This window comes from Streptomyces sp. NBC_01454 (assembly GCF_036227565.1).
Taxonomy (GTDB): Bacteria; Actinomycetota; Actinomycetes; order Streptomycetales; family Streptomycetaceae; genus Streptomyces.
Genome location: NZ_CP109460.1, coordinates 6,051,654 through 6,166,996, shown reverse-complemented (window position 1 = coordinate 6,166,996; position 115,343 = coordinate 6,051,654). Strand labels below are relative to the sequence as shown.

Here is a 115,343-nt window from a genome sequence, read left to right as displayed (position 1 = left end):
GCTCCCATTCCCTCCCTCCCCCCCCCGGGCCCTCCCCTCCCCCGCCCCACCCCCCGCCTCCCCTTGGCGCTGTCGCCCTCTACCCCGCGCGCTGGGGTGGCAGCGACGGCTGGAGGAGCAGCATCCGCTCCACCAGGCGCAGGAACAGCGCGACGTCCCGCAGAAGATCATCGGCGTCGCGGCGGCCGGCCGCGCCGGCTATGCCGGCCTCCGCCTTCGCGCGGCGCTCCGCCCCGGCGGCGAAGAGCGCGCTCCACTCGGTGAGTTCGGGAGCGACCTCGGGGAGGACCTCCCAGGCGCTGCGGATGCGCTGCCGGCGGCGCACGGTGGCCTCGGGCCGGCCACGGACGGCGAGGACGGCGGCGGCCGTGCGCAACGCGGCCAGATGGGCCGTGGCGAACCGCTCGTTGGGGGTTTCCAGGGTCTGCGCTTCCTCCAGACCCTGCTGGGCCTGGGCGAGCAGAGCGAGGGCGGCGGGTGGCGCGGCCGCCCGCCGCAGGACGGGGTGGACATCGTTCGGGGGACCGTACGCAGCGGAGCTGCCCCTGCGGGGACTGGCTGCCATGACGAACCTCCTGTCGTCGCATGCCGGTTCAGGACCGGATGCCGATTCGGGACCACGTGAAACCATCGTGACGTACGCCACTGACAATCGACTCTGACCTGCGCTTTTCGGTGAAAAGGGGAGAGAATCCCGAGCGATTGCCGAGAAGCCGTGCCCCGCGCCCCTTGCGGAACCGGCGGCGGGGTGCGGATACTTTTTGAACTGACCAGTCAGTTCAAGGAGGGATCGTGGACCGCACCCCGCTCGGAGCGGCGGTCACGGCCACGGGATTCGGGCTCAAGGGCCCCCGCGGATGGGCGTTCCGGAACATCGACCTCACGGCCGGCCCCGGCTCGCTGATCGCCGTGCAGGGCCCGTCGGGCTCGGGCCGTACGTGTCTGCTGCTGGCGCTCACCGGACGGATGAAGCCCGCGGAGGGCGGTGCCGAGGTCGGCGGGCTGCCGCTGCCGAAGAGGATGGCCGCGGTCCGGTCCGTCACCGCGCTCGCCCATGTGCCCGGAGTCACCGAACTCGATCCCGCCCTCACGGTCGGCGAGCACCTGCGGGAACGTGCCCTGTTGCAGGGCCGGTTCGGCAGCTCGCTGCGGGGTCTGCTGCGGCCGCGGCGGGAGCGCAGGGCCGAGGCCCGCGCCCTGGTGGACGCCGCGCTCGCGGCGGCGGGCCTCGATCCGGAGTCGCTGCCCAAGGGGATCCGTACGTCCGTGCGTGACCTGGAGCGGCTGGAGGCGCTGCGGCTGTCCGTGGCGCTCGCCCTGATCGGCGGGCCGCGGCTGCTGGCCGTCGACGACACCGACCTGAAGCTGTCCGACGAGGAGCGCTCCGGGGCCTGGGCCATGCTGCGCGGCCTCGCGGCGGCGGGCACGACGGTGCTCGCGGTGTGCAGCGAACCGCCGGAGGACGACGAGGGCGTGGTGCTGGTGCGTACGGGAAACCGCCCCGAGCGGGACGCCCCGGAGACCACACCCGGCGAATCCACCGACGCCGAGGACGGCACGGACGCCAGGCACGGCACGGACGGCTCGGACGGCACGGACGGCACGGGCAGCACTGACGGCACGGGCAGCACGGAGGACGCCGACACCACCGAGGCCCCCGAAACACCGGAGCCACCAAGACTCCCGCCTCCCCCGCCTCCCCCCGCCACCCCTGAGAGCAACGAGCCCCACGAGCCCGACCGGCCCGGCTAGCCCCACGAGCCCGCGCCCTGCGGCGCTCCCGCCGAGCACGGCGAGAGCTCCCACCACGGCCGCCGCCACGACGAGGAAGGAACGGCAGATGCGCTCGCCGAGGCTCGCCGCTCTTGAGCTGAAGCGGTTCGGGCGGGGGAAGCTGCCGCGCGACGGTATCGGGCAGGCCCGGCACGGCGCGGGCGAACTGGCCGACGGCCTGGGCAACGCGAAGAGCGGCAGCGGCAAGCTGGTCACGGGGCTGGGCGCGCTCGACACCGGCGCCGGCCGGCTCGCGCAGGGCAGCTCCGACCTCGCCCGGGGTGCCGACCGCGCCGCCCACGGCTCACAGCAGGTGGCCGACGGTTCCGGGCAGGTCGCGCGGGGCACCCAGCAGCTGGCCGACACCGTCAACGGGGTCGTCGGCAGGGTGGGGGCCGTTCCTCCGGGCGCACGGGAGGGAGATCGGCGAGGCGGCGCGGCTGGTGGCCGACGGATCGCAGGCGGTCCGGGACCACCTCGGCGAGCTGCCCCGAGCGGCGTCCGACGGGCCAAGCTCTCCCGGGGGATGTCCGATCAGCTGGCCGACTACTACCGGCTGCGCTGTGAGAGCGGGCTGCGGCTCGACGCCTCCTGCGCGCAGCTGAAGACGCTCACGGCGCAGGCGGCGACCGCGGCGGACAAGGCCGAGGAGGTCAGCGGGTACGTCCACGACCAGAAGAATCTCGACCAACTCGACCGGGACCTGGGCACGTTGCACTCCCTGGCGAGCGAGCTGGCACGGCACGGGCCGACCCTGGGTGCCGACCTGGACGCCGCGGTCAAGAAGATCAACGATCTGAACGACGGGGCACACCAGGTGTCCGCGGGGGCGCGTAGCCTGGCCGCCGGCAACGCCCGGTTGGCGTCCGGCGCACACACGCTCCACGACGGGACGCGGCAGTTGCACGACGGCACGGGCCGGGCCGCGGCCGGTATGGGCGACCTCGACTCCGGTGTGGGCAGACTCGACGACGGCGCCCACACCCTGCACGGCGGCATGTTCAAGCTCTCCGACGGCTCGCAGAAGCTGGCCGGCGGGCTGCACGACGGGGCGCGGCGGATCACCGACTACGGCACGAAGGACCGCCAGGCGCGCACCCGGGTCATGTCCGACCCGGTGCAGCTGGCCTCCGACGCCGCCCACAAGGCGCCGAACCACGGCACCGGGTTCGCCCCGTAATTCATCCCGCTGTCCCTGTGGGTCGGCGCGATGGTGGCGTACATGCTGATCCAGCCGCTCAACCGGAGGGCGCTGGCGAGGGGCGCGTCCCCCTGGCGGGTGGCGGTGTCCGGGTGGCTGCCGGTGGTCGGTGTGGGGGCGCTGCAGACGGCGGCCCTGATGTCCGTACTGCACTTCGCGCTCGGCCTGCAGATGGCGCGGGCGGCCGGCACGATCGGCTTCCTGGTCCTGGGCACGGACTGTTTCTCGGCGCTCGTGCAGTGGCTGAACGCGCAGTTCGGCGCGGCCGGCCGGATCCTGGTGCCGGCGCTGCTGATGCTCCAGCTGACCTCGGCGGGCGGCACCTATCCGGTGCAGACCAGTCCGGGCTTCTTCGCCGCCCTCCACCCGTATCTGCCGATGAGTTACCTCGTGGAGGGGCTGCGCCGGCTCATCACGGGCGGGGAGCTCGCGCCCGTGTGGCAGGGCGGTGCGGTGCTGCCGGCGTTCACCGCCGGGGCGCTGGTGCTGACGTCCCTGACGGCCCGGGCCGCCAGGTGGTCCGGATGAGGGACCTTCATCCGGAGCTGAGCCTGTGAGCGTCCGCCGGCGTCCGCGAGCGCCGTGCCGGCGGCTCTCCCGGAGCCGAACGCCCGCGGCGGCACCCGTCGCGTCGCGCATCGCTCCCCGGGGAGCGGCACAATCGCCCCCATGGACAGCTCCCACTCCCGCCGCGACGCCACCCGGCGCAAGCTCTTCGAGGCCGCGGTCACGCTCATCGCCGAACAGGGTTTCTCCTCCACCACGGTGGACGAGATCGCCGAACGGGCGGGCGTCGCGAAGGGCACGGTGTATTACAACTTCGCGAGCAAGAACGTTCTCTTCGAGGAGTTGCTGCGGCACGGCATCGAGCTGCTGGCGACCTCCTTGCAGGTGGCCGCCGACGAGGTCACCGGCCGGGACGGCAGCCGGATCGACGCGCTGGACGCGATGATCCGGGCCGGCCTGGACTTCATCTCCCGTTACCCGGCGCTCACCCAGCTGTACGTGGCCGAGCTGTGGCGCACCAACCGGGCGTGGCAGTCGACGCTGATGGTGGTGCGCGACCGGGCCATCACGGTGGTGGAGAACGTGCTGCGCGAGGCGGTGGCCCGGGGGGAGCTGAGCGAGGAGATCGATATCCCGCTGACCGCCTCGGCACTCTTCGGGATGGTGTTGGTGGCGGCCCTGGACTGGCAGTCCTACCAGCCGGACCGGTCGATCGACGACGTGCACGCGGCGCTGTCCCGGCTGCTCCAGGGGCGGGTGGGGGGCCAGGCCGCCTAGCGGGGCTCGGCGGGCGGGACTCGTGGCCGGGCCGGATCCCGTGATTGCGGGACGTGCTTCCCGTGCGAAAGCGGATGCGCGCCGCCCTGGTCAGGCGCGGCGCGCACCCGTTCTCCCCCGTGGGTCCGCGCAAAAGAGTGCGCTGTCCTGGCGCAGATCGTTCCCCCCCGACCCGACCAGGACAGCGCTTCCCCCATGCTCCCCCGTGCGTCCCCCGTATCCCCCGTATCCCCCGTCACGTCCGGGAGCCGCGCCGCTCCGCCGCCCCGTGTCGGCGGTGCGGCGCCGCTTCCCTTCCGTGGCCCCTACTCTTCCGTCCGGACGGCCGGCGGCCCATCCGCGTACCTACTCATCTCGGTGTCTGAGTACGGATACTCAATCCTGAGCACCCACCCCCAGCCGGGGCCTACGCTCTTCGACGTGTCCGTACTTCCCTTGGTGTTCACCAGTGGCTGGGCGAGCGGGATCAACGCCTATGCCGTCGTCCTCGTCTTCGGCCTGCTCGGCGCGACCGGCGTCAGCGAGGAGGTGCCCGCGGCGCTGCAGCGCCCCGATGTGCTGCTCGTGGCGGGCGTCCTGTTCCTGTGTGAGGCGGTCGCCGACAAGGTCCCGTACGTGGACTCGGTCTGGGACGCCGTGCACACGGTGATCCGGCCGGTCGCCGGTGGCGTGGTGGCGGCGCTGCTGGCCGGGCACGACGGTTCGCTGCCCCAGCTGGCGGCGGGCGCGGTCGGCGGCTCGACGGCGCTGGTGAGCCATCTGGTCAAGGCGGGCACCCGGATCGCGGTCAACACCTCGCCGGAGCCGGCCAGCAACATCGTGCTGAGCCTGGCCGAGGATCTGGGCGTCGCCGGGCTGGTGGCCTTCGCGGTGTTCCATCCGGTGGCGGCCGCGGCCATCGCGGGGGCGCTGCTGGCCGCGGGGATCGCGGTGGTGGTCTTCCTGTGGTCGCGCATCCGCCGCTACCTCCGGCGCCGACGGCAGCGGCGCGAGGAGAAGCGGCTCGCCACGGCGGGCGGTGCGGTGCCGCCGGCGCTCTGACGGTCCGCGCCGGCCGGTGGCGCCGGGGCCGCTGCCCGGTCCGGCCGCCGGCCGTGCAGGCGTTGTCAGTGGCTCCGGATAAAGTCGCAGGCATGGCACGGATTGCGGTGATCGGCGCCGGGATGGGCGCGATGGCGGCCGCTGCCCGGCTGGCCGTCGCGGGCCACCGGGTGGCGGTGTTCGAGCGCGACGCGACGCACGGCGGTGCGGTGCGGCGTCTGGAGCGCGACGGCTTCGCGTTCGACACGGGGCCCGGTCTGCTGCATCTGCCGGCCGTCTACCGGGATCTGTTCCTCAAGACCGGCAAGGAGCCACTGGAGAGCTGCGTCGAGCTGTCCCAGGTCGACCCCGCGAGCCGCCATGTCTTCGCCGACGGCACGGCCGTGTCCCTGCCGAACGCCTCGCGGGCCGGCGTGCTGGCGGCCCTGGACGAGGCACTGGGCGCGGGCACCGGGGAGCGCTGGAGCGCCCTGGTGGGCCGCGCCCGCGAGGCCTGGGACGCCACCCGCCGTCCGCTCCTGGAGGAGCCGCTGTGGCAGGACTGGCGGGTGCTGGGGCGCGATCCGTATCCGGCGGTGCGCCGGCGCGGGCTGTTCGGCCGGGGCAAGGGCCCCACGACCGCGACCCTCGCCGAGGTGGCCCGCCGTGAGCTGGCCGACCCACGACTGGTCGCGCTGCTGGAGAGCCATGCGCTGGCCTACGGCTTCGACCCGCGCAGCGCCCCGGCGAGCGCCGCCGTGCTGCCTTACATGGAGCAGACCTTCGGCAGCTGGTATCCGCGCGGCGGCCTGCGCGCGCTGGCCGACGCGGTGTACGCGCGCTGTCTGGCGCGCAAGGTGGAGTTCGGCTTCGGCACCGAGGTGACCGGGATCGTGGAGAAGGACGGCCGGGTGGCGGGCGTCGAACTGGCCGACGGCCGGGTGGCCGAGGCGGAGTTCGTGGTCGCGGGCATCGACCCGGGGCGGCTCGCGGGGCTCTGCGGGGGCCGCGAGCCGTGGGGCGCCGACGAGGTGCGCCCCCTCTCGCGTGAGCGCGCCACCGGGCGGCTGACCGTCTGTCTGGCGGTGCGCGGGGCACGCCCCGCGGACGCCGTGCACCGCACCGTGGTCCATGCCGCCGACCGGGCGGCCGAGTTGGCGGGCGTGTTCGGCGACGGCCCCGGGCTGCGGACCCCCTGTGACCGGCCGACGGTGACGGTACTGCGCCCGGACGACCCCACCGTGCGGCCGGACGACGCCCATGAGGCGGTGACGCTGACCGCGACGGTCGCTCCGCACGGCCCGGTCGACTGGCTCGACGGGACGGCCGTGGCGGCCGAGGCGGAGCGGATGACCGCGATCGCCGAGGCCGCGGTGCCGGGGCTGCGGGAGCGGGTGCTGTGGCGGGAGGTGCTGCCGCCCACGGACGACATGCTGGTGCCGGGACCGGCGCTGGCCGGCCGGGAAGGCCGCTTTCTGCGGCCCGGCAACCGCACCCGGATACCGGGGCTCTACGCGGTCGGTGGCTGGTCGCACCCGGGCGGCGGGGTCGCGCATGCCGGGATGTCCGGCGCGATCGTCGCGGGCCTGATCGTGAACGGCGACGACTGGCACGGCTCCACCTGACGGCCCTGCGGTGGGCGGTCCGGGTGGGATCAGGGCCCGGTGCCGCTCCCGGTCACCGGAGCCGGCCGCTGCCGGGAGCCGCCGTCGGCGCCCCCGCGCGGTGTACCGCCCCGCCCGCTCAGTACCGGTACTGCTGCCCGTCGTAGCCCTGCTGGTAGGGCGGATACGGCTGCTCGGGCGGGAGTTCGCTGTCGCGCTGCTGGGGGACCCAGACACCGCCGGGCGGTGTCTCGCCGTAGCCCTGGCCCGGATACTGGCCCGGATACTGGCCCAGCGGCTGTCCCTGCGCGTCGTATTGCTGCGCGGCTTGCTGCGCGGCGTAGGGCGACTGGGCGTAGGGGTCCGGCTGCCCGTAGGGGTCGTAGGCCCCGGAGTACTGCTGGGTGCCGATGTACGGGTCGGAGTAGGGCGCCTGCTGGCCCAGGGGGTCGCTGTACGCCGCGTAGGGATCGGCCCAGGATTCCTGCCCGGCCCCGTTCTGGCCGGCGCCGTTCTGCCCGTAACCGGCGTCGTACGCATAGCCGTTGGCGTCGCCCGGACCGTTCCCGGCCGCGGCGCCGTACGCGTCGTAGGCGGGGTATTCGGGGTATTCGGGTTGCGGGGCGCGGGCGTCGGGGCTGTAGATGCCGTACTGGCCGGTCTCGTCGGGCATCGGCTGCGGGGCGTAGACGGCGGTGGCGTCGGCCTGCGCGTAGACGTCCTGGACGGCGAACGGCTGGGTCTCATAGGCGCTTTGGTCCGGCTGCCCGCCCTGGTACGGCTCCTGGCCGCGGAAGACGTCGGCGTCGTCGTAGGCGTAGGAGCCCTGCCCGGTGTAGGAGCCCTGCCCGGCGTAGACGTCCTGCCCGGCGTAGACGTCCTGGCTCTGGAAGCCGCCGGTGCTCTCGAAGGTGTCCTCCAGCCCGTTGACGGCCGCGGCGTTGAGGCCCCGTCCGTCGGTGTCGGTGGGCTGCACCGCCTCCAGGCCGGAGACCTCCAGGGTCGGTTCGGCGGGGGCCGCCCGGCCGGACGTGCGGGCCCGGCGGCGCCGGCCCTCCGCGGGCTTGCCCTGCTTCCCGGGCATGCCGGGCTTGCCGTCCTTACCGCGCAGGGCCCAGCCGGTGGTGAAGCCGCGGCGGAAGGAGAGCGTCACATTGGTCTGCCCGACGGCGAAGGCGACGAGGCCCACCCCGATCACGATCACCGACGGGATGACGACACCGACGACCACCGCGAGGAAACCGGCGAAGGCGAGCAACCGCCAGCGCAGCCGCGCCTTGTTCTGGAGCAGGACCTCACCCAGCAGCCACAGGGCGACCAGGCCGAACGCGATGTAGAGGACCGTCCAGCCCATATACGCCCCTCTTCCGCCGCCGCCGGCCACCGTGATCAGGACTGCTGGTGCAGCCCCAGATTCTCGTAGATTTCCAGGGTCGCCGTGGAGTGGTTCAGGGTAATGAAGTGCAACCCGGGAACATCCTCGGCCATCAAGCGTGCGCACAGGTCCGTTGCGTACTCGATCCCAATGGAGCGTACCGCCGCCGGGTCGTCCTTGACGGCGAGGATGCGCTCGGCAAGTTCGGGCGGGAATGCCGCGTTGCTGAGCTGAGCGAACCGCTCGATCTGGCGCACGTTCGTCACCGGCATGATCTCCGGAATGATCGGCGTGGAGCAACCCGCGGCCGTCACCCGGTCCCGCAGCCGGAAATAGTCCTCGGGATAGAAGAACATCTGGGTGATGGCGAAGTCCGCCCCGGCCCGGCACTTGTCGACGAAGTGCGCCACATCCGAGTCCCAGTCCGCCGAGCGCGGATGCATCTCGGGGAAGGCGGCGACGCCGACGCAGAAGTCGCCGGACTCCTTGATGAGGCGGACCAGATCGGCGGCGTAGGTGACGCCGTCGGGGTGCCTGACCCACTCGCCCATCGGGTCACCGGGCGGGTCTCCGCGCAGCGCGAGCATGTTGCGGATCCCGGCGCCGGCGTACTGGCCGATGATGTTGCGCAGGTCCGCGGTGGAGTGGTTGACCGCGGTCAGATGGGCGACCGGGGTCAGGGTGGTGTCGGTGGCGATGCGCTCGGTGGCGCGCACCGTGCCGTCACGGGAGGTGCCGCCGGCGCCGTACGTCACCGAGACGAAGGTCGGCGAGACGGCCTCGATGCGGCGAATGGCGTTCCACAGGGTCCGCTCGCCCTTCTCCGTCTTGGGGGCGGCGAACTCGAACGAGTATGACTGCTTACCGGAGGCAAGCAGGTCGCGCACCGTCCGTGCGCGATCAGTCCTGGTGGAAGCTGTACCTAGGGCCATACCGGCAGGTTAACCACCGGCCGGGCACACACCAACCGTGATCGGCGTTATGCCTGGTTGGTACGGTTCGTGTCCACTGGTTGGACATTTTCCGGTCGCCGGGATGTCGGAAAACCTTCCGCCGGCGGCACCACGCTCCGCGCCGCGGAGGAGGCGGCCGGTCCGCGGGCACCGACGCCCGGGGTGATCGAGGTCACTCCGGCCGCAGGGGCGGGGCCGGTGCCCCGGCCCCGCAAGTGGCCCGGCCGACAGGACGGCTAGGCGTCCCGGGTCCGGATGCGCTTGGCGAGGTCCGCGGCCGCCGCCCCCGGGTCGTCCGCCTCCGTGAGCGCGCGGACCACCACGATCCGGCGGGCGCCCGCCGTCAGCACCTCGTCCAGGTTTCCGGCGTCGATCCCGCCGATCGCGAACCAGGGGCGCTCGGGGGCGCGGGCCGCGGCGTAACGGACCAGGTCGAGGCCGGGTGCGTGGCGGCCCGGCTTGGTGGGGGTGGGCCAGCAGGGGCCCGTGCAGAAGTAGTCCACGCCGGGCTCGTCGAGGGCCGCGTCCACCTCGGCCTCGGCGTGGGTGGAGCGGCCGATGAGGACCTCGGGGCCCAGCAGGGCGCGGGCGGCCGGGACCGGCAGATCGCCCTGGCCGAGATGGAGCACCGCGCTGCCGGCCGCATGGGCGATGTCCGCCCGGTCGTTGACCGCGAGCAGCTTGCCGTGCCGCCGGCAGGCGTCCGCGAAGACCTCCAGATGCCGGAGCTCCTCGCCGGCCTCCATGCCCTTGTCCCGCAGCTGGACGATGTCCACGCCGGAGGCGAGCACCGCGTCCAGGAACTGCGGGAGGTCGCCCTGCCGGGTGCGGGCGTCCGTGCACAGGTAGAGCCGGGCGTCGGCGAGGGCCTGTCGTGCGGTGGTCATCGGGCGGCTTCCCCCCGGGTCGGGGGTGTACGGGCCGGTCCTTCCGGTCCGTACACCCCGCGGATGTGGTTACGGATGCTGGTGCGGTTGCGGGACGGGAGCGCGCCGCGGCGGGTGCGTCAGACGGCGAGCGCCTGGGCCCGGCGCTTCACCTCCGTGCCGCGATTCTCGCGCAGCGCCTGGGCCGGCGTGCCGGGCAGGGTCTCATCCGGGGTGAACAGCCACTCCAGCATCTCCTCGTCGGTGAAGCCGTCGTCCCTCAGCAGGGTGAGGGTGCCGACGAGGCCCTTGACCACTTTGTCGTCCTTGATGAAATCGGCGGGCACGTGCAGCGCCCTGTTCTCGCCGCGGCGCACCGCGATCAGCTGGCCCTCCTTGACCAGCTGCCGGACGCGCGTCACCTCGACGCCGAACTGTTCGGCGATGTCGGGGAGGGTGAGCCAGGCGGGGACGAGTCCATCGATGTTTGCGTCAATCTCGGTCACAGGACAAGCGTGCCACCTCGCACTGACAGCCGGAAGCCGGGCATCGCCGTCAGGGGTCTGCTGCACACCGGAGGGTGACGGCCGGCTGCCCGTCGGCGACCGTCCGGCGGCCCCGCTACAGCGCCGCGGCCTTCAGCGGTACGGACGCGTTCGCGGCCCGCTCCCGGTCCAGGGTGACCCCCCGCTCGATGAGCTTGCGCCCCTGGGCCAGATCGCGCGGGCGCCCCACAGCCAGCAGGGCGACGAGCCGGCCCTCCCGCAGCCAGATCACCGACCAGGCGGCCCCGGCCGGGTCACCGCGCCAGACCAGTTCATCGGCGTCGACGTGGTGGCCCGCGTACTGCACGAAGCGGCCGAACTGCTCCGACCAGAAGTACGGGACGGGGTCGTAGACCAGCCCTTCCGTGCCGCCGCGGACGATGTTCTCGGCGACCGTGCGGGGGCCCTGGAGGGCGTTGTCCCAGTGGTGGATCAGCAGCCGGCTGCCGTAGCGGGCCGACGGGAAGGAGGCACAGTCGCCGACCGCGTAGACATCGGGCACGGAGGTGCGCAGCCGGCTGTCGGCCACCACGGAGCCGTCCTGCGGCGACACCTCGACGCCCGAGCCGGCCAGCCAGCCGGTCGCGGGCCGGGCGCCGATCCCGACGACGACGGCATCGGCGGGCAGTGTCGTGCCGTCCTGAAGGGTGACCGCGCCCGGGGTGACCGACGCGACCCGGGCGCCGGTGCGCAGCTCGGCGCCGGCATCCGCGTACCAGCCGGTCATGTGGCGGGCGACCTCGGGCGGCAGCGCACCGGCCAGCGGGCGGTCGGCGGCCTCGACGACGGTGACCGCGCAGCCGGCCTCGCGGGCGGCGGTCGCGAACTCGGCGCCGATCCAGCCGGCCCCGACGACCACGATCTCGTGCTGGGCGGCGAGCACCGGGCGCAGCCGCTCGGCGTCGTCGAGGGTGCGCAGCAGATGGACGCCGGGCAGCCCCTCGCTGCCGGGCAGCATGATGGGGGCGGCGCCGGTCGCGAGGACCGCGTAGTCGTAGGGGACCGGGCCGTCGGCCGTCTCGACCTGGCGGGCCTGCGGCGTCAGGGCGGTGACCGGGCGGTCGAGGTGGAGGTCGATGCCGAGCGCGGCGAAGTCGACGTCGAAGGCGGAGCCCTCGGCCTTGCCCAGCAGCACCGCCTTGGACAGCGGCGGGCGGTCGTAGGGCTGGTGGGGCTCGTCGCCGAGGAGCGTGATGGCGCTGCGCCAGCCCTGTTCGCGCAGGGCGACCGCGGTCTGCACGCCCGCGATTCCCGCGCCGACGATCACGACGCGCGGCGTGCGGTCAGGGGCCTGGGAGGACTTGCTCTGCTCACTCACCCGATCACTCTAGGACGGCGGGTGCGGCCGTCCGCAGCAGCGCGCAAGGAGATCTCTGACACAGCGTCACAGCCGCCCGGTGGGGTATGCGGGCCGATCGGCGCACCGGGGGCGGCGCCTTACGGCGCGTCGCGGCCCCGTACTAGGGTGACGGATACACGCACTCGCGGGAGCCCGGACGCACCGGGCTGAGAGGGAGGCTGGCCGGCCTCCGACCGTCCGTACCTGATCCGGGTCATGCCGGCGAAGGGAGGGGCTGGAAGCCCATGCCATCAACTGCCACACCCTCTGGCGCGCCGTCGCGGCCGTCCGCCGTGCGCCCCGATGTCCTCGTGCTCGGCGGCGGCATCATCGGCCTGGTCACCGCCTGGCGGGCGGCCGCCCGCGGGATGGGCGTCGCGGTGGCCGATCCCGCGCCCGGGGGCGGCGCGGCCCGGGTCGCGGCCGGCATGCTGGCCGCGGTCACCGAACTCCACTACGGCGAGCAGACCCTGCTGGGACTCAATCTGGACTCGGCACGGCGCTACCCCGGGTTCGTCCGGGAGCTGGAGGAGGCCGCCGGGATGCAGATCGGCTACCGGCGGTGCGGCACCCTGGCCGTCGCGCTGGACGCCGACGACCGCGCCCACCTGCGCGAGCTGCACGCCCTGCAGACCCGCTCGGGGCTGGACTCGCAGTGGCTGACCGGGCGCGAGTGCCGCCGGCTGGAGCCGATGCTGGCTCCCGGGGTGCGCGGCGGGCTGCGGGTGGACGGCGACCACCAGGTCGATCCGCGCCGGCTGGCGAGCGCCCTGCTGGTCGCCTGCGAGCGGGCCGGCGTGGTCTTCCACCGCGGCCGCGCCGCCCGGCTGACGGTCGAGGGCGGACGGGCCACCGGCGCCGAACTCGCCGACGGGACACGGCTGGCGGCCGGTCAGGTCGTGCTGGCCGCGGGCAGCGAGAGCGGCCGGCTGGCCGGCGTCCCCGCCGGGGTGCTGCCGCCGGTGCGGCCCGTCAAGGGCCAGGTGCTGCGGCTGCGGATGCCGGACCTGCCGGCCGGCAGCCCCCCGTTCCTGTCGCGCACCGTACGCGCCGTCGTGCGCGGCGGGCCGCTCTATCTGGTGCCGCGGGCGAGCGGCGAGCTGGTGGTGGGCGCCACCAGCGAGGAGCTGGGCTGGGACACCACCGTGACCGCGGGCGGCGTCTACGAGCTGCTGCGCGACGCCCACGAGCTGGTCCCGGGCATCACCGAGCTGCCGCTCGTCGAGACCTGCGCCGGGCTGCGCCCCGGCTCCCCCGACAACGCCCCGCTGCTCGGGCCGACCGAGCTGCCCGGACTGCAGCTGGCCTGCGGTCACTTCCGCAACGGGGTGCTGCTGACGCCGGTCACCGGTGACGCGATGGCCGAGTCGCTGGCCACCGGGAGCCTGCCGGATGTCGCCCGCCCCTTCTCCCCCGCGCGCTTCTCCCCCGGCGTCCCGGGGCCCACGCGTACCCGTGCCCTCCAGGAGCAGCCCGTATGAGCGCCCCCACCGTGTCCGTGTCCGTCAACGGCGAGGCCCGCGAGATCGCCGGCGGACTCACCCTCGACCGGCTGGTCGCGACGCTGACCGCGGCGTCCGCCGGGGTGGCCGCGGCGGTCAACGACCTCGTGGTGCCGCGCACCCAGTGGCCCACCACCGCGCTCGGCGACGGCGACCGCGTCGAGGTGCTCACCGCGGTCCAGGGAGGCTGATCCGCAGACATGACCGACCTCACCTCCCCCGGGGACACGGCTCCCGCCGCGCCGGACACCGCCTCCGCCGCGGCCCCCGACCCGTTCACCCTCGGCGGCGTCACCTTCGGCTCCCGGCTGATCATGGGCACCGGCGGCGCGCCCAGCCTCGACGTCATGGAGCGGGCGCTGCTCGCGTCGGGGACGGAGCTGACCACGGTCGCCATGCGGCGGCTGGATCCGACCGTGCACGGCTCGGTGCTGTCCGTGCTGGAGCGGCACCACATCCGGGTGCTGCCGAACACCGCGGGCTGCTTCACCGCGGGCGAGGCGGTGCTCACCGCCCGGCTCGCCCGGGAGGCGCTCGGCACCGACTGGGTCAAGCTGGAGGTCGTCGCGGACGAGCGCACCCTGCTGCCCGACCCGGTGGAGCTGCTCGATGCCGCCGAGACCCTGGTGGACGACGGTTTCACGGTGCTGCCGTACACGAACGACGATCCGGTGCTGGCCCGCCGGCTGGAGGAGGCGGGCTGCGCCGCGATCATGCCGCTGGGCTCGCCGATCGGCTCCGGGCTGGGCATCCGCAATCCGCACAACTTCCAGCTGATCACCGAGCGGGCCGGGGTCCCGGTGATCCTGGACGCCGGCGCGGGCACCGCCTCGGACGCCGCGCTGGCCATGGAGCTGGGCTGTGCGGCGGTGATGCTGGCGTCCGCGGTGACCCGTGCGCAGGAGCCGGAGCTGATGGCGCACGCGATGCGGCACGCGGTCGAGGCGGGGCGGCTGGCGCACCGCGCGGGCCGGATCCCGCGCCGCCACTTCGCGCTGGCGTCCTCGCCCACGGAGGGCCGGGCGGAGCTGGATCCGGAGCGTCCGGCGTTCTGAGGGGCCCGCCCCCGGGAGTCCGGCTCTCCCACCGGCGTTTCGCCTGTCACCGTTCGGCTGCAGTCCGGGCCGGGGCGGGCGCCGAGTTCGAGCTCGCGGATGTTGCTCGTAGACTCGTCTGCCGTGGATACGACCCTTCAGGACCCGCTCGTGGGCCAGCTGCTCGACGGCCGCTACCGCATCCAGGCGCGCATCGCCGCCGGCGGCATGGCCACGGTCTACCAGGCCATGGACACCCGGCTGGACCGCGTCCTCGCGCTGAAGGTGATGCACCCGAGTCTGGCCACGGACGGGGCGTTCGTCGACCGCTTCATCCGCGAGGCGAAGTCGGTGGCGCGGCTGTCGCACCCCAATGTGGTGGGCGTCTTCGACCAGGGCACGGACGGCACGTACGTCTACCTGGCGATGGAGTACGTCGCCGGCTGCACGCTGCGTGACGTGCTGCGCGAGCGGGGCGCCCTGCAGCCGCGGGCCGCTCTGGACATCCTGGAGCCGATCCTGGCGGCGCTGGGGGCCGCGCACCGCGCCGGGCTGGTGCACCGCGACATGAAGCCGGAGAACGTCCTGATCGGCGACGACGGCCGGGTCAAGGTCGCCGACTTCGGGCTGGTGCGCGCGGTCGACACGCACACCACCGCCTCGACGGGCTCCGTCCTGGGGACCGTCTCCTATCTCGCGCCCGAGCAGATGGAGCACGGCACCGCGGACGCCCGGGTCGATGTCTACGCCTGCGGTGTGGTGCTCTACGAGATGCTGACCGGCGCCAAGCCGCACACCGGCGGCTCCGTGGCGCAGATCCTCTACCAGCATCTGCACGAGGACATCCTGCCGCCGTCCGGGCTGGTGCCCGGGCTGGCACCGCAGCTGGACGCGCTGGTCGCGATGGCCTGTGCCCGTGATCCGCAGCACCGCCCGCAGGACGCGGTGGCGCTGCTGTCCCGGGGGCAGGAGGCCCGCGCGCAGCTGACCGAGGCCCAGCTGGACATCGTGCCGCCGCAGGCCAAGGAGGTGCCCGCGGGCGGCGACGGCTCGGAGCGGACGGACGTGATACCCCGGCCGGACGGCGTGGTGCCGGGGGCCGGCGAGGCGGAGCTGCACCGCACCAGCCGGCTGGAGGTGCCGCCGGAGGAGCGGACCACCCGGCTGCGGCCGGTGGCGGACGAGCCCGGTACGCCGGGGGGCCGCGGGCTGCCGCGGCGCCGGCGGCTGCTGACCGTCGTCGCGGCCGTGCTGCTGGTCCTGGGGCTGGGCACGGGCGTCTGGTACATCAACTCCGGCCAGTTCACCACCGTGCCCGCGGTGCTGGACATGCCGCAGGCCAAGGCCGAGAAGACGCTGCGGGACGACGGCCTGGGCGTGAAGGTGGTGCGCGGCTTCAGTGCGAACGTGGACCGCGGCCACGTCATGAAGACCGATCCGGCGAACGGCAAGCGGATCCGCGGCACCGGCACGGTCACCCTCACCATTTCCCGGGGCCCGGACATCGTCACCGTCCCCGACCTTTCCGGCACCCCGGTCGCCGACGCCAAGCGGAAGCTGCGCGACCGGGGGCTGATTCCGGGCACCGTGAACCGCGCGTTCGACGAGGAGGTCGCCAAGGGCTCGGTGATCCGCACGGACCCGGCCTCGGGCAGCAAGCGGCGGCCCGACACCGCGGTGGGGCTGACCGTCAGCCGGGGCGCCGCGGCCGACGTGCCGGGGGTTCTCGGCAGCGAGCGCGCGGACGCCGCGGCCACGCTGCGCGCGGCCGGCTTCCAGGTGCGCTTCGCCGACCAGCCGGTCTTCTCCACGCAGGACAAGGGCACCGTCGCCCGCCAGAACCCGGCCGAGGGCAGCCGGGGCGGCAAGGGCGACACCATCACCCTGACGCTGTCCAAGGGCCCGGAGATGATCCCCGTCCCGGACGTGACCGGCAAGAACGTCGACGACGCCAAGAAGCAGCTGACCGATCTGGGCTTCCAGGTCGAGGTGAAGAAGCCGTTCTTCTTCCCGCAGGACACGGTCGACTCCCAGTCCGTCGAGGCCGGGAAGAAGGCACCGAAGGGCGGCTCGATCACCATCGAACTCAAGGGCGGGCTGTAGGAAGGGCGGCTCCGCGGCCGTCCGGCGGACGGGCGGCCGCCGGACACCTGGCACCCTGAGGGGGTGAGTACTTCCCCCCAGGGCGCCGCGCGGCGCGCCCGTGCACGCAATCCGGTCGGCGGCCATGTTCCGGTGGCCGGCGGCCTGGCGAAGACCGGCCTGCCGTACGCCCGGGAGATGGGCGACGAGGTCGTCCAGGTCTTCGTGGCCAATCCGCGCGGCTGGGCGACGACGCCCGGCGACCCGCAGCAGGACGAGGCGTTCCGGGCGGCCTGTGCCGAGGAGCGGATTCCCGTCTATGTCCATGCCCCGTATCTGATCAACTTCGGGTCGCACACCGAGGCCACGGTCGAGCGGTCCGTGACCTCGCTGCGCCACTCGCTGCGCCGCGCCCGGGAGATCGGGGCGCTCGGGGTGGTCGTGCACACCGGCTCGGCGACCGGCGGTCGGCCGCGGGAGGTGGCGATGGCGCAGGTCAGGGAGCGGATGCGGCCGTTGCTCGACGAGCTGACGCGGCCGGACGACCCCTGGCTGCTGCTGGAGCCGACGGCCGGGCAGGGCGCGTCGCTGTGCGCCATGGCCGAGGACCTCGGCCCGTACTTCGAGGCGCTGGACCGGCACCCCAGGCTGGGGGTGTGCCTCGACACCTGCCACGCGTTCGCGGCCGGGCACGACATGGCGGCGCCGGGCGGGACGAAGGCCCTGCTGGACGAGCTGGTGGAGGTCACCGGCGAGGGCCGGCTGAAGCTGATCCACGCCAATGACTCCAAGGACGTGGCCGGCGCCCACAAGGACAGGCACGAGAACATCGGCGCGGGTCACATCGGCGCGGAGCCGTTCGGGGAGCTGTTCGGCCATCCCGCGACGGCCGGCGTCCCGCTGGTCGTCGAGACGCCCGGCGGCAAGGAGGGGCACGCGGCGGACGTGGCCCGCCTCAAGGAGCTGCGCGGGCACTGACCCGGCGCCCGGCTGCGGACGGGATCAGAGCTCGGGGCCGTCCCCGGGCTCTTCCTGGTACGAGTGGCGCTGCTCCCGCCAGGGGTCACCCAGGTTGTGGTAGCCGCGCTCCTCCCAGAAGCCGCGGCGGTCGGCCCGCATGTATTCGATACCGCGAACCCACTTGGGGCCTTTCCAGGCGTAAAGATGCGGCACGATCAGGCGGGCCGGGAAGCCGTGCTCCGCGGTGAGGAGTTCTCCCGAGTGATGGGTGGCGAAGAGGCAGTTCTCCCCGGCGAAATCCTCGATCCGCAGATTCGAGCTGAAGCCGTACTCGGCCCACACCATCACATGGGTGACATCGGACGCGGGCGGTGCAAGATCAAGAATGGTCTTGGTGTGCACCCCGCCCCATTCGGCTCCCAGCATGCTGAATTTCGTCACGCAGTGCATATCGGCGACGACCGTGGTGTAGGGCAGCGCCGTGAATTCCTCGTGTGACCAGCAGTGCTTCGCACCGTCGGCGGTGGCCCCGAACGCCCGGAACTCCCAGCGTTCAGGGCGGAACTTCGGGACCGGCCCGTAATGCGTCACCGGCCAGCCCCGCTGCAGCCGCTGCCCCGGAGGCAGCTGGGGATGCTCCCCTTCGCGGCTTTCCGGCTGACCCATGCCCTCCATGGTGTCAGACCGGCGGGGGTGCCGATGACCAGGGATGGGAGAGATCGGGACAACTCGCACTAAGCATGCACTTACTGGACGCCCCGCTCCGGGCGGTGCGAGGATGCGCGGCACCTGCCCAGTTCTCGCGTGGAAGGAGCCCGCAGCCATGCAGGGCGACCCCGAGGTCATCGAATTCCTCAACGAGCAGCTGACCGCCGAGCTGACCGCGATCAATCAGTACTTCCTGCACGCCAAGATGCAGGAGAACTTCGGCTGGACCAAGCTCGCGGCGTACACCCGCTCCGAGTCCTTCGACGAGATGAAGCACGCGGAGATCCTGACGGACCGGATTCTCTTCCTCGAAGGTCTGCCGAATTATCAGCGGCTCTTCCATGTGCGGGTCGGTCAGACCGTCACCGAGATGTTCCAGGCCGACCGGCAGGTCGAGGTCGAGGCGATCGACCGGCTCAAGCGCGGAATCGAGCTCATGCGCACCAAGGGCGACATCACCTCGGCGAATATCTTCGAGTCCATCCTCGCGGACGAGGAGCATCACATCGACTATCTCGACACCCAGCTGGAACTGGTCGAGAAACTCGGGGAAGCGCTCTACCTCGCCCAGCTCATCGAGCAGCCGAGCTGAGCGAGCGGGCCGAGGCGCTGCGACCACCGCCCGGACGGCAGGGGACGATCCCCCTCACCCCGGGCGTGCCGCGGCCCACGAGGGCTAGGCGGCCTCCGAGAGCGCCGCGGGCCCCACTGCGCCCGCCACCGCGCCCAGCGGCTCGGGCGCACCGCTGTCGATGAGTTCCCGGCGGGGGCAGTCGCCCCGGCCCAGCAGGGCCTGGATGCGGCGTACGCAGTTGCCGCAGTCGGTGCCGGCCTTACAGGCGGAGGCGATCTGACGGGGCGTGCAGGCGCCGGTGTCCGCGTGGTCGCGGACCTGCTGCTCGGTGATGCCGAAGCAAGAGCAGACGTACACGCGGGGGTCACCTCCGGAAGGGAACCTCATCGATCCGGCTGATCTTGAGTGAGGTTACCCTTACCTTACCTGGCACGGCAGGGGCTGCACAACGCGATGGGGCGCGGATCACAGGATCCGCGCCCCACCATTCTGTTGTCCCTGACCGTCAGTGCAGGTCAGCGGCCCACCGGCTCACTGGTCGCGGTACATCTCCGCCACCAGGAACGCCAGGTCGAGCGACTGGCTGCGGTTGAGCCGCGGGTCGCAGGCGGTCTCGTAGCGCTGGTGAAGGTCGTCGACGAAGATCTCGTCGCCGCCGCCCACGCACTCGGTGACGTCGTCACCGGTCAGCTCGACGTGGATGCCGCCCGGGTGCGTGCCGAGGCTCTTGTGGACCTCGAAGAAGCCCTTGACCTCGTCCAGCACGTCGTCGAAGCGCCGGGTCTTGTGACCGGAGGCCGCCTCGAAGGTGTTGCCGTGCATCGGGTCGCAGATCCAGGCGACCTGGGCGCCGGAGGCGGTGACCTTCTCGACCAGCTCGGGGAGCTTGTCGCGGACCTTGTCCGCTCCCATGCGGGTGATGAAGGTCAGCCGGCCCGGCTCACGCTCCGGGTCGAGCCGCTCGATCAGCGTCAGCGCGTCCTCGGGCGTCGTCGTCGGGCCGAGCTTGACGCCGATGGGGTTGCGCACCTGCGCGGCGAACTCGATGTGCGCACCGTCGAGCTGACGGGTGCGCTCGCCGATCCAGAGCATGTGCCCCGAGACGTCGTAGAGCCGGCCGGTGCGGGAGTCGACCCTGGTCAGCGCCGACTCGTAGTCGAGGACCAGCGCCTCGTGGGAGGCGTAGAACTCGACGGTGCGGAACTCCTCCGGGTCCACCCCGCAGGCGTTCATGAAGTTCATCGCGCGGTCGATCTCGCGGGCCAGCGCCTCGTAGCGCTGTCCGGAGGGCGAGGACTTCACGAAGTCCTGGTTCCAGGCGTGCACCTGACGCAGGTCGGCGTAGCCGCCGGTGGTGAAGGCGCGCACGAGGTTCAGGGTCGCCGCGGAGGCGTGGTACATCCGCTTGAGCCGCTCGGGGTCCGGGATCCGGGCCGCCTCGGTGAACTCGAAGCCGTTGACGGAGTCGCCGCGGTAGGTCGGCAGCGTCACCCCGTCGCGGGTCTCGGTGGGCTTGGAGCGCGGCTTGCTGTACTGGCCGGCGATCCGGCCGACCTTGACCACCGGGACGGACCCGGCGTAGGTCAGGACGGCGCCCATCTGGAGGAGCGTCTTGAGCTTGTTGCGGATGTGCTCGGCGGAGACGGCGTCGAAGGCCTCCGCGCAGTCGCCACCCTGCAGCAGGAACGCCTCACCACGGGCGACTGCCGCCAGGCGCTCGCGCAGCTGGTCGCACTCGCCCGCGAAGACGAGCGGCGGATAGGACTCGAGCTCCGCGATCACATCGCGCAGAGCCTCTTGGTCCGGCCAGTCAGGCTGCTGCGCCGCGGGCAGGTCTCGCCAGGTGTGGCCACCGGCGTGGGTTTCAGCGTTCACGGTCACAAAGCCAACATTACGGGGTCCCGCCGAGCGTCCCGTACCCCGCCCGGAGTGTGAGACGCGCCGGCTCACGCCCGGCAGGGGCCGCGGGGCGTCCGGTAGGGTGACCGGCGTGTACGCGCACCCGGCCATGAACATGAACTGGTGGTGGACCGCTCATCCGGCGGCCCACTGATTTCGCGCGCACACCACACACTCCGCGAAGGCCGCCCGAGGGGCGGCCTTCAGCCTTTTCCGGCGGCCGTTCCTCCACTCCTGGAAGGAACTCCCGCCATGCACCGCGAGCCTGACGCCCGCACCGCCGCCGCCCTCGTCCGCCGGCTGCTCGACCCCGCCTGCCCGCCGTTCGCCCTGTTGCGCCGCCGCTGTCCGGGGCGGGACGGCAGCACCGTCGAGGTGCTGATGGGCGAGGTCACCGAGGTCGGGCGGCTGGCCGACATCCCGCTGGGCGAGGGGGTGCCGGAAGCGCCGGTGACCGACGCGCTCGCGCTGATCCCGTTCCGGCAGATCCGCGAGCGCGGCTTCCACGTCCACGACGACGGCACCCCGCTGGCCGTGCTGCGGCCCCGCGAGAGCGCCGAGGTGCCCCTCGACGAGATGCTGGCGGCGCTGCCCGCGCGGGACGTGCGGGTGACCGGCGGGGCGTTCGACGTGGACGACGACGCCTACGCCGAGATCGTCGGGCGGGTGGTGCGGGACGAGATCGGCACGGGTGAGGGCGCGAACTTCGTCATCCGCCGGACCTTCCAGGGCGAGATCGCGGACTTCTCGGCGGCCGACGCGCTGGCCCTGTTCCGGCGGCTGCTGGCCGGTGAGCGCGGCGCGTACTGGACGTATGTGGTGCACCGCCCGGGGGTGCACACACTGGTCGGCGCCAGCCCCGAGGTGCATGTGCGGATGTCCGGGGGCACGGTCGTGATGAACCCCATCAGCGGCACCTACCGCTACCCGCAGGGCGGCCCGACGGCCGAGAGCCTGCTGACGTTCCTCGGCGACCGCAAGGAGGTCGAGGAGCTGTCCATGGTGGTGGACGAGGAGCTGAAGATGATGTGCACGGTGGGCGACCGGGGCGGGGTGGTCGTCGGCCCCCGGCTCAAGGAGATGGCGCATCTCGCGCACACCGAATACGAGCTGCGCGGCCGGTCCACCCTCGATGTGCGCGAGGTGCTCAAGGAGACGATGTTCGCGGCGACGGTCACCGGGTCGCCGGTGCAGAACGCCTGCCGGGTCATCGAGCGGCACGAGCCGGTGGACTCCGACGGGCGGGGCCGCGGCTACTACGCGGGCGCGCTGGCGCTGATCGGGCGGGCCCCGGGCGACGGGCCGGGCGAGGGCGCCTGCGCCCGGACGCTGGACTCCCCGATCCTGATCCGTACCGCCGACATCTCGGCCGGCGGCCGGCTGCGGGTGCCGGTCGGCGCCACGCTGGTGCGCGCCTCCGACCCGTACAGCGAGGTCGCCGAGACGCATGCCAAGGCCGCGGGGGTGCTCAGCGCCCTGGGAGTGGCGCCGGCGCCCGCGCGGCCAGCGGACGGGGGGAAGCCGCCGCGGCTGGCCGACGACCCGCGGGTGCAGGCCGCGCTGGACGCCCGCCGCGCCGACCTCGCGCCGTTCTGGCTGCGGATGCAGACCACCGCGCCGATCGCCGAGCTGAGCGGCGAGGCCCTGGTCATCGACGCGGAGGACACCTTCACCGCGATGCTGGCGCATCTGCTGCGCACCTCGGGGCTGGCGGTCACCGTGCGGCGCTTCGACGAGCCGGGGCTGCGCGAAGCTGCCCGTGCGCACCGGGGCCCGGTCGTGCTGGGCCCGGGGCCGGGCGATCCCTCCGATGCCGCCGACCCCAAGATGCGCCTGCTGCGGTCGCTCACCGCCGAGCTCGTCGCGGAGCACCGGCACGGCCTGCTGGGGGTGTGCCTCGGGCATGAACTGCTCGCCGCGGAGCTGGGGTTGGAGGTCGTCCGCAAGGAGGTGCCCTTCCAGGGCGCGCAGGAGCGGATCGACTTCTTCGGCCGCCAGGAGACGGTCGGCTTCTACAACACCTTCACGGCCCGCTGCGACGACACCACGGCAGCCGAACTCGCCATGCACCGCGTCGAGTTGAGCCGGGACGCCGGGACCGGTGAGGTGCACGCGCTGCGCGGTCCGGGCTTCGCGGGCGTGCAGTTCCACCCCGAGTCGGTGCTGACCCTGGACGGCGCGGCCATCACCGCGCAACTGCTGGCAGCTGTCCTCGTGTGACCAGCATGTTCGCGTTGGTGCGGTGGGCCAGATAGTCCGCGACGTTGGCCACGGTGGCCTCGACGATCTGGCCCACCGCCTCCTCGGTGAAGTACGCCTGGTGCGAGGTGACCAGCACGTTCGAGAAGGTCATCAGGCGGGCGAGGGTGTCGTCGCCGATGACGTCCAGGGACTTGTCGGCGTAGAAGTAGGCGGCCTCCTCCTCGTAGACGTCGAGGGCGACGCCGGTGAGCCGGCCGGCCTTGAGCGTGTCGACGAGGGCCGCGGTGTCGACGAGTCCGCCGCGGCTGGAGTTGACCAGGATCGCGTCGTCCTTCATCGCGGCCAGCGCGTCGGCGTCGACGAGATGCCGGGTGGCCGCCACCAGCGGGACGTGCAGGGTGATCAGATCCGCCTCGGCGAACAGCCGCTCCTGGGAGACGTACTCCATGCCCAGCTCGGCGCACCGCGGGTTCGCGGCGAGGTCCCAGCCCAGCAGGCGCATCCCGAAGCCGTGGGCGATCTCGGCGAACGCCTCGCCGATCCGGCCGGTGCCGAGCACGCCCGCCGTCCGGCCGCGCAGATCACGGCCCATCAGGCCGTCCAGCCGGAAGTCGAAGGTACGGGTGCGGTGGCCGGCCATGAGGAGCCGCCGGTTGACGGCCAGCGCGAGGCCCCAGGCGAATTCGGCGACCGCGTACGGCGAGTAGCGGGAGACCCGGCCGACGCTCATTCCCAGGTCGGCCGCGGCCTGCAGGTCGACATTGTTGAAGCCCGTGGCGCGCTGGGCGATCATTTTCGTCCCGCCGGCCGCGAGGGTCTGCAGCACGTCCGCGCCCAGGTCGGCGGTGACGCCCGCGCTGACGATCTCGTAGCCGTGGGCGATGGGAGCGGTGTCGCGGTTGAGGGTGACGTCCAGGCTGCGGATCTGGTGCCGGCCGGCGAAGGCCCGCTCCAGGATCGGCCGCTCGTCCGTCTGCACACCGAAGGCGACGATCTCCACTGAGCTCTCCCGGGTCCGTGCGCCGGCCGGCCGCCACCCACCTGCGGGCGAGCGGCCGGATATGTCGCGTAAGGGCGAATATACGGCCCGCCGCCCGGCGGTGCCGCCCGGAGCGGGCGGGTCGGGCGCGGCCGGCGGGGGTGGACAGCGGCCCCGTTCAGCCGAAGAAGACCCCGACCTCGGCGTAGAGCGCCGGATCGACGGTCTTCAGCCGGGCGGTCGCCTCCGCGATCGGCACCCGGACGATGTCCGTACCGCGCAGCGCGACCATCATGCCGAAGTCGCCGTCGCGCACCGCGTCGATGGCGTGCAGCCCGAAGCGGGTGGCCAGCCAGCGGTCGAAGGCACTGGGGGTACCGCCGCGCTGGGTGTGCCCGAGGACCGTGGTACGGGCCTCCTTGCCGGTCCGTGCCTCGATCTCCTTGGCCAGCCACTCCCCCACGCCCGAGAGCCGGACATGCCCGAAGGAGTCGGTGGAGTCGTCCTTGAGCACCATCTGGCCGTCCTTGGGCATCGCGCCCTCGGCGACGACCACGATCGGGGCGTAGCGGACCTTGAAGCGGGACTCGATCCACCGGCAGACCTGCTCGATGTCGAAGCGCTGCTCCGGGATCAGGATGACGTTCGCCCCGCCGGCGAGGCCCGAGTGCAGCGCGATCCAGCCCGCGTGCCGGCCCATCACCTCGACGACCAGTACCCGCATATGGGATTCGGCGGTGGTGTGCAGCCGGTCGATGGCCTCGGTGGCGACGCCGACGGCGGTGTCGAAGCCGAAGGTGTAGTCCGTGGCCGACAGGTCGTTGTCGATGGTCTTGGGGACGCCGACACAGGGGATCGCGTGCTCCCCGTGGAGCCGGGCGGCGACGCCGAGGGTGTCCTCGCCGCCGATCGCGATCAGGGCCTCGACCTCTTCCTTGGCGAGCGTCTCCCTGATCCGGCGGACGCCGTCGTTCTCCTTGAAGGGGTTGGTCCGTGAGGAACCGAGGACCGTGCCGCCGCGGGGCAGGATGCCGCGCACCGCCGGGATGTCCAGCGGCACGGTGTCGCCCTCCATGGGCCCGCGCCAGCCGTCCCGGAAGCCGACGAAGTCATATCCGTACTCCTGGGTGCCCTTGCGGACGATGCCCCTGATCACCGCGTTCAGACCGGGGCAGTCGCCGCCGCCGGTCAGTACTCCGACCCGCATCGCTGCTTCACCTACATCCCGTCAGTGGCCGCGCACGGCCGTCTTCGATCCGACGCCGGTCACGCTAATGGTGATCTGGGTCACTCAGGAATGGGGCAAACGGTGATGCCGGTGATTTTACGGGCAGTTGGGGAGAGGCGTTCACCCGTACGAGCGGCTCCCTCCGGGGGGCGGCCGGTCCGGCCGGTGTCCGCGCCGGTCACGCCTCGTCGAGGCCGCGCTCGATGGCATAGCGCACCAGCTCCACGCGATTGTGCAACTGGAGCTTGCCGAGGGTGTTCTGGACGTGGTTTTGCACCGTGCGGTGCGAGATGACCAGCCGCTCGGCGATCTGCTTGTACGAGAGCCCCTTGGCGACCAGGCGCAGCACCTCGGTCTCCCGGTCCGTCAGCTGCGGTGCGCCCGGCTCGTCCGGCGCCGCGGGGGCCGGTTCGGCCGCCAGCCGGCGGTACTCGCCCAGCACCAGACCGGCCAGGCCCGGGGTGAACACCGCATCGCCGGCGGCCGTGCGCCGCACCGCGTCCAGCAGTTCCTGGGTGCTCGCCGACTTCAGCAGATAGCCCGTCGCCCCGGACTTGACCGCCTCCAGCACATCGGCGTGCTCACCGCTCGCGGACAGCACCAGCACCCGCAGCGCCGGGCGGGCGCCGACCAGTTCCTTGCACACCCGCACGCCGGGCAGCCCCGGCAGATTGAGGTCGAGGACCAGCACATCGGGCGCCGCGGCCTGCGCCCTGCGCACCGCCTGGAGGCCGTCCCCGGCCGTCGCCACGACCTCGAACCCGGCCTCCGCCAGATCCCGGGCGACCGCGTCGCGCCACATCGGGTGGTCGTCGACCACCATGACCTTCAGCGCCGGCTGCTCGTTCACGCGCCTGCCTTCCCCCGTCGTTTGCCCTCGGACGCGCCGGACGCGCCGGACGCGCCATCCTTGGGAACCGTCAATTCCACTTCCGTGCCCTGGCCGGGGACCGAGACCCACTGGGCGCTGCCGCCCAGATCCCGCAGCCGGCCGCGGATCGACAGGGCCACCCCCAGCCGGCCCTCCCGCTCGGCGTCGGCGAGCCGGCCCTCGGCGATGCCGGGGCCGTCGTCGCGGACGGTCACCAGCACCGCCTCCGGCTCGTCCTCCACCAGGATCCATGCATGGGCCTCCTCCCCCGCATGCACCCGGACATTGTCCAACGCGGCACTGACAGCGGCCGCGAGCTCCGCCGCCGCCGCGGCCGGCAGCTCCACCGGGGCGCCCGGCTCGGAGAAGGTGACCCCGCAGCCGGCGAACGGCGCGAGCAGCGCCCGCACATCGCACGGCCCGCCGCCGGACGTCGCCGGGGCGGCCGCGAGGCGGACCGGGCCGTCCTCCCGTTCCCGCTCACCGGCCTGGTGCGGCACCGTGGGCGCGGCGCCACCGGGCCGGCCGCCGGGCGGCGGCAGCAGCCCGCCGGCGACCAGGGTCCGCAGCGCGACCTCCTGTTCACCGGCCATCCGGCCGAGGTCGGCCGCCTCGCCGCCGATCTCGGTACCGCGCCGCTGCACCATCGCCAGCACCTGGAGCACGCTGTCGTGGATGTCGCGGGCCAGCCGCTCCCGCTCCCGGGTGGCCGCCTCGATCTGCAGGGCGCGCGCGAGGGTGCGCTCACTGGAGCGGGCCACCTCGACGACATAGCCGATGCCGACGCTGGCCACCCACACCAGCACCACGTTGTGGACGGTGTCGCGGGCCAGCTCCTGACGCTCGACCAGATTGGCCACCGCCACGAAGCTGGAGGCCACCGCGGCCCAGCGCCAGCCGCCCTTGATCGCGAAGCCGAGGACGGCACCCGCCGTCCAGATGGACGGCAGCGTCGGCCCGCCGCCCATGATGCGGGCGTGGCTGTCGACCAGCGGCGTGAGCAGGATGCCGCCGACCGCGAAGGCGAGATCGGCGACCAGGAACTGCCGGGTGCAGCGCTCCGGTGACATGGTGCGCCGCCAGGTCAGCACCATCCAGACGGTCAGCGCACCCATGTACGCGGCGGCGCCGAGCGGATGCGCGTAGCGCCGGTAGGAGAGACCGACCAGGCACAGGGTGTAGAGGAGGGTGAGGATCCGGTAGCCGGTGAGCGCCCGCCACAGCGGGAGTTCGACGGACATCCGCAGCACCTTGGGGGGGCGCTTGCCGTGGCGCCGGGCTGCCATGGCCCCGCGCACCGTCCCTGTGTCCGTGTCCGTGTCCGTGTCGGTATCCGTCATCGCCGTCCCCCTCGCCGGGCACCCGCGCCCGGTCTCGGCCCTGCCCGTGCTATTCGGCGGCCGCCTTCTTGGCCTGCTCCGCCTCGGCCTTCTTCTTCGCCTCCGCCGCCTTCGCCGCGTCGGCGATCTGGCGCTTGGCCGCGGTCGCGTAGATGTCGACGTACTCCTGGCCGGACAGCTTCATGATCTCGTACATGACCTCGTCGGTGACCGACCGCAGGATGAAGCGGTCGCCCTCCATGCCCTGATAGCGGGTGAAGTCCAGCGGCTTGCCGATACGGATGCCCGGCCGGATCATCTTGGGCACGATCTTGCCCGGCGGCTGCACCTTCTCGGTGTCGATCATCGCCACGGGGATGACCGGCGCCCCGGTGGCCAGCGCCACCCGTGCCAGGCCGCCCGGCTTGCCGCGGTAGAGCCGGCCGTCCGGGGAGCGGGTGCCCTCCGGGTAGATGCCGAACAGCTCACCGCGCTCCAGCACGTCGATGCCGCTCTTGATCGCCGCCTCGCCCGCGCCGCGTCCGCCGGAGCGGTCGACCGGCAGCTGGCCCACGCCCTTGAAGAACGCGGCGGTCAGCTTGCCCTTCACGCCCGGCGAGGTGAAGTACTCGGCCTTGGCGATGAAGGTGACCTTCCGGTCCAGCACCGCGGGCAGGAAGAAGGAGTCCGAGAAGGACAGATGGTTGCTCGCGAGGATCGCCGGACCCTCGGCGGGAATGTTCTCGATGCCTTCCACCCAGGGCCTGAAGGCAAGCTTCAGCGACCCGCCGATGGAAAACTTCATTGCGCCGTAGATCAACCGACTGCCTCCTGTGTGTGACGCAAAGACCTTAACCTGCCGCGGTGGCCCGCTCGCGTCGCGCCCGTCGCCGGACCTACCCGCCCGCCGTCACTTTGCGTACCCTGGGGTAACTCGCCAGGCCCTCTCATCGATCGGAGTCCCGCGGTGCCGCTCCTTCCCGGAACCGAGCCGTTCCGCCGTGACGGCGGAGAGGTCGGCGTCCTCGTGTGCCACGGCTTCACCGGCTCCCCCCAGTCCGTGCGCCCCTGGGCCGAGTATCTGGCCGACCAGGGGCTCACGGTCAGCCTGCCGCTGCTGCCCGGTCACGGCACCCGCTGGCAGGACCTGCAGATCACGACCTGGCAGGACTGGTACGCCGAGGTCGACCGCGAACTGCGGGCGCTGACCGAGCGCTGCGCCGCGGTCTTCGTCTGCGGCCTGTCGATGGGCGCCGCGCTGGCGCTGCGGCTGGCCGCCAAGCACGGCGACGCGATCAGCGGCGTCGCGGTGGTCAACCCCGCCAACAAGGTGCACGACGCGGCCGGGCCGCTGCTGCCGGTGCTGCGCCATCTCGTGCGGACGACCAAGGGGATCGCCAGCGACATCGCCAAGCCCGGTGCCGAGGAGGTCGGCTACGACCGGGTGCCGCTGCACGCCGCGCATTCACTGCGCCGGTTCTTCCAGCAGGTCGACTCCGAACTCCCGCGTGTCACCCAGCCGTTGCTGGTGATGACCAGCCCGCAGGACCATGTCGTCCCGCCGGTGGACTCCGAGCGCATCCTGAGCCGGGTCTCCTCGACCGATGTCCGCCAGACGCTGCTGGAGCGCAGCTACCACGTCGCGACGCTCGACCACGATGCCGAGCAGATCTTCCGGGACACCCTCGCCTTCATCACCCGGCTCGCCCCGCAGACGGGGGCGGACGCGGCGGGCACCGCCCGGGAGGGGACGGCGGACCGTGGCGGAGCATAGCCCCCGCGACCCCCGGGACCCGCTGGACGAAGAGGCCGCCTGGGCCGAGATCGTGGCGGGCTACGGCGAGCAGCCGGCGTTCCCCGCGGAGGACATCCCGCGGGCGGCCCCGGCCGACGACGGCGACGGCGACGGCGACGGCAAGGACGAGAAGGGCGCGCCGGACGACCCGGACGATCCGGGCGCGAAGGACGACACGGCCACGGCCGGGCCCGGGGCCGGGGACCCGCCGGCCGGCGCCGCGCGGCCGGGCAGCTTCGTGGTCTACGCGCCGGGCGTCGGCCCCCGCGACTGGAACGCCGCCGAGTCCTCGGACGAGGGGCACTTCACCCCGCCCGAACCACCCCCGCTGCCGCAGGCCGACGTCACGGCCAAGTTCGCCTGGATCGCGGTGCTCGGCGGCCCGTTGCTGCTGGTGACCATGGTGCTGCTGCAGCAGCCGGTGACGTGGTGGATCACGCTCCTGGGCATCGGCGGGTTCCTCGGCGGGTTCGCCACCCTGGTGGCCCGGATGAAGAACGACGACGAGGACGACGACCTGCCGGGCAGCGGCGCGGTGGTGTGAGTCAGCCCGTGGCCGGCACCCGCAGGGCGGCCAGCACCGGCAGATGGTCGGTGGCCGCTCTGAGGTCGTCCTCGCCCACCCCCGGCAGCCCGTGCGGCACCCCGCAGCCGAGCACCTCCACACCGTCGGTGGTGAAGATCGCGTCGATCCGCTGATGCGGGTCACCGGGCGTGGAGGTGAACTCCCCGCCCCACGGCTGGGCCGCCCAGGCGTCCGTGAGCGCCCCCGCCAGCCGGCGGAAACTGCGGCCGTCCGGCCGGTCGTTGAGGTCGCCCCCGGCGACGGCGTACGGCACGTCCAGTGCGGCCAGCCGCTCCAGCAGCAGCCCGGCCTGCGCGTAGCGCTCCCGGTCGGCGAGGCTGAGATGGCAGCTGAGCACGCCGAGCCGGGCCCCGCCGATACGGACCACGGCGGTGGCGAAGCCGCGCCGGTGCAGTCCGGGGGTGCGGGGCAGCAGGATGTCCTCGGTGCGCTCGACATGGGCGCGCAGGGTGGACAGGATCATCGGGCCCGCGGCCGTGGCGCCGCCGGTGACATGGACCAGCCCGGCCGCACGGGCCAGCTTCTCGGCGGTCTTGCGCCAGCGGAAGAACCGCGGCGCCTCCTGGATCAGTACGAGGTCGGGGGCGCAGGCCCGGATGACCCTGGCCAGCGCCGCCCGGTCGTCGCGCATCGAGCGGATGTTGTAGCTGAGCACCCGGATCACGGCCGCGCCGCCGGGCCGCGCGGTGGTGCCGGTGTCCCGGTCGTCGGGAGCGGGGCCGGGCTCGGTACGGGACTCGGGGAGCGAGAGCAAGGCGGCGGGTCCTCTCACCGGGATCGTCACGCGGGCCAAGATAGAGCACCGCCCGCCGCCTCCCCACGGGACGCGACGGGCGGTGCCGGACGCAGTGACAACGGGCCATCGGACACCGACGACCCGCGGGCTCCTCAGCCCTGGCGCGCCAGGTCGGCCGCGCCGACCAGACCGGCCTTGCCGCCGAGCTGGGCGGCGAGCACCTGGGCGTGCGGCCGCCACTGGTTGCCGACCAGCCAGCGGCGGAAGGACTTGCGGATCGGCCCCAGGACCAACTCGCCCTCGTCGGAGACCCCGCCGCCGACGATGAAGGCGGACGGGTCGAAGAGCGAGGCGAGGTCGGCGAGGCCGGCGCCGGCCCAGCGGGCCAGCTCGCGGAACGAGTCGATGGCCACCGGGTCGCCCTGGCGGGCGGCCTCGCTGACGTGCCGGCCCTGGATGCCCTCGGACGTGCCGTCGCCGAGCGACAGCAGGATCTGGGCGTTCTCGGGGGTGGCGAAGGCGCGCTGGCGGGCGTAGCGCAGCAGGGCGCGGCCGGAGGCGTACTGCTCCCAGCAGCCCTGGTTGCCGCAGCCGCACAGCAGTCCGTCGGGCACCATCCGGATGTGGCCGAACTCGGCGGCGACGCCGAACCGGCCGCGGCGCAGCTTGTTGCCGATGATGATGCCGCCGCCCAGGCCGGTACCGAGGGTGATGCAGATGACGTCGCTGTGGCCCTGGCCGGCGCCGAACCTGTACTCGCCCCAGGCCGCGGCGTTGGCGTCGTTCTCGACCACCACGGGCAGGCCGACGCGCTGTTCGACCTTGTCCTTGAGCGGCTCGTGGCGCCAGTCGATGTTCGGTGCGAACAGGACCGTGGCCCGCTTCTCGTCGACGTAGCCGGCGGCGCCGATGCCGACGGCCTCGACCTGATGGCCGGCTCCCACGGTGCGCACCGCCTCCGCGATGGCCTCGGTCAGCGCCTCGGTGGCATGCGGAGTCTGCACCGTGCACGTTTCAAGGATCGAGCCCTCTTCGTCGACCACGCCGGCCGCGATCTTCGTGCCGCCGATGTCGACGCCGATGGTGAGTCCCATGTGTCCCTCAGTTTTTCGCTCGAACCCCGCCAGGATCCACCGTACCGGAGGCGGGAGCGCCTGCCGCTCCCCTCAGGGGGCCGGCGGGAGGGGTATCCGCCGGTGCGCGGGGGGCGGAGGGCTCAGTCGAGATCGATCCGCTCGGTGCCGGCGGGACCGTCGTCGTCACGGGGATCGTCACCGCGGCGGCCGCCGGGCCGGTCGTCGAGGTCCTCACGGGTCCAGCGGCGCTCGCTGCCCTCGACGGCGGAGCGGTAGGCGGCCAGCAGCTCGGAGCCGGCCGCGGCGAGGTGGTCGAAGATGGCGGGGTTGCGCTCGATGACCGGCTCGACGGCGGCCCTGGCCTGCTTGAACAGCTGGTTGACGGCGCCCTGCGCGGCGATCCCGCCGAGCGCACCGGGCAGCTGGATGCCGGCGATCTTGTCGGTGACCGCCTCGGCGAGCTTGCGCAGCTCCTCGGCGGCGCTGCCCGGCTGCGGGCCGTGGGCGTCGCGATGGCGGGCCTTCTCGGCCGCGAGGTCCTCGGCGCAGGCGGTCTCCCAGGCGTCGGCATCGGGCTCGGCCCTGCGGTCGGCGGGGCGCTCGGTGGCATCACTCATGATGAACTCCGTGACTCCTGCGGCGAGGCAGTACGGCGAAGGGGTGCAAGACGGGCACGTCGCGGGCGGCGCCCCACCCTCGACGGTACCCGAACGGCGGTGGCGCGTTCAGTCGCTCTTGGGCCACAGCCCGGGATCGGGGGTGAAGCGGATGTCCAGGACGCCGTCGCGCAGTCCGGCACCGGAGACGGAGCAGCGGCGCAGCGCGGAGGGCAGCGTACGGATCCGCCGGAAGCGGCCCACGGTGACCACGATCTCGTCGCCGCGGCGCACCAGGCCCAGGCCCCGGCGTTCGGCCCCGGGAAGCGGCACCCGCCAAACGAGGATGCCGTCGCTCTCCAGGCGGTCCTCGACCGTCCAGGGGTCGCGGCCGGGTCCCTCGGCGGGAGCGCCCACGCCGGTCTCACCGGCTCCGTCGCCGGCCAACTCCTCGAGTGCGGCGACGCCTTGGGGGTCGCGGCCCAGATGCGCCACCTCGTGGACGGGGACGTCGGGGAACTCCTCGCGCAGCGCCTTGAGGGCGGACTGCTGGCTGCCGGAAAGGGCGGCGAGGAAGGGGTCCGCGGAGCCGGTGGGCAGCAGCCGGTTGACGACCAGGCCGTCGGTGCGCCGGCCGTGCAGCGCGAGTCCGGCACGGAGGTCGCGCAGCGTGGCGGCGGCGACCGGTCCGGCGTCGGTGACCAGGCGGACGGAGGTGCCGGGGGCGTCGATCACGCGCTGGACGGCGGCGAGTTCCCGCTCCCAGCGCTCGGCGGCGTCGTACAGCTTCTGGGCCGGCATCGGGACGCCGGCGAGCTGGGCGAGCACCGGGCGCAGCGCGCGGGCGGCCTGGCGCTCGGGAGGCAGCAGCCGGCGCAGATAGCGGCGCACCTGGGCCGGCAGCGCGAGCAGCCGGACCGCTTCGGCGGCCGGCGGCATGTCGACGACGACCAGGTCCCAGTCGTCCGCGGCGTGTGCGGCGCGCAGCGCCTGCAACAGCGCGAAGTCCCCGGAGCCGGGGAGTTCGGTGAGTTCGTCCTCGTCGAGCGGGGCGGCGCCGAGCAGATCGAGGGCGGCGCCCGCGCGCTCCTGGAACGCGAGGAACTCCCGGCGGAAGCGGCCGGCGGGGTCGATGCGCCGGGCGTGCAGGCCCGGCGCTATCGGGGTGGGCGCATCGGCGTCCAGGGGGACGCCCAGCACCGATTCCACCGCGCCGCCCCCGGTGGTGAGCAGCAGTGCCCGCACGCCTCGCCGGGCGCCCGCCAGGGCGGTCGCGGCGGCGAGCGTGGTGCGGCCCGCGCCGCCGGGGCCCGTGACGAGGACGGTGCGCACGCTCAGAGCTTCTTGGCCTCGTCGGCGGAACCGGCCCCGTCGGCAGGCTCCGCGGCGTGGCCGGCGGGGCCGCTCTCGACGCGCTTCTTCAACCCGGCCAGCGCACGGTCGATGATGACCTTCTCGGCCTTGCGCTTGATCATCCCGAGCATGGGGATCTTGACGTCGACGGTGAGCTGGTAGGTCACCTCGGTGCGCGCGCCGTTGTCCAGCGCGGCCAGGCGGTAGGAGCCGTCGAGGGCACGCAGCATCTGCGACTTGACCAGGGACCAGCTGACCTCGTTCTCGCCGGTCCAGGTGTAGGCCAGGGTGTGGTCGTCCTTGATCGCCCCGGCGTCCAGCAGCAGGCGCACCTGCGCGGCGCGGCCGTGGTCGTCCTTCTCGAGGACCTCTGCCTCTTTGACCTCACCGGTCCAGTCCGGGTAGCGGTCAAAGTCGGCGATCACTCCCATCACTTCGGCGGGTGCCGCCTCGATCGTGATGCTCGAGCTGGTGTGTTCGGCCATCGCCGTGACTCCTCCATGCCGATTCATGCCGGTCCGCCGACCCTTCCCCGAGTTCTCAGCTCCTCCCCCCGCTCTCGGCTTCGCTCGAGCGGGGGGACCCCCATGAGCCGGGGAGACCCCTATTGCGCGGTGTCTGTGCTGCTACAGGCTCCGAGGCTACCGCGCGGGAACCTGCGGGCGGACACCAGCAGGCCCGGCACGACGGGCCCGGGCGGCCGCCGTCCGGCCCCCGCGCCCGCCCGGCCGGGGCGCGCGCGGCCTCACCACTGCAGGACGTAGGGCGTACCGGTCGCGTTGAAGTGCCCGACATTGACGCATTCCGTGCCCCCGATCCGGACCCGCCGGGCCAGCGGCTGGTGCACATGGCCGAAGAGGGAGTAGCGCGGGCGGGTGGTGCGGATGGCGTGCAGCAGGGCCGCGCTGCCGCGCTCGAAGCGGCGGGCGACGGTGTCGTAGCAGAGCTCGGGGACCTCGGGCGGGATGTGGGTGCACAGCACGTCCACCTCGCCCACCGCCTCGATCTTGGCGGCGTACTCCTCGTCGCTGATCTCGTACGGCGTGCGCATGGGGCTGGTGAGCCCGCCGCCGACGAACCCGAAGACCCGGCCGCCGATCTCCACCCGCTGGCCGTCCAGGACGGTGGTGCCGGGCCGGGCGTACTCGGGCCACAGGCGCGGGATATCGACGTTGCCGTAGGTGGCGTACGTGGGGGCGGGGAAGGCCGCGAAGAGTTCGGCGTACTGCCGGCGGACCGCGCCCTCGATGACCGACTCCCGGCTCGCGCCCGTGCGGTCGAGTTCGCCCCACAGCCGGCGGCCCAGGGCGCGGGCCTCCTCGAAGCGGCGGGCGGTGCGCAGTTCGACCAGGGCGCCGGCGTTCTCGGGTCCGAAGAGGTCGGGGAAGATGCCGCGCGAATGGTCCGCGTAATCGAGGAAGAGGACCAGGTCACCGAGGCACACCAGGGCATCGGCGCCCTCTCCGGCCGCCGCGAGGTCCCGGCTGTTGCCGTGTACGTCACTGACCACATGCACGCGCATGACGTCACCCTAGGTCGCCCGGGCGGGGGGGCGGGAGGGGTGGTGGGACCTGGGGTTACTTTCGGGTCACCGACCCGCTGGTCTAGTCTGCGCGGGACAGTCCCCATGGCGTGTCCCGCAGCATGTGACGCATCGAACATCTGACCGTTCCCCCCTATCCCAAGTCCAATACCCATGGGTAACGTCCGGGCAGTCCACTCTCCCCCTGCATGATCATGGACCGCCGCCGGTGCACACACAGTCGTGGTGCCGGCGCTTTTGAGGAGCAGCAGTCTTGCGCGAGTTCAGCCTTCCGGCCCTGTACGAGGTCCCCGCAGACGGCAATCTGACGGATCTTATCCGCCGAAATGCCGCGCAGCATCCGGATGTTGCCGTCATGGGCCGCAAGGTGAACGGCGTATGGCAGGACGTCACCGCCACCGCCTTCCTCGCCGAGGTCCGCGCCGCGGCCAAGGGCCTGATCGCGTCCGGTGTGCAGCCCGGCGACCGGGTCGGCCTGATGTCGCGCACCCGCTACGAGTGGACGCTGCTGGACTTCGCCATCTGGAGCGCCGGGGCCGTCACCGTCCCGGTGTACGAGACCAGTTCGGCCGAGCAGATCCAGTGGATCCTCGGCGACTCCGGCGCGGTGGCCTGCCTGGTGGAGTCCCCCACCCACGAGGCGACCGTGGAATCGGTGCGCGACCGGCTGCCCGACCTGGAGAACATCTGGCAGATCGAGCGGGACGCCATCGCCCGGCTGCAGGCCGCGGGCGCCGGCATCACCGATGACGAGGTGGAGGCGCGCAGCGCGCTGGCCGACGCCGACTCCCCGGCCACCATCGTCTACACCTCCGGCACCACCGGCCGCCCCAAGGGCTGTGTGCTCAGCCACCGCAGCTTCTTCGCGGAGTGCGGCAACATCGTCGAGCGGCTGCGGCCGCTGTTCCGTACCGGCGACTCCTCGGTGCTCCTCTTCCTCCCCATCGCGCACGTCTTCGGCCGGCTGGTGCAGATCGCCGCCGTGATGGCGCCCATCAAGCTGGGCCACGCCCCCGACATCAAGAACCTCACCGAGGACCTCGCCTCCTTCCGCCCGACGCTGGTCCTGGGCGTGCCGCGGGTCTTCGAGAAGGTCTACAACTCGGCGCGGGCCAAGGCGCAGGCGGACGGCAAGGGCAAGATCTTCGACAAGGCGGCGGACATCGCGATCGCCTACAGCCGCGCGCTGGACGCCCCGGAGGGCCCGGCGCTGGGCCTGAAGCTGAAGTACAAGGTCTTCGACCGGCTGGTCTACAGCAAGCTGCGGGCCGTCCTCGGCGGCCGCGCCACCCACGCCATCTCCGGCGGCGCCCCGCTGGGCGAGCGCCTCGGCCACTTCTACCGCGGCATCGGCTTCACCGCCCTGGAGGGCTACGGCCTGACGGAGTCCTGTGCGGCGACCGCGTTCAACCCCTGGGACCGGCAGAAGATCGGCACCGTCGGCCAGCCGCTGCCCGGCTCGGTGGTGCGGATCGCCGACGACGGCGAGGTGCTGCTGCACGGCGAGCACCTCTTCACCGAGTACTGGAACAACCCGTCGGCCACCAAGGAGGCGCTGTCCGACGGCTGGTTCCACACCGGCGACCTCGGCACCCTCGACGAGGACGGCTACCTCGCCATCACCGGCCGCAAGAAGGAAATACTGGTCACCGCGGGCGGCAAGAACGTCGCCCCCGCCGTGATCGAGGACCGTATCCGGGCGCACGCCCTGATCGCCGAGTGCATGGTCGTCGGCGACGGCCGGCCGTTCATCGGCGCGCTGATCACCCTCGACGAGGAGTTCCTGCCCCGCTGGGCCGAGGAGCACGGCCACCCCGCCGATGTGACGCCGTCCCAGGTCGCCGAGGACCCGGAGCTGCTGGCCGCCGTCCAGCGCGCCATCGACGACGGCAACGCGGCCGTCTCCAAGGCCGAGTCGGTGCGCAAGTTCCGCATTCTGCCGGCCCAGTTCACCGAGGAGTCGGGCCATGTCACCCCGTCGCTGAAGCTCAAGCGGAACGTGGTCGCGAAGGACTTCGCGGAGGAGATCGAGGCGATCTACCGGTCCTAGGGTGTCCCCAGGGCGGACCGCCCCGCATCACCGTCATCCGCCGTCGTGGCTGCCGCCACGGCGGCGGATCGCGTGTGCCGGGGAGTGCGGGCCGGGTGCCCGGGGGACGCCGCCCGGGCTCTCCCCGGGCGGTCCTACAGAAGTTCCTTCAGCCGCTCCGCGAGCAGATCCCAGCGCCACTTCTCCTCCACCCAGGCGCGGCCGCGGGCGCCCATGGTGCGGCGCAGGGCCGGGTCGCGGAGCAGGGTGATCAGGCGCTCGGCGGTCGGCGCCGGAGATCCGCCGGGGACCACCCAGCCCGTCTCGCCGTCCAGGACGGCGTCGGGGGCGCCGCCCGAGTCGCCCGCCACCACGGGGAGTCCGGTCGCGGAGGCCTCCAGGTAGACGATGCCCAGGCCCTCGACGTCGAGTCCGCCGCGGCGGGTGCGGCACGGCATCGCGAAGACATCGCCCGCGCCGTAGTGCGCCGGCAGTTCCTCCCACGGGACCGCCCCGGTGAAGCGCACCGCGTCCCCGACGCCCTTGGCGGCCGCCAGCGCGTGCAGGTCCTTCTCGTACGGGCCGCCGCCGACGATCAGCAGGACGGCGTCGGGCACCGCGGACAGGACGGCCGGCATCGCCTCGATCAGGGTGTCCTGGCCCTTACGCGGGACCAGCCGGGAGACACACACCACCACCGGCCGGCCGGCGAGGCCGAGCCGGGCCCGTACCTCGTCGCCGCCCGAGCCGGGGTGGAAGGTCTTCTCGTCGACGCCGGGCGGGAGGGGGACCATCCGCGCGGCGTCCCCGGGGGCGAGCGCACCGGCGATCCGGGTGCGGGTGTACTCGCCGAGGTAGGTGAGGGTGTCGGTGCCCGCGCCGATCCGGCGCAGCAGCTGCCGGGCGGCCGGCAGCTGAGCCCAGCCCGCCTCGTGGCCGTGCGTGGTCGCCACGATGCGCCGGGCGCCGGCCGCACGGAGCGCGGGCGCCATCAGCCCGAGCGGCGCCGCCGCGCCGAACCACACCGAGGAGCAGCCGTGTTCGCGCAGCAGCCCGGTGGCCCGCCGGGTCACCCGCGGGGTGGGCAGCAGCATCGTCGTACGGTCCCGGACCACCGGGAACGGCTGCTCGGCGTCGAAGGCGGCGGTGGCCGCGCGGCCCTCCGCGCCGCGCTTCCAGGTCGAGGCGTAGACGACGACCTCGCAGGGGTCCAGCCGCAGCGCCATGCTGTGCAGAAAGGCCTGGATGCCGCCGGGCCGGGGCGGGAAGTCGTTCGTGACGATCAGGGTCTTGTGCACGATGGTCTCTCGGCGGTCGGTCCGGGCGGTCGGTCTCGGCGGTTCGGGCCCGACAGTACCGGGCGGCCGCCGGACGGGGACGGCCCGCCCCGCCCTCCCCGTCCTGCCTGACGGTCATGACCGGCCGGCCCCGGGATCAGGCAGACTGCACGGGCGGGAAACGGCAGGCAGGGCGCCGTGACCCCGGCGCCGCCCGCGGCGCCGGCGAGCCCCGGACGAGCGGCGACGAGGTGACGATGACCAGGATCAGCACGGCACGCGGGGTGTGGCTCCCGGTGGCGGCATGGGCCGTGACCCGGGCCGTGGTGCTGCTGTGCGTCCTGCGGGTGCTGGTCCTGCCGGGGCCGGATGTCACCACCGATGTCTCGGTGATCTACCAGGGCTGGTTCGACGTCCTGAGATCCGGCACCTTCCCGCGGGCCGATGTGACCTGGCAGTACCCGCCGGCCGCCGCCCTCGCGATCCTCTCCCCCGGCCTGCTGCCGTTCCTGGACTACGCCCCGGCGTTCTTCCTCCTGATCCTGCTCACCGACGCGGTGGTGCTGGCCCTCTTCCTGCGAGCCGGCCGGCGGCCCGGCCACCGCCCGGCCGGGGCCTGGGTGTGGATCGCGGGGGTGGCGCTGCTGGGCCCGACCGCCTACGCCCGCTACGACCTGATGGTCACCGCGGTCGCCGTCGCCGCGCTGTTCGCCGCCGTGCGCCGGCCGCGGGTGGCGGGCGCGCTGATCGCCTTCGGCGCGCTGCTGAAGGTCTGGCCCGCGCTGCTGCTGACCGGGGCGGCGGTGCGCGGCCGGCGGGCCCGTGCCCTGTGGTGGAGCGCGGCCGCCACCGCCGCCGGGCTGACCCTGTTCTTCGTCGCCGCCGCACCGGGCGCGCTCACATTCCTCACCTTCCAGCGCGACCGCGGGACGGAGGTCGAGTCACTCGGCGCCCTGGCCTTCCATTTCGCCCGGCACTTCGGGTGGCAGGGCCAGGTGCTGCTGAACTACGGCTCGCTGGAGTTCCTCGGGCCGGGCGTCGCCGTCGCCGGCACCGTCGCGCTCACGCTGAGCCTGGCGGCCGTGGGCTGGCTGTTCCTGTGGCGGGTGCGGACCCGGGCACCGGGCCCGGCGACGCTGTGCGAGGCGGCCTTCACCGCGACCCTGCTGTTCACGACCACCAGCCGGGTGATCAGCCCGCAGTACATGCTGTGGCTGGTGGGGCTCGCCGCGGTGTGCGTGACCGTACGCGGGTGCCGGCAGACGCTGCCGGCGGTGCTGGTGCTGCTCGCCACCGGGGTCACCCTGCTGGAGTTCCCCGTCCGGTTCGCCGATGTCGTGGCGAGCGACCCGAAGGGCATCGCCCTGCTGGTCGTGCGCAACGGTCTGCTGGTCGCCGCCTCGCTCCTCGCCTGCCGCCGGCTGTGGGTCACGGCCGGGGACGGCGGATGCGGGGAGGACGGGCCCGGGGCCGGCGCCGGCGTGGTCGGCGCCCGCACGCCGGCCGACGGGACCGCTGCCGCCGCGCCCCGGCTCACCGCCGCAGCTGCTGCCGTACGAAAGCGCGCCACCGACGGGTGAACTCCGCCATACCGATGCCCAGTTGGGTGCGCATGGCGCGGTCCGTCCGGTCGGTGCGGGACGGTGGCCGGTGCCCGGTGCCGGCGGCCGGCCAGGCCGGACCGGTGCCCGGCGTCGCGGCCGTGGCCGCCTCCATCGGGGCCCCCGTGCTCCCGCTCGCGATGCGGATCGCGCTCTTGCCGGCCGCCTTGTAGAAGGCGATCAGCTTGGCCTCGCCCCACTTCTCCGCGATCATCCGGCAGGCCAGCCAGCTGCCCTCGTACGCCTTCGCCAGCCGGTCGGCGCCGGCCCGGAAGCCGAAGTCCCCGTCGGTCGGCAGCCGGGCGGGGAGCTTGCCGCCGGCGACCGCGCGGGTGAGTTCGGGGGCGGTGGTGACGGCCTTGTGGCGGATGCCGCGGTAGGCGACCCAGTCGGCGAAGCCCTCGGAGAGCCACAGTGGGGTGGCCCGAGTGGTGGCCGTGCGGGTGGCGACATGGGTGGTCTCGTGGGTGAGCACCACGGTGCGGCCCAGGTCGTTGAGCTCCTCGTAGGCGTCCGGGTTGATGATCACGCGGTCCGCGGGCGCGGCCGCCTCGACGCCCGCCTCCCCGGTGGTGACCGCCGCGATCCCCGCATAGCCGGACGGGTCGTCGCTGCCCATCAGCTGCGCCATCCGCTCGACCGAGTCCGGCGCCTCCACGACGACCTTGCGCGCCCACTTCCCCTTCCAGGCCGCGGAGACCGCGGGCACCGCCCGGTCCACCCGGCGCGCCAGGTCCTTCAGCCGCCCCGGATGTGCCGGGCCGCCGAGGACCAGGCTGTGCCGGCCGCGCACCAGCCGCACCGGGCCCTGGTCCCACAGCTGCCGGGTGCCGGTGCGGCCCTCGTCGGCGCCGTCGGTGTCGGAGGAGATCAGCCAGCGGCCGTCGCGCTCGGTCAGGGTGAGGTACTGCACGGAGTGCACCGGCGCGGTGTCATAGCCCTTGAGGCGGTAGCGCAGCCGCACCTTCGCGGCCAGGTGGGTGCCGCCGCCGGACGGGAGCGGGAAGGCGCCGGTCGAGTCGAGGTCGTAGCGCCAGTCGGCCAGCGGTACGCCCGCGAGGTGGGCGAACATCGCGCGCTGCCGGCTGCGGTAGCCGGTGGCCCGCGGGTCGACGGAGGCGAGAAAGCCCGCCGCGTCCCGCTTCCGTACGGCCTGCGCACGGGCATCGAGCATCCGCTGGACGTCCGGGAAACGGGCCGGCGTGGAGGCCGTCGGCCCACAGCCCGCCAGCGGGGCGAGCAGCGCGAGGACCAGGGCGGCACACCCCGCCGCCCCGGCCCGCGACAGCCGCGCTGCCGCCCTCTGCTCTGACATGCGGATGATCGTAGGTCGGGCCCGGCCGGGGCAAAAACGCTGGGCTGCGTCTCAGGGGCGGGTGACGGCCGAGATCGGCATCATCCCGACCGGGTCGTAGCGCACCCGTGCGCCGGGATAGGGCGCGTGGACCACCTGGCCGTTGCCCACGTACATCCCGACATGACTGCCGTCCGCGCGGTAGATGACCAGGTCACCGGGTTGCGCCTGGCTGAGCGGCACCTGCCGGCCGGCGCCGCGCTGGGCCTGCGAGGTCCGCGGGATGGAGACTCCGGCCCGGCCGTAGGCCCATTGGGTGAGCCCGGAGCAGTCGAAGGCCGAGGGGCCGCTGCGCCCCCAGGCGTACGGCGAGCCGACCGCGGCGCGCACCGCGGCGACGGCCGCCGCGGCCCGCCCGGAGGCGGGGACGGCGCCGTGCAGGTCCGGGACCACCCCGTGGCGCCCGTCGCTCCTGGCGGCCCGCTCGAAGGCCTTCCTGGCGTCCTTGGGGAGCGCGTGCAGCAACCGCCGCGCGGTGGCCAGCCGGCGCTGGACGTCCCGCTTGTGGCGGGCGACGTCCTTGCGGCTGGCCTCCAGCTGCGCCAGCTTCGCCGTGGTCTCCCTGCGCTGCTGCTCCAGGGAGCGCTGTGCCGCCCGGAGCCTGCGCAGCTGGCCGGCCTGGTCGGCGCCGAGCCGGTCGAGCGCGGAGGCCTTCTCCAGGAAGGTGTCGGGCCGTTCGGAGAGCATCAGCTGGAGGGTGGGGTCCATGCCGCCGGACCGGTACTGGGCGGCGGCCAGCGCGCCCAGCCGGCCCCGCATCCGGTTGACCCGCTCCTGGGCACGGGCGGTGCGGTCCTGCAGGGCCGTCACCCGGCCGCGCAGTTCCTTGGTCCGTGCCTGGGCACCGTCGAACTTCTCGGTGGCCCGCTCCGCCTGCGCGTAGAGACGCTCGACGTGTGCGGTCGCCGCCGCGCGGCCGGCGGCCGCGTGACCGGCCGGATCGGCGGACGCCGGCGGTGCCGACAGCGCGGCGGCCGCGGTCGCCAGGGCGGCCGACACAACGGTGACCCCGGCGAGGGTGCTCTGGCCGTGCTGCGAGGTACGGCGGTGGGACACCACGAAAGCCGCACTCCTTCCCTGTGCAGCCCCTGCCGCCCCGGGAGGGCGTCGGTGACCGGATGCTGCGAGGGCAGACAGTAACGGCGGCGGTCCACACCGACCAAAGACCGCATTTCGCCCACACGGCGCCGCCCCGCCGGTGACTGTGCAGGTCACCGACGGGGCGGTAAGTCAGCGGCCGCGGCCGCAATTCGCCCGTTCGGGCGGCAGGTTGAGAGTGTTGTGAGGCTTGTCAGACCCGCACGCCGAACGCGAACGGCATGTTGCCGATGGGCTCGTAGCGCACCTGGGCGCCCGGCTTCGGCGCGTGCAGCACGATGCCGTTGCCCGCATAGAGGCCGATGTGGTGCAGGTCGCTGAAGAAGAGCACCAGATCGCCCGGCTTGAGGTCGCTCTGCGAGGAGATCCGGGTACCGGCGTTGGCCTGCTGCTGCGAGGTGCGCGGCAGCGACTGGCCGGCCTGCGCGTAGGCCCAGGAGGTCAGACCGGAGCAGTCGAAGGACGACGGGCCGGTGGCGCCCCAGACGTAGGGCGAACCTATCTTGGACTGGGCGGCCTGGAGGGCGGCCGCACCGCGCTGCGACGCCGGGACGTCACTGCCGAGGTTGGCCCGGTCGTTGCTGCGGTTGGCGCGGTTCTCCTCGGCCTGCATGGCCGCCCGCTCCTTGGCGGTCATCCGGTTGAGCAGCTGCTGCGCCTTGGCGAGCTTGCCCTTGATCTCGTCCTTCTTGTCACCGAGCGCCTTACGGGTGTCGGTGAGGTCCTTGATCTTGCCCGCGGCCTCGGCGCGCTCCTGGGCGAGCCGGCGCTGCTTGTCCGCGATGGTCTTCAGCTGCTCGGCCTGCTTGCCGCTCAACTGGTCGAGCGTGGCGGCCTTCTCGAGGTAGGTGTCCGGGTCGCCGGAGAGGAACAGCTGGACCGAGGGGTCGATGCTGCCGCTGCGGTACTGGCCGGAGGCGACCGCGCCGAGACCCTTGCGCAGCTGGTTGAGGTCACCCTGACCGCGCGCCACCTTGTCCTGGAGGTCGTCGACCTCCTTCTGGAGCTTGTCCTGCTGCTCCTTGACCCCGTCGTACTTCTCCGTGGCCTGCTCGGCCTCGTTGTAGAGCTTGTCGACCTCGGACTTGACGTCCTTCTTCGACTGGTGGGGGTCGGCCTGGGCGGCCTGGGACGACAGGGCGACGGCCGCCGCGGCGGTGGCGGTGAGCACGGTCACGCGGGTACGGCTCGGCTGCTTGGGTCGACGGTGGGACGCCACGGGGGCGAGCTCCTTCTTCCTCCAGCCGCCTACCGGGAAGTGGGGGGGGGTGAGACCCCGGCTCCGCGTGAACGCCGCGGACTCGGCGGTACCTTCACTGTTCATCCCGGTTGGATAATCATCTGCATGAAGGTTCGGGGCTGACCTTAGTAACCGAGCTGTGATCGCTTCAAATCCCCAGGGGAAAAAACTGCGCCACCAGCCCCATCCTTTACCAACGTCACACAGGCAGTGAGCGCCAACTGACGCTCAGACACGGAGCGCAGCGGTTTTCCCGCCGTCCGGTGCCCCGGGAGCCCGGCGCCTCAGGTCCGGGCAAGCCTCTTGAGGAGCAGGGCCGATGCGACCGGGCGCGCCCCGGCCTTCGCCACTCCGTCGGCCACTTCCCGGTCCGTGGAGACCACGACGACCGGACGGCCGGGCGGTTCGGCCCGAACCAGCTGACGAATCAACTCATCGGCCGTTACGCCCGGTTTGCTGAAAAGGACCCTTACGCCGCGCGGGGGCGCGAGCAGCACCGGCGCCGCCAGCTCCGCCCCGTCGAAGACACAGGTCATCTCCGCGCCGGTCTGCGCCGCCAGCACCGCGAGGCCGCCCAGCAGCCGCAGCCGCTGCTTGTCGAGCGGCATGGTCGGATAGCCGGTTTTGGTGACGTTGTAGCCGTCCACCACCAAATGCGCCTGCGGCAGCGCCAGAAGCTGGTCGAGCAGCGCCGGGTCCATCTCCGACAGCGCGCGGGTGGCGATGTCCTTGGGCGTCATCCGGCCCGGCGCGACCGCCTCGACGGTGTCCGCGGGATGGACGTTGGCCGGCGGCAGCGCCAGCTCGCGGCGCAGTCCCTGGGCCGCGTCCAGCACCGTGTCGAGCAGCAGCCGCACCCGCATGTCCTCGACGCTGCGGCCCTCGCGGGCGGCTCGCCGGCTGGTCTCCAGCGCCGTCTCGGCCTCCGCGATCCGGGCCTTGAGCCGGCGCACCTCGCTGTCCGCCGCGGTCTTCTCGGTGGCCGCCCGGTCCCGGGTCTCCGCGAGGGCGGCATCGGCCTTGCGCACCGCGGCCTCACCGCGCTTGACGTCGCTCAGCGCGCTGCGCAGCTTGCGCCGCAGCGACTCGTTCTCCTTGCGGACCGTGTCGAGGTCGGCCCGGATCCGGTCGGCCTCCGTACGGGCCTCGCCGCGCGCCTGCGCCAGCTCCTCTCGCAGCCTGGCCAGTTCCCGCTCGGCCTCCTCGCCGGCCCGCTCGGCGCGCGCCCGCTGGGCCTCCTCACCGGCGGCCTCGACGAGCTTGACCCAGCCCTCGGGGCGCAGCACATAGGCGGCCGCCGCGACATCGAGCGGTTCGGCGGCCGCCGGCGGATTGCCGTGCTCCAGCGCCGAGGCGAGCTCCGGCTGCGCCTCGCGCAGCTTGCCGGCGATCCGCTGCCGGAAGACCGCATCGCCCTCCAGGGCGGAAGCCATCGCATTTCCGGCGAATTTGGCCCGACGGGTCGGGGTGAAACGGGCGTACTGCCGCAGTGGGGGCGGGAGTTCGGCGACCGTCAGCGCGCCGAACGACTCCGCGGTGAGCGCCACGACACGGCGCCGTACGCCCTCGGGCAGCGGTCGGTCGAGCACCTCGTCCGCCGCACCCTCGGGTACGTCGTCACGCTGGGCCCCCGGCTCCCCTTCTGGACGGTCCACCACGGCTGCCTCGCTCCGATCTCAGGCGTTCGCGCCCGGGCGGTCCACCAGCTCGATCTGGTCGACCGCGTTGCACCAGCGGCAGCGCACGGACTCGATGCTCTCACTGAGGACCTCGCGCTCCTCCACCTTCGGCTCGCCGGCCAGGTCCAGATGGACGTACTCCACCACCTTGGCCTGGCGGGTCACGTCGAAACGGGTGAGGTTGCCGCACAGCGTGCAGCGCCACCGGGTTTCGGCCGTCGGCAGGGGAACAGACATCCTGTCGTCCTCTTTCGTGCTCGTCGATCTCATCGATCTCGTGCTGCTGCGCCGTTCACGCGGTGCGCCGTCGGACTGCGGAAATACGCAAAGTTCTGCCTGTAACCCTACGGCCTGACGGGGGGCGGGTGCGGGCCCTGCCCGGGTGCCGGGATGCGGCGAGGCACTCTGTCCCGATTGCCCGCATTGAGCAATGATCACTTCATGACGGCGCCGGCCCCCTCTCCCCGTTCACCCCGCTCGTCCGGTCTCCTTCCGCGTCCGCCGCATGCCACCCGGTCGCTGACCGCGGTGTTCTCGCGGGTGACGAATGTGCTGATCGGCCTGTGCTGCGCGGTCTTCGTGATCGGCCCGGCATCCGGCCTGAACCGCATATACGGCACCGGCGACGCCCTGCTGAAGGCCCAGACCGCGTACTTCGAGCGGTGGGGCGTGATCCCGCTGGAGCTGTGGAGCGGCTCGCTGCGCGCCCTGATCACGCCGCTGACCGCGTTGTTCGTGCACGGCAGCTGGCTGCACCTGCTCGGCAACATGCTCTTTCTCTACGTGTTCGGCGGAATGGCCGAGGCACGTATGGGCCGGCTCCCGTTCGCCGCCTTCTACCTCATCATCGGCTACCTCGCGCTGCTCGGCTACGCGGCCGCCCACGCCTCCTCGGGCCAGACCCTGGTGGGCGCCTCCGGCTCGATCTCCGGTGTGCTGGGGGCCTTCCTCTACCTGTTTCCCACGGCCCGGGTGACCAGCGTCTTCCCTTTCCTCTTCTTCCTGCCGCTGCGCTTTCCCGCCTGGATCGTGCTGCTGTTCTGGTTCTTCCTGCAGTGGCAGGCCGCGCAGCACGACTCGCGCGGCCCCGGGGTCGCCTACCTCGCCCATGTCATCGGATTCGCCCTCGGCTTCCTCTACGCCTGGGCCCGCTACAGGAGGGATAGTGTGGGGGCCACCAGGCGGAACGACCGGGCGACCGAGGGAGAGAGCCAGCCGTGATCACGTCGATCGTGCTCATCAAGACCAGCGTGGACCAGATCCCGGAGATCGCCGAGAAGATCGCCGCCCTGGACGGGGTCAGCGAGGTCTACTCGGTCACCGGCGCCCACGACCTGATCGCGATGGTGCGGGTCGCCGCCCATGACGACCTCGCGGACGTCATCCCGGGCCACATCAGCAAGGTCCCGGGCGTCGCCTCCACGGAAACGCACATCGCATTCCGCACGTATTCCCAGCACGACCTCGAGGCCGCCTTTGCGATCGGGCTGGAAGCCTAGCCACTCCGCTGCGCTTGGCTTCCCTCCCACGTTTTTGGCTGTCCCGCCGTGGTGGTTTCTCGCCGTTGCGCCTGCGGCGGGCGGGGTCCGCTGCGCGGGGCTGTCGGGTGCGGTGACGGACCTCCGGGGCCGGTGTGTGGGACTGCTTCGCTTTACGTCCCACACACCGGCCCCTCCGGCCCGCCCCCTCCCGTTGTGGGAGAGGAACAGCCGGTGGGGGTGGACGTAGCTGGTCCAGCGCGCCTGACAGGTCGTACCGAGACGGCCATCGGCGGCCCGCCCCCACACACGTTCACTCATCCCCCCACGGGAGGGGACGGGCCGGAGGGGGTGGGTGTTCGGACGTAAAGCGAAGCAGTCCGAACACCCACCCCCGGAGGCCCGTCACCGCACCCCACACCCACCCGCCCGCCGCAGGCGCAACGGCGAACAACACCCACGGCGGGACAGACAACAACGCGGGAATCAGCCCCGCGCAGCGGAAAGGCGCAACGACGGGCGCACCGCGAAGCGGGCGACAAACGGTGAGCAACCACCACGGCGGGAAAGCCGACAACGTGGGAATCAATCCGCGCTACGCGCCGGCACGCAACGGCCGTCCTCCGTGCGGTAGTTCCAGCGGGCGCCGTCCGTCAGCAGTTCGCGGACCGCGTGGAGGAAGCGGTCAATGTGCTCCTCCGGCGTGCCGGCGCCGAAGCTGACGCGGATGGCGTTCAGGGACCGCTCGCCGGGGGCCGCCTCGGGGGCGCCGCACTCGCCCGGGTCCTGGGGCTCGCTGCCCAGCAGGGTCCGGACGAGGGGGTGGGCGCAGAACAGGCCGTCGCGGACGCCGATGCCGTACTCCGCCGACAGCGCCGCCGCGAAGTGTGAGCTGTTCCAGCCCTCGACGACGAACGAGAGCACGCCCACCCGGGCGGCGTCCGCGCCGAAGAGCGACAGCACCTGGACCTCGGGCACCTCGGCCAGGCCCGCCCGGACCCGCTCGATCAGGGCCTGCTCACGGGCGATGAGCTCCGGGAAGCCGGCCTCGGTCAACGCCTGGCAGGCGGAGGCGATCGCATAGGCGCCGATGACGTTCGGCGAGCCGGCCTCGTGGCGGGCCGCAGTGGTGTGCCACTCGACGTCCACCCCGCCGGCCCCTTCCCCGCTCACGCGTCGCGTGACCTTGCGGCTGGCGCCGCCGCCGGCGAGGTAGGGCGCGGCGTCGCGCAGCCAGTCCGCCCGGCCGGCCAGCACCCCGCAGCCGAACGGCGCGTACAGCTTGTGCCCGGAGAACGCGACCCAGTCGACGTCCAGTTCGGCGAGGTCCACGGGGTGGTGCGGGACGAGCTGCGCCGCGTCGAGCACGATCCGCGCGCCGTGCGCATGCGCGGCGGCCGCCAGCTCCCGCACCGGCCACAGCTCACCGGTCACGTTCGACGCCCCGGTCACACAGACCAGCGCCGGCCCGTACGGCTCCCCCCCGGCCACCGCTGGGGATGCCGCCAGCTCCGCCAGCGCCTTCTCCAGGCCCTCCACCGCCTGCTGCGGGGTGCGCGGGGCGCTCAGATAGGTCACCGCGACATCGGCGCGCTGCTCCCACGGCAGCAGCGAGGCGTGGTGCTCGGTCTCGAAGACGAACACCCGGGTGCCCTGCGGCAGGGCGGCGGCGAGCAGGTTCAGCGAGTCGGTGGTCGAGCGGGTGAACACCACCTGGTCGTCGGCGCGGCAGCCGAGGAATTCCGCGACCGTCCGGCGGCTGTTCTCGAACAGGTCGGTGGACAGCTGCGAGAGGTATCCGGCGCCGCGGTGCACGCTGCCGTAGTAGGGGGCGTAGGCCGCCACGTCGTCCCAGACCCGCTGCAGCGCGGGGGCGCTGGCGGCGTAGTCCAGCGCGGCGTAATCGACCTCGCCGCCGGTCACGAGCGGGACGCGGACATCCCGTCCGAGAACCGGCAGCGGGGGACAAACGGAACGGTCGGCGGCAACGGCGGCAACAGACATGGCGAACTCCCGTAAGAGGTAAGCGAATTCGCTGCGGGCAGGCGCGCGGAAGCAGCCGTCGGGGCACCGCAGCGGAAAGGAAAAAGGGATGCGGAGAAGGGGCCGTCGAGCCCTATCGCATTCGCTGATTCACGGAAGTTCTCCCTCGAGGACCAGGATCCCTGGCGAGGGATCCGCGCTTGCCGCAGACCTCGCTGCCTGCGGCCTGGTCATCACCCGGGGCACCCCGCCACGGAAGGAGGGTTGCCGGACAGCGGGCCGGGGCCTGTGTCGCTGTCACTCGTGACCTGCGCAGAATCATGCCATACCGCCGGTGCGGCGCAAGGCCCGGTCCATATGACGGAACGGGCCTTGCGGCACACCCTGTGTGACCGTGCGCTCAGGCGTTGCTGGCCGCCACCCAGCGCTCCAGCGCCCGCTTGGCCGCCCCGGAGTCGATCGAGGCGGCGGCGGTGTCGAGCGCGGACCGGATCTGCTGCGCCAGCGGGGCGTGAGTGGGCTCCAGGGCGACCAGCGCCGCCGCGGAGTTCAGCAGCACCGCCTCGCGCACCGGCCCGGTCTCCCCGTCCAGCAGCCGGCGCGCCACCTCCGCGTTGTACGAGGCGTCCGCGCCGCGCAGGGCCTCCACCGGCACCAGCTCGATCCCCACGTCCCGCGGGTCGAAGGCCTCCTCGCGGACCGTGCCGTCCCGGACGATCCACACCCGTGAGGTCGCGGTCGTGGTCAGCTCGTCCATGCCGTCGTCGCCGCGGAACACCAGCGCCGAGGAGCCGCGCTCGGCGAGCACCCCGGCCAGGATGGGCGCCATCCGGGCGTCCGCGACACCGGTCGCCTGCGCGCGGACCTTCGCGGGGTTGGTCAGCGGGCCCAGCACATTGAACGTGGTGCGGATGCCGAGCTGGCTGCGGGCGTTGGCGACGTGCCGCAGCGCGGGGTGGAACTTCACCGCGAAGCAGAAGGTGATCCCCGCTTCCTCGGCGACCTCGACGACCCGCCGCGGGGTGAGATCGAGATTGACGCCCAGCTTCTCCAGGACGTCGGAGGCGCCGCTGGCCGAGGACGCGGCGCGGTTGCCGTGCTTGACGACCTTGGCGCCGGTGCCGGCCACCACGATCGAGGACATCGTGGAGATGTTGACGGTCTTGGCGCCGTCCCCGCCGGTGCCGACGATGTCCACGCTCGGGCCGGGCACGTCGATCAGCCGGGCGTGCTCGTACATCGTCCGGACCAGGCCGGAGATCTCCGCGACGGTCTCACCCTTGGCCCGCAGCGCCACCGCGAACCCGGCGATCTGGGCGTCGCCGGCCTCGCCCCGCATGATCTTGTCCATCGCCCACGCGGTGTCGTCCGCGGTGAGGTCACGGCCGTCGAGCAGGGCGTTGAGGAGGCCCGGCCAGGTGTGAGCCGCCACGCTGTCGCCGCCGAAGGGGGTCGCAACGCTCATGGTCCACACTCCTGGTTCGTCACCTGCTTCTGCGGTTCACCCTATCGAGCCGCCGGGCATGCCGGAGGGCCCCGTCCGGTCGTGCGACGGGGCCCTCTGGGTGGCGTGCTTCCTTCGTGCGCTACGAGGCGCCGCGGAGATCAGTGGTGGCCGTGGCCGCTGGTGATCTCCTTGTACTCCTCCACCGTGGGCTTGGCGATGACGTTGTCCTCGCCGTAGTAGCTCTTGGAGAGCTTGGCGCGCAGCTTCTGCGAACGCGAGAGCTTGCGCTCCACGCCGTTCTCGTCGACCTCCGGGCCCAGTTCGAGCGGCGCGGGCTGCTCGTGCTGGGTCAGGACGTGCAGCTGCTCCTGGTCGAGCGGCTCGTGGACCTCGATGAACTCACCGTGCGGCAGGCGCTTGATGATCCCGGACTCGCGTCCGTGCAGCACCTTGTCCCTGTCGCGCCGCTGCAGACCCATGCAGATCCGCTTGGTGGCGATGAAGGACAGCACCGGAAGGACGAAGAATCCGATCCGGACGAACCAGGTGAGCGAGTTGAGCGACAGGTGGAAGTGCGTGGCCCACAGGTCGTTACCGCCACCGATCAGCATCACGAAGTACGCGACCAGCCAGGCGACACCGAAGCCGGTACGGGTGGGCACGTTGCGCGGGCGGTCCAGGATGTGGTGCTCGCGCTTGTCGCCCTTGACCCAGGACTCGACGAACGGGTAGGCCGCGATCGCGACCAGGACCAGCGGGAAGATCACGATCGGGATCAGCACACCGAAGTTGATGGTGTGGCCCCAGAAGTTCCACTCCCAGCCCGGCATGACACGCACCAGACCCTCGGCGAAGCCCATGTACCAGTCGGGCTGGGCGCCGGTGGACACCTGGTCGGGGCGGTAGGGGCCGATGGCCCACACCGGGTTGATGCTGGCGATCGCGGCGATCGCCGCGATCACACCGAAGACCAGGAAGAAGAAGCCTCCGGCCTTGGCCATGTAGACCGGCAGCAGCGGCATGCCCACGACGTTGTTGTTGGTCTTGCCGGCACCCGGGAACTGGGTGTGCTTGTGGTAGAAGACCAGGATCAGGTGCGCCACCAGCAGGCCGAGCATGATGCCCGGCAGCAGCAGCACGTGCACCGTGAAGAACCGCGGGATGATGTCGTGCCCCGGGAACTCCCCGCCGAAGATGAAGAACTGCAGGTACGAACCGACCAGCGGCATCGCCAGGATGACGCCCTCGATGAACCGCACGCCGGTGCCGGAGAGCAGGTCGTCGGGGAGCGAGTAGCCGGTGAAGCCGGTGAACATGCCCAGCACGAACAGCAGGAAGCCGAACAGCCAGTTGACCTCACGCGGCTTGCGGAAGGCGCCGGTGAAGAACACCCGCATCATGTGGACCATCATCGCGGCCAGGAAGACCAGCGCGGCCCAGTGATGGATCTGGCGGATCAGCAGGCCACCGCGCACGTCGAAGCTGATGTTCAGCGTCGACTCAAAGGCCTGCGTCATCCGGATTCCCTGCATGGGCACATAGGAACCGTGATAGGTCACCTCGGCCATGCTCGGGTGGAAGAACAGCGTCAGATAGACACCGGTCAGGATGATGATGATGAAGCTGTAAAGCGCGACCTCGCCCAGCATGAAGGACCAGTGGTCCGGGAAGATCTTGCGCATGTTGGACTTGGCGAGGCTGTAGATGCCCAGCCGGCCGTCCGCCCAGTCGGCGATCCGCTCGCCCCGTGGCGCCTGGCCACGGCGCGTGGTGGTCGCGCTCGTCTCGTTACTCATCCGCGCTCCCAGAAGCTCGGGCCGACGGGCTCCTCGAAGCCGTTTGCGGCCTCCAGGAAGCCGTCCTTCTCCGTGATGTGCAGCTGCGGCAGGGCGTGACCGGCCGGACCGAAGATCACTCGACCGCCGTCAGAGAGGTCGAAGGTCGACTGGTGGCAGGGGCAGAGCACGTGGTGCGTCTGCTGCTCGTAGAGGCTGATCGGGCAGCCCACGTGGGTGCAGATCTTGGAGTACGCCACGATGCCCTCGTGCGACCAGGACAGCTCGTGCTTGTCCTTGATGTTCTGCGGCTGGATCCGCACGAGCATCAGGGCGTCCTTGGCGATCTTCTGCGCGAACTCCTCGTCGTCCTCCTCCAGGCCCTCGGGCTTGGCGAAGGTGAGCGAGCCGACGGCGATGTCCTCGGGACGCAGCGGGAGGTTGGTCGACTGGTTGACCAGGCGTACGCCCTTCTTCCAGTTCGTCGTCCGCAGCTTGGTGCCGGGCAGCGGCCCGAGGTCACGCAGCAGGACGACACCGGAGAGCGGCACCAGGGCCAGCGCACCGAACATCGTGTTGCGGACCAGCTTGCGGCGGCCCATCTGCGACTCCTTCGCACCCTGTGCGAAGTCCGCCATGACCTTGGCCTTGACCTCCGGGGCCGCCTCGATCGGGTGGCGCTCGTCGGCGACCTCCTCGTCCGACATCAGCGTGCGGGCCCAGTGGACCGCGCCGGCGCCGATGCAGAACAGGGCCGCACCGAGGGTCAGACCCAGCGCGAAGTTCAGCGCGCTGATGTGACCGATCGGCCAGATGTAGACGATCTCGTCGATCGGGATCGCCACGTACGCGGCGATGAAGGCGACCGTGGCGATCATCGACACCACGAAGAGGAGAGCCACGGTGCGCTCGGAGCGCTTGGCGGCCTGCTCGTCGATGTCCTGGGCACGGTGCTCGTGGGGCGGGAGCCCCGGGTCGGCGAACGGGTTCTCCGCCGTGGCCACCGCGCCTTCGTGAGCCGTCTCCCGCTCACTGGGAAGGGTTTCTTCTGGCACGTCTTCGTGTCGTCCAGTCTCGCTCATGACTTCTTGGCCTTCGTAGTCCGGGCTGCGACCCAGATGGCGACCGCGATCAGCGCGCCCAGGCCGAAGATGTAACCGAAGAGACCCTCACTGACCGGACCGAGACCACCGAGGTCAAGGCCGCCCGGGCTCTCGGATTCATCGCCGTTGACGGCGCCGAGGTACGCGATGATGTCCTTCTTGTTCTGCTGCGACAGCGAACCGTCACCGAAGGAGGGCATGTTCTGCGGGCCGGTTTGCATGGCCTCGTAGATGTGCTTCGGGTCCACGCCCTCGAGCGTCGGTGCGAACTTGCCGTTGGTGAGGGCGCCGCCCTTACCGGTGAAGTTGTGGCACTGCGCGCAGTTGGTGCGGAACAGCTCGCCGCCCTTGCCGATGTTGGCGCCGTCGGAGTTGTACTGCGACTTCTCCGGGACGGACGGACCGGCACCCAGCGACGCGACATAGGCCGCGAGCTGGTCGATCTGGGCATTGTTGTAGATGTTCCGCTTCCGCGGCACCTGGGCGCCGGGCTGCTGGGCGGGCATACGGCCGGTGCCGACCTGGAAGTCGACGGCGGCGGCGCCCACGCCGACCAGGCTCGGGCCGTCGGAGGTGCCCTGACCGCCGGTGCCGTGGCAGCTTGCGCAACCCACGGCGAAGAGCTTTTTGCCCTCCTTGATGGCAAGGGACTGGGCGGTGTCATCGGCCTGAGCCTTGTCCGCCGGCGCGAACGCGGCGTACAGCCCCCCAGTGACCGCCAGCGCGAGGAGTAGGACGACGAGCGCCGCCAGCGGATGGCGCCGTCGTGCGGAGAGCTTTTTCACGGATTACCCCGGTGTCAGGATCTTCTGCGTCGATGCTTTGGCTATGTCTGTCTGATATGCGGGCCCGGCAAGGCCCCGTACCGGTTACCGGATCAGGTAGATCGTGGCGAAGAGGCCGATCCAGACGACATCGACGAAGTGCCAGTAGTAGGACACGACGATGGCCGCGGTGGCCTGCGTGTGGGTGAACCTCTTGGCCGCGTACGTCCTGCCCAGGACCAGCAGGAAGGCGATCAGACCGCCTGTCACATGCAGTCCGTGGAAGCCGGTGGTCAGGTAGAACACCGAGCCGTAGGGGCCGGACGAGAGCGACAGGCCCTCGTGCTTGACCAGCTCGGTGTACTCGAAGACCTGACCGCCGATGAAGATCGCACCCATGATGAAGGTGACCACGAACCAGGCCCGGAGCTTCTTGACGTCGCCACGCTCGGCGGCGAATACGCCGAGCTGGCAGGTCAGCGAGCTGAGCACCAGGATCGTGGTGTTGGTCGCGGAGAACGGAAGATTCAGCGCACTGGCGGATTCCTTCCAATACGCCTCGCCGGTCACCGATCGAAGGGTGAAGTACATCGCGAAGAGGGCCGCGAAGAACATCAGCTCGGAACTCAGCCAGATGATGGTTCCGACGCTGGTGAGGTTCGGCCGATTGACCGACGGGTGCGCGTGCCCGGTTTCTACTGTCGTTGCTGTCGCCACGACCGACATTATGTCGGTCGCTTATCCCGCCCTCACTCCGGGGGGTGCCGTTCGGTGTGTCAAGGGCGTATGCCCTGCTCGTACGGCGCATTTCGGCGGTCGCTCGAAGGAGGGACGCGGCGCGCGCGGCGCGGGGCCCGGGCCGCGGCGGTGCCGCTCCTGACGGCCCGTCGGGAAGATCCCGGATCCGTCCGACCCCTCCTGCGGGCACCCGTCGCGGGAGTAGCATCCGCCCCACCCGATGCTGTGCCGCTACAAAGCGTGGAGGAACGATGCAGGCGACTGCCACGGTGCTGGTCTACAGCGACAACGCAGGCACCCGCGAGCAGGTCCGGCTGGCGGCCGGCCGGCGCCCCGCCGCCGATGCCCCGCAGATCGAGATCCTGGAGTGCGCCACCGCCCCGGCCGTTCTCACGGCGCTGGAGCAGGGCGGCATCGACGTCTGCGTGCTCGACGGCGAGACCGCCCCCGCGGGCGGCATGGGCGTCTGCCGGCAGATCAAGGACGAGATCTTCCGGTGCCCACCGGTGCTGCTGCTGATCGGCCGCCCCCAGGACGCCTGGCTGGCGACCTGGAGCCGTGCGGACGCGGCGGTGACCCATCCGCTGGACCCGGTCGCCTTCGCCGACGCGCTGGCCGGCCTGCTGCGCCGCAAGCACCTCGTACAGGCCTGAGCGGCCTGCTGAGAGGCGCTCAGAGGGTCGGGCGCAGCCGGGCGTCGTCGGCGGGGTTCTGTTCGCGCTCGGCGGCTCCTGTGGTGCTGGCGGCCTTGTTCTTCAGCGCGCTGCCGGCCCGCCACTCCTGCCAGGGCATGTTCCAGTCGCCGAAGCCGTTGTCGAACGGCGTCATGGTGTCGCCGCCGCTGTTGACGACCTTGACGATGTCGCCGACCCGGACGTGGTTGAAGAACCACTGGGCGTTGCTGGTGGACATGCCCGTGCAGCCGTGGCTGACGTTCGCCGCGCCCTGGGAGCCGACGGACCAGGGTGCGGCGTGCACATACTCGCCGCTCCAGGTCACCCGGGTGGCCCAGTAGACCGGCAGATCGTAGGAATCCCCGCTCCCGGCGGCGATGCCGACGGTCGAGCTGCGCATCCGTACGAAGCTCTCCTTGCCGAGGACGACCTTGACGCCGTTACGGGTGGAGAATCCGGGTTTGCCGGTGGTCACGGGGATGGTGTTGACCGCCTCACCGTTGCGCAGCACCGTCATCTGGTGCGACCCCGCGTCGGTGATGGCCTCCACCCGGTCGCCGGTGGTGAGCCGCAGCGGCTTGGACGGGCCGCCGTAGAGCCCCTTGGCGATCTTCAGGCCGGCCAGGTTGCTGTGCACCGAGATCGTGGCGTGGGCGGGCCAGTACTCCTTCGGGCGGAAGTGCAGCTTCTTGCCGTCCACCCAGTGCCAGGCGCCCTCGACGCGCGGCATGGAGTCGACCTTCAGGGCACTCTCGACGATGGCTCGCTGCTGGGGATCCTTGACCGGCCGGCTCAGCTCGGCGGTGACCGGCTGGCCGACGCCGTACTCGCCGCCCACCGGCCCGAAGGCCGCGGACAACTGACCGGCGGCGGCCGCGGTGTTGACGGTGAGCGTCTTGCGGCCGGGTGAACCGTCCTCGTCCTCGGTGCTCACCCGCACCGTGTAGCGGCTGCCGGCGGCCAGGGGCACCGTGGTGCGCCAGCGCCTGCCGTCGGCGCTCAGTTCGCCGCGGACGAAGCGGCCGGTGGAATCGGTGGCGGTCACATCGGTGATCCGCGCGTCGTCCCCCTTGACGGAAACCTCCAGCGGCTTGTCGGGGTCCGCTTTCTTCTTTCCGTCGGGGGTGTTGGCCGTGATCTGGTCGGCCGCGTCGTAGGGAGTGGCGGAGAGCGCTTCCGAATCCGAGCCCCCGCACGCGGTGGCGCTCACCGCAAGGGGCACGAGCAGGAGGCCGCAGCTCAGCACCGTCCGGGTTCGAGGTCTGTGACTCATGTCCCAAAAATATGAAGAATCACCTGTCCCAGCGCGCTGGAGGACTGCAAACGGGTCTGCCCCGGGCCGGGAAACGCAGCGGGCCCGGACGCCCCCCAGGGGTGTCCGGGCCCGCCGTACGGCACTGCGCGTGCTTACTGTGTGCGGTTCTCACCGCGGTAGTACTCGAAGACCCAGCCGAAGAGTCCGACAAAGATCACCGGCAGCGAGAAGTACAGCAGCCACCAGCCGAAGACCACGCCCAGGAAGGCGAGCGCGCCACCGATGGCCAGGGACAGCGGCTGCCAGCTGTGCGGGCTGAAGAAGCCCAGCTCGCCGGCGTCGTCCGAGACCTCGGCGTTCTCGTTGTCCTGTGCGCCCGCGTCGACCCGCCGGGCCGTGAAGGCCAGGTAGTAGCCGACCATGATGCACAGGCCGAAGGCGAGGAACAGCGCGGTGGTGCCCGCCGGCTCCTTCGACCACAGGCCATAGACGATCGCCATGACGAGGACGAAGACGGCGAGCCAGATGAACATCTTGCCCTGGATCTTCACTTGCCCGCCTCCTTGCCGCCGGCGAGGGCCTTGTCGGCCTCGGTGCCGTGGCCGTTGTGCAGCGCGTCAAGGGCTGCGATCTCCGGGTGGTGCAGGTCGAACGCCGGAGATTCGGAGCGAATGCGCGGCAGGGTGAGGAAGTTGTGCCGCGGCGGCGGGCAGGACGTCGCCCACTCCAGCGAACGGCCGTAGCCCCACGGGTCGTCGACCTCGATCTTCTCGCCGTACTTCGACGTCTTCCAGACGTTGTAGAGGAACGGCAGGATCGACAGGCCCAGCAGGAACGAGCTGATCGTCGAGATGGTGTTCAGCGTCGTGAAGCCGTCGGCCGCGAGGTAGTCCGCGTAACGCCGCGGCATGCCCTCGGCACCCAGCCAGTGCTGGACGAGGAAGGTGCCGTGGAAGCCCACGAACAGCGTCCAGAAGGTGATCTTGCCGAGCCGCTCGTCCAGCATCTTGCCGGTCATCTTCGGCCACCAGAAGTGGAACCCGGCGAACATCGCGAAGACGACCGTGCCGAAGACCACGTAGTGGAAGTGCGCCACCACGAAGTACGAGTCGGAGACGTGGAAGTCCATCGGCGGCGAGGCCAGGATGACACCGGTCAGACCACCGAAGGTGAAGGTGATCAGGAAGCCGATCGCCCACAGCATCGGCGTCTCGAAGGACAATGAGCCCTTCCACATCGTGCCGATCCAGTTGAAGAACTTCACACCCGTCGGCACCGCGATGAGGAACGTCATGAAGGAGAAGAACGGCAACAGCACGCCGCCCGTCACATACATGTGGTGCGCCCACACCGTGACCGAAAGACCGGCGATCGAAACCGTCGCCGCGATCAGACCGATGTAACCGAACATCGGCTTCCGGGAGAACACCGGAATGACCTCGGAAATGATGCCGAAGAACGGCAGGGCGATGATGTACACCTCTGGATGGCCGAAGAACCAGAAGAGGTGCTGCCAGAGCAACGCACCGCCATTTGCGGCATCGAAGACATGCGCCCCGAATTTACGGTCCGCCTCCAGCGCGAGCAGCGCCGCCGCCAGCACCGGGAAGGCCAGCAGGACCAGCACGGCGGTCAGCAGGACGTTCCAGACGAAGATCGGCATCCGGAACATCGTCATGCCCGGTGCCCGCATGCAGATGATCGTCGTGATGAAGTTGACCGAACCGAGGATCGTGCCGAAGCCGGAGAAGGCCAGACCCATGATCCACATGTCCGCACCGACGCCCGGCGAACGCACCGCGTCCGACAGCGGCGAGTACGCGAACCAGCCGAAGTCCGCCGCACCCTGCGGGGTGAGGAAGCCGGCCACCGCGATCAGCGAGCCGAAGAGGTACAGCCAGTAGGCGAACATGTTCAGCCGCGGGAACGCCACGTCGGGCGCGCCGATCTGCAGCGGCATGATCCAGTTCGCGAAGCCGGCGAACAGCGGCGTCGCGAACATCAGCAGCATGATCGTGCCGTGCATCGTGAACGCCTGGTTGAACTGCTCGTTCGACATGATCTGCGTGCCGGGACGAGCCAGCTCGGCGCGCATGAGGAGCGCCATCAGGCCGCCGATGCAGAAGAACGCGAACGACGTGACCAGGTAGAGCGTGCCGATGGTCTTGTGGTCAGTGGTGGTGAGCCACTGAACGACAGCGATACCGGGTTGCTTCTTGCGTACGGGCGGTGCTGCCGGAGCCGTGTCGGCGGCGGCACCCTGAGGTTCGTTGAGGATGCTCACTGGTTCTTGGTCTCCGCATTCCTGGCGTGATCCGTCTGCTTGATGCCCGACGGCAGGTATCCGGTCTGGCCCTTCTTCGCCAGATCCTTCAGGTGCGCCCGGTACCGCTCGGGGGACACGACCTTGACGTTGAAGAGCATCCGGGAGTGGTCGACGCCGCAGAGCTCGGCGCACTTGCCCATGAAGGTGCCCTCCTTGTTGGGAGTCACCTCGAAGACGTTGGTGTGACCCGGGATGACGTCCTGCTTCATCAGGAACGGCACCACCCAGAAGGAGTGGATGACGTCACGAGAGGTCAGCACGAACTGAACCGTCTCGCCCTTCGGCAGCCACAGGGTCGGACCGGGGTTGCCGGTCTGCGGGTTGCGCTCGCCCGGGGTGCCGACGTCGTAGACACCGTCCGCACCGGCCGGCGCGGTCTTCTTCCACTTGTCCGGGACCGCGGAGAGTGCACTGGAGTTGATGTTGGTGGTCGACTTGTTGCCGTCCACGTTCTCCAGGTAGTTGAACGCCCAGCTCCACTGGAAGCCCACCACGTTCACGACGTGGTCCGGCTTCTTGGAAGTCTTCAGCAGCGCGCTCTCATCACGTGCGGTGAAGTAGAAAAGCACCGCAATGATGATGAACGGGACGATCGTGTACAACGCCTCGATCGGCATGTTGTACCGCGTCTGCGCGGGGACCTCCACCTTGGTCCTGCTGCGGCGGTGGAAGATCACACTCCAGATGATCAGGCCCCACACCAACACGCCCGTTGCGAGGGCGGCGGCCCAGGAGCCTTGCCAAAGAGAGAGGATCCGCGGCGCCTCGTCGGTGACGGGCGTTGGCATGCCGAGGCGGGGGAAGTCCTTATATGTGCAACCAGTAGCGGTCGCCAGGACCAGGCCCGCAGCAAGCACCTGCGGCAGCTTCCGCCGCATCGGGCGCCGCGACGAGCGGTCGGAGCCGTTGGGACTCACGTAGCGCCTTCCCGAGAGTCTCGCCCGCGCGGTCGGCTGCGGCCTTACTCGCTGGTCGGTCGCCGCCCTGCGTCGGGCAGGGGTTTGGATGTTTATGCGGACCAAACCCTACTGGACGCTATTTGGGGTCGCGCGGGGAGGGTGCCCAACGCGCCGCGACGCACCCCTAAGGGGTGGCCAGGGCCCCCGCGAAAGGTCCGGCGCACCCCCGAATACCCGCTTCCACCAGGCATCTGACGCCGTGCCCGGCACCGTGTCCGGGCCGTTTCGCCGGGTCCCGGCCGGCCGCCCTCGCCCGCCGTCGGCCCGAGGCCGCGCACCGCCCGCGGCCGGTGTTCTACCGTCACGTACGTGCCCTACTTCGACGCGGCCTCCGCCGCCCCGCTGCACCCGGTCGCCCGCGAGGCGCTGCTCGCCTCGCTCGACGAAGGGTGGGCCGACCCGGCCCGCCTGTATCGCGAGGGGCGGCGCGCCCGGCTGCTGCTGGACGCCGCCCGGGAGGCGGCGGCCGAGGCCGTGGGCTGCCGCCCGGACGAATTGGTTTTCACCCCTTCGGGGACACGCGCGGTGCACTCCGGGGTGTCCGGGGCGCTGGCGCCCCGCCGGCGTGTCGGCCGCCGGCTGCTGCACTCCGCCGTCGAGCACTCCTCGGTGCTGCACGCCGCCGAGGTCCACGAGGCGGCCGGGGGCAGCCGGGTGGAGCTGCCGGTGGACCCGGCCGGCCGGGTGGCACCCGGGGAGGTGGCCGCCGCGCTCACCGCGGACACCGCGCTGGTCTGCCTCCAGTCCGCCAATCACGAGGTGGGCACCGAGCAGCCGGTCGGCGAGGTGGCGGAGCTCTGCCGCGAGGCGGGGGTGCCGCTGCTGGTGGACGCGGCCCAGTCGCTGCCGTGGGGGCCGGTGCCCGGTCCCTGGTCCGTGCTGGCGGCGAGCGCCCACAAGTGGGGCGGGCCGCCCGGGGTGGGCCTGCTCGTGGTCCGCAAGGGGACCCGGTTCGCGGCCCAGGGGCCGGCGGACGAGCGGGAGTCGGGCCGCAGCCCGGGCTTCGAGAACCTTCCGGCGATCGTGGCGGCCGCGGCTTCCCTGCGCGCGCTGCGGGCGGACCCGGGGACGGACGGCGAAGCGGCGCGGCTGCGGCGGCTGGTGGACCGGATCCGCGCGCGGGTGCCGGAGCTGGTGCCGGATGTGGAGGTGGTCGGCGACCCGGTGCGCCGCCTGCCGCATCTCGTCACCTTCTCCTGTCTCTATGTCGACGGGGAGACCCTGCTGCACGAGCTGGACCGGGCGGGCTTCTCGGTGTCGTCCGGATCGTCCTGTACGTCCAGCACCTTGACGCCGAGCCATGTGCTGCGGGCGATGGGGGTGCTGTCCGAAGGAAATGTCCGGATCTCGCTGCCGTACGGCGCGCCCGAGGCGGACGTGGAGCGCTTCTTGGAGGTGCTGCCGCGGGTGGTGCGGGCGGTGCGGGAGCGGCTGGGTGTCCCGGCGGAGGAGGGAAGGGACACGCCGGCGGCGGCCGGCGGGGCCCCGCGGACGGACCCCGCGCCACCGGCCGAGGAGCCCGGCGCGGCGGCCGGGCTGGTCGTCGACGCGCTGGGCCGGCGCTGCCCGATCCCGGTCATCGAGCTCGCGAAGGTGATCGGGGAGGTGCCGGTCGGCGGGACCGTGACCGTGCTCTCCGACGACGAGGCGGCCCGGCAGGACATCCCGGCCTGGTGCGCCATGCGCGGCCAGGAGTACGTGGGTGAGCGGGCGGCCGGGCGCGGCGCCGCCTATGTGGTGCGGCGCCGCGCCTGACGCGGTGGGTCAGGCCAGGTGCTGCTGGACCTCGTTCGCGGCCTCGTGGCCGTAGGCCTTGGTGAAGCGGTCCATGAAGTGGCTGCGCTGGAGCTCGTACTCCTGGGTGCCGACGGTCTCGATGACCAGCGTCGCCAGCATGCAGCCGATCTGCGCGGCGCGCTCCAGGCTGACGCCCCAGGCCAGGCCGGACAGGAAACCGGCCCGGAAGGCGTCGCCGACGCCGGTCGGGTCGGCCTTGGCGTTCTCCTCCGGGACGCCGACCTCGATGGCCGGCTCGCCGACCCGCTCGATGCGGACGCCGTTGGCGCCGAGGGTGGTGACGCGGGTGCCGACCTTGCCGAGGATCTCCTCGTCGGTCCAGCCGGTCTTGGACTCGATCAGGCCCTTCTCGTACTCGTTGGAGAAGAGGTAGGCGGCGCCCTCCATGAGGGTGCGGATGGCGTCGCCGTCCATCCGGGCGATCTGCTGGGAGAAGTCGGCCCCGAAGGCGATACCGCGGCTGCGGCACTCCTCGGTGTGCCGGATCATCGCCTCGGGGTCGTCGGCGCCGATGACCACGAGGTCCAGGCCGCCGACCCGCTCGGCCACGTGCTGCAGCTCGATCAGCCGGGCCTCGCTCATCGCGCCGGTGTAGAAGGAGCCGATCTGGTTGTGGTCGGCGTCGGTGGTGCACACGAAGCGCGCGGTGTGCAGGACCTCGGAGATGCGTACGGAGCGGGTGTCGACGCCGTGGCGGTCGAGCCAGGCGCGGTACTCCTCGAAGTCGTTGCCGGCGGCACCGACCAGGATCGGCTGGGTGCCGAGCTGGCCCATGCCGAAGCAGATGTTGGCGGCGACGCCGCCGCGGCGGACGTCGAGCTGGTCGACCAGGAAGGAAAGGGAGACCGTATGCAGCTGGTCGGCGACCAACTGATCGGCGAAGCGGCCGGGGAAGGTCATCAGGTGGTCGGTGGCGATGGAGCCGGTGACTGCGATACGCACGACGGGTCTGCTCCTGCGGAAGGCGTAGGGGCGGGCGGACGTGAAGCAACGCTACCCGGCGGGGTGGCACGCCACCCGGTCATCCCGGACACTTGAACTACTGAAACTACCCAATAGTAGGTCTTTCTCCTCAGTTTATGGCTGCGTACGGTGCCTCTATGACCAAGCCTGTGAAAGCCGTCACACCGTCCCCTGACCCCTCGCCCGCCCGGCAGGACCCGGAGTCGCTCGACGAGCTGCGCGGTGACTGCGCGCGGATGAAGGGCCGCTGGCATGCCGGACGGCGTCCCGCGCCGGCACCGGGGCGGGCCGTCGACCTGCACGGCGTCAAGGTCCCCTCCTCCTCCGCCGCCCTGGTGGAGGGAATGTCCGAGTACGGCGACTGACCACCCGCCCGCCGGGGGCGGATGCGGCCCCTTGGGGAACCGCATCCGCCCCCGCTCCGTCCCATCGGCGTCCACCTCACCGAGGAGGGCACGTCAGATGTTCAGCGGAGCTGAAGGAGCGATGCGGTGAACACCGAGGACAGCAACGACAGCCCGGACCCCACGGAGCGCCGGCGGCGCACCCCGGTGGTAGTCGCCTCGGTGGCCGCCGCGGTGCTGCTGGCCGGGGGCGGCGCGGCGTACTGGGCCTCGTCCGCGTCGGGCGACGGGGGCACCGGCTCGGCCAAGGGCGACCCGCCGCCCCTCGCCCTCGACGGCTACTCCGGCGGCTCGATCGCGGCCGGTGAGCCCAATCCGCAGGGGGCGAAGTACCGGGCGGTGAAGAAGCTGCCCGGCGGGCCGGCCGCCGCGCCCGTCTACCGCCCCAAGGGCGAGATCAGCCGGGAGTCGGTCGAGCGGCTGGCCAAGGCTCTGGACGTGGCCGGAAAGGTCCGTTCGGAGGGCACCGCCTGGAAGGTCGGCGGGCCGACCCGGGACGGCCGCGGCCCCGTCCTGCAGGTGAACAAGACCGGCTCGGGATCCTGGACGTTCTCGCAGTACGGCACCCCTGGCGGCAGCAACTGCCCACTGCCCGCCTCCCCCAAGGGCGGCAAGGGTGAGGACGGGGGCGGTGCCGCCGCGTCGAGCCGGCCCGGCTGTCCGTCGTACCGCGGGGGCGGGGACATCGCCACCGAGGACGACAGCAGCGGCAAGGGCGCGGTGTCGCCGGAGAAGGCCAAGCAGGCGGTGCGGCCGGTGCTGAAGGCGCTCGGCCAGGAGGACGCCAGGATCGATGCGGGCGGGCTGTCCGGCGCGGTGCGGATCGTCACCACGAACCCGGTGCTGGGCGGGCTGCCGACGTACGGCTGGCAGAGCGATCTGCAGGTCGGTTCGGACGGTCAAGTGGTCGGCGGCAGCGGCCAGTTCGCGAACCCGGTCAAGGGTGCGGAGTATCCGGTGCTGAACGCCGACAAGACGCTGGACCGGCTGAACTCGGGCGAGGGCCGCAAGCCGGCCGGCTGCCCCTCGCCGCCCGGGAAGAAGGACAGCAAGGACGGCAAGGCCGGCGGGATCGCGCCGTGCGAGCCGGCGCCGACGAAGGCGCAGCAGCCGTCCGAGGTGACCGGCGCCGTATTCGGGCTCTCGGTGCAGTACGTGGACGGCGGGCAGGCACTGGTGCCGTCGTGGCTGTACGCGGTGCGCCAGCCGGGCGCCGGCAGCGGCCCGGACGCCACCTCGACGGTCGCGCAGCCGGCGGTGAACCCGAAGTACCTGGCCCACCGGGACGGCGGGGGCAGCTCGCAGGGCCCCGGCCACGCGCCCGGGAAGCCGTCCGGGAAGCCCGGGGTGATGGCCCTGGAGTCGTACGGCGTGAGCGACGGCGGCAAGAAGCTGACGGTGCACTTCTGGGGCGGGGTGTGCAGCGTCTACTCGGTGAGTGCCGAGGAGTCGGGCTCGACCGTGCGGACCAAGGTCGTCGGCAAGGACAAGAAGCCCGGCCAGGTCTGCGTGAAGATCGCCAAGGAGTTCACCAAGACCGTGACTCTGCACGAGCCGCTGGACGGCCGGAAGGTGGTCGATGTCTCGACCGGTGAGTCCGTGCCCAAGCAGTAGGGCGCGCCCGCGGGCCGTCGGAGGCGGAGGTCCGGGAGGCGAGGAAGAGGTCCGGGAGGCGCGGAAACAGCGGAAGGCGGCACTCCCCCACTCGGGGGGCGCCGCCTTCCGTACGTGCTGCCCGAACTCCCTAGCTGAAGGAGTCGCCGCAGGCGCAGGAGCCGGTGGCGTTCGGGTTGTCGATCGTGAAGCCCTGCTTCTCGATGGTGTCGACGAAGTCGATGGAGGCGCCGCCCAGGTAAGGGGCGCTCATCCGGTCGGTGACGACCTTCACGCCGTCGAAGTCCTTGACGACATCGCCGTCGAGCGAGCGCTCATCGAAGAAGAGCTGGTAGCGCAGTCCGGAGCAGCCGCCGGGCTGAACGGCCACCCGCAGCGCGAGGTCGTCCCGGCCTTCCTGCTCCAGCAGGCTCTTGACCTTCGACGCGGCCGCGTCGGACAGGATGATGCCGTCGCTGACGGTGGTCTCGTCCTGAACGCTCATCTAGATCTCTCCCGGGTTGTACGGACCGCTTGTCATCGGATGCAACCAGCTGCAACCCACGACGTCCCGGATTAATTCCGGCTGGGCACAACTTGTCGAGAAGCCTTCCGGGCACCGCCCGGGGGCGGCTTCTCCTACTTCGTTCTCCCCATGCTCGCACACCGGCGGACAGGAACAGGTGGCCGAGCACACACGGCGGGTGCGGATGCGTCACATCGACACAAGCGCCATCGTCAAACTGACGTGAAGCAGCTATGATAGATAACGTCAAATAGACGAGAAGGCTTGTGCAAGAGCTGTCCGCAGAAAAGAGAGGGTGCGTGTTGTGACCACCGCCCAGCCCCTGGACGTCCAGCCGACCCCGCTGGCGCTGCTCCTCCTCGGCCGCGAGGCCGACCCGAAGAGCGAGCGCGGCGTGGAGTGCCCCGGCGATCTGCCGGCGCCGTCGGACCCCGACCTCGTCGAGCGCGCCCGCGCGGCCAAGGCGAAGCTCGGGGACAAGGTCTTCGTCCTCGGGCACCACTACCAGCGCGACGAGGTCATCGAGTTCGCCGATGTCACCGGCGACTCCTTCAAGCTCGCGCGGGACGCCGCCGCCCGGCCGGACGCCGAGTACATCGTCTTTTGCGGTGTGCACTTCATGGCGGAGTCGGCCGACATCCTCACCGGCGACGAGCAGCAGGTCATCCTGCCCGACCTGGCCGCCGGCTGCTCGATGGCCGACATGGCCACGGCCGAGCAGGTCGCCGAGTGCTGGGACGTCCTCACCGAGGCCGGCATCGCCGAGCAGGTCGTGCCCGTCTCGTACATGAACTCCTCGGCCGACATCAAGGCCTTCACCGGCAAGCACGGCGGCACGATCTGCACGTCGTCCAACGCCAAGCGCGCGCTGGACTGGGCCTTCGAGCAGGGTGACCCCGCGACGAGCAAGGTCCTCTTCCTGCCGGACCAGCACCTGGGCCGCAACACCGCCGTCCGCGACATGGGCATGTCCCTGGACGACTGCGTGGTCTACAACCCGCACAAGCCGAACGGCGGCCTGACCGTCGAGCAGCTGCGGGCCGCGAAGATGATCCTGTGGCGCGGGCACTGCTCGGTGCACGGCCGGTTCTCGCTGGACTCGGTGAACGACGTCCGCGCGCGCATCCCCGGCGTGCACGTCCTGGTCCACCCCGAGTGCAAGCACGAGGTCGTGGCGGCCGCGGACCAGGTCGGTTCGACGGAGTACATCATCAAGGCCCTGGAGGCCGCCCCGCGCGGCTCGAAGTGGGCCATCGGCACCGAGCTGAACCTCGTCCGCCGGCTGGCCAACCGCTTCGCCGCGGAGGACAAGGAGATCGTCTTCCTCGACAAGACGGTCTGCTTCTGCTCGACGATGAACCGCATCGACCTCCCGCACCTGGTGTGGACGCTGGAGTCGCTCGCCGCCGGGAAGGTCGTCAACCGCATCGAGGTCGACAAGGAGACCGCCGGCTTCGCGAAGCTGGCGCTGGAGCGGATGCTGGCGCTGCCGTAGCGGCCGCGGACGACGATGGAGCGGCCACCTCTCCCCCGCGGGCGGGGCGGCCGCTCAGCGCTCCCGGCGCCGGCGCGGCGGCCGCTCGGCCGTACCGGTCCCGGACGCGGCGCCGGAGACGGCCTCCAGGGTCCAGCGGACCTTGTCGCCGCCCTTGATCGCGGTGTGGCAGGGCCCCGTCGTGATCTTCTTCTCGTTCACGTACGCGTTCCACTTCTTGGTGCTGTCCGCGACGTCGCCGTGGATCTCGGTGACCACGTAGTCCTGGGTGGCGGTGTCCCAGCTCGCCCGTACCCCGCCGAGGCCGTAGATGCGGTCGGCGTCGACCAGGGCGGTCAGGGGCGTGGGGCTGACGCCGTCGGCCGCGCAGTAGAGGCCGCCGAACAGGGAGCGCGGGCCGGTCCGGACCAGTCCCACACTGGCGGTGTACGACCCGCCGGTGACCGCCACGCGAACGGCGGCGGTGGAGGTGTCGGCGCCGGCGGGCGCGGCGGCCGAGAGAGCCAGCGGGAGCAGCAGCGCGGCAGCGGTGACGGGGACGGCCCTGCGGGCCGGGGCGTGCGGCACGCTCGCTCACCTTTCGTCGGTTCGGCAACCATCAGCCACCAAACCATCGCTCCCCGCGATCGGCGAGAGGTGCACCCCCGAACGCGTATGCCGCCCGGACGGCGGGCAGGGCGGGCCGGGCGTCGGCGTCGCGCTTCGGTCTAGAGATAGATCTGCTGACGGCAGGCGCGGCAGCAGGTCCGCCCCTCGCAGAGCCTGGTCTCGCCGTGATCGCACGGCTCCGGCAGCCGGTCGCCCCGGCTGTCGGCGATCCGTAAGACATCCCGCAGTGCCCCGTGGAGCACGGCCGCGGTGCGGCGCAGCTCTTGGGGATCCGGGCCCGGCGCGGCGAACAGCAGCTCGGCCTCGGCCAGCACGGTTCCGGCGGCCGTGAGCACCTCGTCCTCGACATCGTCGGCGAGCTGGGACAGCCGGCTGTGGGGATCGTCGGTGCTCAGATAGCACGGCGCCCCGTCCGACCTGGTCCAGGGAAGCAACCGCGGCGGCGAACTCTCGAACATATGGCCCGCTTTCTTGATGTCGATCCGTCTGCTTACCGTGTGTATCGCCGCGGCCACCCTGGAGGACATGGCCGCAACACCCTTGTTCCGTACATGTGTTGAGCTGGGACGACCGAGAGCTGACGCAGATGAAGTTCACCTCGAAGGAACTGACCCCGTACCTGTCCGCCCGCCACTACTTCGGATCCGAACAGCGCCGCCACCGTGAGCGCGCACAGCTGTCGCTGATGCAGCTGGCGGCCATCGTCAACTTCAGCAAGAGCACGCTGGCGCGCGTGGAAACGGCGGAGTTGATGCCCCCGCCGGAACTCCCCTCCGCGCTCGACGCGGCCTTCGGCACGGAGACGTACTTCCACGGCTTGTACCAACTGGCCAGGCGGGAGGCGCATCCGGATCAGTACCGGCGCTATATGGACTTCGAGGCACAGGCCGCGGTCATCGAGCAGTACGGAGGCCAGGTGGTACCCGGCCTGCTGCAGACCAGGACGTACGCGCAGACCTTCCTGAGCCGCCAGGAAAGTCTGTCCCCGGAAGAGGTCGAGCAACGGGTCGACGCCCGCATGTCGCGTCAGGAACGGCAACGGTCGCAGGCACCGCCCTACCGCTGGGCGATCCTCGACGAAGCCGTGCTCTGCAGGGAGTTGGACGGCGAATCAGCGATGTACGAGCAGTTGGCCTCATTGCTGGCACAGGTGGATACGCCCTACTGCAAGATTCAGGTGGTTCCGTTCCGGCTCGGGCTGCATGCGCTGATGGGTGGCGCCCTGACCCTGCTGTCCCAGCCCGACGGGTCAACGGTGGCTTACGAAGAAGGTATTGAGGCCGGTCACTTGTACGAGGCCCCCGATATCGTGAGCAAGTGGCAGCGGCAGTACGAGGTACTGCGCGCGAACGCCCTCTCTCTCACGGAGTCGGCGAACCTGATTCGGAAGGCAATGGAGGACCACAGGCCATGCGACACGCCCCAGTCAACCTGAGCGGCGCCCAGTGGCGCAGGAGCAGCTACAGCAACTCCAACGGCGGTGAATGCGTCGAGGTCGCCGACGACTACCCCGGCCTCGTCCCCGTCCGCGACAGCAAGAACCCCCACGGCCCGGCCCTCCTCGTCCCGGCCGCCGCCTGGACCACGTTCGTGGACTCCCTCAAGGGCCGGAGCTAGAGGGGCCGCATCACGGCGGCACGGGCACCTCACGAGGAAGCGGCGGACCTGTTCCGAAACGCTATGGAGGACCACAAACCATGTGACACACAATCGAGTTGAGCGCGGCTCGCTGGCGCAAGAGCAGCTACAGCAACACCAACGGGGGCAGCTGCGTCGAGGTCGCCGACGGCTTCCCCGGCCTCGTCCCCGTCCGCGACAGCAAGAACCCCCACGGCCCGGCCCTCCTCGTCCCGGCCGCCGCCTGGACCATGTTCGTGGACTCGCTCAAGGAGCTGGGCTAGGCACACCCGCACGGCTCGTCCCGGCGCACCGCCGGGACGAGCCGTGCGTCACAGCGACACGCGCTGCCCCTCGGGGGTGACCGTGATGCGGTAGTGGTGGCGGGGCGGGCTGCCCTGGGCGGTCCAGGCGCGGTAGGCGGCTTCCACCTCGTCCCACAGGCGGCGGGGGCCGTGCTGTTCGGTCTCGTAGGTGTCGCGGCCGGGTACGTATTCGACGGTCGCCCAGGAGGTGCGGGCGTCGTCGAAGAGCCAGTAGGTGGCCTCGTCGCTGCCGTCGTCGGCGGGGCACAGCAGCGGCCAGGCGTCGCGCACCCGCAGTCCGACGGCGAAGCGGGCGTGCAGGTCGTCCTCCAGGATCCGAGGGTCGACGGTCGTCGTCGCGCGCTCGCCCTCCTCTCCGTGGTACCAGTCCCTGATCCTGCCGTAGGAGCGGCGCTGCTGACGGGCCCACATGAAGGCCGGGCGGCCGATGAAGCGGCCGGTGGCCCGCCCGTCGCGGACGGTCAGGGTCGCGAACGAGAAGGAGTGGAACGAGGAGCCCCACGGGGTGAGGATCGTGCCGCCCGGCGCGGTCTGTGCCACCCAGGCGTAGGGGATGTCGCGCACCGTGCAGGTGGCGATGGTGCGGTCGAAGGGCGCGCGCCCGGGGACGCCGGCCAGACCGTCGCCGCACTCCATATGGGGACGCAGACCGGCCCGGGCGAGGTTGTCGCGGGCGAGGTCGTGCAGGGCCTTGTCGGTCTCGATGGTGGTGGTGCGGTCCTCGCCGAGCCGGTGGGCCAGCCAGGCGGCGTGGTAGCCGGTGCCGGTGCCGATCTCCAGTACCGCGTCGCCGTCCCGGACGACCGAGGCCATGTCGAGCATCAGGGAGGGCATGGACGTCGAGCAGGTCGGGACGGGGACCTGACCGGAGGCGGCCCGGCCGTCGTTGTGCTGGGTGACGAGGGGCAGGTCGGCGTAGACCATCCGCCGCCACTCCTCCTCGTCCGCGGAGCGGGAGACCGTGCGCTCCCCCACCTCGAAGGTGTCCGGGACGAAGTGCGCCCGGTCGACCGCGGCGACGGACGGGGCCCACTGGGGCGTCAACGCGCCCTTGTTGCGCAGGATTTCCACCAGCCGGTCCGGCGAGGACATGGCGCGCCCCCTACTTCTTCGGCGGGTCGGTCACCGGCTTGGTCCACCGGCCGTCGGACTCCTTCGGACTCTGCTGCTTGTCGCCGTCCGTGCCGCCCTTGCCGTCACCGTGCTTCCCCATGTGTGCCCCCTTCGTCGATGGCGGGATCCCCCGTGCCGGGCTTCCACCGTCAGGGGATGCCCAGCACGATGCCCCCGCAAGCACCGGCCTGCGGGGGCATCGTTTCTGCGCCGGGAACCGTCAGACGGTCGCCGGCTCCGGGGTGCGGTCGTCCTCCCCGGTCTGCGGGCCGGAGGTGCCGCCCCGCTTCGCGGCCTTCTTCGTCGCCCGGCGCTCCTTGCGGAGCTCGATCATCGCGTAGAGCGTCGGGACGAGGAGGAGGGTGAGGAGGGTGGAGGTGATCAGACCGCCGATCACGACCACGGCGAGCGGCTGGGAGATGAAGCCGCCGTCGCCCGTGATGGACAGCGCCATCGGGAGCAGCGCCATGATCGTGGCGAGCGCCGTCATCAGGATCGGGCGCAGCCGGTGGCGGCCGCCCTCGATGACCGCTTCGACGACCCCGTAACCCTGCGACCGGTACTGGTTGATGAGGTCGATCAGCACGATGGCGTTGGTGACCACGATGCCGATCAGCATCAGCATGCCGATCATCGCCGGGACGCCCAGCGGGGTGCCGGTGGCGACCAGCAGGCCGATCGCGCCGGTCGCCGCGAAGGGGATCGAGACGAGGAGGATCATCGGCTGGATCATCGAGCGGAAGGTGGCCACCAGGAGCATGAAGACGATGGCGATGGCCGCCAGCATCGCCAGGGCGAGCGAGGAGAACGCGTCGGACTGGTCCTGGGAGACACCGCCGATGGTCGCGGTGGCACCTTCCGGCAGCTTCAGCGCGTCGATCTTCTTCTGCAGCTCGGCGCTGACCGCGCCGGTGTTGTCGCCGGTCGGCTTGGCGGTGATGGTCGCCGAGCGGGCGCCGTCGATCCGGGTCATCTGGACCGGACCGGGGACCGTCTGCACGGTGGCGAGGCTGCTGAGCTTCGCCGGGCCGGACGGGGTCGGGACGGTCAGGTTCTTCAGCTCGCCCTCGGTGGTGGCCGGGTGGGCCGACTTGACGACGATGTCCCGCTCGGTGTCGCCCAGGACGGCCTTGCCGCTGGTGGTGCCGCGGACCGCCTGGGTCACCGCGGCGCCGAGCGAGGCCTGGTCGTAACCGGCCTCGGCCGCCTTGGCGTTGGGCTTCACGGAGATCCGGGGCACGCTCTGGGAGAGGTCGCTCTGGACGTCGGTGACGTGGTCGAGGCCGGCGACCGTCTTGCGGACCTGCTCGCCGGCCGTCTTCAGGACATCGGCGTCACCGGCCTTGACGACCACGCTCAGGTTCTGGCTGCCGAAGCCGCCGCCGGTGGCGAAGCTGGTGTCGCCGATGGACTTGCCGAGCTTGTCGAGGTCGGCGCGCAGCGCGTTGGTGACCTTGTCGGAGTCCGCGGAGTCCTTCAGCTTGAGCTGGTAGGAGGCCTGGTTGGCGCCGGTGCCGCCGCCGAAGGCCGCCATGAAGCCGGAGGAGCCGACGGTGACCTGGTAGTCGGCGATGTCGTCGTTGGCCGCGAGCACCTTCTCGACCCGCTTGGCCTGCTTGTCGGCCGCGTCCAGGCTGGTGCCGGGCTTGAGTTCCTGCTTGAGGGTGAGGGTGTCCTGGGCGCCCTGGTCGAGGAAGTTGGTCTTGAGCAGGGGGCCCATGGCGAAGGTGCCGAGGAGGACCACCACGGCGATGACCAGACTGGTGAACCGGCGGCGGGTGGCGAACCGCAGGACCGGGACGTAGAAGCGCTGGAGGGGGCTCTTGGCCTCCTTCTCCTCGGCCGCCCGGCGCAGATCGTCCACCGTGGTGCCCTCGGGGATCTGCGGAGCCCGCAGGAACCAGTAGGACAGCACCGGGACGACGGTCAGGGAGACGATCAGGGAGGAGAGCAGGGCGACGGTCACCGTCACCGAGAAGGAGCCGAACAGCGCGCCGATCATGCCGCCGACCACGCCGATCGGGAGGAAGACCGCGACCGTGGTGAGGGTGGAGGACGTGACCGCTCCGGAGACCTCCTTGACGGCGTTGAGGATGGCCTCGCGGCGCTCCTCGCCGTAGCCCAGGTGCCGCTTGATGTTCTCCAGGACGACGATGGAGTCGTCGACGACGCGGCCGATCGCGATGGTCAGCGCGCCGAGGGTGAGCATGTTGAGGGAGAGGTCACCGGTCCACAGCACGATCAGGGTGATGACGACCGAGAGCGGGATGGAGACCGCGGTCACCAGTGTGGAGCGCAGGCTGAGCAGGAAGACCAGGATGACGATGACCGCCATGGCGAGGCCGAGCAGGCCCTCGGTGGTCAGCGAGTCGATCGACTTGGAGACCTGCGGCCCCTGGTCGGAGGCGACCGTGATGTGGGTGCCCTTGCCCAGGTTCTGACGGATCTTGGAGAGCTTGTCCTTGACGCCGTCGGAAATGGCGACCGCGCTGCCGTCCTTGTCCATCGTCACGTTCACGGCGAGGCTGGGCTTGCCGTCGGTGCGGGTCAGGGACGTCGGAGTGGCCTGCTCCTCCTTGACGGTGGCGACATCGCCGAGGCGGACCGCGGCGCCCGGACGCCCGCCCGCGGACGGGCCGCTGCCGGCGGAGGGCGCACCACCGGCGGCCGCACCGCCCGAGGACGCGTCACCGCCGGCGGACGCACCGCCGCCCGCGCCGCCGCCCGCCGACGGGGCGAGCTTCAGGTCCTTGATCTGCCCGACGGAGGTGAAGCCGGCGCCGACCTGAACGGTCTTGCTCTTGCCGTCCTCGGAGAACGAGCCGGCGGGCACCGAGGTCCCGCCGTTCTGCAGCGCCTGGCCCAGTGACTGGGTGCTCAGCCCGGCGGCGGCGAGCTTCTTGTCGTCGGGGGTGACGGCGACGATCCGGTCCTGGGCACCGTCCACGCTGACCTGGCTGACGCCGTCGATGTTCTTCAGGTCCGGTACGACGCTGCGGTTGAGCTGGTCGGCCAGCGTCTGCTGGTCCTTGGAGTCGGAGGAGACGGCGAGGACCACGGTGGGGATGTCGTCGGTCGAGCCGGACACCACCTGCGGGTCGACGTCCTTGGGCAGTTTGGCGCGGGCGCGGTTCACGGCCTGCTGGACATCGGCGACCAGGCGCTTGGAGTCGTTGCCGTAGTCGAACTGCGCCATGATGACGCCCGAGCCCTCGCTCGACGTCGAGGTGACGGACTTGATGCCGTCGACCCCCTGGACGCCGTCCTCGAGGGGTTCGATCACCTGCTTCTCGACGACATCGGGCGAGGCGCCCTGGTAGGGGGCCAGCACGGACACCATCGGGAGTTCGATGGACGGCAGGAGCTGCTGCTTGAGCTGCGGGATCGCAATGGCGCCAAAGGCGATCGCCACGATCGACATCAGCGCTATCAGGCCCCGTTGTACGAGGCTGAGGCGGGACAGCCAGGACATGGTGGGGTCACTCTCTTCTGTTCCGAAAGGGCGGCGGGGCCTGCTCAGGCCCGACGACAGGGGCCTTTGCAGCCCACCTCAACCTTCCGGCACGCCCTGGCCGGATTTCCTCGCTCGCAGGTCGGTTTCCGGTCGGGGGGTGTACCGCGTTCGGAGTACGTTTACTCCACCCTTACTGCACCCTCGGGCGTACGAGCCCCGACTCGTAGGCGATGACCACCAACTGGGCGCGGTCGCGGGCGCCGAGTTTGGCCATCGCACGGTTCACATGCGTCTTGACGGTGAGCGGGCTGACCTCGAGCTGCTCGGCGATCCCGTCGTTGGACAGCCCGCCGGCCACCAGCGTCAGCACCTCCCGCTCCCGGCCGGTCAGCGTCGCCAGCCGCCCGGTGGCCCGCCCGCCGTCACCCGAACCGCTGCCCTGCGCCAGGAACTTGGCGATCAGGCCCTTGGTCGCCACCGGTGACAGCAGCGCCTCACCGGCCGCAGCGATCCGGATGGCGTGCAGCATCTCGTCCGGTTCGGCGCCCTTGCCGAGGAAGCCGCTGGCGCCGTTGCGCAGCGCCTGCACCACATAGTCGTCGGCCTCGAACGTCGTCAGGATGACCACCCGGACCCCGGTGAGATCGGGGTCCTCACTGATCAGACGGGTGGCCGCCAGGCCGTCCACGCCGGGCATCCGGATGTCCATCAGGACCACGTCGGGGCGCTCGGCCCGGGTCAGTTCATAGGCGCCCGCGCCGTCGCAGGCCTCCCCCACGACCCGCATGTCCGCTTCGGAGTCGACCAGCACCCGGAACGCGCTGCGCAGCAGCGCCTGGTCATCGGCGAGCAGCACCCTGATCGTCATGTCGTCTCCCCCGTACGGACGGACTGCAGTGGAAGGGTCACCCGCACCTGGAAGCCGCCGGCCGCGCGGGGGCCGGTCTCGACGGTGCCGCGCAGCGCGAAGACCCGCTCGCGCATCCCGATCAGGCCGTGGCCGCCGCCGCTGTCCTCGGTCCCGCCGGGGCGGTCCGGATCCGCGGACGGCCGCTCGCCGCCCTTCTGGCGCGGTACACCGGCCCGGCCCGCGCCGTCGTCCAGGACGGTGACGGTCAGCGCGGTGTCGGAGTGGACGATCCGGACCGTGGCCCGGGCCCCCTCCCCGGCGTGCTTGTGGACGTTGGTCAGCGCTTCCTGGACCACGCGGTAGGCGGTGAGGTCGACGGAGGCGGGCAGCGGCCGGGGCGAGTGCGGGATCTCCAGATCGACGGGAATGCCGGCGCGGACGAACCCGTCGACGAGCTGGTCCAGGACGCCCAGGCCCGGGGCCGGCTCGGTCGGCGCCTTCGGATCGCCGGACTGCCGCAGCAGGCCGACGGTGGTGCGGAGTTCCTCCAGCGCCGAGCGGGACGCCTCGCGCACATGCGCCAGCGCCTCCTTGGCCTGGTCGGGACGGTTGTCCATGACGTGCGAGGCGACCCCGGCCTGGACGTTGACCAGGGCGATGTGATGGGCGACGACGTCGTGCAGCTCGCGGGCGATCCGCAGGCGCTCCTCGGCGACCCGGCGCCGGGCCTCCTCGTCGCGGGTGCGCTCGGCGCGTTCGGCGCGCTCCCGGATGGCGTCGACGAAGGCGCGGCGGCTGCGGACCGCGTCACCGGCCGCCGCGGCCATGCCGGTCCAGGCGAAGAGCCCGATGTTCTCCTGCGCGTACCAGGGGCGGGGCCCGTAGAGCATCGCGGCGGCGGTCAGCACGACGACGGTCAGCGCGCCGACCCGCCAGGTGGTGGGGCGGTCGGTGCGGGAGGCCAGTCCGTAGAGGGCGATCACGGTGACGGCGGCCACCGGGACCCCCTGGGAGCCGGTGCGGGTGAACAGCTCCCCGAGGGTGAGCACGACCGTCACCGCGAGAACCGTGCGCGGCAGCCGGTGGCGCAGGACCAGGACGACACAGGCCAGCGCGGCCAGCGCCACGCCGACGGCGGACAGCTCGTGGCGGACGAATCGCGCGCCCTGCGAGCCGTGCGGACCGGCCATCGCACCGGACAGGATGGTCCCGAAGGCGACGATGACCACGAGGGCGTCCCACGCGCGCGGATGCGTGCGGTGCCACTGGAAGCGGCCGGCGCGCGTCGTGTCCGGGCGGGGATCGAGGAGGCTCACAAGAGCAAACGGTAGCGCCCCGGTCCTCGAGGGGCCGGGGCGCTGTGCGCTGGAGTGGAGTGACCGGGCGATGCCCGGCCGGAATTCAGCCCGGGATCAACCCGTCGTCACTGAGCATTTCCCGGACCTCGCCGAGGGAGGCCTCCGGGGACGGCAGGATGAGGGCGGACGGTTCGAGGGCGTCGTCGGGAAGCGGTGTGCCCAGGCGGCGCACCGCGTCGAGCAGGGCGCCGAGGGTGCGCCGGAAGCCTTCTTCGTCGCCGCTCTCCATCTCGGCGAGCAGCTCATCGTCCAGCTTGTTGAGCTCGGTGAAGTGGGCGTCGTCCAGCTTCACCTGGCCCTCCCCCATGATCCGTACGATCACGACGGTCTCCCTTGGTCCGGTCCGACGATCTCTGCGAGGCTAGCCGCCGCGGACCGTCACTGCTTGTCGAAACGCGGCTGGTCCTGCGGCCGGGCGGGCTGGGCCCCGCCGTTCTGGCCGCTCTCGAGGGCCTGCTGGCCGTCGGACGAACCTCCGGCGAGCTCGGCCTTCATCCGCTGCAGCTCCAGTTCGACATCGCTGCCACCGGAGAGCCGGTCCAGCTCGGCGGTGATGTCGTCCTTGGCCATGCCGGACGGGTCGTCCAGCGCGCCGGAGGCCATCAGCTCGTCGATGGCACCGGCCCTGGCCTGCAGCTGCGCGGTCTTGTCCTCCGCACGCTGGATGGCCATGCCGACGTCGCCCATCTCCTCGGAGATGCCGGAGAAGGCCTCGCCGATCCGGGTCTGCGCCTGGGCGGCCGTGTACGTGGCCTTGATCGTCTCCTTCTTGGTGCGGAACGCGTCGACCTTGGCCTGCAGCCGCTGGGAGGCGAGGGTGAGCTTCTCCTCCTCGCCCTGCAGGGTCTGGTGCTGCGTCTCCAGGTCGGTGACCTGCTGCTGCAGCGCGCTGCGGCGGGTCAGCGCCTCACGGGCCAGGTCCTCGCGGCCGAGCGCCAGCGCCTTGCGGCCCTGGTCCTCCAGCTTGCTGGACTGGCCCTGGAGCTGGTTGAGCTGCAACTCCAGGCGCTTGCGGGAGGTCGCCACGTCGGCGACCCCGCGGCGCACCTTCTGCAGCAGCTCCAGCTGCTTCTGGTACGAGTAGTCGAGGGTCTCGCGCGGGTCTTCGGCCCGGTCCAGGGCCTTGTTGGCCTTCGCGCGGAAGATCATCCCCATCCGCTTCATGACACCATCGCTCATGGGCCTCGCGCGCCCCCTTCTGGCCGAGTCACCTCGGGCTTAGGCTCCAGCACATCTACAGACCCCACAGTACGGGCCCTGGTTCCATTACCGCACTGTTCGCGCCCGGATGCGCTCCTCCTCCAGGACGATCGCGGGCGCCGCTCCTCCCGCGCAGGGAGTAGTGGAGAGTCCGGACCATCGGCGTGATGTCCGCTCTGACCGGGTATGCGGCGTCGGCGGTCCTGGTGAAACGGTACGGCCGGGGGTGCTCCGTTGCCGGATCGTGCCCGTCGGACCGTGGTCCCACCGCGGCGAGCACGTATCTTGGGTGTTGTGTTCCGAAGCCGTTCGAAGGATGAGCAGGCCGCGACCGCCAAGGTGACCGCGGACCAGCCCCAGCAGCCCCGCGATCCGGAGGCCCCCAAGGGCCGCCCGACGCCCAAACGCAACCAGGCGCAGTCGCAGCGCCGCTCCCGTGCGCACACGCCGGCCAACCGCAAGGAAGCGACCAAGGCCCAGCGTGAGGCCCGCCGTACCGACATGGCCCGTCAGCGCGAGGCGCTGGCCAACGGCGATGAGCGGTATCTGCCGGTGCGCGACAAGGGGCCGGTGCGCCGGTTCGCGCGGGACTATGTCGACTCCCGCTGGTGCGTCGCCGAGTTCTTCCTGCCGATGGCCGTGGTGATCCTGGTGCTCACCATGATCCGGGTGCCCTCGATCCAGAGCATCGCGCTGCTGCTGTGGCTGGTGCTGATCGTGCTGATCGTGCTCGACTCGGTGCTGATCTGGTTCCGTATGGGCAAGCGGCTGGAGGAGCGCTTCCCGAACGAGAACCTCAAGGGCGTGAAGGCGTACGCGGTGATGCGCACGCTCCAGATGCGGCGGCTGCGGCTGCCGAAGCCGCAGGTCAAGCGGGGTCAGCGACCCTGACCGGCGGGTTCGCTCCGATGGTGCGGACGTGAACGCGGCGCGGCCGGCCCCTCTGTGGGGGCCGGCCGCGCCGCGTTCGCGCGCTCAGCCCTCGGCGTCCGCGTGCAGGCTCATCGGGCCCGCGTAGATCTCCGTGCCGTCCTCGAAGAGCCTGACCTGGTCGACGCCGCCCTCAAGGAGGGCCTTCCACTCCTCGCCGATCCAGGACTCCGCGTCGCCCTGCGTGGTGAACTCCTCCGGCTGCACGGCGGGCGCCGCCTCCGCGCCGTCCGCCGTCTCGAACCGCCACGTCCACGCCATGTCCGCCTCCTGGATCCCACCGGGTACGAGTCCGTGCCACCGCGGAAGTGGTCCTGCCACGTTGCGCGGTGCCGTGCTTCCGTGCTGATCGGCAGCCTAACGGCCGTGTCGAGTCCGCCCCCGCCGCGCTCACCGCGGCCGGACGCGAGAAACTCGGCGGTGTGGATGTGACTCTCCTCGGCACCGGGGCCCCGCAGGGGCTGCCGCGCCCCGGCTGCCCGTGTGCCGCCTGTGCGACCGCCGTCGGCGACGGGGCGCGGGCGGCGACCGCGCTGCTCGTCGACGGCGTGCTGCTGATCGATCTGACGCCGGGGCCGGCCTTCGCGGCCGCCCGGGCCGGGCGGTCGCTGGCGGGCGTCCGGCAGGTACTGCTCTCGCATCCGCACGACGGCCCGGCGATGGAGGTGCCGGCCGGGCTGCCGCAGCCGGGCCGGGTCGCCGACGGGCGGGAGCTGGCCCTGCTCGACGGGCACCGGGTGCGGGCGGTCGCGGTGGACATCCCGGGCACCGGCTATGAGATCTCCGGCACCGACGGCGAGCGGCTGCTGTATCTGCCGCCGGGCGCGGCACCGGCCGGGCTGCCGGGCGGCACCGGCCGGGCGGCGGGCGGCGGTGACCGCGGCCAGGGCGGCGCGGGGCCCTACGACCTGGTGCTGCTCGATGTGCTGGAGCGGCCGGACGCGCTGGCCCGGCTGCGGGCGGGCGGCCTGGTCGACGCGGCGACGGATGTGGTCGCGGTGCACGTGGATCACGGCGTGCCGCCGGGGCCCGAGCTGCACCGCAGGCTGGCGGCGGTGGGTGCCCGCGCGGTGGCGGACGGCAGTTCGCTGGTGGTCGGTGAGTATCACGCGGTGCCGGATCTGCCGCGGCGCACGCTGGTGCTGGGCGGGGCGCGCAGCGGGAAGTCGGTGGAGGCGGAACGGCGGCTCGCGGCCTTCCCGGACGTGGTGTACGTGGCCACCGGGGGGACCCGGGACGGCGACGAGGACTGGGCGCAGCGGGTCTCGCTGCACCGCGAGCGGCGCCCGGGCAGCTGGCGGACGGTCGAGACGTGCGATCTGGTGCCGCTGCTGGAAGCGGGGAGGCCGGGGAAGACAGCCGCCCCGGCCGGGCAGGAAGCGGCCGGGGCTCGGCGGGACGCCGGCGCCGTGTGGCCCGGTGTGGAGGCCGCGGGTCCCGGGGCGGATGCCGCCGGGGCCGTCGCGGGGTCCGGGGCCGGCCGGGCGGCCGATGCCTCGCCGCTGCTCATCGACTGTCTGGCGCTGTGGCTGACGCATGTCATGGACGAGGTCGGGGCGTGGGACGACGAGACGTGGGAGGCCGGGGGCCGGCAGGCGCTGCGGGAGCGGACCGACGCACTGGTGGCGGGGGTGCGCGCGACCCCGCGGCCGGTGGTGGCGGTCAGCAACGAGGTCGGCTCCGGAGTCGTCCCGGCGACGCCGGCGGGCCGCCGGTTCCGCGACGAACTGGGGCGGCTGAACGCGGCGTTCGCCGCGGAGTGCGAGCAGGTGCTGCTGGTCGTCGCGGGCCAGGCGCTTGCGCTGCGTGGATGACGGATGCCCGGCGGGGCCCGTGTCCGCTTGCCCCGGGGTGCGGCGCCGGGTGCTCTTGAGGTGTGAGTGAATCCGAGCGGACCCGGCCCCAGACTGATGCACCGGCCGGGCGGGCCGCGTCGCCCGCCCGGGAGCCGGGGGCGCGCGGGCGGCGATTCGACGCGGCCGTCCGCGCCTATCTGGAGCGGTACCCGCAGGCCACGGTGGTCGCGCTCGGGGAGGGCCTCGATACCGGTGATACCGGCTTCTGGCGGCTGGACAACGGGCGGCTGACCTGGCTGACGGTGGTGGTGCCGGAGGCCGCGGCGGTGCGCCGGATGCTGCTGCCGGACGGGCCCCGGCGGCGTACGGTCGCCTGCGCGGCGGGCGGCCACGGCTGGCTGGACGCCGTGCGGGAACCGCAGCGCGGGGTCATCGTCACCGCGCCGGGGGTGCTGATGCGGCTGTCGCCGGCGGCGGTGCGGGCGCTGCTGGCGGCGTGTGCGGAGCGGTTTCCCGGTGGTGCGCTGGTCTTTGACGCCCTGCCACGGCTGACCGCGGCGCTGGCCCGGCGGGCCGCGGCCGCGCCGGGCGGCGGCCGGCGGCCGGCTCCGGTGCGCTGGGGGCTGGACCGCGGTGACCTGCCGCGGGTGGCGGGTACGCACCCGGGGATCGCCGCGGTGCGCGAGGTCGCGCCGGTGCCGGCACCGGGCCGGGCGGGGCGGCCGGCGGCGTGGGTCCTGCCGTCGTGGCTGGGGCAGCGGGCGCCGGTGCTGCGGGCGCTGACGCCCCTGGTGTGCGAGGTGCGCTTCGCGGGAGCCCGTTCCCCCCGACGTGCCTCGTCAGCGGTGAGTTGACGGTAATCTGCGCCCAATGAGCGCCCTGAATCTCGATGACTTCGCCCACCTGATCGAGCGCCCCGACGGCGGGGTACGCCGCACCGCCGAGGAGCGGCGGGCGCGCCTGGCCGTGCCGCCGGGGGCGCTGGGCCGCCTCGACGAGCTGGGCGAGTGGCTGGCCGCCGCGCAGCAGCAGGTGCCGGTGCGGCCCGTCGCGCGGCCGCGGGTGCTGCTGTTCGCGGGCGATCACGGTGTGGCGAAGCTGGGTGTCTCGGCCCGGCCGGCGGGGACCACCAGGGATCTCGTACGGGCCGTGCTGGACGGTGCGAGCCCGGCGGCGGTGCTGGCCCGCGGCGCGGGGGCGCAGCTGCGGGTGGTCGATCTGGCGGTGGACTGCGAGCCCGGGGAGCTGCCCGAGGAGGTCACCCGGCACCGGGTGCGGCGCGGTTCGGGGCGGATCGACATCGAGGACGCGCTGACGGCCGAGGAGGCCGAGGCCGCGTTCCGGACCGGGATGGCCCTCGCGGACGAGGAGGCGGACGCCGGCACCGATCTGGTGGTGCTGGGCGATCTGAGCGTCGGCGGGACGACGGCGGCGAGCACCCTGATCGCCGCGCTGTGCGGCACGGACGCCTCGGTGGTCACGGGGCGGGGCGGGGCCCCCATCGACGATCTGGCGTGGATGCGCAAGTGTGCGGCGATCCGCGACGCCCTGCGGCGGGCCCGTCCGGTGCTCGGCGATCAGCTGGAGCTGCTGGCCGCGGTCGGCGGCGCGGATCTGACCGCGATGACCGGCTTTCTGCTGCAGAGCGCGGTGCGCCGCACCCCGGTGATCCTGGACGGGGTGGTCTCGGCGGCCTGTGCGCTGGTGGCGCAGCGGGTGGCGTTCCGGGCGCCGGACTGGTGGGTGGCCGGGCAGGCGAGCGGGGAGCCGGCGCAGGCGAAGGCGCTGGACCGGATCGCGCTCAACCCTTTGCTCGACCACGGCGTCACTGCGGGTGAGGGGACGGGGGCACTGCTCGCCCTGCCACTGGTGCAGGCGGCCGCGGCCCTGGCGGCGGAACTGCCCGTGCGCGACTGACCCGGCACCGGCCCACCGCGGCCGGCCGCCGGGACGAAGCGACCGGACGAGCGCCCCTTTGCGGGCGCTCGTTGCTTCCTGCCGTACCGGACCACCGGTGTGCGCCCCATAAGATCGCGCTTTACACGTTTTATGGGAGACATCGCTTGAGTCCGGAGGAAGGCCGCTCGCGCGGTCCATGGTCACGGCGTGGTGCCGGTTTCGGAATCTGGTATCTGCGTACGGTCACGTTCATCAATGTGCTGAGTGCGGTGTGGGTGTCGTTCGGTAACGGCATCCGCCGGCACAACAGCGCGGAATTCTTCACTCCGTATCTGCTGACGGCGGGCTTCGCCTCCGGCGCCTTCTCACTCTTCCTCTGCATCACCCTGCGGCGGCGCAAGCGGGCGGCGTGGATTTTGAATCTGGTGCTCTCCGCTCTGCTGATGCTGCTGTTCGGCGTCGTGCTGGCCTCGTTCCCGGAGTTCCGCGAACATGTGCAGAACTGGGTGTCGCTGGGGCTGACCGCGCTGTTCGTCGCCGCCTTGGTGGTCGGACGCCGGGAGTTCTACGCCAAGGGCGACCGCTCGAATCCGAAACTGGCGGCGGCGGTCGCGGCCGGCGGCCTGCTGGTCGCCTCGCTGCTCGCGGCGCTGCTGGTGAGCGCCACCAACACCGCGGACGGCCCCTCGACTTTCGTGCAGCGCTGGCGCTACGGCCTGATGCGGCTGGTGTCGCTGGCCGCCGACGACCGGGCGTTCCCGGAGATCACCACCCCGAACTGGGTCAATGTCGCGATCAATGTGCTGAGCACGCTGCTGCTGGTCGCGGTCCTGTGGGCGGCCTTCCGCTCGGTCCGCACCACCGACGCGCTCACCGCGGACGACGAGGAGCGGCTGCGCGGGCTGCTGACCCGGCACGGCGACCGCGACTCGCTGGGCTACTTCGCGCTGCGCCGCGACAAGAGCGTGCTGTTCTCCCCCAGCGGCAAGGCCGCGGTCACCTACCGCGTGGTGGGCGGGGTGTCGCTGGCCTCCGGTGATCCGCTGGGCGACCCCGAGGCCTGGCCCGGTGCCATCGAGGGCTGGCTGACCGAGGCGCGGGAGCACGGCTGGGCGCCGGCCGTGATGGGCGCGAGCGAGGAGGGCGGCACGATCTACGCCCGGCACGGGCTGGACGCCCTGGAGCTCGGCGACGAAGCGCTCGTGGAGACCGCGGAGTTCACGCTCGCCGGGCGGGCGATGCGCACCGTACGGCAGGCCTACCACCGCATCGAGCGGGCCGGCTACACCGTCCGTATCCGGCGCCACGAGGACATCCCCGCGCAGGAGATGGACCGGCTGCTGGAGCTGGCCGACGACTGGCGCGACGGGGAGACCGAGCGCGGTTTCTCGATGGCGCTGGGCCGGCTCGGCGACCCGGCCGACGGCAGCTGTGTGTTCCTCGAGTGCCGCGATGCGGACGGTGAGCTGCGGGCGCTGCTGAGCTTTGTGCCGTGGGGCGCAAAGGGCCTTTCGCTGGATCTGATGCGGCGGGAGAGGAACTCCGAGAACGGCCTGATGGAGTTCATGGTGCTGGAGTTGATCCAGCGCGCGAAAGAGGTGGAGATCACTCAGCTCTCACTGAACTTCGCGATGTTCCGTTCCGTCTTCGAACGCGGTTCACGGCTCGGCGCGGGCCCGGTGCTGCGCCTGTGGCGCTCACTGCTCAGCTTCTTCTCCCGGTGGTGGCAGATTGAATCGCTCTATCGCGCCAATGCGAAATACCGGCCCATCTGGGAGCCGCGGTACATGCTCTTCGAAAAGAGCACCGATTTGCTGCGGATCGGAATCGCCGCGGGCCGCGCGGAAGGCTTTCTGGAAGCACCTGGTCTGCCCAAGTGGCTGAACCGCAAGCACCTGGAGAAGGCGAGATGAGCGAGGCCGGGGCGGGGCGTCAGGTGCCTGCGCCGGGGCGGCGGGAGACCTCGGTCCTGCGCCGCGCCGCGGCTGCCGAGTGGGGCCCCCTCCTGGGCACGGTGTGGTCCGCGCTGGCGGTGCGGAAGCTGCGGGCGATTCCGGTGACGCTCGTCGCGGTCTGTCTGACCCTGGTCTTCCAGTGCGTACAGAACCAGGCCTGGGGCTATCGGGCGGTGCAGGACATCGGCTCCGTCCAGGCCTGGGAGCACCTGTGGCTGGCGCTGCTGCGCACCCCGCTGTCGCTGTTCGTGCCCGCGCTGGACCTTCCGGTGTGGGGTGCGCTGGCGCAGATCCTGGTGGTCTTCGGGATCGCCGAGATCTGTGTGGGCTGGCGGCAGACGCTGGGGGTCGCCTACCTGGCCACGCTCGCCGGGACGATGTACGCCCGGATCGGCATCTGGATCGGCCCGCAGAGCCCCATCGGGCTGGCCGACGCGGACAAGTACGTGCTGGACACCGGGCCTTCGGCGGCCGTGGTGGGGCTGGCGGTGTACGTGTGCTGGCGCCATCGCGCGTGGTTCACCTGTGCCGCGGTGGTGGCCGCGATGGTCCTCGAGGTGGTGTTCATCAAGAACAACCTGGCGGGCAAGGAGCATGTGGCGGCGGTGCTGGCGGTGCTGGCGGCCTGTCTGCTGCGGGAGGTGTGCCGGCCGCGCGCACCGGCGGGCCTGCGGCCCGTCAGCGGCTGGGAGCACCCCCGATGAACTGCTCGACCCTGCGGCGCAGCCCGGACCAGCGGCGGTCGTGGCGGAAGGCGCGGACCCGGGCGCGGGCCCGCGCCCGGGGCCGGTTGCGGTAGAAGCGCCGGGCCCAGAGCGAGTGCGGCCGGGCCAGCCGGATCGCGCCGAACAGCGCGACGAACGGCACGAAGACGCCGATGATCGCCATCCGGCCCTTGCCCTTGGTGAGCGCGACGAGCGCGAAGAGGAAGTTGACGGCCACGGTCCGTACGACGGTGACGCGGTTCGTGGACTCCTCCGGGGACAGCTCGTTGACGCCGAACGGCAGGAACCCGCCGAGGATCAGGGCGACCAGGGCGACGGTGAGGATGACGATCTCGACGCTCTTGGTCCCCTCCTCGGTCCAGTAGACGTCGTCCAGATGCAGGATCAGCGCGAACTCGTCCAGGACGAGGCCCACCCCCATGCCGAAGAGCACCGCCGCGATACCGGATCCGAAGCCGCGCCGGCCGCCGGCGAGCGCGATGAAGCCGCCGACGACCATCAGCACCACACCGGGCACGACGTGGTGCACATGGACGCCGCCCGGGCTGATGTTGCGGAACGGCCCCCGGCCCGCGCGGATGAGGCGGGTGATGACGCGGGTGACGAGGAAGGTCAGCACGAACGAGGCCAGGGCGAGCAGCAGCGGCAGCTTCCCCGGCTCGACGATGTTGCGGTACCACCAGTGGCCCATCCCACACGCTCCCCTTTGCCGCGTAAGGACACCTGGCCACCATTAGGCCCCCTCCCGGCGCCCGGGACCGGCAGCCAAACGCCGGGGGCGCCCGGATAGCCTGCCGCGGTGACCGACACTCCCGCTCCCCCGTCCGCCGCCGACGCCCTGCGCTTCGCGTTCGGGACGCTGACCGTGCTGCCGGTGCAGCTGACCCGCTGGGACCGGGCGGCGGCGCGCGGCGGAATGCTCTGTGCGCCGCTGGCCGGGCTGGTCGTCGGGCTGTGCGCGGCCGCGGTCGGCGGGGCGCTGCTGCTGCTCGGCGGCGGTCCGCTGCTGGCCGCGGTCGGCACCGCCGCGGTGCCCGCGGTGCTCACCCGCGGACTGCATCTGGACGGGCTGGCCGACACCGCCGACGGCCTGGGCAGCGGCAAGCCCGCCGAGGACGCCCTGCGCATCATGAAGCAGTCGGACATCGGCCCGTTCGGGGTCCTCACGCTGCTGTTCACCCTGCTGGCGCAGGTGGCCGCGCTGTCCGGGCTGTACGCCGGGGGCTGGGCACGCGGCGCGGCCGCGGCGGCCGTCGCCGCGGTCCTCTCCCGCACCGCGCTGACCCTCGCCTCCCGTACGGGGGTACCGGCCGCCCGCCCGGAGGGACTCGGCGCGGCCGTCGCGGAAAGCGTCCCGGTGCGGGCGGCGTTGCTGTGCGCGGCGCTGGTGACCGCCGGATGTGCGGCGGCCGGCGCCCTCTTCGGTCCGTACGGCGCGCTGCACGCCGCGCTCGCGGCAGTGGCCGGCCTCGGGCTGGGCGAGCTGGTGCTGCGGCACTGCCGGCGCCGGTTCGGCGGGGTGACCGGCGATGTGTTCGGGGCCCTGGCGGAGAGCGCCGGGCTCACGGCGCTGCTGGCGCTCGCACTCGGCTGACCGCCACACACCCTCCCCCGACCCTCCAACTCACCGTGTTTTCATGGCAGTTCACCTCCTGCGGCACGTTCCGCCGCGACGTGCGTTGTCGCCGGTGTGGCTGGGGACAGGGCCGCGGGGCGCCGCCGAGCGTAGGCTCGGCCGCAGCAGCGCGCTGCGCGCAGACGGATTCCCCGGACGGAACAGGACCCTTATCACCGTGACTGCACTGACCCTCAGTACTTCTCCCGCCGCAACGGTGCGTGCGGATGCCGTCGTCGTCGGCGTGGCCAAGGGCGCCAAGGGCGTCGTTGTCGCCCCCGGCGCGGAGGCCGTGGACAAGGCCTTCGGCGGCAAGCTCGCCGCCGTGCTGGAGACCCTCGGCGCGAGTGGTGCCGAGGGCGAGGTGACCAAGCTGCCCGCCGCCGACGGCCTCAAGGCGCCGGTCGTGCTGGCGGTCGGCCTGGGCGACGCCCCGGCCAAGGGCGACGCCTACGACAACGAGGCGCTGCGGCGTGCCGCGGGCAGCGCCGCCCGTGCCCTGTCCGGCACCAAGAAGGCCGGCTTCGCCCTGCCCGTCGAGGACGCCGAGGCGGCCGCCGCGGTGAGCGAGGGCGCGCTGCTCGGCGCGTACACCTTCACCGCGTACCGCAGCAACGGCGCCGGCGCCAAGGGCAAGAAGAACGACGACCGGTCGGCGCCGCTCGGCGAGGCCGCGATCCTCGGCGGCAAGCCGCGCGACAAGGAGTTCAAGGCCGCGGCCGAGCGCGCCGTGGCGCTGGCCGAGGAGATCAACCGCGCCCGCGACCTGATCAACATGCCCTCCAACGACCTCGACCCGAAGTCCTTCGCGGCCCAGGCCCAGGCCGCCGCCAAGGAGTTCGGCCTCAAGGTCGAGGTGCTGGACGAGAAGGCGCTCAAGAAGGGCGGCTACGGCGGCCTGATGGGCGTCGGCCAGGGCTCGGACGCTCCGCCGCGGCTGGTGCGGATCGCGCACACCCACCCCAAGGCGGACAAGACCCTGGCGCTGGTCGGCAAGGGCATCACCTACGACTCGGGCGGCATCTCGCTCAAGCCGGCCGGCCACAACGAGACCATGAAGTGCGACATGAGCGGTGCGGCCGCCGTGTTCGCCGCGGTCGTGGCCGCCGCCCGCCTCGGCCTCCAGGTCAACATCACCGGCTGGCTGGCGCTCGCCGAGAACATGCCGTCCGGCTCGGCCACCCGCCCCGGCGATGTGCTGACCATGTACAGCGGCAAGACCGTCGAGGTCCTCAACACCGACGCCGAGGGCCGGCTGGTGCTGGCCGACGCGCTGACCCGCGCCTCGGAGGAGTCCCCGGACGCGATCGTGGACGTCGCCACCCTGACCGGTGCCATGGTGCTCGCCCTGGGCAACCGCACCTTCGGGATCATGGCCAACGACGACGCCTTCCGCACCTCGATCCACGAGATCGCGGAGGAGGTCGGCGAGCAGTCCTGGCCGATGCCGATGCCCACCGAGCTGCGCAAGGGCATGGACTCCCCGATCGCCGACATCGCCAACATGGGTGAGCGGATGGGCGGCGGCCTGGTCGCCGGGCTCTTCTTGAAGGAGTTCATCGGCGAGGGCATCACCTGGGCCCACCTGGACATCGCGGGCCCGGCCTTCCACGAGGGCGCGCCCTGGGGCTACACCCCCAAGGGCGGCACGGGATCCGCGGTGCGCACCCTGGTCCGGCTGGCGGAGCGCACCGCCGCGGGCGACCTGGGCTGACCGCCCGGCCGGGGCATTTCCACCCCGCTGTCCGCTTGATCCCCAAGGCCCCGGGCATCCCGCCCGGGGCCTTGGGTGCGCGTTCGTCCGCGTTCGCCCTCGACGAAATCCGTACGCCCGTACGCGCCAGTAACCCATACGGGGCGGCTGATCACCGTCCCACAGCCCGGCCCGCCGTCCCGGCTTCACGGAACAAGTGCGAAGATGGGTTCTCGGCAGGACAGGGCCCCCCTTACCCAGGGCCGAAGTTAAAGCGGCCGAACAACAGCCGCGGTCCGGTCATCGAGGACCGGTTCCGGCGCACCCATGCATGGAGGACGTGACGTGGCGAACGACGCCAGCACCGTTTTCGACCTAGTGATCCTCGGCGGCGGCAGCGGTGGTTACGCCGCGGCTCTGCGCGGGGCGCAGCTGGGCCTGGACGTCGCCCTGATCGAGAAGGGCAAGGTCGGCGGTACCTGCCTGCACAACGGCTGCATCCCCACGAAGGCTCTGCTGCACGCCGGTGAGATCGCCGACCAGGCTCGCGAGAGCGAGCAGTTCGGTGTCAAGGCCACCTTCGAGGGCATCGACATCGAGGCGGTCCACAAGTACAAGGACGAGGTCATCTCGGGCCTGTACAAGGGCCTGCAGGGCCTGATCGCCTCCCGCAAGGTGACGTACATCGAGGGCGAGGGCCGGCTGTCCTCCGCGACCTCCGTCGACGTGAACGGCCAGCGGGTCCAGGGCCGCCACATCCTGCTGGCGACGGGCTCCGTGCCCAAGTCGCTGCCGGGCCTGGAGATCGACGGCGACCGCATCATCTCCTCCGACCACGCGCTGACGCTGAACCGCGTGCCGAAGTCCGCGATCGTGCTGGGCGGCGGCGTCATCGGCGTCGAGTTCGCCTCCGCGTGGAAGTCCTTCGGCACCGACGTGACCATCGTCGAGGGCCTCAAGCACCTCGTCCCGGTCGAGGACGAGAACAGCTCCAAGCTGCTGGAGCGGGCCTTCCGCAAGCGGGGCATCAAGTTCAACCTCGGCACCTTCTTCGACAAGGCCGAGTACACCGCCGACGGCGTGCAGGTCACCCTCGCCGACGGCAAGACCTTCGAGGCCGAGGTGCTGCTGGTCGCGATCGGCCGCGGGCCGGTCTCGGCGGGCCTGGGCTACGAGGAGCAGGGCGTCGCGATGGACCGCGGCTACGTCCTCGTCGACGAGTACATGCAGACCAACGTGCCGACCATCTCGGCCGTCGGTGACCTCGTTCCCACCCTCCAGCTCGCGCACGTCGGCTTCGCCGAGGGCATGCTGGTGGCGGAGCGGCTGGCCGGTCAGAAGACCGTGCCGATCGACTACGACGGCGTGCCGCGCGTCACGTACTGCCACCCCGAGGTCGCGTCGGTGGGTATCACCGAGGCCAAGGCCAAGGAGCTGTACGGCGCCGACAAGGTCGTCGCTCTCAAGTACAACCTCGCGGGCAACGGCAAGAGCAAGATCCTCAAGACCACGGGCGAGATCAAGCTCGTCCAGGTCAAGGACGGTGCCGTGGTCGGCGTCCACATGGTCGGTGACCGTATGGGCGAGCAGGTCGGTGAGGCCCAGCTGGTCTACAACTGGGAGGCCCTGCCGGCCGAGGTTGCGCAGCTCGTGCACGCGCACCCGACGCAGAACGAGGCCCTCGGCGAGGCCCACCTGGCCCTGGCCGGCAAGCCTCTCCACTCCCACGACTGACCCCAGTCCCGGGCGCGACCACATCCGCACCACATTTGTAAGGAGCAACTGAAACCATGGCGGTTTCTGTAACCCTGCCGGCGCTCGGCGAGAGCGTCACCGAGGGCACCGTCACCCGCTGGCTCAAGGCCGAGGGTGAGCGCGTCGAGGCCGACGAGCCGTTGCTCGAGGTGTCGACCGACAAGGTCGACACCGAGATCCCGGCCCCGGCCGCCGGTGTCCTGTCCGCCATCAAGGTGGCCGAGGACGAGACCGTGGAGGTCGGCGCCGAGCTGGCCGTCATCGACGACGGCACCGGCGCGCCTGCCGCTGCCCCGGCCCCGGCCGCTGCCGAGGCCCCCGCGGCCGAGCCGCAGCCCGAGCCCTCCGCGGCTCCGGCTGCCGAGGCCCCCGCCCCCGCCGCCGCCCCCACGGGTGGCGCCGAGGGCACGGACGTCGTCCTCCCCGCGCTCGGCGAGAGCGTCACCGAGGGCACCGTCACCCGCTGGCTGAAGGAGGTCGGCGAGGAGGTCCAGGCCGACGAGCCGCTGCTGGAGGTCTCCACCGACAAGGTCGACACCGAGATCCCGGCGCCGGCCTCCGGCACCCTGCTGGAGATCGTCGTCGGTGAGGACGAGACCGCCGAGGTCGGCGCCAAGCTCGCCGTGATCGGTGCGGCCGGCCAGACAGCTGCCGCCCCGGCCGCTGCTGCCCCGGCCCCCGCCGCCGCTCCGGAGCCCGCCCCGGCTCCGGCTCCGGCCGCTGCCGCCCCGGCGCCCGCCGCCGCGCCGGCTCCGGCTCCGGCTCCGGCCCCCGCGCCGGCTCCGGCCACTGCTGCTCCGGCTCCGGCCGCCGCTGCCCCGGCGCCCGCCGCCGCTCCCGTCGTCCCGGCTCCGGCCGCCGGCGAGGGCGCGTACGTCACCCCGCTGGTGCGCAAGCTCGCCGCGGAGAACGGCGTCGACCTGGCCACGGTCAAGGGCACCGGTGTCGGTGGCCGCGTCCGCAAGCAGGACGTCATCGCCGCCGCGGAGGCCGCCAAGGCCGCCGCTCCGGCTGCGCCGGCGGCCGCGGCTGCCAAGTCGACGGGCCCGGCCATCGAGGCGTCCCCGCTGCGCGGTCAGACCGTCAAGATGCCGCGGATGCGCAAGGTCATCGGCGACAACATGATGAAGGCCCTGCACGGCCAGGCGCAGCTGACCACCGTGGTCGAGGTGGACATCACCAAGATCATGCGGATGCGCAACCAGGCCAAGGACGCCTTCGCGCAGCGTGAGGGCGTCAAGCTCTCCCCGATGCCGTTCTTCGTCAAGGCCGCTGTCCAGGCGCTGAAGGCCCACCCGGTCGTCAACGCCCGGATCAACGAGGACGAGGGCACCATCACCTACTTCGACACCGAGAACGTCGGTATCGCGGTGGACGCGGAGAAGGGCCTGATGACCCCGGTCATCAAGGACGCCGGTGACCTCAACATCGCCGGTATCGCCCGCAAGACGGCGGACCTGGCGGGCAAGGTCCGCGCGAACAAGATCACGCCGGACGAGCTGTCCGGTGCGACCTTCACCATCAGCAACACCGGTTCGCGCGGCGCCCTGTTCGACACCGTCATCGTGCCCCCGAACCAGGTCGGCATCCTGGGCATCGGTGCCACCGTCAAGCGCCCGGTGGTCATCAACCACCCGGACCTCGGCGAGACCATCGCGGTGCGCGACATGACCTACCTGGCGCTCTCCTACGACCACCGTCTGGTGGACGGCGCGGACGCCGCCCGCTACCTGACCACGGTCAAGCAGATCCTGGAGGCCGCCGAGTTCGAGACCGAGATCGGTCTCTGAGCCCGGTAGTCAGCCCGTAGGTGTGCAAGGGGCCGGCCCCGGTTCGTACAGCGTCTCGTACGAACCGGGGCCGGCCCCTTTGCGCGCTCGCGTCCCGGATAATGGCCCCTGCCACCCCCCGCTCTGAAGGAGCACCTCATGACCCCGCCCGTCGTCCATTCGCTGCGCGAGCAGATCCGCGAGCACATCCTCGAGGGGATCGTCAGCGGCCGCTGGCAGCCGGGCGAGCGGATCGTCGAGCGGCGGATCGCGGTGGAGCTGGAGGTCAGCCAGACGCCCGTACGGGAGGCGCTGCGCGAGCTGGAGTCGCTCCAGCTGATCGAGTCGGCGCCGAACAAGGGCGTCCGGGTGCGGAATCTGACCGCGGACGACCTCAAGGAGAGCTATCCGGTGCGGGCCGGGCTGGAGCAGGTGGCCGCCGAACTGGCCGCCGGGCGGCTGGCCGAGGACACCGCGGCGCTGGAGCGGGAGGTGACGGCGCTGCGCGCGGCGGACCTGGCCGGTGACGGCGAGGCGCAGGTGCGGCACACCGTGGCCTTCCACCGGGAGATCGTGCAGGCGGCCGGGAACGCCGTACTGCTGCACACCTGGGAGTCGCTGGGCATCGAGGTCTGGACGACGCTGTCGATCCGCTGGTTCAGCCCGGAGCCGCGTGCGCACGCCCAGGACCACCAGGAGATCGTGGACGCCTTCCGGCGGCGCGACCCGAAGATCGGCGCCCTGCTCAAGTCGCACGTGCTGAGCTGCGCACCCCGGGTCTGAGGGCGTCCGGGAGGGGGCGGGCGGCCCTCTCCCGGACAGGGTGACCGGCCCCCTTTCGGCTGGCACGCGGTGCCCAAACTCGCGGCACCCCGTGCCGACCTGCGGTGATTCCTCCGGGGACCGTTGATCGATCATCGATCAGGGGCGTATCGTCTCCGTCGGGGCGCGACAACCCACCTGCCTGCCGAACTCGTAGGGGTGTCGTCGAGGGTCCGCCGTCCTGCCCTGTGGACCGCGGACCCGGCCACGACGACACCCCGAGCTTCCCTCCCGTCCGGAAAGGGGCCACCCATGCCCGATCCCGTGCGCCTGCCGTACAGCCAGCTCGACCAGATCCCGGACCGTGATCCCGAGGAGACGGCCGAATGGCGCGAGTCGCTCGACGCCGTCACCGAGGCAGCAGGACCGCATCGTGCCGCCTACCTGATGCGCCGTGCCCTGGAGCACACCGCGCGCACCGAGGGCACCGCCCTGCCGTCCCTGCTGGAGACGGACCACGTCAACACCATCCCGACCTCCGCCGAGCCCGACTTCCCGGGTGACGAGGCGCTGGAGGCCCGGATCACCGCGTGGAACCGCTGGAACGCCGCCGCGATGGTCACCCGCGGCTCCGCGCTGGGCCTCGGCGGCCACATCGCCACCTTCGCCTCGGCCGCCTGGCTCTACGAGACCGGCTTCCAGCACTTCTTCCGCGGCAAGGAGGGCGACGGCAGCGGCGACCAGCTCTACCTCCAGGGCCACGCCTCCCCCGGCATCTACGCCCGCGCCTTCCTCGAAGGCCGCCTCACCGAGGACCACCTCGACCACTTCCGCCAGGAGGCCGGCGGCGAGGGCCTGCCCTCCTACCCGCACCCCCGGCGGCTGCCGTGGCTGTGGGAGTTCCCCACCGTCTCCATGGGGCTGGGCCCGCTCTCCGCCATCTACCAGGCGCGCTTCAACCGCTACCTGGAGCACCGCGGCATCAAGGACACCAGCAACTCCCACGTCTGGGCGTTCCTGGGCGACGGCGAGATGGACGAGCCCGAGTCGACCGCCGCCCTGGCGCTGGCCGGCCGCGAGGGCCTGGACAACCTGACCTTCGTCATCAACTGCAACCTCCAGCGCCTCGACGGCCCGGTCCGCCCCAACTTCAAGATCGTGCAGGAGCTGGAGGCCCAGTTCCGCGCCGCGGGCTGGAACGTCGTCAAGTCGCTGTGGGGCCGGGCCTGGGACGAGGTCTTCGCGCTCGACACCGACGGCGCCCTGATCCGCCGCCTCGGCGAGACCCCCGACGCGCAGTTCCAGACGTACGCCACCCGTGACGCCGCCTACCTGCGCGAGCACTTCTTCGGCGCGAACGAGTCGCTGCGGGCGCTCGCCGCCGGCCTGTCCGACGCCAAGCTGCTGGAGCTGTTCCAGACCTCCCGGGCCGGCCACGAGCCGCGCAAGGTGTACGCCGCCTACCGGGCCGCCGTCGAGCACAAGGGCGCGCCGACCGTCATCCTGGCGCAGACCGTCAAGGGCTACACCCTCGGCGCGGGCTTCGAGTCCCGTAACGCCAACCACCAGATGAAGAAGCTGACCATGGCGGAGTTCCGCACCATGCGGGACGTCCTGGAACTCCCCATCCCGGACAGCGCGCTGGAGGGCGACCGGGTGCCGTACTGGCGCCCGGCCGAGGACTCCCCCGAGATGGTCTATCTGCGACAGCGGCGCGCCGCCCTCGACGGCCCGGCGCCCGCCCGCAAGGTCGTCGCCAAGCCGCTGCCGATGCCCGCCGACAGGGCCTTCGACGCCCTGAAGAAGGGTTCCGGCAGCCAGGAGATCGCCACCACCATGGCGTTCGTCCGGCTGATCAAGGACCTGATGCGGGACAAGGAGACCGGCAGGCGCTGGGTGCCGATCGTCCCCGACGAGGCCCGCACCTTCGGCATGGAGTCGCTCTTCCCGACGGCCGGCCTCTACTCCCCCCGGGGCGCGACCTACGACCCGGTCGACCGCGATCAGCTGCTCTGGTACAAGGAAGCCAAGGACGGCCAGATCCTCAACGAGGGCATCACCGAGGCCGGTTCGCTCGCCGACTTCACCGCCGCCGCGACGTCCTACGCGACGCACGGCGAGCCGATGATCCCCTTCTACATCTTCTACTCGATGTTCGGCTGGCAGCGCACCGCCGACCAGTTCTGGGCGCTGGCCGACCAGTTGGGCCGCGGCTTCGTCATCGGCGCCACCGCCGGCCGGACGACGATGACCGGCGAGGGCCTCCAGCACGCCGACGGCCACTCCCACCTCATCGCCTCCACCAACCCGGCGGCGCTCTCCTACGACCCGGCCTTCGCCTACGAGGTGGCCGTCATCGTCAAGGAGGGCCTGCGCCGGATGTACGGCCCCGACGCCGAGGACGTCTTCTACTACCTGACGGTCTACAACGAGACCAAGGTCCAGCCGGCCATGCCCCAGGGCGTCGAAGAGGGCATCCTCAAGGGCCTGTACCGCTTCCAGGAGGGCACCCGGCCCGAGGCCGACAGCCCGCAGCTGCAGCTGCTGGCGTCCGGTACCGCCATCCACTGGGCCCTGGAGGCACAGCGGCTGCTGGCCGAGGACTGGGGCGTGGCGGCCGATGTGTGGTCGGCGCCGTCCTGGACGGAGCTGCGCCGCGACGCCCTGGAGTGCGACGCCGCCCGGCTGGAGGGTGAGGACCGGATCCCGTACGTCACCCGTGCGCTGGCCGGTGCGCCCGGCCCGGTCGTCGCGGTCAGCGACTGGATGCGGGCGGTTCCGGACCAGATCGCGCCGTGGGTCGAGCAGGACTGGACCTCCATCGGCACCGACGGCTTCGGCCTGTCCGACACCCGCGAGGCGGCCCGCCGGCACTTCGGCGTCGACCCGCAGTCAGTGGTCGTCCAGGCGCTGGCCGCCCTCGCCCGCCGTGGCGAGGTCAAGCCGGAGGCCGTCAAGGAAGCCCGGGAACGCTACGGGCTGTGAACCCAAGGGCGGGCCCGGCCCGGGTCCGCCCGCCCTCACGGGCACCCCGAACTCCCGTGCGGAGGCCACCTTCCCGCGCCCGGGGCCTTCGCACGGGAACCCGCTCCGCCCGGCCGGTCAAAGCCCTGACCGCGGCCGGGCGGGCTCTTTCGCCCCGGCCTGCCCGGCGACCGCCACCCGGCCGCTGTCAGTGGTCCCCTGCATGATGAAGGCATGCGTGCTGCCCGGCTGATCAAGATGGTGTTGCTGCTCCAGGCGCGGCCGTCGAGGACGGCCGCCGAGCTGGCGCAGGAGCTGGAGGTGTCCGAGCGCACGGTCGCCCGCGACGTGCTCTCCCTCTCCGAGGCCGGCATCCCGGTCTACGCGGACCGCGGCCGGGCCGGCGGCTACCGCCTCATAGGCGGCTACCGCACTCTCCTCACCGGCCTCGGCCGCAGCGAGGCGGAGGCGCTGTTCCTGTCCGGAGTGCCCACGGCGCTGCGCGAGATGGGCCTCGGGGACGCCGCCTCCGCCGCGCGGCTGAAGGTCTCCGCCGCCCTGCTCCCCGAGCTGCGGGACGCCGCGACGGGCGCCGCCCAGCGCTTCCACCTCGACGCACCCGGCTGGTATCAGCATCCCGAGCCCCCGGAGCTGCTCCCCGCGATCGCCGACGCGGTCTGGGACGACCGCCGGATCACCGCCCGCTACCTCCGCAAGGACACCGAGGTGACACGGGAGTTGGAGCCGTACGGCCTGGTGCTGAAGGCGGGGGTCTGGTATCTGGCGGCGCGCGTCGACGGGGGCCACCGCGTCTACCGGGTCGACCGATTCACCGCCGTGGAGGCCGTCGCGGCCGAGGAGGGCACCGGGGCCGCCGGGGCCCGTGACGGCCGGTTCGACCGCGACGCGTCCTTCGACCTGCCGGCGTTCTGGGCCGGGCGGGCGGCGGAGTTCGCCCGCTCGATCCTGCGGGCGGAGGTGGTGCTGCGGCTCTCCTCGCACGGTGTGCGCCAGCTGCCGTACGTCACCGAACGCGCCGCGGCCCGCGAGGCGATCGCCCGGGCCCAGGCGGCCGGCGGCCCCGACGAACAGGACCGGCTGACGGTCACCCTGGCCGTGGAGTCCCCCGAGGTCGCCTACGCCCAGCTGCTGGCGCTCGGCCCGGAAGGCGAGGTGCTCGCGCCCGCTGACCTGCGGGAACGCATGGCGGCGGCCGCCCGCCGGATGGCCGCCGGATATGCGTAGACGTGCGGCCGTGCGTCGTGCGCCGCGGGCAGCCGTCAGCGGTAGTCGGCCGCGGGCGCGTCCCGGCCGCCGAAGACCACCTCCTCGAAGTAGCCGAAGCAGTCGGGGCGGGAGCCGTCGGTGTCGGTGAAGCCGTACTCCTTCGCCAGTTGGCCGCTGGAGAGCGAGCGGCCGCTCCAGCGCGCCCTGTCCGGATCGGCGGCCAGCGCCCGTACCCCACGGGCGATCAGGGCCGGCGACTCGGCGATGGCGAAGTGCGGGTCCTCGGCCACCGCCTCGCGCCAGGTCTCCTCCGTCACCCCGAAGTGGTCCAGCATCTCCTCGGACCGCAGGAATCCGGGGGTCAGCGAGACCGCGGTACCGCCGTGTTCCCCGAGCTCAGCGGCGAGGCCGAAGGCGATGCGGTGCGGGGCGTTCTTGGCGAGGTCGAAACAGAGGTTGTCGCGGTATCTGCGGTTGAAGTCGGCGGTGCCGTCGGTGATCTCGACAACCAGCCCACCGGGCCGCCGGATCAGCAGCGGCAGCGCGTAATGGCTGGTGATGAGGTGGGAGTCGATGCCCAGGCGGAGCATCCGCAGACCGCCCGCCAGATCGAGGTCCCACAGCCGGGTGCCGAACTCGATCAGCCGGTCGCCGCCCCAGAGGCTGTTGACCAGCACATCCAGCCGTCCCTGCGCACGGTCGATCCGCTCGACCAGCGCCCCCACCTGCTCCGGTTCCAGATGGTCGACCGGTACGGCGATGCCGGTGCCGCCCGCCTCGGTGACCAGCTCCGCGGTCTCCTCGATGGTCTCCGTGGGCCGGCCGACCTCGCTGACCCGCTCCCGCGTCGTCCGCCCCGTGACGTACACCAGGGCGCCGGCCCGGCCCAGCTCCACCGCCATCGCCCGGCCCGCGCCCCGGGTCGCCCCGGCGACCAGCGCCACCCGTCCCGTCAGTTCCTTCGTCACCTATGCCACTCCTCGCTCTCAGGTCCTTCGACCCGTACACGGCGACCCTGACAGCGAAACCGGACATCTCCTGTCGGGATTCAGCGGGCACCCCGCGGATTTCCCTGGCGGGCCGCCCCCTAGGGCGGGTCCGCAAAGTCCCGCCTGGCTCGCGACGCCTGGCACGGCGCCTCGCTGCGTTGTCGGGATCGTCCACGTAGGCCCACTACGAGGACGACCCTCCGCCTTGCGATGCACCGCACCAGACGCCGCGAGCCCCGCCCTCCGGGCGGACGACGGGACTTTGCGGACACGCCCTAGAAGACTCATGAAGATCTTGGAGTTCTGGCCCCGCCGCGTGAGCGGCGGGGCCAGACTGCTTGTTGTGGTGATGGGGGAATGGGCCGGGGAGACGGTCGGGCCGGATGTGTGGGAGACCTGCCGGGATTTGATCCCGGCGGGGAGTGTGTTCGCTTTCCTGGCCGAGCATCGCAGCACGCTGTTCGAAGCGGAGATGTTCGCGGACATGTACCCGTCGGCGAACGGGCGGCCGAGTATGCCGCCGCAGATCCTGGCCTCGGCGATCACGCTGCAGGCCCTGCACGGGCTGTCGGACTTCGAGACGGTCCAGGAACTGCGGTGCGACCTGAGGTGGAAGGCAGCCTGCGGACTGGGCCTTCATGACATGGCGTTCGATCCGTCGTTGCTGGCCTACTTCCGCCGCCGGCTGGCCCGTTCCGCCCGGCCGAACCGGGTGTTCGAGGCTGTGCGGGAGGTCGTGAAGGCCACCGGTGTCCTCAAGGGCAAGCACCGCCGGGCGCTGGATTCCACCGTGCTGGATGACGCGGTGGCCACCCAGGACACCGTCACCCAGATCATCGCCGCCATCCGGGCGGTGATCCGGGACGTCCCCGGGGCCGGCGAGGTGGTCGCGGTGCACTGCACCGCGCACGACTACAACGACCCGGGCAAGCCGAGGATCGCCTGGAACGACGAGCAGGCCCGTGCCGACCTGGTCGACGCCCTGGTCGGTGACGCGCTGCGGCTGCTGGGCCACCTGCCCGAGCAGCAGCTCGGCGAGAAGGCCGCGAACGCGGTCGGCATCCTGGCCCTGGTCGCGGGCCAGGACGTGGAGCCCGCCGAGGACTCCGACGGCCGCGACGGGCGCTGGCGCATCACCCAAGGCACCGCACAGAACCGGATGGTCTCCACTGTCGACCCCGAAGCCCGGCACGTGCACAAGACCCGCACCCACCAGCAGGACGGCTTCAAGGCCCACCTCGCCATTGAGCCCGAGACCGGGTTATACACCGCCGTCGCCCTGCGGCCCGGAGCCGGTCCCGAGCACCACGAGGCGATGGTCGGAATCGACCTGCTCACCGACGAGGACGAGCCCGTTGACGCCTTCGGTGACACCGCCTACTCCACAGGTGACGCCCGCCACAGCCTCGAAACCGCCGGTCACCGGCTGTTCCTCAAACCCGCACCGCTGCGGCCCGCCGTCCCTGGCGGCTTCACCCTCGACGACTTCGTCATCGACACCGTCGCCGCCACCGTGACCTGCCCCGCCGGACACACCGTCCCTTTATCCGCTCCCGCCGGGCAGTACCACCAGCGCAAAGCCTGGTTCAAGGACGTGTGCGCCGGATGCCCCCTTCGTGAGCGGTGCACCAAGGCCAAGGCCGGGCGGATCCTGACCATCCGTCCGCACCACGATCTGCTCGCCGCCGCCCGCCAGCAGGCCGCCACCGATCCCGACTGGCAGGCCGACTACCGGCGCTGGAGACCACCGGTCGAACGTGCCGTCGCCTGGCTCGTCCACCACGGCAACCGCAAACTCCGCTACCGCGGCACCATCAAGAACGACACCTGGCTCCACACCCGAGCAGCCGCCCTCAACCTTCGCCGACTGATCAACCTCGGACTCAACCGAACCAACGGAACCTGGCACCTCGCCCCGGCCAGCACATAGCCGGAGGGGCCGCCCGGCCTGCGGCCGAACGACCCCTCAGCAAGATCTTCATGAGTCTTCTAGGGGCCGAACGCCCGCACGCTCGCCCCGCTCCGCAGCCGCCCGGTGACCGTCGCGGGGGTGCCCGGGGCGGCCGGTGCGGCCAGCGTGCTCCCGTCACCGGTGGCCCGTACGCCGCCGGTGGCGGCGAGGCCGCCGACCTCCTGGCTGCCGGCCGCGAGCAGATACCACGAGCCCGTCTTGGCCTGCCAGTGGACCTCGCCCAGCACCTGCGGCCCGAAGCGGCTGCAGGCCGCGGTGTCCGAGGCCCGGCCGGCGATCCGCCCGGGGTCGGCCGGGCGCGCGGCCGGCGGCAGGAACCGCAGCGTCACGCTCCCGGGCCCGCGCCAGGTATCGGCGCGGGTGCACACCCAGGTCGCCCGTCCTGCGCCCTCGGGGAGGCGTTGCTCGGCGAACGCCCAGTCGGTGACGGACCGTACGCCGGCGCCGCGCAGCGTCCCGAGCGTGCAGGCGGTGCGGGCCCAGCTCTGCAGCGCCGGGGCGGCGGTGGCCTCGTGCGCTCCGCCGGACGGGGTGCCGCCGGACGACGGCGGCGGCACGTACAGGAGGTGGACGGGCACGAGGTCGTCGAGGTCGGCCAGGAGGAAGGTCGCGTCGTCACCGTGGGCGGCGTTCTCCACGACCCGCGTCGAGGGCCGGAACCGCGCGACCGGCCAGCGTCCGCAGCCGCCGCCCGTCGCGGGCGGGGTCGCGATCCGGTCGGTGACCCCGTCCGGTGCGACGTGCAGACCGTGCGGCGCGGCGGCCGGCGCCAGCAGATCGCGGGTGGTGATCTCGGAGATCCAGGGCGCGAGCAGATAGCGCATCCAGCCGTTGCCGCGCCCGATCACCAGCGCGGCCCCGGTGGTCAGATCCGCGCCGTCGACCCGTGCGAAGTGCAGGGTGGGCGTGGCGTCTTCGGGCTCGGCGTAGCGCACCAGCCGCTCGCCGTCGTGGAAGACCACCACCATCACATTGTCGATCAGCCCCGCGTACAGCAGCTGCGGCGGATGGTCCGGCGGCCTGGTGGAGGTGCCCGCGGCCGCGGTGATCCGGGTGTCGGCGGGCGGCGCCGCCCAGACCCGCAGCGCCCGCCCCAGCAGATCCCGGTCGCCGGCCTGCCGGCCGCGGGCGGGCCAGGCGGTGAAGTCCACCCGGGAGGTGTCCGCCCACCGGTCGTTGGCGGTGCGCACCAGCCGGGCCGGGTCCAGTGCCTGCTCCGCGACGGTCTCGGGACGCGCCGGCCGCTCCCCCGCGCCCCACCACAGCCCGGCCGCGGCCGCACCGAGGGCGAGTACGGCGGTCAGCGCGGCCACCGCCCGCAGCCGCTGCCGGCGGCGCAGCAGATCCGTCGGCCGGGTCTGCACCGTGCAGGGGTCGAACTCCCCGGAGTTCAGCAGCACCCCGGCGCCGGCCCCGGCCTCCCGGTCCAGTTGCCCGGCCGCCTGCTGCGCCAGGTCCGGGGCGGGCGCCCCGGCCTCTTCGAGCACGGTGCGCGCGGCCTCCTCGTCCAGGCCCTCCAGATGCCACAGCCCGAGGGTGGCGCGTACCGAGGCGGGGACGGCGGACAGCGCCTGGTCCAGCGCGAGTTCCTCGGCGCCGCCGGCCCGCGGGAACAGCCGCAGCCCCCAGACCTGCGGCAGCACCGGCAGCCCCCGGCCGGTCCGCCCCTCGTACGCCAGCGCCAGCCGCAGGGTCCGCAGCCGCACCAGGTCGTAGCCGGCCTCGGCCGCCGGTCCGCGCTGGGCCGGGAGCCCGCCGTCCGGCCGGCGCAGCCGGGCCCGCGGCAGTGCCCGCTGGACCAGGGCGTGTGCGGTCAGGACCCGGCGGTGGCGGCCCATCGACGGGGGCAGGACGAGATAGGCGAGGCGGACGAGCCGTGGATAGTGCTCGACGATGGCCGCCTCGGCCCGTTCGACATCGGCCCGGGTGCGTTCGTCCATGGGCATGGCCTGGAACAGCCCTTCGCAAAATGGCGGAATGCGCCGTCGTGGGTGGTGCACGCGTTCCAACGAGTGATTCTTGGGACGGTCACACGACGCCCCGTCGAGCGGCGCCGGGCGGGAGCCGGACCGAACACTCCGTCACCGATCCGAACATCCCGTCACCGCAGCGGACACCACGTCACCGATCCGGATAACGACCCCGTCGCATCCGGGGTACTCCGCATGCGCCGGGGCCCGGCAGGGCCGATGCTGGAGCGGTGATGGACGAGACGGAGTTCTGGGAACTGATCGACAGTTCCCGCGAGGCCGCCGAGGGCGACCCCGAAGAGCAGGCCGACGCGCTGGTCGAAAGGCTGCTCGGGCTCGATCCGGACGCCGTCGTGGACTTCGCCCGTCATTTCGAGGCGCGCTACAACCGGGCGTACTCCTGGGATCTGTGGGCCGCGGCGACCCTGCTGCTGGGCGGTGCCAGCGACGACGCCTTCGACTACTTCCGCTGCTGGCTGATCGGCCAGGGCCGGGAGGTCTTCGAGGGCGGGCTGCACGACCCGGACCAGCTCGCCGAGCTGCTGGACGACTTCGACGAGGCGCTGGACGGCGACGCCGAGGAGCTGGGCTACGCGGCCGACGAGGCGTACGAGCAGTTGACCGGCGGGGTGATGCCCGATCTGGCGCTGCCGGCGCCGCCGCGCGAACCGCTCGGCGGTTACCTCGACTTCGACGACGACCAGGCCCTGGCGGAGCGCCTGCCCCACCTCTGGGACCGGTTCCGCTCCTGACGTCCGGGGGCGGCTGAGGGTGTTTCAGCCGACGCGGCGGAAGCGGGGCCCCGGATTCCGCTGCCGGCCCGTGACTGCGGCAGTATGGCCCCATGCGGATCGCGATCACCGGCTCGACCGGACTCATCGGCACGGCGCTCGTCCGGTCCCTGCGCACGGACGGCCATGACGTCGTCCGGCTCGTCCGGCGTGCCCCCGCGGCGGCCGGCGAGGTGCGCTGGGACCCCAAGCGCCAGGAGCTCGACCCGGCGGGGCTGGCCGGCTGCGAGGCGGTCGTCCATCTGGCCGGCGCCGGGGTCGGCGACCACCGCTGGACGGCCGCCTACAAGCAGGAGATCCGCGACAGCCGGGTGCTGGGCACCCGGACCCTCGCCGCGGCACTGACCGCCATGGACACCCCGCCGCGGGTCTTCGTGTCCGGCAGCGCGATCGGCTACTACGGCGACACCGGCGACCGGCGCACGGACGAGAGCGCACCGGCCGGCCACGGCTTCCTGCCGGAGGTCTGCACGGCGTGGGAGGATGCCGCCAAGCCGGCCCGGGACGCGGGCATCCGCACCGTCTTCGCCCGCACCGGTCTGGTCGTGGCCCGCTCGGGCGGCGCCTGGGGCCGGCTCTTCCCGCTCTTCCGGCTCGGCCTCGGCGGCCGGCTCGGGGACGGCAGCCAGTACTGGAGCTTCATCTCGCTGGCGGACCACATCGCGGCGCTGCGCCACCTCCTGGACGCCGACGACCTCACCGGACCGGTCAACCTCACGGCGCCGGAACCGGTCACGAACCGCGAGGTGACCGCCGTGATGGGCCATGTCCTGAACCGGCCCACGCTGTGCACCGCTCCGGCTCCGGTGCTGCGGGTCGCCCTCGGGGAGTTCGCCGGCGATGTGCTGGGCAGTCAGCGGGTCGTCCCGCGGCGGCTGCTGGACTCGGGGTTCGTCTTCCGCCACCCGAGGATCATCGAGGCGATCCGGGCGGCCTAGGGGTCCGCACGGACCGGCCGCCCGCCGGGACCCTACGGCGTCCCGGGCCGCCCCGCCGTCCGGGCCGCACCGCACTCTTCGGCCACGGGCACCGATGCGCCCCGGCCACCCCCTGTCCGCACAGGACGCCCGGTTCCTACTGTCCTCTCACGCACCCCTGGCATCCCCCGCGGCGACAGTGGGCATGACAACGGTGCCGCCATTGGGACCGACCTCGGGAGGGGCATGTGCTGCGTACCGCATCGGCCGTGGACGTCGTCATTGTGGGAGCCGGCCCGGCCGGACTCGCCGCCGCCCGCCATCTGACCGGCGCCGGGGTGTCCGTCGCCGTCCTGGAAGCCTCACCGGACATCGGCGGCCGGTCCGTCACCGATCATCTCGACGGGTTCCGGCTGGACCACTGCGGCCGGCCGCTGGCCGTCTCCGCCGCCGAGCTGCGCCGCACCCCGGGGCTCGACGCGCTGACGCCGCGTCCGTTCGCGCCCGGCCTGAGCGTCCACCACGGACTACGGATCCAGCGCATCAGCGCACCCCGAAGCACAAGGGGCGCACTTTCGGCGGCGCGCGCCCTCTTGCGCGCCGACCGCCGCACGGAACGCCGGACGGACCGTCAGGCGGGCGGCCGGCAGGGCCGTCCCACCGACGGGCGGGCCGCACCGGAAAGGGAGCGCCGCACGGTGCGCCGCCTCGACCCCCGCACCGGACGCGCCGCCCCCTCGTACGCCACTCCCCCCGCTCCCGCCCCGGCCGTCGACCGCCCCATCCGCGACGCCCTGGCGAGCCGCCCGTCCTTCCCGCCCCGCACCCATGACGCCTTCCTGCGGCCCCTGCTGGGCGCCCTGCTGTGCGATCCGCAGCTGCGCGGCTCCAGCCGGGGCGCCGCGGCCGCGCTGCGCGGCTATGCGGAGGGGCAGCTGTGGCTGCCGGCCGGCGGCGCCTTCGCCGTCCCCGAACTCCTCGCCGCCGCCCTGCCGCCCGGCACGGTCCGCACCTCCGTACGGGTCACCGCGGTCTCCACGACCGGTGTGCACACCGCCGAACACGGCCCCGTCCCCTGCCGGGCGGTGCTGGTGGCCACCGGCGCCCGCGCCGCGGCCGAGCTGCTGCCGGGGCTGCGGGTGCCCGCCTTCCACCCGGTGACGGTCCTGCACCACACCGCGGCGGCCGCCTGGGGCCGCGGCGCGCCGGCCCGCGAGACCACGCTGATCCTGCCGACGGACGGCCCGGTCGCGTACACCTACGCCGCCGGCGCCATCGACCCGTCCCGGACGCCGCCGGGCCGCACCCTGCTCACCACGGTCGTGCTCGGCGCCGCGGCGGCGCTGCCGCCGGCCGTCCTCGACCGGGCGGTGGGGCCCCAGCTGGACCGGATCCACGGTGCGCACACCGACGACCGACAACTGCTGACGACCCATCACGATCCCTGTGCGGTACCGGCGATGCCCGCCCCGCACGACCCGGAGCGCCCGGTGCGGGTGCTCGCCGGCCTCTACGTCTGCGGCGACCACCGCGACACCGGCACCCTCCAGGGCGCCCTCAACTCGGGACGGCGCGCCGCCCGCGCCGTCCTCCAGGACTTCGGCCTGCCGGCCCTCACCACCGAACCGGACACCCTGCCCACGGCGGCCTGACCGGGGCGGCGCCCGGCACCTCAGCCCAGCGCCGCCACCCGCTCGCGATACCCCCGCACCGCCGCGGCGTCCCGGTAGGGCTCCAGGCGGCGCTCGAACTCCCTGACGTACTCATGGGCCCGCACGGACCGCATCTCGGAGGCCTGGAGCGCCGCCTCGGCACCCAGCGTGCAGGCCTGCTCCAGCTCCCCCAGGCCCAGCCGCGCGGTCGCCAGCACCACCCGGCAGAAGAGCCGGCTGCGCGCGAACCCGGCCGCCCGCAGCTGGAGCGAGCGCTCGGCGTGCTGGGAGGCCGCGCGGTACTGCTGGAGATCGCGGTGGCAGTGCGCCAGCTCGTCGGCGAGCTGTGCCTCGTCGAAGAAGCGCGCCCAGTACGGGGTCTCGTCGCCCGGGCGGACGGTCTCCAGCGCGCGCTCGGCACGGGCCAGCGCCGCCGTGCAGGCCCGGACCTCGCCCAGGACACCGTGGCCGCGCGCCTCGGCGGAGTGCAGCAGCGCCTGCACGGCGGGCGGCGCGCTGCTGCCGATGCCCTGCTGGGCGACCCGCGCCAGCTGGACGGCCTCCCGGCCGTGGCCCAGGTAGACGGCCTGCCGGCTCATCGTCACCAGGACGTAGGACCCGTACGCCCGGTCGCCGGCGGCCTGGGCCAGCCGCAGGGCCTGGACGAAGTACCGCTGCGCCAGGCCGTGGGCGGCGATGTCGTACGAGGTCCAGCCCGCCAGCCGGGTCAGATCGGCGGTGGCCGCGAACAGCCGGCGGCCGGTGGCCTCCCCGTAGGAGCCGCGCAGCATCGGCTCGGCCTCGTGCTCCAGATAGCGCACCAGGGCCTGCCGGGCGTGACCGCCGCCGTAGGCGTGGTCCAGCGCCCGGAACAGCTCGCCGACCGAGCGCAGCGCCGCGATGTCCCCGGAGGTGACCCGGGAGCCCTGGGTGCGGTCGACCTGGTCGTTGCGGCGCTGGCGCGGCACCGTGGCCCGCCCCCCCTGGGCGGGTACCCGGCCCGGGGTGTCGGCGGCCTCGCCCCGGGCGACCCGCTCGTCGGCGCGGCCGATCAGCCAGTCGCGGCTGGGCACCACGAGCCCGGCCGGGGTGAAGGCGATCTTGCGGAGCTCGGCATGGCTGCCGGAGTCCTTGCGCCACAGGCCGCTGACGATGTCCACCGCCTCACTGGGGGTCGCGGCGAACTCCAGCCCTGCGTACACCGGCGCGCAGGCGTCCAGGCCCAGGTCCTGGGCGGACAGCCGGCGGCCGAGCCGGCGGGTGAACACCTCCGCGATCAGGGCGGGGGTGGTGCCGCGCGGCTGCTGGCCGCGCAGCCAGCGGGTCACCGACGTCTTGTCGTAGCGGAGGTCGAGGCCGTGCTCGATGCCGAGCTGGTCAACCCGTCTGGCCAGGCCGGCATTGGAGAATCCCGCCTCGGCGATGAGCGCGGCGAGCTGGCGGTTGGGCGTGTGGTGCGGGGGTCGTTCCGTCATCAGCTTTACCGGTCTCCTGCCTTCCGGGCCGCACTGCCGGGTCCGGCGGACCCTGCTCCGGCATTGCTCATCGCCCTTGTGGAACGGCGTGAATGTAACGGCCTTCGGGACCCTGATCACCGCCTGCGCCCCGCGTTCATCCGATCGTGTGAGCAGGGGCGAATGGGCCGGACACCGGCCGCTTGCCGGATCAGGAACGGGCGGCCGTACAGTTGCATGGGCGCGAAGTGGCATCAACGTTGCGGCACACCGCAACACAGGTTCGAAGAGGAGCTGCCGGTGACTGCGATCTCCCGGGGGGAGACCCCCGCACCCGAGGGGCTGCGCTTTGTGCATCTGGGCTTCGGCGCCGAGGCCGTGGAATACACCGCGGCATGGCAGGAGCAGCGCCGGGTGCACGCCGCCCGGTTCGCCGACGAGGTGCCCGACACCTGTCTGCTGCTGGAGCACCAGGTCGTGTACACCGCGGGGCGGCGTACGGCCGACGACGAGCGCCCCCTGGACGGGACCCCGGTCGTCGACGTGGACCGCGGCGGGAAGATCACCTGGCACGGGCCCGGCCAGCTGGTGGGCTACCCCATCCAGAAGCTGCCGCGTCCGGTGGACGTCGTGGCCCATGTGCGCCGCCTGGAAGAGGCGCTGATCCAGGTCTGCGCCGAGTTCGGCGTGGCCGGCACCCGGATCGAGGGCCGCAGCGGTGTGTGGGTGCTGGGCGACGCCGTCGCCGCGGCCGAGGAGCGGGCGGCCCTGGGCGGGCTGAACCTCGACTTCGACCCCCGGGTGACGGACGAGCTGTTCGACTCGCGGCTGAGCGGTCCCGAATACGCGCCGTCCAACGCCGGCCAGCGCCGCGAGGACCGCAAGCTCGCCGCGATCGGCATCCGCGTCGCCAAGGGCGTCACGATGCACGGCTTCGCGCTCAATGTGAATCCGGACAACACCTCGTTCGACAAGATCGTCCCGTGCGGCATCCGCGATGCCGGCGTCGCCTCGCTGGCCAACGAGCTGGGCCGGGAGATCACCATCGCCGAGGTGCTGCCCGTCGTCGAGAAGCATCTGCGGGCCGTCCTCGAGGGCGCCGACCTCCTCCCCCGCGCGGTCTGAGCGGACCGGTCGGGCAGGTACAGGTCATGCACGCCGGAGGCCTCCGGGAATGCCACCCCGCCATACGGGGTTGCCACGCGCGTAAAGACGTGCGAATCAACGGGCGTACCCTGGTGTACGCCGCAGAAACGAATGCCGCGTAAGCAGAAAGGGGCGCCGGTCGTGTCCGCAGTCGCACCCGACGGACGCAAGATGTTGCGCCTGGAGGTCCGGAACAGCCAGACCCCCATCGAGCGCAAGCCCGAGTGGATCAAGACCCGGGCGAAGATGGGTCCCGAGTACAACCATCTCCAGGGCCTGGTCAAGAGCGAGGGTCTGCACACGGTCTGCCAGGAGGCGGGCTGTCCCAACATCTTCGAATGCTGGGAGGACCGCGAGGCGACCTTCCTCATCGGTGGTGACCAGTGCACGCGCCGCTGTGACTTCTGCCAGATCGACACCGGCAAGCCGCAGGAGCTGGACCGCGACGAGCCGCGCCGGGTCGCCGAGTCCGTGCAGACCATGGGCCTGAAGTACGCCACGATCACCGGCGTCGCGCGCGACGACCTGGAGGACGGCGGCGCCTGGCTCTACGCCGAGACGGTCCGCCAGATCCACGCCTCGATGCCCGACACCGGCGTCGAACTGCTGATCCCCGACTTCAACGCGGTCCCCGAGCAGCTCGCCGAGGTCTTCTCCTCCCGCCCGGAGGTGCTGGCCCACAACGTCGAGACGGTCCCGCGCATCTTCAAGCGGATCCGCCCCGGCTTCCGCTACGAGCGCTCGCTGGACGTCATCTCGCGCTCCCGCGAGGCCGGCCTGGTCACCAAGTCCAACCTCATCCTGGGCATGGGCGAGGAGCGCGAGGAGATCAGCCAGGCGCTCCAGGACCTGTACGACGCGGGCTGCGAGCTGATCACGATCACCCAGTACCTGCGCCCCTCCGTGCGCCACCACCCCATCGAGCGGTGGGTCAAGCCGGCGGAGTTCGTGGAGCTCAAGGAGGAGGCCGAGGAGATCGGCTACGCCGGCGTGATGTCCGGCCCGCTGGTCCGCTCCTCCTACCGCGCCGGCCGCCTTTACCAGCAGGCCGTCGAGCGGCGCGAGGTCGAGGCGTCCAGTCAGGCGGTTTGAGTTTCCCGGCGCGCCAACTTGTGAATCGTGGCACATGCTGAGGACGCGGCCCACATTCCCCCATGACGGGGGCGTGGGGGCCGCGTCAATGTTTCATCGGTGTTTGACCGGCAGGTCATCCGTTGGTAACACCTTTCCGTGACGATGGATGCACGCACCGCTCCCGCACCTACCCCTGCTTCTCCGAACAGATCAGAGGGAGTCACCACCATGCAGGCCGCGCCGCTCCGCGCCACCCCCGCCCTTCCCATCCCCACGGTCACCGGCGCCCTGCGCGCCGTCGAGGCCGTGCTGATGCGCGGCGGGCAGCGCACCGCCCGCCGCAATGCCTGGACGTCGGTCCTGGAGGACCGCCGCCGCGCCAAGGACCGCTCCGAGGCCGAGTACGTACTGGAGGCCGCGGCGACCAGGCGCCCGCACGCCACGTAAACTTCGCTGTATGGCGAGGAAGGCAAACACAGACGGCGCTGCCGGCGCTGAGAACTCCGGGCGACTGAAGCAGATCGCCCAGACCTACAAGATGACCCGTCGGGTCGACTCCAAGGTCGGTCTTGTCGTCGCTGGTGTAGGCATCGTCGTATTCGGCGTTCTCCTTGCCATCGGCTTCGTGATCGGCCATCCCATCTATGCGGGAATCCTGGGCTTCGTCCTGGCCTTCCTCGCGATGGCGATCGTCTTCGGACGGCGTGCCGAGCGGGCTGCCTTCGGGCAGATGGAAGGCCAGCCCGGTGCGGCGGCGGCCGTGCTGGAGAACGTCGGCCGCGGCTGGACTGTCACCCCCGCGGTGGCCATGAACCGCAGCCAGGACGTCGTCCACCGCGCTGTCGGCAAGGCCGGCATCGTGCTGGTCGGCGAGGGCAACCCCAACCGCCTCCGCGGCCTGCTGGCCGCCGAGAAGAAGCGGATGGCGCGCACCGTCGCCGACGCCCCGGTCCACGACATCATCGTGGGCGACGGCGAGGGCCAGGTGCCGTTGAAGAAGCTCCGCACGACGCTGCTGAAGCTGCCGCGGGTGCTGCCCGGCGCGCAGGTGACGGCCGTCAACGACCGGCTCAAGGCGCTGGGCGACCTGATGAGCAACATGCCGGTCCCGAAGGGCCCCATGCCGAAGGGCATGCGCATGCCCAAGGGCGGCGGCAAGACGCGCTGACCGCCCCGGTCCCACGACAACGCCCCGGAAGCGTGCTTCCGGGGCGTTTCGTATGCGACGGGGCGGTGGCGGTGCGGTGCGCACGGGGGCGGTGGCGCGGACGGCGACCGCGGGCTCGTCGATCCCGGGCCCCACTCCTTGCCACGGCCTCACAGGTGGCTTCTGGGCGCCCCCTGCACGGCTCACGGGCGGCTCACGGGCGACTCACGGGCGGCTCACGGACAGCTCATGAAGACTCTCCTGGGGTGACGCACGGGCCGCCGGTCACAGACGGACGCTCACGGACGGACACTCACAGCCGCCCCGTCATCACAGCCGCCCCGTCATCACAGCCGCTCCCTCACAGACGGACCTGCACGGCGCGCGACAGGCGGTCGTGCAGCCCCCGCCCGTCCCGGTCCCACACCACCGCGGGGATGACCAAGACGAGCAGCACCGTGCGGACGACGACCCGCGGCAGGGTGATCCGGCCGCCGCCCTCGGCGACCACCCGCAGCCCCAGGAGCCGCTTGCCCGGGGTGAAGCCGACCGTGCCGACCGTCAGCACGCTGAGCACCGTGAAGACCAGCAGCGTCCAGTTGCTCGCCGACTGCGCCCGGCCGCCGCTGAGCAGGCCGTATGCGATGAGCAGGCACAGCGTCCAGTCGATGAAGAGCGCGGCGAAGCGCCGGCCGGGGCGCGCGACGGAGCCCGGCCCCTCCTTCGGCAGCCCGAGCTGCTGCCCGCGGTATCCGAACTCGACGCCCATGTCCTCGGCGGCCGCGCGGGGCCCGGAGATCCACGATCCGATTGCATGCCTGTTGTCCACCCGACCACGGTACTGCGACCCCCGCGTTCGATTCCCGGAGGGCCACCGCGGGAGGGCCGGGGGGCCCGCGGGCCGGGCCCGGGAGCGGCCGGCGGGGCGGGGCCCGGGAGCGGCCGGCGGGACGGCCTGACGACCCCGCGGGCGGCCGCGGAATGCGGCGCTCCGCCCGGTCCGGAATGCCCCTTCTTGGCGCACACTGGGGGTGAAAGGCGGCCGCGCGCCGGTTAACCTCGGCGAAACAAATGGGTCATGCTTGGGAAATCCCGCCTGCCTATGGTCGGGCAACGCGCCACCGCACATGGTCGCGTTCCGAGTAGCAATCCCGCGTCCGCCGACCGGTGACCGGGCTAGGAGGAGTTGGATGTTCCAGAACGCCGACGAGGCCAAGAAGTTCATCGCGGACGAGGACGTCAAGTTCGTCGACGTCCGATTCTGCGACCTGCCCGGTGTGATGCAGCACTTCACGATCCCGGCAAAGGCGTTCGACCCGACCGAGGAACTCGCCTTCGACGGTTCCTCGATCCGCGGCTTCCAGGCCATTCACGAGTCCGACATGGCGCTGCGCGCGGACCTGTCGACGGCTCGTGTGGACCCGTTCCGCCGCGACAAGACCGTCAACATCAACTTCTTCATCCACGACCCGATCACCGGCGAGCAGTACAGCCGCGACCCGCGCAACATCGCCAAGAAGGCCGAGGCCTACCTCGCCTCCACCGGCATCGCGGACACCGCGTTCTTCGGCCCGGAGGCCGAGTTCTACGTCTTCGACAGCGTCCGCTTCGAGACCTCGTCGAACCAGTCCTTCTACCACATCGACTCCGAGGCCGGCGCCTGGAACACCGGGTCGGAGGAGAACAACCGCGGCTACAAGGTCCGCTACAAGGGCGGCTACTTCCCGGCCCCGCCGGTCGACCACTTCGCCGACCTGCGTGCGGAGATCTCCCTGGAGCTGGACAAGGCCGGCCTGCAGGTCGAGCGCCAGCACCACGAGGTCGGCACCGCCGGCCAGGCGGAGATCAACTACAAGTTCAACACGCTGCTCGCCGCGGCCGACGACCTGATGCTGTTCAAGTACATCGTCAAGAACGTCGCCTGGCGCAACGGCAAGACCGCGACCTTCATGCCCAAGCCGATCTTCGGTGACAACGGCTCCGGCATGCACGTCCACCAGTCGCTGTGGCAGGGCGGCAACCCGCTCTTCTACGACGAGCAGGGCTACGCGGGCCTCTCGGACACCGCCCGCTACTACATCGGCGGCATCCTCAAGCACGCCCCGTCGCTGCTGGCCTTCACCAACCCGACGGTGAACTCCTACCACCGCCTGGTCCCCGGCTTCGAGGCCCCGGTCAACCTGGTCTACTCGCAGCGCAACCGCTCCGCGGCCATGCGTATCCCGATCACGGGCTCGAACCCCAAGGCCAAGCGCGTCGAGTTCCGCGCCCCGGACCCGTCCTCGAACCCGTACCTCGCGTTCTCCGCCCTCCTCCTCGCGGGCCTGGACGGCGTCAAGAACAAGATCGAGCCGGCCGAGCCGATCGACAAGGACCTCTACGAGCTCGCCCCCGAGGAGCACGCGGGCGTCCCCCAGGTCCCCACCTCCCTCCCGGCCGTCCTCGACGCCCTCGAGGCCGACAACGAGTACCTCCAGCAGGGCGGCGTCTTCACCTCCGACCTGATCGAGACCTGGATCGACTACAAGCGCACCCACGAGATCGCCCCGATCCAGCTCCGCCCGCACCCGCACGAGTTCGAGCTGTACTTCGACATCTAAGGGGCGGGGTCGGGTGACCTGGGCGAATGCATGGAAAGCTCGCTGTGACCTGCGAAAACTCTTCTCGTGAGTTCTCGTGGTTCCCAGCTGTTTTCCGCCGCCTTGTGCACCGCCCGGCCAGTTCCCTGACGTGATGTCAGGTTGACCAGTGAGGCCGTTACTCAGATCCGGGTAACGGCCTCACTGGTTTGGCAATGCTTCGAGGCCGTTGCACATCAGCTGGTCAAGCCGGCGGACACCCTCGCGAATCGTTGCCTTTTAGCCCACTAGCAAGGGGCGGTCAGTGACCTGCGGAGATCTCTGCTGCAGGTCACTGACCCGCCCTATAATTCAGTGATCCAATTGGAGTGCATAGCGGCTGGCTAGCGCTAAGAGGTGCCATCGTCGGCACGTACGGCCATCAGCACCCGTTGCAGCGCGATGATGCGCGGATCACCATCTGGTCGGGCTTCCAAGGCGCGGTCCAGTAGCGCTTCGAGCTCGGCCTGCGCTGTACGCGGCTGTCCCGCCTCCCACAACAGCTGGGCTCGTCGGTAGCCCAAGTCCCAGACCGAGTCGTGGTCCGCACCGCGCGTACGTGACCAGCCTTCCACTATTTCCTTGAGCTGATCAGCACTTTCTGCCGGTCGTCCCGCCATGCTCAGGACCTCGCCGAGGCTCCTGCGTGCTGCCAGCGTGTCGCGATGGTCCGGCCCCAGCGTGCGTACCCGACGCTCCATGACGTCACGGAAGCGAGCAATGGCCTCAGCGAGATTTCCTTGGCGCCCCAGCACCTTGGCCAGATTATGGTTCATCGTCAGCGTATCGGGATGATCCTCTCCGAGGATGTTCAGGCATTTGTCCAGCGCGTCACGGTATTCCACTTCCGCTTCGGGACAGCGCCGTTGAGCGGACAGCAGGAAAGCTAAGTTCCCCTGGACGGACAAGGTCTGTGGATGATCGGGGCCCATGACACGAGTACATGCCGACAGGATTTCCCTGTATGCCTCCTCAGCTTCGCCGGCGGCTCCCCTGTCATCCAGAATGCGGGCGAGGGACAGCCGCGTGGCGAGCGTCTCGGGATGCTCAGTCCCGTGCCTGCGTTCCTGGATCTCCAGGATCGCTGAGTGCTCCTTCTCCGCTTCGTCGAGCTCGCCTTGCATGCGCATGGCGACAGCTAGGTTGTGGCGTAGCACCAGTATCAGGGGCTGATCGTCGGAGTGCTTGTCATCCGCGTCCCTAAGCGCTTCGCGGTAGACGCCGGCTGCCTCGTCGAGGCGCCCGAAGTCTTTCAGCGCTGCGCCAAGAGTATTGCGGGCGGTGATCGTGTCGGGATGTGCGGGTCCCAACCTCCGCCGTTCCTCATCGACGATCTCCCGCAGCTGATGGATCGCCTCCTGCAGCCTTCCGCGTGCGAGCAATACTGCTGCCAGATCGTGCTGGACGTCCAGGCACGCCCCTTCGTCTCCCGGTAGGGCGGTTAGCGCCTGCCACAACTGCTCCTCTGCCTCGGCGAGGCTTCCCTGTTGCAGCAGGAGCGCGCCCAGCGACGCCCGAACACTGGCAACGTTACGGTGCGAGCTGCCGAACACACGCTCCTGAAGAGCGAGGACCGTGCGCATCTCGGACACCGCGTCGTCCGTTCGCCCGACTCGTCCCAAGGCCATCGCCCACTCGAAGCGGGCATTGAGCGTGACCGTGTGTTGCCCCCCGTGGCGCGCGGTCGCTGCGTCCAGAATCGACCTGTACTCCGATTCCGACTGAGTCAGTTCACCCAGGGAGCGCAGTGCCGCAGCATGACTCTCGCGACCTGCTAGCACGTTGGGGTGGTCGTCGATGAGTTGTTTCTTCTGCGCATCGGTGAGTTCCGCGAAGAGCGCCGCAGCGCTCTTCGCATCGAGTTCCCCTTGCCGCGTGAGCAGTACGGCTAGGTTGTGGCGTGCATCGAGCGTCTCGGGATGATCGGACCCCAGGATGCGTGTCCGCGCGTCAAGCACCGCCCGGATCTCAGCTTCCGCCGCAGTGAACTGCTGACGCAGGATGAGCGTGGTGGCCAGGTTCGCCCGAGTGGTCAGCGTGGAGGGGTGCTCGACTCCGAGAACCTCTGTTTCAAGTTCGAGAACTTGCTGGAAGACCTCCTCGGCGCGCGCGTTCTCGCCTTGGTCGCGCAGCGAGATCGCGAATTCGTGCTGGGCTTCGAGGACATCGGGGTGCTTCTCACCTAGCTCGGCCCGCAGCCCTTCCAGTACCTGTCTACCCTCGTCCGCCGCTTCGTCAAGGCGCCCCATGCTCCTGATGCAGATCGCACGAGCGTGCCGTGAGCGCAGAGTAGTGGCTGCCCCCGCGCCGAACAGCCGGGTCTCATGGCGGATCACCTCGTCGTACTCGTGTTCCGCCTCCTTGAGCTTTCCTCGCTGACATGCCGCCCTCGCTCGTTGATAGCGCACGGACAGGGTGGTGGGATCGGCCGCCCCGAACTTCCTGACGCACTCCTCCACAATGCGGTCGAGTTCGGACTCAGCCGCCTTCAGATCGCCCATCTCCTTGACCGCGATCGCTCGGTGCCTGCGAATGTTCACCCCGATCCAGGGGGCAGCTTCCGCGGAATCGGCACGCTTCAACGCTTCGTCCGCCAGTTCGCAGGCCCCTGCGTAGTCGCCCCGGAAGTGCAGATGGGAAACGGCGACCCCAGCACCGATCAACACGCCGTTGAGACGGTCGTCAGCAGCGGTACCCCATCGCGGCAACCGGCGCATCATGACCAACCAGTGCGGGATGAGTCCCTGCCACGCCGGCCAGGGACTCGGGTCCCGCGGATTCTCCAGGTACGGGGTGGCTGCCACAAGCAGATCCGCTGCCGAGTCCCACACCTCTCGGTAGTCCCCGGGCTCCGCGAGGAGCGGAGCGACCGACACCTCAGCCACGAGCCGGTGGATCTGGTACGCGGGTTCCGTCGAATGCGTGTCGACCCCAATGAGGCCGAACCTGCCGAGGCCACTCAGGGCCGTTCTGACTGCCCGAGGCTGAACGTTCGCGGGCCACATCTCCAGAGCCGCGACCGTGGACGGATCGAGCAAGGCGTTCGGCAGGGATGCGGTCGGAGCAAAGCAGGACAGCAGCTGCAATAAGCCACGGACGTGCGCCGTGCCCTGTCGTTCGAGGAGGGAGAGGGACAGCTCCCACGTGCCGGCAATGGTCCGGCGGGTCCGCTCCTCCTCACTGCGTAGATCGCCTTGCACGCCCTCCGTGGCGTCGTCCAGAAGCAACGGAGAATCCCCGAGCGCGTCGATGTACTCGGTGAAAGTCTCTGCTTCGGCCAGTGGATCGCCGTGCGCCATGCGCAGGTACGTGCCCGCCAAGTGCAACGCGAGCGGCAAGGACCCCAGCCGGTCCGCCAGGGCCGCGGCGGAGTCCGTGTCACCCGCCTCCGGAGCCAGTTCCCCGAGGACTCGGCCCGCGGATTCGAGTTCCAGA

At 71.9% G+C, this 115,343-nt stretch carries 100 protein-coding genes, 1 pseudogene and 2 riboswitches (1 of these 103 only partly in view); of the genes and pseudogenes, 48 read left to right on the top strand and 53 right to left on the bottom strand.

What is annotated here, in order from left to right:
- Positions 1–79: 79 nt before the first annotated feature.
- Positions 80–565: an SAV_6107 family HEPN domain-containing protein gene (locus tag OIU81_RS27280; protein WP_329151933.1), complete on the bottom strand. Its 486-nt coding sequence runs from the start codon at positions 563–565 to the stop codon at positions 80–82.
- 227 nt (positions 566–792) lie between these two features.
- Here OIU81_RS27280 and OIU81_RS27275 point away from each other — a divergent pair, with 227 nt between their 5' ends.
- From OIU81_RS27275 to OIU81_RS27255, 5 genes and pseudogenes are all read left to right on the top strand, one after another.
- Positions 793–1,752, top strand: a complete 960-nt coding sequence (locus tag OIU81_RS27275) for an ATP-binding cassette domain-containing protein (RefSeq protein ID WP_329151931.1) — start codon at positions 793–795, stop codon at positions 1,750–1,752.
- Between the two features lie 88 nt (positions 1,753–1,840).
- Positions 1,841–3,531 (top strand): annotated as a pseudogene (locus OIU81_RS27270) (YhgE/Pip family protein).
- A 112-nt stretch (positions 3,532–3,643) separates the two neighbouring features.
- Complete coding sequence (locus tag OIU81_RS27265) at positions 3,644–4,258, top strand: TetR/AcrR family transcriptional regulator (protein WP_329151929.1); 615 nt, start codon at positions 3,644–3,646, stop codon at positions 4,256–4,258.
- A 420-nt stretch (positions 4,259–4,678) separates the two neighbouring features.
- Positions 4,679–5,299 (top strand): DUF4126 domain-containing protein, encoded by a 621-nt coding sequence (locus OIU81_RS27260; protein WP_329151928.1) that lies wholly within the window; start codon positions 4,679–4,681, stop codon positions 5,297–5,299.
- Positions 5,300–5,391: 92 nt separating this feature from the next.
- Entirely contained in the window at positions 5,392–6,903 is a 1,512-nt protein-coding gene (locus OIU81_RS27255) for a phytoene desaturase family protein (RefSeq protein ID WP_329151926.1), read from the top strand.
- Positions 6,904–7,021: 118 nt separating this feature from the next.
- On the opposite strand, the gene OIU81_RS27250 is transcribed toward OIU81_RS27255, so the two are convergent.
- From OIU81_RS27250 to OIU81_RS27230, 5 genes are all read right to left on the bottom strand, one after another.
- A complete protein-coding gene (locus tag OIU81_RS27250; RefSeq protein ID WP_329151925.1) occupies positions 7,022–8,236 on the bottom strand; it encodes a hypothetical protein in 1,215 nt (404 codons plus the stop codon).
- A 35-nt stretch (positions 8,237–8,271) separates the two neighbouring features.
- Positions 8,272–9,189, bottom strand: a complete 918-nt coding sequence (metF, locus tag OIU81_RS27245) for a methylenetetrahydrofolate reductase [NAD(P)H] (RefSeq protein WP_329151923.1) — start codon at positions 9,187–9,189, stop codon at positions 8,272–8,274.
- Positions 9,190–9,446: 257 nt separating this feature from the next.
- Positions 9,447–10,097 carry a thiamine phosphate synthase gene (gene thiE, locus OIU81_RS27240; protein WP_329151922.1) on the bottom strand — a complete coding sequence of 217 codons (651 nt, stop codon included), beginning with the start codon at positions 10,095–10,097 and terminating at the stop codon, positions 9,447–9,449.
- 119 nt (positions 10,098–10,216) lie between these two features.
- Positions 10,217–10,582, bottom strand: coding sequence for an Rv2175c family DNA-binding protein (locus tag OIU81_RS27235; protein WP_329151920.1), 366 nt, complete (start codon positions 10,580–10,582; stop codon positions 10,217–10,219).
- A 115-nt stretch (positions 10,583–10,697) separates the two neighbouring features.
- Positions 10,698–11,939, bottom strand: coding sequence for an NAD(P)/FAD-dependent oxidoreductase (locus OIU81_RS27230; RefSeq protein ID WP_329151918.1), 1,242 nt, complete (start codon positions 11,937–11,939; stop codon positions 10,698–10,700).
- A 156-nt stretch (positions 11,940–12,095) separates the two neighbouring features.
- Positions 12,096–12,208: riboswitch (TPP riboswitch) on the top strand.
- On the opposite strand from OIU81_RS27230, the gene thiO reads away from it, so the two are divergent.
- The 5 genes from thiO to OIU81_RS27205 all read left to right on the top strand — a co-directional run bounded on the left by thiO (position 12,206) and on the right by OIU81_RS27205 (position 17,556).
- On the top strand, positions 12,206–13,441 hold the full coding sequence (gene thiO, locus OIU81_RS27225; protein ID WP_329151916.1) for a glycine oxidase ThiO: 1,236 nt from the start codon (positions 12,206–12,208) through the stop codon (positions 13,439–13,441). Its footprint overlaps the riboswitch before it by 3 nt.
- A complete protein-coding gene (gene thiS / locus OIU81_RS27220; protein ID WP_329151913.1) occupies positions 13,438–13,653 on the top strand; it encodes a sulfur carrier protein ThiS in 216 nt (71 codons plus the stop codon). Before thiO ends, thiS begins: the two co-directional genes overlap by 4 nt.
- Positions 13,654–13,662: 9 nt before the next feature.
- The gene (locus OIU81_RS27215; RefSeq protein WP_329151911.1) at positions 13,663–14,517 is read left to right on the top strand and encodes a thiazole synthase; all 855 of its coding nucleotides are present in this window, start codon (positions 13,663–13,665) and stop codon (positions 14,515–14,517) included.
- A 123-nt stretch (positions 14,518–14,640) separates the two neighbouring features.
- Positions 14,641–16,599 carry a Stk1 family PASTA domain-containing Ser/Thr kinase gene (gene pknB, locus OIU81_RS27210; protein ID WP_329151909.1) on the top strand — a complete coding sequence of 653 codons (1,959 nt, stop codon included), beginning with the start codon at positions 14,641–14,643 and terminating at the stop codon, positions 16,597–16,599.
- Positions 16,600–16,662: 63 nt separating this feature from the next.
- On the top strand, positions 16,663–17,556 hold the full coding sequence (locus tag OIU81_RS27205; protein ID WP_329151907.1) for a deoxyribonuclease IV: 894 nt from the start codon (positions 16,663–16,665) through the stop codon (positions 17,554–17,556).
- A gap of 24 nt (positions 17,557–17,580) precedes the next feature.
- Here the strand turns inward: OIU81_RS27205 and OIU81_RS27200 are convergent, their stop codons facing one another.
- Positions 17,581–18,213, bottom strand: coding sequence for a sulfite oxidase-like oxidoreductase (locus OIU81_RS27200; RefSeq protein ID WP_329151904.1), 633 nt, complete (start codon positions 18,211–18,213; stop codon positions 17,581–17,583).
- A 148-nt stretch (positions 18,214–18,361) separates the two neighbouring features.
- On the opposite strand from OIU81_RS27200, the gene bfr reads away from it, so the two are divergent.
- Positions 18,362–18,838, top strand: coding sequence for a bacterioferritin (bfr, locus tag OIU81_RS27195; RefSeq protein WP_329151902.1), 477 nt, complete (start codon positions 18,362–18,364; stop codon positions 18,836–18,838).
- A gap of 84 nt (positions 18,839–18,922) precedes the next feature.
- On the opposite strand, the gene OIU81_RS27190 is transcribed toward bfr, so the two are convergent.
- Positions 18,923–19,177: a (2Fe-2S)-binding protein gene (locus OIU81_RS27190; RefSeq protein WP_329151900.1), complete on the bottom strand. Its 255-nt coding sequence runs from the start codon at positions 19,175–19,177 to the stop codon at positions 18,923–18,925.
- A 174-nt stretch (positions 19,178–19,351) separates the two neighbouring features.
- The gene (locus OIU81_RS27185; RefSeq protein ID WP_329155386.1) at positions 19,352–20,695 is read right to left on the bottom strand and encodes a class II 3-deoxy-7-phosphoheptulonate synthase; all 1,344 of its coding nucleotides are present in this window, start codon (positions 20,693–20,695) and stop codon (positions 19,352–19,354) included.
- Positions 20,696–20,971: 276 nt separating this feature from the next.
- Between OIU81_RS27185 and OIU81_RS27180 the strand changes: the two genes are divergently transcribed.
- Positions 20,972–22,939 carry an anthranilate synthase family protein gene (locus OIU81_RS27180; protein ID WP_329151898.1) on the top strand — a complete coding sequence of 656 codons (1,968 nt, stop codon included), beginning with the start codon at positions 20,972–20,974 and terminating at the stop codon, positions 22,937–22,939.
- Here the strand turns inward: OIU81_RS27180 and OIU81_RS27175 are convergent.
- The 5 genes from OIU81_RS27175 to OIU81_RS27155 form a co-directional block, all read right to left on the bottom strand.
- Complete coding sequence (locus OIU81_RS27175; RefSeq protein WP_329151897.1) at positions 22,905–23,921, bottom strand: 2-hydroxyacid dehydrogenase; 1,017 nt, start codon at positions 23,919–23,921, stop codon at positions 22,905–22,907. The genes OIU81_RS27180 and OIU81_RS27175 overlap by 35 nt on opposite strands.
- 157 nt (positions 23,922–24,078) lie before the next feature.
- Positions 24,079–25,107: a 6-phosphofructokinase gene (locus OIU81_RS27170; protein WP_329151896.1), complete on the bottom strand. Its 1,029-nt coding sequence runs from the start codon at positions 25,105–25,107 to the stop codon at positions 24,079–24,081.
- 199 nt (positions 25,108–25,306) lie between these two features.
- Positions 25,307–25,951: a response regulator gene (locus OIU81_RS27165; RefSeq protein WP_443074168.1), complete on the bottom strand. Its 645-nt coding sequence runs from the start codon at positions 25,949–25,951 to the stop codon at positions 25,307–25,309.
- A gap of 23 nt (positions 25,952–25,974) precedes the next feature.
- Positions 25,975–27,285: a MacS family sensor histidine kinase gene (macS, locus tag OIU81_RS27160; protein ID WP_443074167.1), complete on the bottom strand. Its 1,311-nt coding sequence runs from the start codon at positions 27,283–27,285 to the stop codon at positions 25,975–25,977.
- Between the two features lie 103 nt (positions 27,286–27,388).
- Positions 27,389–28,123 carry a lysophospholipid acyltransferase family protein gene (locus OIU81_RS27155; RefSeq protein WP_329151893.1) on the bottom strand — a complete coding sequence of 245 codons (735 nt, stop codon included), beginning with the start codon at positions 28,121–28,123 and terminating at the stop codon, positions 27,389–27,391.
- A gap of 162 nt (positions 28,124–28,285) precedes the next feature.
- Between OIU81_RS27155 and OIU81_RS27150 the strand changes: the two genes are divergently transcribed.
- Positions 28,286–29,092, top strand: a complete 807-nt coding sequence (locus OIU81_RS27150; protein ID WP_329151891.1) for an alpha/beta hydrolase — start codon at positions 28,286–28,288, stop codon at positions 29,090–29,092.
- On the top strand, positions 29,079–29,657 hold the full coding sequence (locus OIU81_RS27145; protein ID WP_329151890.1) for a hypothetical protein: 579 nt from the start codon (positions 29,079–29,081) through the stop codon (positions 29,655–29,657). The genes OIU81_RS27150 and OIU81_RS27145 overlap by 14 nt, the downstream gene beginning before the upstream one ends.
- 1 nt (position 29,658) lies before the next feature.
- Here the strand turns inward: OIU81_RS27145 and OIU81_RS27140 are convergent, their stop codons facing one another.
- From OIU81_RS27140 to OIU81_RS27115, 6 genes are all read right to left on the bottom strand, one after another.
- The gene (locus tag OIU81_RS27140) at positions 29,659–30,453 is read right to left on the bottom strand and encodes an endonuclease/exonuclease/phosphatase family protein (RefSeq protein WP_443074166.1); all 795 of its coding nucleotides are present in this window, start codon (positions 30,451–30,453) and stop codon (positions 29,659–29,661) included.
- A 134-nt stretch (positions 30,454–30,587) separates the two neighbouring features.
- On the bottom strand, positions 30,588–31,529 hold the full coding sequence (locus OIU81_RS27135) for an ROK family glucokinase (RefSeq protein ID WP_329151889.1): 942 nt from the start codon (positions 31,527–31,529) through the stop codon (positions 30,588–30,590).
- 122 nt (positions 31,530–31,651) lie between these two features.
- Positions 31,652–32,128: a DUF5304 domain-containing protein gene (locus OIU81_RS27130; RefSeq protein WP_329151888.1), complete on the bottom strand. Its 477-nt coding sequence runs from the start codon at positions 32,126–32,128 to the stop codon at positions 31,652–31,654.
- Positions 32,129–32,236: 108 nt separating this feature from the next.
- Entirely contained in the window at positions 32,237–33,439 is a 1,203-nt protein-coding gene (locus OIU81_RS27125; protein WP_329151886.1) for an ArsA family ATPase, read from the bottom strand.
- A 2-nt stretch (positions 33,440–33,441) separates the two neighbouring features.
- Complete coding sequence (locus OIU81_RS27120; RefSeq protein ID WP_329151884.1) at positions 33,442–33,945, bottom strand: SRPBCC family protein; 504 nt, start codon at positions 33,943–33,945, stop codon at positions 33,442–33,444.
- Positions 33,946–34,205: 260 nt separating this feature from the next.
- Positions 34,206–34,982, bottom strand: coding sequence for a metallophosphoesterase family protein (locus tag OIU81_RS27115; RefSeq protein WP_329151882.1), 777 nt, complete (start codon positions 34,980–34,982; stop codon positions 34,206–34,208).
- Positions 34,983–35,256: 274 nt separating this feature from the next.
- On the opposite strand from OIU81_RS27115, the gene OIU81_RS27110 reads away from it, so the two are divergent.
- Complete coding sequence (locus OIU81_RS27110; protein WP_329151880.1) at positions 35,257–37,053, top strand: AMP-dependent synthetase/ligase; 1,797 nt, start codon at positions 35,257–35,259, stop codon at positions 37,051–37,053.
- Positions 37,054–37,187: 134 nt separating this feature from the next.
- Here the strand turns inward: OIU81_RS27110 and OIU81_RS27105 are convergent, their stop codons facing one another.
- Entirely contained in the window at positions 37,188–38,330 is a 1,143-nt protein-coding gene (locus OIU81_RS27105; protein WP_329151878.1) for a glycosyltransferase family 4 protein, read from the bottom strand.
- Positions 38,331–38,566: 236 nt separating this feature from the next.
- Here OIU81_RS27105 and OIU81_RS27100 point away from each other — a divergent pair, with 236 nt between their 5' ends.
- On the top strand, positions 38,567–39,889 hold the full coding sequence (locus OIU81_RS27100) for a glycosyltransferase family 87 protein (RefSeq protein WP_329151876.1): 1,323 nt from the start codon (positions 38,567–38,569) through the stop codon (positions 39,887–39,889).
- On the opposite strand, the gene OIU81_RS27095 is transcribed toward OIU81_RS27100, so the two are convergent.
- The 5 genes from OIU81_RS27095 to OIU81_RS27075 all read right to left on the bottom strand — a co-directional run bounded on the left by OIU81_RS27095 (position 39,843) and on the right by OIU81_RS27075 (position 45,518).
- Positions 39,843–41,225 (bottom strand): hypothetical protein, encoded by a 1,383-nt coding sequence (locus tag OIU81_RS27095; RefSeq protein WP_329151874.1) that lies wholly within the window; start codon positions 41,223–41,225, stop codon positions 39,843–39,845. The two genes, OIU81_RS27100 and OIU81_RS27095, sit on opposite strands and share 47 nt — an antisense overlap.
- 51 nt (positions 41,226–41,276) lie before the next feature.
- Positions 41,277–42,323 carry a C40 family peptidase gene (locus tag OIU81_RS27090; RefSeq protein WP_329151873.1) on the bottom strand — a complete coding sequence of 349 codons (1,047 nt, stop codon included), beginning with the start codon at positions 42,321–42,323 and terminating at the stop codon, positions 41,277–41,279.
- Between the two features lie 232 nt (positions 42,324–42,555).
- Complete coding sequence (locus tag OIU81_RS27085) at positions 42,556–43,581, bottom strand: C40 family peptidase (protein WP_329151872.1); 1,026 nt, start codon at positions 43,579–43,581, stop codon at positions 42,556–42,558.
- A 305-nt stretch (positions 43,582–43,886) separates the two neighbouring features.
- Positions 43,887–45,260 carry an NYN domain-containing protein gene (locus tag OIU81_RS27080; RefSeq protein WP_329151871.1) on the bottom strand — a complete coding sequence of 458 codons (1,374 nt, stop codon included), beginning with the start codon at positions 45,258–45,260 and terminating at the stop codon, positions 43,887–43,889.
- Positions 45,261–45,278: 18 nt separating this feature from the next.
- Positions 45,279–45,518, bottom strand: coding sequence for a hypothetical protein (locus OIU81_RS27075; RefSeq protein ID WP_329151869.1), 240 nt, complete (start codon positions 45,516–45,518; stop codon positions 45,279–45,281).
- Positions 45,519–45,722: 204 nt separating this feature from the next.
- Between OIU81_RS27075 and OIU81_RS27070 the strand changes: the two genes are divergently transcribed.
- Positions 45,723–46,502, top strand: coding sequence for a rhomboid family intramembrane serine protease (locus tag OIU81_RS27070; RefSeq protein ID WP_443074052.1), 780 nt, complete (start codon positions 45,723–45,725; stop codon positions 46,500–46,502).
- Positions 46,499–46,780 (top strand): Lrp/AsnC family transcriptional regulator, encoded by a 282-nt coding sequence (locus OIU81_RS27065; protein ID WP_329151867.1) that lies wholly within the window; start codon positions 46,499–46,501, stop codon positions 46,778–46,780. Before OIU81_RS27070 ends, OIU81_RS27065 begins: the two co-directional genes overlap by 4 nt.
- Positions 46,781–47,344: 564 nt before the next feature.
- On the opposite strand, the gene OIU81_RS27060 is transcribed toward OIU81_RS27065, so the two are convergent.
- From OIU81_RS27060 to ctaE, 6 genes are all read right to left on the bottom strand, one after another.
- Positions 47,345–48,763, bottom strand: a complete 1,419-nt coding sequence (locus OIU81_RS27060; protein ID WP_329151865.1) for an aminotransferase class V-fold PLP-dependent enzyme — start codon at positions 48,761–48,763, stop codon at positions 47,345–47,347.
- Between the two features lie 170 nt (positions 48,764–48,933).
- Positions 48,934–49,051: riboswitch (SAM riboswitch) on the bottom strand.
- Between the two features lie 91 nt (positions 49,052–49,142).
- Positions 49,143–50,207, bottom strand: coding sequence for an anthranilate phosphoribosyltransferase (gene trpD / locus OIU81_RS27055; RefSeq protein ID WP_329151863.1), 1,065 nt, complete (start codon positions 50,205–50,207; stop codon positions 49,143–49,145).
- A gap of 140 nt (positions 50,208–50,347) precedes the next feature.
- The gene (qcrB, locus tag OIU81_RS27050; protein WP_329151861.1) at positions 50,348–51,985 is read right to left on the bottom strand and encodes a cytochrome bc1 complex cytochrome b subunit; all 1,638 of its coding nucleotides are present in this window, start codon (positions 51,983–51,985) and stop codon (positions 50,348–50,350) included.
- A complete protein-coding gene (qcrA, locus tag OIU81_RS27045; RefSeq protein WP_329151859.1) occupies positions 51,982–53,046 on the bottom strand; it encodes a cytochrome bc1 complex Rieske iron-sulfur subunit in 1,065 nt (354 codons plus the stop codon). Before qcrA ends, qcrB begins: the two co-directional genes overlap by 4 nt.
- Complete coding sequence (qcrC, locus tag OIU81_RS27040; RefSeq protein WP_329151857.1) at positions 53,043–53,852, bottom strand: cytochrome bc1 complex diheme cytochrome c subunit; 810 nt, start codon at positions 53,850–53,852, stop codon at positions 53,043–53,045. The genes qcrA and qcrC overlap by 4 nt, the downstream gene beginning before the upstream one ends.
- An 84-nt stretch (positions 53,853–53,936) precedes the next feature.
- Positions 53,937–54,557 (bottom strand): aa3-type cytochrome oxidase subunit III, encoded by a 621-nt coding sequence (gene ctaE / locus OIU81_RS27035; RefSeq protein ID WP_006606088.1) that lies wholly within the window; start codon positions 54,555–54,557, stop codon positions 53,937–53,939.
- 263 nt (positions 54,558–54,820) lie between these two features.
- Between ctaE and OIU81_RS27030 the strand changes: the two genes are divergently transcribed.
- Entirely contained in the window at positions 54,821–55,222 is a 402-nt protein-coding gene (locus OIU81_RS27030; RefSeq protein ID WP_329151854.1) for a hypothetical protein, read from the top strand.
- Between the two features lie 19 nt (positions 55,223–55,241).
- On the opposite strand, the gene OIU81_RS27025 is transcribed toward OIU81_RS27030, so the two are convergent.
- The 4 genes from OIU81_RS27025 to ctaC form a co-directional block, all read right to left on the bottom strand.
- Positions 55,242–56,516 (bottom strand): L,D-transpeptidase, encoded by a 1,275-nt coding sequence (locus OIU81_RS27025; RefSeq protein WP_329151852.1) that lies wholly within the window; start codon positions 56,514–56,516, stop codon positions 55,242–55,244.
- Positions 56,517–56,650: 134 nt separating this feature from the next.
- Positions 56,651–57,049 (bottom strand): cytochrome c oxidase subunit 4, encoded by a 399-nt coding sequence (locus OIU81_RS27020; protein ID WP_189098244.1) that lies wholly within the window; start codon positions 57,047–57,049, stop codon positions 56,651–56,653.
- A complete protein-coding gene (ctaD, locus tag OIU81_RS27015) occupies positions 57,046–58,782 on the bottom strand; it encodes an aa3-type cytochrome oxidase subunit I (protein ID WP_329151849.1) in 1,737 nt (578 codons plus the stop codon). Before ctaD ends, OIU81_RS27020 begins: the two co-directional genes overlap by 4 nt.
- A complete protein-coding gene (gene ctaC, locus OIU81_RS27010) occupies positions 58,779–59,741 on the bottom strand; it encodes an aa3-type cytochrome oxidase subunit II (RefSeq protein ID WP_329151848.1) in 963 nt (320 codons plus the stop codon). The genes ctaD and ctaC overlap by 4 nt, the downstream gene beginning before the upstream one ends.
- 351 nt (positions 59,742–60,092) lie before the next feature.
- Here ctaC and OIU81_RS27005 point away from each other — a divergent pair, with 351 nt between their 5' ends.
- Positions 60,093–61,538 carry a cysteine desulfurase/sulfurtransferase TusA family protein gene (locus tag OIU81_RS27005; RefSeq protein WP_329151847.1) on the top strand — a complete coding sequence of 482 codons (1,446 nt, stop codon included), beginning with the start codon at positions 60,093–60,095 and terminating at the stop codon, positions 61,536–61,538.
- 9 nt (positions 61,539–61,547) lie between these two features.
- Here the strand turns inward: OIU81_RS27005 and OIU81_RS27000 are convergent, their stop codons facing one another.
- Entirely contained in the window at positions 61,548–62,522 is a 975-nt protein-coding gene (locus tag OIU81_RS27000) for a carbohydrate kinase family protein (RefSeq protein ID WP_329151846.1), read from the bottom strand.
- A gap of 158 nt (positions 62,523–62,680) precedes the next feature.
- On the opposite strand from OIU81_RS27000, the gene OIU81_RS26995 reads away from it, so the two are divergent.
- Both OIU81_RS26995 and OIU81_RS26990 read left to right on the top strand, forming a co-directional pair.
- On the top strand, positions 62,681–62,908 hold the full coding sequence (locus OIU81_RS26995) for a hypothetical protein (RefSeq protein WP_249638728.1): 228 nt from the start codon (positions 62,681–62,683) through the stop codon (positions 62,906–62,908).
- Positions 62,909–63,034: 126 nt separating this feature from the next.
- Positions 63,035–64,561 (top strand): hypothetical protein, encoded by a 1,527-nt coding sequence (locus OIU81_RS26990; protein WP_329151843.1) that lies wholly within the window; start codon positions 63,035–63,037, stop codon positions 64,559–64,561.
- Positions 64,562–64,691: 130 nt separating this feature from the next.
- Here the strand turns inward: OIU81_RS26990 and erpA are convergent, their stop codons facing one another.
- The gene (erpA, locus tag OIU81_RS26985) at positions 64,692–65,045 is read right to left on the bottom strand and encodes an iron-sulfur cluster insertion protein ErpA (RefSeq protein ID WP_006606077.1); all 354 of its coding nucleotides are present in this window, start codon (positions 65,043–65,045) and stop codon (positions 64,692–64,694) included.
- Between the two features lie 316 nt (positions 65,046–65,361).
- Here erpA and nadA point away from each other — a divergent pair, with 316 nt between their 5' ends.
- Entirely contained in the window at positions 65,362–66,561 is a 1,200-nt protein-coding gene (nadA, locus tag OIU81_RS26980; RefSeq protein ID WP_329151832.1) for a quinolinate synthase NadA, read from the top strand.
- A gap of 54 nt (positions 66,562–66,615) precedes the next feature.
- Here nadA and OIU81_RS26975 read toward each other — a convergent pair whose 3' ends face one another.
- Positions 66,616–67,128 (bottom strand): hypothetical protein, encoded by a 513-nt coding sequence (locus tag OIU81_RS26975; RefSeq protein WP_329151830.1) that lies wholly within the window; start codon positions 67,126–67,128, stop codon positions 66,616–66,618.
- 140 nt (positions 67,129–67,268) lie between these two features.
- Positions 67,269–67,697 carry a hypothetical protein gene (locus OIU81_RS26970; RefSeq protein WP_329151829.1) on the bottom strand — a complete coding sequence of 143 codons (429 nt, stop codon included), beginning with the start codon at positions 67,695–67,697 and terminating at the stop codon, positions 67,269–67,271.
- Positions 67,698–67,756: 59 nt separating this feature from the next.
- On the opposite strand from OIU81_RS26970, the gene OIU81_RS26965 reads away from it, so the two are divergent.
- The 3 genes from OIU81_RS26965 (at position 67,757) to OIU81_RS26955 (ending at position 69,071) form a co-directional block, all read left to right on the top strand.
- Positions 67,757–68,605 carry a helix-turn-helix domain-containing protein gene (locus OIU81_RS26965; RefSeq protein WP_329155378.1) on the top strand — a complete coding sequence of 283 codons (849 nt, stop codon included), beginning with the start codon at positions 67,757–67,759 and terminating at the stop codon, positions 68,603–68,605.
- Positions 68,581–68,787, top strand: a complete 207-nt coding sequence (locus OIU81_RS26960; RefSeq protein WP_329151828.1) for a DUF397 domain-containing protein — start codon at positions 68,581–68,583, stop codon at positions 68,785–68,787. The genes OIU81_RS26965 and OIU81_RS26960 overlap by 25 nt, the downstream gene beginning before the upstream one ends.
- Before the next feature lie 98 nt (positions 68,788–68,885).
- Positions 68,886–69,071: a DUF397 domain-containing protein gene (locus OIU81_RS26955; protein ID WP_443074051.1), complete on the top strand. Its 186-nt coding sequence runs from the start codon at positions 68,886–68,888 to the stop codon at positions 69,069–69,071.
- A 48-nt stretch (positions 69,072–69,119) separates the two neighbouring features.
- Here the strand turns inward: OIU81_RS26955 and OIU81_RS26950 are convergent, their stop codons facing one another.
- The 6 genes from OIU81_RS26950 to OIU81_RS26925 form a co-directional block, all read right to left on the bottom strand.
- Positions 69,120–70,205 carry a methyltransferase domain-containing protein gene (locus tag OIU81_RS26950; RefSeq protein ID WP_329151825.1) on the bottom strand — a complete coding sequence of 362 codons (1,086 nt, stop codon included), beginning with the start codon at positions 70,203–70,205 and terminating at the stop codon, positions 69,120–69,122.
- 241 nt (positions 70,206–70,446) lie between these two features.
- Entirely contained in the window at positions 70,447–73,698 is a 3,252-nt protein-coding gene (locus tag OIU81_RS26945) for an efflux RND transporter permease subunit (RefSeq protein WP_329151823.1), read from the bottom strand.
- A gap of 172 nt (positions 73,699–73,870) precedes the next feature.
- Positions 73,871–74,548, bottom strand: coding sequence for a response regulator transcription factor (locus OIU81_RS26940; RefSeq protein WP_329151821.1), 678 nt, complete (start codon positions 74,546–74,548; stop codon positions 73,871–73,873).
- On the bottom strand, positions 74,545–75,846 hold the full coding sequence (locus OIU81_RS26935; RefSeq protein WP_329151819.1) for a sensor histidine kinase: 1,302 nt from the start codon (positions 75,844–75,846) through the stop codon (positions 74,545–74,547). The genes OIU81_RS26940 and OIU81_RS26935 overlap by 4 nt, the downstream gene beginning before the upstream one ends.
- 85 nt (positions 75,847–75,931) lie before the next feature.
- The gene (gene pspAA, locus OIU81_RS26930) at positions 75,932–76,210 is read right to left on the bottom strand and encodes a PspA-associated protein PspAA (RefSeq protein WP_329151818.1); all 279 of its coding nucleotides are present in this window, start codon (positions 76,208–76,210) and stop codon (positions 75,932–75,934) included.
- 56 nt (positions 76,211–76,266) lie between these two features.
- Positions 76,267–77,067: a PspA/IM30 family protein gene (locus OIU81_RS26925; RefSeq protein ID WP_443074050.1), complete on the bottom strand. Its 801-nt coding sequence runs from the start codon at positions 77,065–77,067 to the stop codon at positions 76,267–76,269.
- Between the two features lie 315 nt (positions 77,068–77,382).
- Here OIU81_RS26925 and OIU81_RS26920 point away from each other — a divergent pair, with 315 nt between their 5' ends.
- Positions 77,383–77,979 carry a DUF3043 domain-containing protein gene (locus tag OIU81_RS26920; protein ID WP_329151817.1) on the top strand — a complete coding sequence of 199 codons (597 nt, stop codon included), beginning with the start codon at positions 77,383–77,385 and terminating at the stop codon, positions 77,977–77,979.
- Positions 77,980–78,063: 84 nt separating this feature from the next.
- Here OIU81_RS26920 and OIU81_RS26915 read toward each other — a convergent pair whose 3' ends face one another.
- On the bottom strand, positions 78,064–78,279 hold the full coding sequence (locus OIU81_RS26915) for a hypothetical protein (RefSeq protein WP_189098220.1): 216 nt from the start codon (positions 78,277–78,279) through the stop codon (positions 78,064–78,066).
- Positions 78,280–78,440: 161 nt separating this feature from the next.
- Between OIU81_RS26915 and OIU81_RS26910 the strand changes: the two genes are divergently transcribed.
- From OIU81_RS26910 to OIU81_RS26890, 5 genes are all read left to right on the top strand, one after another.
- Entirely contained in the window at positions 78,441–79,832 is a 1,392-nt protein-coding gene (locus OIU81_RS26910) for a bifunctional adenosylcobinamide kinase/adenosylcobinamide-phosphate guanylyltransferase (protein ID WP_329151814.1), read from the top strand.
- 62 nt (positions 79,833–79,894) lie between these two features.
- Positions 79,895–80,668 (top strand): class I SAM-dependent methyltransferase, encoded by a 774-nt coding sequence (locus tag OIU81_RS26905; RefSeq protein ID WP_329151812.1) that lies wholly within the window; start codon positions 79,895–79,897, stop codon positions 80,666–80,668.
- A gap of 16 nt (positions 80,669–80,684) precedes the next feature.
- Positions 80,685–81,731, top strand: a complete 1,047-nt coding sequence (gene cobT, locus OIU81_RS26900; RefSeq protein ID WP_329151810.1) for a nicotinate-nucleotide--dimethylbenzimidazole phosphoribosyltransferase — start codon at positions 80,685–80,687, stop codon at positions 81,729–81,731.
- A 146-nt stretch (positions 81,732–81,877) separates the two neighbouring features.
- Positions 81,878–83,626 carry a phosphatidylglycerol lysyltransferase domain-containing protein gene (locus OIU81_RS26895; protein ID WP_329151808.1) on the top strand — a complete coding sequence of 583 codons (1,749 nt, stop codon included), beginning with the start codon at positions 81,878–81,880 and terminating at the stop codon, positions 83,624–83,626.
- Positions 83,623–84,372, top strand: coding sequence for a hypothetical protein (locus OIU81_RS26890; RefSeq protein ID WP_329151805.1), 750 nt, complete (start codon positions 83,623–83,625; stop codon positions 84,370–84,372). Before OIU81_RS26895 ends, OIU81_RS26890 begins: the two co-directional genes overlap by 4 nt.
- Here OIU81_RS26890 and OIU81_RS26885 read toward each other — a convergent pair.
- Positions 84,347–85,084 carry a hypothetical protein gene (locus OIU81_RS26885; RefSeq protein WP_329151804.1) on the bottom strand — a complete coding sequence of 246 codons (738 nt, stop codon included), beginning with the start codon at positions 85,082–85,084 and terminating at the stop codon, positions 84,347–84,349. The genes OIU81_RS26890 and OIU81_RS26885 overlap by 26 nt on opposite strands.
- Before the next feature lie 108 nt (positions 85,085–85,192).
- On the opposite strand from OIU81_RS26885, the gene OIU81_RS26880 reads away from it, so the two are divergent.
- From OIU81_RS26880 to OIU81_RS26850, 7 genes are all read left to right on the top strand, one after another.
- Positions 85,193–85,987 carry an adenosylcobinamide-GDP ribazoletransferase gene (locus tag OIU81_RS26880; RefSeq protein ID WP_329151802.1) on the top strand — a complete coding sequence of 265 codons (795 nt, stop codon included), beginning with the start codon at positions 85,193–85,195 and terminating at the stop codon, positions 85,985–85,987.
- A gap of 199 nt (positions 85,988–86,186) precedes the next feature.
- On the top strand, positions 86,187–87,722 hold the full coding sequence (locus OIU81_RS26875; protein ID WP_329151800.1) for a leucyl aminopeptidase: 1,536 nt from the start codon (positions 86,187–86,189) through the stop codon (positions 87,720–87,722).
- Between the two features lie 324 nt (positions 87,723–88,046).
- Positions 88,047–89,435, top strand: coding sequence for a dihydrolipoyl dehydrogenase (gene lpdA / locus OIU81_RS26870; RefSeq protein WP_329151797.1), 1,389 nt, complete (start codon positions 88,047–88,049; stop codon positions 89,433–89,435).
- 56 nt (positions 89,436–89,491) lie between these two features.
- The gene (gene sucB, locus OIU81_RS26865; protein ID WP_329151796.1) at positions 89,492–91,246 is read left to right on the top strand and encodes a 2-oxoglutarate dehydrogenase, E2 component, dihydrolipoamide succinyltransferase; all 1,755 of its coding nucleotides are present in this window, start codon (positions 89,492–89,494) and stop codon (positions 91,244–91,246) included.
- Positions 91,247–91,384: 138 nt separating this feature from the next.
- A complete protein-coding gene (locus OIU81_RS26860; protein ID WP_329151795.1) occupies positions 91,385–92,008 on the top strand; it encodes a GntR family transcriptional regulator in 624 nt (207 codons plus the stop codon).
- Positions 92,009–92,299: 291 nt separating this feature from the next.
- Positions 92,300–94,972 (top strand): pyruvate dehydrogenase (acetyl-transferring), homodimeric type, encoded by a 2,673-nt coding sequence (gene aceE, locus OIU81_RS26855; protein WP_329151794.1) that lies wholly within the window; start codon positions 92,300–92,302, stop codon positions 94,970–94,972.
- A 213-nt stretch (positions 94,973–95,185) separates the two neighbouring features.
- Entirely contained in the window at positions 95,186–96,196 is a 1,011-nt protein-coding gene (locus tag OIU81_RS26850) for a helix-turn-helix transcriptional regulator (protein ID WP_329151793.1), read from the top strand.
- Positions 96,197–96,231: 35 nt separating this feature from the next.
- Here the strand turns inward: OIU81_RS26850 and OIU81_RS26845 are convergent, their stop codons facing one another.
- A complete protein-coding gene (locus OIU81_RS26845; RefSeq protein ID WP_329151792.1) occupies positions 96,232–97,146 on the bottom strand; it encodes an SDR family oxidoreductase in 915 nt (304 codons plus the stop codon).
- 370 nt (positions 97,147–97,516) lie between these two features.
- Here OIU81_RS26845 and OIU81_RS26840 point away from each other — a divergent pair, with 370 nt between their 5' ends.
- A complete protein-coding gene (locus OIU81_RS26840) occupies positions 97,517–99,097 on the top strand; it encodes an IS1182 family transposase (RefSeq protein ID WP_329154932.1) in 1,581 nt (526 codons plus the stop codon).
- Between the two features lie 59 nt (positions 99,098–99,156).
- Here OIU81_RS26840 and OIU81_RS26835 read toward each other — a convergent pair whose 3' ends face one another.
- Positions 99,157–101,079, bottom strand: coding sequence for a hypothetical protein (locus OIU81_RS26835; protein WP_329151790.1), 1,923 nt, complete (start codon positions 101,077–101,079; stop codon positions 99,157–99,159).
- Between the two features lie 263 nt (positions 101,080–101,342).
- Between OIU81_RS26835 and OIU81_RS26830 the strand changes: the two genes are divergently transcribed.
- From OIU81_RS26830 to OIU81_RS26820, 3 genes are all read left to right on the top strand, one after another.
- A complete protein-coding gene (locus OIU81_RS26830; RefSeq protein ID WP_329151788.1) occupies positions 101,343–101,861 on the top strand; it encodes a DUF4240 domain-containing protein in 519 nt (172 codons plus the stop codon).
- A 92-nt stretch (positions 101,862–101,953) separates the two neighbouring features.
- Positions 101,954–102,838, top strand: coding sequence for a TIGR01777 family oxidoreductase (locus OIU81_RS26825; protein ID WP_329151787.1), 885 nt, complete (start codon positions 101,954–101,956; stop codon positions 102,836–102,838).
- A gap of 227 nt (positions 102,839–103,065) precedes the next feature.
- A complete protein-coding gene (locus OIU81_RS26820) occupies positions 103,066–104,469 on the top strand; it encodes an FAD-dependent oxidoreductase (protein WP_329151786.1) in 1,404 nt (467 codons plus the stop codon).
- Positions 104,470–104,489: 20 nt separating this feature from the next.
- Here OIU81_RS26820 and OIU81_RS26815 read toward each other — a convergent pair whose 3' ends face one another.
- Entirely contained in the window at positions 104,490–105,944 is a 1,455-nt protein-coding gene (locus OIU81_RS26815) for a regulator (RefSeq protein ID WP_329151785.1), read from the bottom strand.
- Positions 105,945–106,223: 279 nt separating this feature from the next.
- Here OIU81_RS26815 and lipB point away from each other — a divergent pair, with 279 nt between their 5' ends.
- From lipB to OIU81_RS26795, 4 genes are all read left to right on the top strand, one after another.
- A complete protein-coding gene (gene lipB, locus OIU81_RS26810) occupies positions 106,224–107,048 on the top strand; it encodes a lipoyl(octanoyl) transferase LipB (RefSeq protein WP_329151784.1) in 825 nt (274 codons plus the stop codon).
- A gap of 162 nt (positions 107,049–107,210) precedes the next feature.
- Positions 107,211–108,161, top strand: a complete 951-nt coding sequence (gene lipA / locus OIU81_RS26805) for a lipoyl synthase (protein WP_329151782.1) — start codon at positions 107,211–107,213, stop codon at positions 108,159–108,161.
- Positions 108,162–108,371: 210 nt separating this feature from the next.
- Positions 108,372–108,590, top strand: a complete 219-nt coding sequence (locus OIU81_RS26800; protein WP_329151781.1) for an SCO2195 family GlnR-regulated protein — start codon at positions 108,372–108,374, stop codon at positions 108,588–108,590.
- A gap of 10 nt (positions 108,591–108,600) precedes the next feature.
- A complete protein-coding gene (locus OIU81_RS26795) occupies positions 108,601–109,311 on the top strand; it encodes a DUF4191 domain-containing protein (protein ID WP_329151779.1) in 711 nt (236 codons plus the stop codon).
- A gap of 340 nt (positions 109,312–109,651) precedes the next feature.
- Here the strand turns inward: OIU81_RS26795 and OIU81_RS26790 are convergent, their stop codons facing one another.
- A complete protein-coding gene (locus tag OIU81_RS26790) occupies positions 109,652–110,119 on the bottom strand; it encodes an RDD family protein (protein WP_329151777.1) in 468 nt (155 codons plus the stop codon).
- A 361-nt stretch (positions 110,120–110,480) separates the two neighbouring features.
- Here OIU81_RS26790 and glnA point away from each other — a divergent pair, with 361 nt between their 5' ends.
- A complete protein-coding gene (gene glnA, locus OIU81_RS26785; protein ID WP_329151776.1) occupies positions 110,481–111,890 on the top strand; it encodes a type I glutamate--ammonia ligase in 1,410 nt (469 codons plus the stop codon).
- Positions 111,891–112,258: 368 nt separating this feature from the next.
- On the opposite strand, the gene OIU81_RS26780 is transcribed toward glnA, so the two are convergent.
- Positions 112,259–115,343, bottom strand: the 3' portion of a protein-coding gene (locus OIU81_RS26780; RefSeq protein WP_329331181.1) for a tetratricopeptide repeat protein. It continues 695 nt past the right edge of the window; only the last 3,085 of its 3,780 coding nucleotides appear in the window; its start codon lies off the right edge, out of view; it ends in the stop codon at positions 112,259–112,261.

What these genes read in the sequence shown, in the direction of transcription:
- OIU81_RS27280 (WP_329151933.1), bottom strand. Translation starts at nt 565, where the DNA reads ATGGCAGCCAGTCCCCGCAGGGGCAGCTCCGCTGCGTACGGTCCCCCG.
- OIU81_RS27265 (WP_329151929.1), top strand. Translation starts at nt 3,644, where the DNA reads ATGGACAGCTCCCACTCCCGCCGCGACGCCACCCGGCGCAAGCTCTTC.
- OIU81_RS27255 (WP_329151926.1), top strand. Translation starts at nt 5,392, where the DNA reads ATGGCACGGATTGCGGTGATCGGCGCCGGGATGGGCGCGATGGCGGCC.
- OIU81_RS27250 (WP_329151925.1), bottom strand. Translation starts at nt 8,236, where the DNA reads ATGGGCTGGACGGTCCTCTACATCGCGTTCGGCCTGGTCGCCCTGTGG.
- metF (WP_329151923.1), bottom strand. Translation starts at nt 9,189, where the DNA reads ATGGCCCTAGGTACAGCTTCCACCAGGACTGATCGCGCACGGACGGTG.
- thiE (WP_329151922.1), bottom strand. Translation starts at nt 10,097, where the DNA reads ATGACCACCGCACGACAGGCCCTCGCCGACGCCCGGCTCTACCTGTGC.
- thiO (WP_329151916.1), top strand. Translation starts at nt 12,206, where the DNA reads ATGCCATCAACTGCCACACCCTCTGGCGCGCCGTCGCGGCCGTCCGCC.
- thiS (WP_329151913.1), top strand. Translation starts at nt 13,438, where the DNA reads ATGAGCGCCCCCACCGTGTCCGTGTCCGTCAACGGCGAGGCCCGCGAG.
- OIU81_RS27215 (WP_329151911.1), top strand. Translation starts at nt 13,663, where the DNA reads ATGACCGACCTCACCTCCCCCGGGGACACGGCTCCCGCCGCGCCGGAC.
- OIU81_RS27200 (WP_329151904.1), bottom strand. Translation starts at nt 18,213, where the DNA reads ATGGAGGGCATGGGTCAGCCGGAAAGCCGCGAAGGGGAGCATCCCCAG.
- bfr (WP_329151902.1), top strand. Translation starts at nt 18,362, where the DNA reads ATGCAGGGCGACCCCGAGGTCATCGAATTCCTCAACGAGCAGCTGACC.
- OIU81_RS27180 (WP_329151898.1), top strand. Translation starts at nt 20,972, where the DNA reads ATGCACCGCGAGCCTGACGCCCGCACCGCCGCCGCCCTCGTCCGCCGG.
- OIU81_RS27170 (WP_329151896.1), bottom strand. Translation starts at nt 25,107, where the DNA reads ATGCGGGTCGGAGTACTGACCGGCGGCGGCGACTGCCCCGGTCTGAAC.
- OIU81_RS27165 (WP_443074168.1), bottom strand. Translation starts at nt 25,951, where the DNA reads ATGGTGGTCGACGACCACCCGATGTGGCGCGACGCGGTCGCCCGGGAT.
- macS (WP_443074167.1), bottom strand. Translation starts at nt 27,285, where the DNA reads ATGGCAGCCCGGCGCCACGGCAAGCGCCCCCCCAAGGTGCTGCGGATG.
- OIU81_RS27155 (WP_329151893.1), bottom strand. Translation starts at nt 28,123, where the DNA reads ATGAAGTTTTCCATCGGCGGGTCGCTGAAGCTTGCCTTCAGGCCCTGG.
- OIU81_RS27135 (WP_329151889.1), bottom strand. Translation starts at nt 31,529, where the DNA reads ATGGGACTCACCATCGGCGTCGACATCGGCGGCACGAAGATCGCGGCC.
- OIU81_RS27130 (WP_329151888.1), bottom strand. Translation starts at nt 32,128, where the DNA reads ATGAGTGATGCCACCGAGCGCCCCGCCGACCGCAGGGCCGAGCCCGAT.
- OIU81_RS27120 (WP_329151884.1), bottom strand. Translation starts at nt 33,945, where the DNA reads ATGGCCGAACACACCAGCTCGAGCATCACGATCGAGGCGGCACCCGCC.
- OIU81_RS27115 (WP_329151882.1), bottom strand. Translation starts at nt 34,982, where the DNA reads ATGCGCGTGCATGTGGTCAGTGACGTACACGGCAACAGCCGGGACCTC.
- OIU81_RS27100 (WP_329151876.1), top strand. Translation starts at nt 38,567, where the DNA reads ATGACCAGGATCAGCACGGCACGCGGGGTGTGGCTCCCGGTGGCGGCA.
- OIU81_RS27095 (WP_329151874.1), bottom strand. Translation starts at nt 41,225, where the DNA reads ATGTCAGAGCAGAGGGCGGCAGCGCGGCTGTCGCGGGCCGGGGCGGCG.
- OIU81_RS27075 (WP_329151869.1), bottom strand. Translation starts at nt 45,518, where the DNA reads ATGTCTGTTCCCCTGCCGACGGCCGAAACCCGGTGGCGCTGCACGCTG.
- OIU81_RS27070 (WP_443074052.1), top strand. Translation starts at nt 45,723, where the DNA reads ATGACGGCGCCGGCCCCCTCTCCCCGTTCACCCCGCTCGTCCGGTCTC.
- OIU81_RS27060 (WP_329151865.1), bottom strand. Translation starts at nt 48,763, where the DNA reads ATGTCTGTTGCCGCCGTTGCCGCCGACCGTTCCGTTTGTCCCCCGCTG.
- trpD (WP_329151863.1), bottom strand. Translation starts at nt 50,207, where the DNA reads ATGAGCGTTGCGACCCCCTTCGGCGGCGACAGCGTGGCGGCTCACACC.
- qcrB (WP_329151861.1), bottom strand. Translation starts at nt 51,985, where the DNA reads ATGAGTAACGAGACGAGCGCGACCACCACGCGCCGTGGCCAGGCGCCA.
- qcrA (WP_329151859.1), bottom strand. Translation starts at nt 53,046, where the DNA reads ATGAGCGAGACTGGACGACACGAAGACGTGCCAGAAGAAACCCTTCCC.
- ctaE (WP_006606088.1), bottom strand. Translation starts at nt 54,557, where the DNA reads ATGTCGGTCGTGGCGACAGCAACGACAGTAGAAACCGGGCACGCGCAC.
- OIU81_RS27030 (WP_329151854.1), top strand. Translation starts at nt 54,821, where the DNA reads ATGCAGGCGACTGCCACGGTGCTGGTCTACAGCGACAACGCAGGCACC.
- OIU81_RS27025 (WP_329151852.1), bottom strand. Translation starts at nt 56,516, where the DNA reads ATGAGTCACAGACCTCGAACCCGGACGGTGCTGAGCTGCGGCCTCCTG.
- OIU81_RS26995 (WP_249638728.1), top strand. Translation starts at nt 62,681, where the DNA reads ATGACCAAGCCTGTGAAAGCCGTCACACCGTCCCCTGACCCCTCGCCC.
- erpA (WP_006606077.1), bottom strand. Translation starts at nt 65,045, where the DNA reads ATGAGCGTTCAGGACGAGACCACCGTCAGCGACGGCATCATCCTGTCC.
- OIU81_RS26970 (WP_329151829.1), bottom strand. Translation starts at nt 67,697, where the DNA reads ATGTCCTCCAGGGTGGCCGCGGCGATACACACGGTAAGCAGACGGATC.
- OIU81_RS26965 (WP_329155378.1), top strand. Translation starts at nt 67,757, where the DNA reads ATGAAGTTCACCTCGAAGGAACTGACCCCGTACCTGTCCGCCCGCCAC.
- OIU81_RS26960 (WP_329151828.1), top strand. Translation starts at nt 68,581, where the DNA reads ATGCGACACGCCCCAGTCAACCTGAGCGGCGCCCAGTGGCGCAGGAGC.
- OIU81_RS26950 (WP_329151825.1), bottom strand. Translation starts at nt 70,205, where the DNA reads ATGTCCTCGCCGGACCGGCTGGTGGAAATCCTGCGCAACAAGGGCGCG.
- OIU81_RS26945 (WP_329151823.1), bottom strand. Translation starts at nt 73,698, where the DNA reads ATGTCCTGGCTGTCCCGCCTCAGCCTCGTACAACGGGGCCTGATAGCG.
- OIU81_RS26940 (WP_329151821.1), bottom strand. Translation starts at nt 74,548, where the DNA reads ATGACGATCAGGGTGCTGCTCGCCGATGACCAGGCGCTGCTGCGCAGC.
- OIU81_RS26925 (WP_443074050.1), bottom strand. Translation starts at nt 77,067, where the DNA reads ATGAGCGATGGTGTCATGAAGCGGATGGGGATGATCTTCCGCGCGAAG.
- OIU81_RS26915 (WP_189098220.1), bottom strand. Translation starts at nt 78,279, where the DNA reads ATGGCGTGGACGTGGCGGTTCGAGACGGCGGACGGCGCGGAGGCGGCG.
- cobT (WP_329151810.1), top strand. Translation starts at nt 80,685, where the DNA reads ATGAGCGCCCTGAATCTCGATGACTTCGCCCACCTGATCGAGCGCCCC.
- OIU81_RS26890 (WP_329151805.1), top strand. Translation starts at nt 83,623, where the DNA reads ATGAGCGAGGCCGGGGCGGGGCGTCAGGTGCCTGCGCCGGGGCGGCGG.
- OIU81_RS26885 (WP_329151804.1), bottom strand. Translation starts at nt 85,084, where the DNA reads ATGGGCCACTGGTGGTACCGCAACATCGTCGAGCCGGGGAAGCTGCCG.
- sucB (WP_329151796.1), top strand. Translation starts at nt 89,492, where the DNA reads ATGGCGGTTTCTGTAACCCTGCCGGCGCTCGGCGAGAGCGTCACCGAG.
- OIU81_RS26860 (WP_329151795.1), top strand. Translation starts at nt 91,385, where the DNA reads ATGACCCCGCCCGTCGTCCATTCGCTGCGCGAGCAGATCCGCGAGCAC.
- aceE (WP_329151794.1), top strand. Translation starts at nt 92,300, where the DNA reads ATGCCCGATCCCGTGCGCCTGCCGTACAGCCAGCTCGACCAGATCCCG.
- OIU81_RS26850 (WP_329151793.1), top strand. Translation starts at nt 95,186, where the DNA reads ATGCGTGCTGCCCGGCTGATCAAGATGGTGTTGCTGCTCCAGGCGCGG.
- OIU81_RS26840 (WP_329154932.1), top strand. Translation starts at nt 97,517, where the DNA reads ATGGGGGAATGGGCCGGGGAGACGGTCGGGCCGGATGTGTGGGAGACC.
- OIU81_RS26835 (WP_329151790.1), bottom strand. Translation starts at nt 101,079, where the DNA reads ATGGACGAACGCACCCGGGCCGATGTCGAACGGGCCGAGGCGGCCATC.
- OIU81_RS26830 (WP_329151788.1), top strand. Translation starts at nt 101,343, where the DNA reads ATGGACGAGACGGAGTTCTGGGAACTGATCGACAGTTCCCGCGAGGCC.
- OIU81_RS26825 (WP_329151787.1), top strand. Translation starts at nt 101,954, where the DNA reads ATGCGGATCGCGATCACCGGCTCGACCGGACTCATCGGCACGGCGCTC.
- OIU81_RS26815 (WP_329151785.1), bottom strand. Translation starts at nt 105,944, where the DNA reads ATGACGGAACGACCCCCGCACCACACGCCCAACCGCCAGCTCGCCGCG.
- OIU81_RS26800 (WP_329151781.1), top strand. Translation starts at nt 108,372, where the DNA reads ATGCAGGCCGCGCCGCTCCGCGCCACCCCCGCCCTTCCCATCCCCACG.
- OIU81_RS26795 (WP_329151779.1), top strand. Translation starts at nt 108,601, where the DNA reads ATGGCGAGGAAGGCAAACACAGACGGCGCTGCCGGCGCTGAGAACTCC.
- glnA (WP_329151776.1), top strand. Translation starts at nt 110,481, where the DNA reads ATGTTCCAGAACGCCGACGAGGCCAAGAAGTTCATCGCGGACGAGGAC.